This is a genomic window from Mesorhizobium sp. WSM4832 (assembly GCF_055811115.1).
This window is the reverse complement of sequence record NZ_JBVVQH010000004.1, coordinates 133,459-247,038: the sequence shown is the minus strand read 5'-3', so window position 1 is coordinate 247,038 and position 113,580 is coordinate 133,459. Positions and strand designations below refer to the sequence as shown.

General features: G+C 63.5%; 104 protein-coding genes and 1 tRNA gene (1 of these 105 only partly in view). 62 read left to right on the top strand and 43 right to left on the bottom strand.

Annotation, left to right across the window (positions count from 1 at the left end; all coding sequences use genetic code 11):
* The 16 genes from nuoG to AC0L2L_RS08115 all read left to right on the top strand — a co-directional run.
* Positions 1-2,077: the 3' portion of an NADH-quinone oxidoreductase subunit NuoG gene (gene nuoG / locus AC0L2L_RS08190; RefSeq protein ID WP_473577404.1), read on the top strand. 5 nt of this gene lie to the left of the window's left edge; the window shows 2,077 of its 2,082 coding nt (coding positions 6-2,082); its start codon lies off the left edge, out of view; its stop codon occupies positions 2,075-2,077.
* Positions 2,078-2,079: 2 nt separating this feature from the next.
* Positions 2,080-3,123, top strand: a complete 1,044-nt coding sequence (gene nuoH, locus AC0L2L_RS08185) for an NADH-quinone oxidoreductase subunit NuoH (RefSeq protein WP_292663045.1) — start codon at positions 2,080-2,082, stop codon at positions 3,121-3,123.
* Positions 3,123-3,614, top strand: a complete 492-nt coding sequence (gene nuoI, locus AC0L2L_RS08180; RefSeq protein ID WP_217569186.1) for an NADH-quinone oxidoreductase subunit NuoI — start codon at positions 3,123-3,125, stop codon at positions 3,612-3,614. The genes nuoH and nuoI overlap by 1 nt, the downstream gene beginning before the upstream one ends.
* Positions 3,615-3,741: 127 nt before the next feature.
* Positions 3,742-4,362 (top strand): NADH-quinone oxidoreductase subunit J, encoded by a 621-nt coding sequence (locus AC0L2L_RS08175; RefSeq protein ID WP_027168993.1) that lies wholly within the window; start codon positions 3,742-3,744, stop codon positions 4,360-4,362.
* A gap of 1 nt (position 4,363) precedes the next feature.
* On the top strand, positions 4,364-4,672 hold the full coding sequence (gene nuoK, locus AC0L2L_RS08170; RefSeq protein WP_027168992.1) for an NADH-quinone oxidoreductase subunit NuoK: 309 nt from the start codon (positions 4,364-4,366) through the stop codon (positions 4,670-4,672).
* Between the two features lie 11 nt (positions 4,673-4,683).
* Positions 4,684-6,657, top strand: coding sequence for an NADH-quinone oxidoreductase subunit L (gene nuoL / locus AC0L2L_RS08165; protein WP_473577400.1), 1,974 nt, complete (start codon positions 4,684-4,686; stop codon positions 6,655-6,657).
* Positions 6,657-8,162, top strand: coding sequence for an NADH-quinone oxidoreductase subunit M (locus tag AC0L2L_RS08160; RefSeq protein WP_473577399.1), 1,506 nt, complete (start codon positions 6,657-6,659; stop codon positions 8,160-8,162). Before nuoL ends, AC0L2L_RS08160 begins: the two co-directional genes overlap by 1 nt.
* A gap of 13 nt (positions 8,163-8,175) precedes the next feature.
* A complete protein-coding gene (gene nuoN, locus AC0L2L_RS08155; RefSeq protein WP_473577397.1) occupies positions 8,176-9,612 on the top strand; it encodes an NADH-quinone oxidoreductase subunit NuoN in 1,437 nt (478 codons plus the stop codon).
* A gap of 4 nt (positions 9,613-9,616) precedes the next feature.
* Positions 9,617-10,438 (top strand): biotin--[acetyl-CoA-carboxylase] ligase, encoded by an 822-nt coding sequence (locus AC0L2L_RS08150; RefSeq protein WP_473577395.1) that lies wholly within the window; start codon positions 9,617-9,619, stop codon positions 10,436-10,438.
* Between the two features lie 36 nt (positions 10,439-10,474).
* Positions 10,475-12,145: a ribonuclease J gene (locus tag AC0L2L_RS08145; protein WP_473577393.1), complete on the top strand. Its 1,671-nt coding sequence runs from the start codon at positions 10,475-10,477 to the stop codon at positions 12,143-12,145.
* 125 nt (positions 12,146-12,270) lie between these two features.
* Entirely contained in the window at positions 12,271-12,675 is a 405-nt protein-coding gene (mce, locus tag AC0L2L_RS08140) for a methylmalonyl-CoA epimerase (RefSeq protein WP_473577391.1), read from the top strand.
* Entirely contained in the window at positions 12,672-12,956 is a 285-nt protein-coding gene (locus AC0L2L_RS08135; RefSeq protein WP_473577389.1) for a DUF1467 family protein, read from the top strand. The genes mce and AC0L2L_RS08135 overlap by 4 nt, the downstream gene beginning before the upstream one ends.
* Positions 12,957-13,754: 798 nt before the next feature.
* A complete protein-coding gene (gene proS / locus AC0L2L_RS08130; RefSeq protein WP_473577388.1) occupies positions 13,755-15,083 on the top strand; it encodes a proline--tRNA ligase in 1,329 nt (442 codons plus the stop codon).
* Positions 15,080-16,366 carry a lipoprotein-releasing ABC transporter permease subunit gene (locus AC0L2L_RS08125; protein WP_473577386.1) on the top strand — a complete coding sequence of 429 codons (1,287 nt, stop codon included), beginning with the start codon at positions 15,080-15,082 and terminating at the stop codon, positions 16,364-16,366. The genes proS and AC0L2L_RS08125 overlap by 4 nt, the downstream gene beginning before the upstream one ends.
* The gene (locus AC0L2L_RS08120; RefSeq protein ID WP_036259641.1) at positions 16,366-17,046 is read left to right on the top strand and encodes an ABC transporter ATP-binding protein; all 681 of its coding nucleotides are present in this window, start codon (positions 16,366-16,368) and stop codon (positions 17,044-17,046) included. The genes AC0L2L_RS08125 and AC0L2L_RS08120 overlap by 1 nt, the downstream gene beginning before the upstream one ends.
* Positions 17,047-17,666: 620 nt before the next feature.
* Positions 17,667-18,917: a site-2 protease family protein gene (locus tag AC0L2L_RS08115; RefSeq protein ID WP_473577384.1), complete on the top strand. Its 1,251-nt coding sequence runs from the start codon at positions 17,667-17,669 to the stop codon at positions 18,915-18,917.
* A gap of 6 nt (positions 18,918-18,923) precedes the next feature.
* Here AC0L2L_RS08115 and lipB read toward each other — a convergent pair whose 3' ends face one another.
* A complete protein-coding gene (gene lipB / locus AC0L2L_RS08110) occupies positions 18,924-19,667 on the bottom strand; it encodes a lipoyl(octanoyl) transferase LipB (protein WP_473577382.1) in 744 nt (247 codons plus the stop codon).
* A 239-nt stretch (positions 19,668-19,906) separates the two neighbouring features.
* On the opposite strand from lipB, the gene AC0L2L_RS08105 reads away from it, so the two are divergent.
* Positions 19,907-19,991: transfer RNA gene (locus tag AC0L2L_RS08105), tRNA-Leu, on the top strand.
* Between the two features lie 157 nt (positions 19,992-20,148).
* Here AC0L2L_RS08105 and sucD read toward each other — a convergent pair.
* The 5 genes from sucD to AC0L2L_RS08080 form a co-directional block, all read right to left on the bottom strand.
* Positions 20,149-21,048, bottom strand: coding sequence for a succinate--CoA ligase subunit alpha (gene sucD / locus AC0L2L_RS08100; RefSeq protein WP_095764879.1), 900 nt, complete (start codon positions 21,046-21,048; stop codon positions 20,149-20,151).
* A 13-nt stretch (positions 21,049-21,061) separates the two neighbouring features.
* On the bottom strand, positions 21,062-22,249 hold the full coding sequence (locus AC0L2L_RS08095) for a malate--CoA ligase subunit beta (RefSeq protein ID WP_473577380.1): 1,188 nt from the start codon (positions 22,247-22,249) through the stop codon (positions 21,062-21,064).
* A gap of 19 nt (positions 22,250-22,268) precedes the next feature.
* Positions 22,269-23,225, bottom strand: coding sequence for an HpcH/HpaI aldolase/citrate lyase family protein (locus AC0L2L_RS08090; protein ID WP_473577378.1), 957 nt, complete (start codon positions 23,223-23,225; stop codon positions 22,269-22,271).
* Positions 23,226-23,235: 10 nt separating this feature from the next.
* On the bottom strand, positions 23,236-24,426 hold the full coding sequence (locus tag AC0L2L_RS08085; RefSeq protein WP_473577376.1) for an aminotransferase class V-fold PLP-dependent enzyme: 1,191 nt from the start codon (positions 24,424-24,426) through the stop codon (positions 23,236-23,238).
* Between the two features lie 121 nt (positions 24,427-24,547).
* Positions 24,548-25,219, bottom strand: a complete 672-nt coding sequence (locus AC0L2L_RS08080) for a LuxR C-terminal-related transcriptional regulator (protein ID WP_473577374.1) — start codon at positions 25,217-25,219, stop codon at positions 24,548-24,550.
* A gap of 480 nt (positions 25,220-25,699) precedes the next feature.
* Between AC0L2L_RS08080 and mgtE the strand changes: the two genes are divergently transcribed.
* Together mgtE and AC0L2L_RS08070 are read left to right on the top strand one after the other, a co-directional pair.
* Entirely contained in the window at positions 25,700-27,097 is a 1,398-nt protein-coding gene (mgtE, locus tag AC0L2L_RS08075) for a magnesium transporter (RefSeq protein ID WP_473577534.1), read from the top strand.
* 137 nt (positions 27,098-27,234) lie between these two features.
* Positions 27,235-27,621: a MerR family transcriptional regulator gene (locus AC0L2L_RS08070; protein WP_027168973.1), complete on the top strand. Its 387-nt coding sequence runs from the start codon at positions 27,235-27,237 to the stop codon at positions 27,619-27,621.
* Between the two features lie 12 nt (positions 27,622-27,633).
* Here the strand turns inward: AC0L2L_RS08070 and AC0L2L_RS08065 are convergent, their stop codons facing one another.
* Together AC0L2L_RS08065 and AC0L2L_RS08060 are read right to left on the bottom strand one after the other, a co-directional pair.
* The gene (locus AC0L2L_RS08065; RefSeq protein ID WP_473577372.1) at positions 27,634-28,113 is read right to left on the bottom strand and encodes a methyltransferase family protein; all 480 of its coding nucleotides are present in this window, start codon (positions 28,111-28,113) and stop codon (positions 27,634-27,636) included.
* The gene (locus AC0L2L_RS08060; RefSeq protein WP_473577370.1) at positions 28,110-29,111 is read right to left on the bottom strand and encodes a heparan-alpha-glucosaminide N-acetyltransferase; all 1,002 of its coding nucleotides are present in this window, start codon (positions 29,109-29,111) and stop codon (positions 28,110-28,112) included. Before AC0L2L_RS08060 ends, AC0L2L_RS08065 begins: the two co-directional genes overlap by 4 nt.
* A gap of 229 nt (positions 29,112-29,340) precedes the next feature.
* On the opposite strand from AC0L2L_RS08060, the gene AC0L2L_RS08055 reads away from it, so the two are divergent.
* Complete coding sequence (locus AC0L2L_RS08055) at positions 29,341-30,540, top strand: MFS transporter (RefSeq protein ID WP_473577368.1); 1,200 nt, start codon at positions 29,341-29,343, stop codon at positions 30,538-30,540.
* On the opposite strand, the gene AC0L2L_RS08050 is transcribed toward AC0L2L_RS08055, so the two are convergent.
* Positions 30,532-31,710 (bottom strand): aromatic ring-hydroxylating oxygenase subunit alpha, encoded by a 1,179-nt coding sequence (locus AC0L2L_RS08050; RefSeq protein ID WP_473577367.1) that lies wholly within the window; start codon positions 31,708-31,710, stop codon positions 30,532-30,534. The two genes, AC0L2L_RS08055 and AC0L2L_RS08050, sit on opposite strands and share 9 nt — an antisense overlap.
* A gap of 103 nt (positions 31,711-31,813) precedes the next feature.
* Here AC0L2L_RS08050 and AC0L2L_RS08045 point away from each other — a divergent pair, with 103 nt between their 5' ends.
* From AC0L2L_RS08045 to cobO, 3 genes are all read left to right on the top strand, one after another.
* A complete protein-coding gene (locus AC0L2L_RS08045) occupies positions 31,814-32,500 on the top strand; it encodes a gamma-glutamylcyclotransferase (RefSeq protein WP_473577365.1) in 687 nt (228 codons plus the stop codon).
* 133 nt (positions 32,501-32,633) lie between these two features.
* Entirely contained in the window at positions 32,634-33,179 is a 546-nt protein-coding gene (gene cobU / locus AC0L2L_RS08040; RefSeq protein WP_473577363.1) for a bifunctional adenosylcobinamide kinase/adenosylcobinamide-phosphate guanylyltransferase, read from the top strand.
* Between the two features lies 1 nt (position 33,180).
* Positions 33,181-33,795: a cob(I)yrinic acid a,c-diamide adenosyltransferase gene (gene cobO, locus AC0L2L_RS08035; protein ID WP_473577361.1), complete on the top strand. Its 615-nt coding sequence runs from the start codon at positions 33,181-33,183 to the stop codon at positions 33,793-33,795.
* A gap of 6 nt (positions 33,796-33,801) precedes the next feature.
* On the opposite strand, the gene cbiB is transcribed toward cobO, so the two are convergent.
* Positions 33,802-34,791: an adenosylcobinamide-phosphate synthase CbiB gene (cbiB, locus tag AC0L2L_RS08030; protein ID WP_473577359.1), complete on the bottom strand. Its 990-nt coding sequence runs from the start codon at positions 34,789-34,791 to the stop codon at positions 33,802-33,804.
* Here cbiB and cobD point away from each other — a divergent pair.
* Both cobD and AC0L2L_RS08020 read left to right on the top strand, forming a co-directional pair.
* On the top strand, positions 34,790-35,845 hold the full coding sequence (gene cobD / locus AC0L2L_RS08025; RefSeq protein WP_473577358.1) for a threonine-phosphate decarboxylase CobD: 1,056 nt from the start codon (positions 34,790-34,792) through the stop codon (positions 35,843-35,845). The two genes, cbiB and cobD, sit on opposite strands and share 2 nt — an antisense overlap.
* A complete protein-coding gene (locus tag AC0L2L_RS08020; protein WP_473577357.1) occupies positions 35,842-36,351 on the top strand; it encodes a tyrosine phosphatase family protein in 510 nt (169 codons plus the stop codon). The genes cobD and AC0L2L_RS08020 overlap by 4 nt, the downstream gene beginning before the upstream one ends.
* Before the next feature lie 7 nt (positions 36,352-36,358).
* Here AC0L2L_RS08020 and AC0L2L_RS08015 read toward each other — a convergent pair whose 3' ends face one another.
* The gene (locus tag AC0L2L_RS08015) at positions 36,359-37,156 is read right to left on the bottom strand and encodes a creatininase family protein (protein ID WP_473577355.1); all 798 of its coding nucleotides are present in this window, start codon (positions 37,154-37,156) and stop codon (positions 36,359-36,361) included.
* Positions 37,157-37,223: 67 nt separating this feature from the next.
* Positions 37,224-37,607 carry a RidA family protein gene (locus AC0L2L_RS08010; RefSeq protein ID WP_473577354.1) on the bottom strand — a complete coding sequence of 128 codons (384 nt, stop codon included), beginning with the start codon at positions 37,605-37,607 and terminating at the stop codon, positions 37,224-37,226.
* Positions 37,608-37,860: 253 nt separating this feature from the next.
* Here AC0L2L_RS08010 and AC0L2L_RS08005 point away from each other — a divergent pair, with 253 nt between their 5' ends.
* From AC0L2L_RS08005 to AC0L2L_RS07975, 7 genes are all read left to right on the top strand, one after another.
* Positions 37,861-38,865 (top strand): ABC transporter substrate-binding protein, encoded by a 1,005-nt coding sequence (locus AC0L2L_RS08005; RefSeq protein WP_473577353.1) that lies wholly within the window; start codon positions 37,861-37,863, stop codon positions 38,863-38,865.
* Positions 38,866-38,880: 15 nt separating this feature from the next.
* The gene (locus AC0L2L_RS08000; protein WP_473577351.1) at positions 38,881-39,702 is read left to right on the top strand and encodes an ABC transporter ATP-binding protein; all 822 of its coding nucleotides are present in this window, start codon (positions 38,881-38,883) and stop codon (positions 39,700-39,702) included.
* Positions 39,689-40,540 carry an ABC transporter permease gene (locus AC0L2L_RS07995; protein ID WP_473577349.1) on the top strand — a complete coding sequence of 284 codons (852 nt, stop codon included), beginning with the start codon at positions 39,689-39,691 and terminating at the stop codon, positions 40,538-40,540. The genes AC0L2L_RS08000 and AC0L2L_RS07995 overlap by 14 nt, the downstream gene beginning before the upstream one ends.
* 450 nt (positions 40,541-40,990) lie before the next feature.
* On the top strand, positions 40,991-42,289 hold the full coding sequence (locus AC0L2L_RS07990; protein WP_473577348.1) for a cytosine deaminase: 1,299 nt from the start codon (positions 40,991-40,993) through the stop codon (positions 42,287-42,289).
* 2 nt (positions 42,290-42,291) lie between these two features.
* Positions 42,292-43,689, top strand: coding sequence for an FAD-binding oxidoreductase (locus tag AC0L2L_RS07985; protein WP_473577346.1), 1,398 nt, complete (start codon positions 42,292-42,294; stop codon positions 43,687-43,689).
* Positions 43,690-43,734: 45 nt separating this feature from the next.
* Positions 43,735-44,316 carry an NAD(P)H-dependent oxidoreductase gene (locus tag AC0L2L_RS07980; RefSeq protein ID WP_473577345.1) on the top strand — a complete coding sequence of 194 codons (582 nt, stop codon included), beginning with the start codon at positions 43,735-43,737 and terminating at the stop codon, positions 44,314-44,316.
* A complete protein-coding gene (locus tag AC0L2L_RS07975; protein WP_473577344.1) occupies positions 44,316-44,903 on the top strand; it encodes an NAD(P)H-dependent oxidoreductase in 588 nt (195 codons plus the stop codon). Before AC0L2L_RS07980 ends, AC0L2L_RS07975 begins: the two co-directional genes overlap by 1 nt.
* A 154-nt stretch (positions 44,904-45,057) precedes the next feature.
* Here the strand turns inward: AC0L2L_RS07975 and AC0L2L_RS07970 are convergent, their stop codons facing one another.
* The 5 genes from AC0L2L_RS07970 to AC0L2L_RS07950 form a co-directional block, all read right to left on the bottom strand.
* Positions 45,058-47,505, bottom strand: coding sequence for a GcvT family protein (locus AC0L2L_RS07970; protein WP_473577343.1), 2,448 nt, complete (start codon positions 47,503-47,505; stop codon positions 45,058-45,060).
* Entirely contained in the window at positions 47,502-48,683 is a 1,182-nt protein-coding gene (locus AC0L2L_RS07965; RefSeq protein ID WP_473577342.1) for a pyridoxal phosphate-dependent aminotransferase, read from the bottom strand. Before AC0L2L_RS07965 ends, AC0L2L_RS07970 begins: the two co-directional genes overlap by 4 nt.
* A complete protein-coding gene (locus AC0L2L_RS07960; RefSeq protein WP_473577341.1) occupies positions 48,683-49,582 on the bottom strand; it encodes a homocysteine S-methyltransferase family protein in 900 nt (299 codons plus the stop codon). Before AC0L2L_RS07960 ends, AC0L2L_RS07965 begins: the two co-directional genes overlap by 1 nt.
* On the bottom strand, positions 49,579-52,032 hold the full coding sequence (locus tag AC0L2L_RS07955) for a GcvT family protein (protein ID WP_473577340.1): 2,454 nt from the start codon (positions 52,030-52,032) through the stop codon (positions 49,579-49,581). The genes AC0L2L_RS07960 and AC0L2L_RS07955 overlap by 4 nt, the downstream gene beginning before the upstream one ends.
* A 106-nt stretch (positions 52,033-52,138) precedes the next feature.
* Positions 52,139-52,681 carry a helix-turn-helix domain-containing protein gene (locus AC0L2L_RS07950; RefSeq protein ID WP_473577532.1) on the bottom strand — a complete coding sequence of 181 codons (543 nt, stop codon included), beginning with the start codon at positions 52,679-52,681 and terminating at the stop codon, positions 52,139-52,141.
* 281 nt (positions 52,682-52,962) lie between these two features.
* On the opposite strand from AC0L2L_RS07950, the gene AC0L2L_RS07945 reads away from it, so the two are divergent.
* Positions 52,963-53,667 (top strand): nitroreductase, encoded by a 705-nt coding sequence (locus AC0L2L_RS07945; protein WP_473577339.1) that lies wholly within the window; start codon positions 52,963-52,965, stop codon positions 53,665-53,667.
* Between the two features lie 109 nt (positions 53,668-53,776).
* Here AC0L2L_RS07945 and AC0L2L_RS07940 read toward each other — a convergent pair whose 3' ends face one another.
* The 5 genes from AC0L2L_RS07940 to AC0L2L_RS07920 form a co-directional block, all read right to left on the bottom strand.
* The gene (locus AC0L2L_RS07940; RefSeq protein ID WP_473577338.1) at positions 53,777-55,159 is read right to left on the bottom strand and encodes an MFS transporter; all 1,383 of its coding nucleotides are present in this window, start codon (positions 55,157-55,159) and stop codon (positions 53,777-53,779) included.
* Between the two features lie 195 nt (positions 55,160-55,354).
* Positions 55,355-55,942 carry a sarcosine oxidase subunit gamma gene (locus AC0L2L_RS07935; RefSeq protein WP_473577530.1) on the bottom strand — a complete coding sequence of 196 codons (588 nt, stop codon included), beginning with the start codon at positions 55,940-55,942 and terminating at the stop codon, positions 55,355-55,357.
* Between the two features lie 7 nt (positions 55,943-55,949).
* Positions 55,950-58,943 (bottom strand): sarcosine oxidase subunit alpha, encoded by a 2,994-nt coding sequence (locus AC0L2L_RS07930; protein WP_473577337.1) that lies wholly within the window; start codon positions 58,941-58,943, stop codon positions 55,950-55,952.
* Positions 58,940-59,218 carry a sarcosine oxidase subunit delta gene (locus tag AC0L2L_RS07925; protein ID WP_027167116.1) on the bottom strand — a complete coding sequence of 93 codons (279 nt, stop codon included), beginning with the start codon at positions 59,216-59,218 and terminating at the stop codon, positions 58,940-58,942. Before AC0L2L_RS07925 ends, AC0L2L_RS07930 begins: the two co-directional genes overlap by 4 nt.
* 15 nt (positions 59,219-59,233) lie before the next feature.
* Entirely contained in the window at positions 59,234-60,493 is a 1,260-nt protein-coding gene (locus tag AC0L2L_RS07920) for a sarcosine oxidase subunit beta (protein WP_027167117.1), read from the bottom strand.
* 192 nt (positions 60,494-60,685) lie between these two features.
* Between AC0L2L_RS07920 and AC0L2L_RS07915 the strand changes: the two genes are divergently transcribed.
* From AC0L2L_RS07915 to AC0L2L_RS07840, 16 genes are all read left to right on the top strand, one after another.
* Entirely contained in the window at positions 60,686-63,175 is a 2,490-nt protein-coding gene (locus AC0L2L_RS07915; protein WP_473577335.1) for a mechanosensitive ion channel family protein, read from the top strand.
* Positions 63,176-63,353: 178 nt separating this feature from the next.
* On the top strand, positions 63,354-63,617 hold the full coding sequence (locus AC0L2L_RS07910; RefSeq protein ID WP_027167119.1) for a hypothetical protein: 264 nt from the start codon (positions 63,354-63,356) through the stop codon (positions 63,615-63,617).
* Positions 63,618-63,876: 259 nt separating this feature from the next.
* Positions 63,877-65,310, top strand: coding sequence for a UbiA family prenyltransferase (locus AC0L2L_RS07905; RefSeq protein ID WP_473577334.1), 1,434 nt, complete (start codon positions 63,877-63,879; stop codon positions 65,308-65,310).
* Positions 65,310-66,662: an FAD-binding oxidoreductase gene (locus AC0L2L_RS07900; protein WP_473577333.1), complete on the top strand. Its 1,353-nt coding sequence runs from the start codon at positions 65,310-65,312 to the stop codon at positions 66,660-66,662. Before AC0L2L_RS07905 ends, AC0L2L_RS07900 begins: the two co-directional genes overlap by 1 nt.
* Positions 66,663-66,784: 122 nt before the next feature.
* A complete protein-coding gene (locus AC0L2L_RS07895) occupies positions 66,785-67,219 on the top strand; it encodes an EamA family transporter (RefSeq protein WP_027167122.1) in 435 nt (144 codons plus the stop codon).
* Entirely contained in the window at positions 67,216-68,223 is a 1,008-nt protein-coding gene (locus AC0L2L_RS07890; protein ID WP_473577332.1) for an NAD-dependent epimerase/dehydratase family protein, read from the top strand. Before AC0L2L_RS07895 ends, AC0L2L_RS07890 begins: the two co-directional genes overlap by 4 nt.
* Before the next feature lie 24 nt (positions 68,224-68,247).
* Complete coding sequence (locus AC0L2L_RS07885; RefSeq protein ID WP_473577331.1) at positions 68,248-69,723, top strand: aspartate aminotransferase family protein; 1,476 nt, start codon at positions 68,248-68,250, stop codon at positions 69,721-69,723.
* Positions 69,724-69,735: 12 nt separating this feature from the next.
* A complete protein-coding gene (locus tag AC0L2L_RS07880) occupies positions 69,736-70,968 on the top strand; it encodes a hypothetical protein (RefSeq protein ID WP_473577329.1) in 1,233 nt (410 codons plus the stop codon).
* Positions 70,965-71,720 carry an FkbM family methyltransferase gene (locus AC0L2L_RS07875; RefSeq protein ID WP_473577328.1) on the top strand — a complete coding sequence of 252 codons (756 nt, stop codon included), beginning with the start codon at positions 70,965-70,967 and terminating at the stop codon, positions 71,718-71,720. The genes AC0L2L_RS07880 and AC0L2L_RS07875 overlap by 4 nt, the downstream gene beginning before the upstream one ends.
* 155 nt (positions 71,721-71,875) lie before the next feature.
* Positions 71,876-74,437: a GcvT family protein gene (locus AC0L2L_RS07870; protein WP_473577327.1), complete on the top strand. Its 2,562-nt coding sequence runs from the start codon at positions 71,876-71,878 to the stop codon at positions 74,435-74,437.
* Between the two features lie 47 nt (positions 74,438-74,484).
* Positions 74,485-75,306 (top strand): site-2 protease family protein, encoded by an 822-nt coding sequence (locus AC0L2L_RS07865; RefSeq protein WP_473577325.1) that lies wholly within the window; start codon positions 74,485-74,487, stop codon positions 75,304-75,306.
* A gap of 62 nt (positions 75,307-75,368) precedes the next feature.
* Positions 75,369-76,310 (top strand): phosphoribosylaminoimidazolesuccinocarboxamide synthase, encoded by a 942-nt coding sequence (locus AC0L2L_RS07860; protein ID WP_473577323.1) that lies wholly within the window; start codon positions 75,369-75,371, stop codon positions 76,308-76,310.
* An 81-nt stretch (positions 76,311-76,391) separates the two neighbouring features.
* Complete coding sequence (locus AC0L2L_RS07855; protein WP_473577322.1) at positions 76,392-77,240, top strand: DUF1194 domain-containing protein; 849 nt, start codon at positions 76,392-76,394, stop codon at positions 77,238-77,240.
* Positions 77,241-77,349: 109 nt separating this feature from the next.
* Positions 77,350-78,300 (top strand): ABC transporter substrate-binding protein, encoded by a 951-nt coding sequence (locus tag AC0L2L_RS07850; RefSeq protein ID WP_473577321.1) that lies wholly within the window; start codon positions 77,350-77,352, stop codon positions 78,298-78,300.
* Positions 78,301-78,464: 164 nt separating this feature from the next.
* Positions 78,465-79,238 (top strand): ABC transporter permease, encoded by a 774-nt coding sequence (locus AC0L2L_RS07845; protein WP_473577529.1) that lies wholly within the window; start codon positions 78,465-78,467, stop codon positions 79,236-79,238.
* Complete coding sequence (locus AC0L2L_RS07840) at positions 79,235-80,026, top strand: ABC transporter ATP-binding protein (RefSeq protein ID WP_473577320.1); 792 nt, start codon at positions 79,235-79,237, stop codon at positions 80,024-80,026. The genes AC0L2L_RS07845 and AC0L2L_RS07840 overlap by 4 nt, the downstream gene beginning before the upstream one ends.
* A 5-nt stretch (positions 80,027-80,031) precedes the next feature.
* Here the strand turns inward: AC0L2L_RS07840 and AC0L2L_RS07835 are convergent, their stop codons facing one another.
* The 3 genes from AC0L2L_RS07835 to AC0L2L_RS07825 all read right to left on the bottom strand — a co-directional run bounded on the left by AC0L2L_RS07835 (position 80,032) and on the right by AC0L2L_RS07825 (position 81,948).
* The gene (locus tag AC0L2L_RS07835) at positions 80,032-80,970 is read right to left on the bottom strand and encodes a GlxA family transcriptional regulator (RefSeq protein ID WP_473577528.1); all 939 of its coding nucleotides are present in this window, start codon (positions 80,968-80,970) and stop codon (positions 80,032-80,034) included.
* Between the two features lie 308 nt (positions 80,971-81,278).
* A complete protein-coding gene (locus AC0L2L_RS07830) occupies positions 81,279-81,413 on the bottom strand; it encodes a hypothetical protein (RefSeq protein ID WP_013531161.1) in 135 nt (44 codons plus the stop codon).
* 349 nt (positions 81,414-81,762) lie between these two features.
* Positions 81,763-81,948 (bottom strand): hypothetical protein, encoded by a 186-nt coding sequence (locus AC0L2L_RS07825; protein WP_125003192.1) that lies wholly within the window; start codon positions 81,946-81,948, stop codon positions 81,763-81,765.
* 219 nt (positions 81,949-82,167) lie between these two features.
* Between AC0L2L_RS07825 and AC0L2L_RS07820 the strand changes: the two genes are divergently transcribed.
* Positions 82,168-83,067 (top strand): LysR substrate-binding domain-containing protein, encoded by a 900-nt coding sequence (locus AC0L2L_RS07820; RefSeq protein WP_473577319.1) that lies wholly within the window; start codon positions 82,168-82,170, stop codon positions 83,065-83,067.
* A 1-nt stretch (position 83,068) separates the two neighbouring features.
* Here AC0L2L_RS07820 and AC0L2L_RS07815 read toward each other — a convergent pair whose 3' ends face one another.
* Both AC0L2L_RS07815 and AC0L2L_RS07810 read right to left on the bottom strand, forming a co-directional pair.
* Positions 83,069-84,031, bottom strand: a complete 963-nt coding sequence (locus AC0L2L_RS07815) for an alpha/beta hydrolase fold domain-containing protein (protein WP_473577318.1) — start codon at positions 84,029-84,031, stop codon at positions 83,069-83,071.
* Positions 84,032-84,263: 232 nt separating this feature from the next.
* Positions 84,264-84,449, bottom strand: coding sequence for a DUF1127 domain-containing protein (locus tag AC0L2L_RS07810; protein WP_473577317.1), 186 nt, complete (start codon positions 84,447-84,449; stop codon positions 84,264-84,266).
* Positions 84,450-84,754: 305 nt separating this feature from the next.
* Here AC0L2L_RS07810 and AC0L2L_RS07805 point away from each other — a divergent pair, with 305 nt between their 5' ends.
* Positions 84,755-85,816: an acyltransferase family protein gene (locus AC0L2L_RS07805; protein ID WP_473577316.1), complete on the top strand. Its 1,062-nt coding sequence runs from the start codon at positions 84,755-84,757 to the stop codon at positions 85,814-85,816.
* 22 nt (positions 85,817-85,838) lie between these two features.
* On the opposite strand, the gene AC0L2L_RS07800 is transcribed toward AC0L2L_RS07805, so the two are convergent.
* Positions 85,839-87,908 carry an ASKHA domain-containing protein gene (locus AC0L2L_RS07800; RefSeq protein WP_473577314.1) on the bottom strand — a complete coding sequence of 690 codons (2,070 nt, stop codon included), beginning with the start codon at positions 87,906-87,908 and terminating at the stop codon, positions 85,839-85,841.
* A gap of 89 nt (positions 87,909-87,997) precedes the next feature.
* Here AC0L2L_RS07800 and AC0L2L_RS07795 point away from each other — a divergent pair, with 89 nt between their 5' ends.
* Complete coding sequence (locus AC0L2L_RS07795) at positions 87,998-88,240, top strand: hypothetical protein (protein WP_473577312.1); 243 nt, start codon at positions 87,998-88,000, stop codon at positions 88,238-88,240.
* Between the two features lie 79 nt (positions 88,241-88,319).
* Here the strand turns inward: AC0L2L_RS07795 and AC0L2L_RS07790 are convergent, their stop codons facing one another.
* The 6 genes from AC0L2L_RS07790 to AC0L2L_RS07765 all read right to left on the bottom strand — a co-directional run bounded on the left by AC0L2L_RS07790 (position 88,320) and on the right by AC0L2L_RS07765 (position 93,018).
* Entirely contained in the window at positions 88,320-89,294 is a 975-nt protein-coding gene (locus AC0L2L_RS07790; protein WP_473577311.1) for a methyltetrahydrofolate cobalamin methyltransferase, read from the bottom strand.
* A 79-nt stretch (positions 89,295-89,373) separates the two neighbouring features.
* Positions 89,374-90,465 carry a methylenetetrahydrofolate reductase gene (locus AC0L2L_RS07785; protein WP_027167141.1) on the bottom strand — a complete coding sequence of 364 codons (1,092 nt, stop codon included), beginning with the start codon at positions 90,463-90,465 and terminating at the stop codon, positions 89,374-89,376.
* Complete coding sequence (locus AC0L2L_RS07780; RefSeq protein WP_473577310.1) at positions 90,462-91,067, bottom strand: methylenetetrahydrofolate reductase C-terminal domain-containing protein; 606 nt, start codon at positions 91,065-91,067, stop codon at positions 90,462-90,464. The genes AC0L2L_RS07785 and AC0L2L_RS07780 overlap by 4 nt, the downstream gene beginning before the upstream one ends.
* Positions 91,060-91,362: a virulence factor gene (locus AC0L2L_RS07775; RefSeq protein WP_473577308.1), complete on the bottom strand. Its 303-nt coding sequence runs from the start codon at positions 91,360-91,362 to the stop codon at positions 91,060-91,062. Before AC0L2L_RS07775 ends, AC0L2L_RS07780 begins: the two co-directional genes overlap by 8 nt.
* A gap of 134 nt (positions 91,363-91,496) precedes the next feature.
* The gene (locus AC0L2L_RS07770; protein WP_473577306.1) at positions 91,497-92,279 is read right to left on the bottom strand and encodes a formyl transferase; all 783 of its coding nucleotides are present in this window, start codon (positions 92,277-92,279) and stop codon (positions 91,497-91,499) included.
* A 163-nt stretch (positions 92,280-92,442) separates the two neighbouring features.
* Positions 92,443-93,018, bottom strand: coding sequence for a DUF4893 domain-containing protein (locus tag AC0L2L_RS07765; protein WP_473577304.1), 576 nt, complete (start codon positions 93,016-93,018; stop codon positions 92,443-92,445).
* 127 nt (positions 93,019-93,145) lie between these two features.
* Between AC0L2L_RS07765 and AC0L2L_RS07760 the strand changes: the two genes are divergently transcribed.
* A complete protein-coding gene (locus AC0L2L_RS07760; protein WP_473577303.1) occupies positions 93,146-94,060 on the top strand; it encodes an NAD-dependent epimerase/dehydratase family protein in 915 nt (304 codons plus the stop codon).
* A gap of 12 nt (positions 94,061-94,072) precedes the next feature.
* Here the strand turns inward: AC0L2L_RS07760 and AC0L2L_RS07755 are convergent, their stop codons facing one another.
* Positions 94,073-94,705, bottom strand: coding sequence for a DUF1638 domain-containing protein (locus AC0L2L_RS07755; RefSeq protein WP_473577302.1), 633 nt, complete (start codon positions 94,703-94,705; stop codon positions 94,073-94,075).
* A 53-nt stretch (positions 94,706-94,758) separates the two neighbouring features.
* Here AC0L2L_RS07755 and AC0L2L_RS07750 point away from each other — a divergent pair, with 53 nt between their 5' ends.
* Positions 94,759-94,893 carry an entericidin A/B family lipoprotein gene (locus AC0L2L_RS07750; RefSeq protein ID WP_036258641.1) on the top strand — a complete coding sequence of 45 codons (135 nt, stop codon included), beginning with the start codon at positions 94,759-94,761 and terminating at the stop codon, positions 94,891-94,893.
* Between the two features lie 85 nt (positions 94,894-94,978).
* Here AC0L2L_RS07750 and AC0L2L_RS07745 read toward each other — a convergent pair whose 3' ends face one another.
* Complete coding sequence (locus tag AC0L2L_RS07745; RefSeq protein WP_027167149.1) at positions 94,979-95,677, bottom strand: corrinoid protein; 699 nt, start codon at positions 95,675-95,677, stop codon at positions 94,979-94,981.
* Positions 95,678-95,950: 273 nt separating this feature from the next.
* Between AC0L2L_RS07745 and AC0L2L_RS07740 the strand changes: the two genes are divergently transcribed.
* The 6 genes from AC0L2L_RS07740 to AC0L2L_RS07715 all read left to right on the top strand — a co-directional run bounded on the left by AC0L2L_RS07740 (position 95,951) and on the right by AC0L2L_RS07715 (position 102,444).
* Positions 95,951-97,525 (top strand): trimethylamine methyltransferase family protein, encoded by a 1,575-nt coding sequence (locus AC0L2L_RS07740; RefSeq protein WP_473577300.1) that lies wholly within the window; start codon positions 95,951-95,953, stop codon positions 97,523-97,525.
* 89 nt (positions 97,526-97,614) lie between these two features.
* Positions 97,615-98,304 (top strand): hypothetical protein, encoded by a 690-nt coding sequence (locus tag AC0L2L_RS07735; protein WP_473577298.1) that lies wholly within the window; start codon positions 97,615-97,617, stop codon positions 98,302-98,304.
* Positions 98,305-98,411: 107 nt separating this feature from the next.
* Positions 98,412-99,143, top strand: a complete 732-nt coding sequence (locus AC0L2L_RS07730; RefSeq protein WP_473577296.1) for a dienelactone hydrolase family protein — start codon at positions 98,412-98,414, stop codon at positions 99,141-99,143.
* 169 nt (positions 99,144-99,312) lie between these two features.
* Positions 99,313-99,873, top strand: a complete 561-nt coding sequence (locus tag AC0L2L_RS07725) for an RNA polymerase sigma factor (protein WP_473577294.1) — start codon at positions 99,313-99,315, stop codon at positions 99,871-99,873.
* 2 nt (positions 99,874-99,875) lie between these two features.
* A complete protein-coding gene (locus tag AC0L2L_RS07720; RefSeq protein ID WP_473577292.1) occupies positions 99,876-102,026 on the top strand; it encodes a vWA domain-containing protein in 2,151 nt (716 codons plus the stop codon).
* A 139-nt stretch (positions 102,027-102,165) separates the two neighbouring features.
* A complete protein-coding gene (locus tag AC0L2L_RS07715; protein WP_473577289.1) occupies positions 102,166-102,444 on the top strand; it encodes a hypothetical protein in 279 nt (92 codons plus the stop codon).
* A gap of 27 nt (positions 102,445-102,471) precedes the next feature.
* On the opposite strand, the gene bmt is transcribed toward AC0L2L_RS07715, so the two are convergent.
* From bmt to AC0L2L_RS07700, 3 genes are all read right to left on the bottom strand, one after another.
* Complete coding sequence (bmt, locus tag AC0L2L_RS07710) at positions 102,472-103,494, bottom strand: betaine--homocysteine S-methyltransferase (protein WP_473577286.1); 1,023 nt, start codon at positions 103,492-103,494, stop codon at positions 102,472-102,474.
* A 113-nt stretch (positions 103,495-103,607) separates the two neighbouring features.
* Positions 103,608-104,210: a DUF1989 domain-containing protein gene (locus tag AC0L2L_RS07705; RefSeq protein WP_473577284.1), complete on the bottom strand. Its 603-nt coding sequence runs from the start codon at positions 104,208-104,210 to the stop codon at positions 103,608-103,610.
* A 70-nt stretch (positions 104,211-104,280) separates the two neighbouring features.
* Complete coding sequence (locus AC0L2L_RS07700) at positions 104,281-105,138, bottom strand: helix-turn-helix domain-containing protein (protein WP_473577282.1); 858 nt, start codon at positions 105,136-105,138, stop codon at positions 104,281-104,283.
* 228 nt (positions 105,139-105,366) lie between these two features.
* Between AC0L2L_RS07700 and AC0L2L_RS07695 the strand changes: the two genes are divergently transcribed.
* Both AC0L2L_RS07695 and AC0L2L_RS07690 read left to right on the top strand, forming a co-directional pair.
* On the top strand, positions 105,367-106,377 hold the full coding sequence (locus AC0L2L_RS07695; RefSeq protein ID WP_473577280.1) for a fatty acid desaturase: 1,011 nt from the start codon (positions 105,367-105,369) through the stop codon (positions 106,375-106,377).
* 75 nt (positions 106,378-106,452) lie between these two features.
* Entirely contained in the window at positions 106,453-107,295 is an 843-nt protein-coding gene (locus tag AC0L2L_RS07690; protein WP_473577279.1) for a phosphate/phosphite/phosphonate ABC transporter substrate-binding protein, read from the top strand.
* Here the strand turns inward: AC0L2L_RS07690 and AC0L2L_RS07685 are convergent.
* From AC0L2L_RS07685 to AC0L2L_RS07670, 4 genes are all read right to left on the bottom strand, one after another.
* Positions 107,260-108,603 carry a M24 family metallopeptidase gene (locus AC0L2L_RS07685; protein ID WP_473577277.1) on the bottom strand — a complete coding sequence of 448 codons (1,344 nt, stop codon included), beginning with the start codon at positions 108,601-108,603 and terminating at the stop codon, positions 107,260-107,262. The genes AC0L2L_RS07690 and AC0L2L_RS07685 overlap by 36 nt on opposite strands.
* A gap of 16 nt (positions 108,604-108,619) precedes the next feature.
* A complete protein-coding gene (locus AC0L2L_RS07680; RefSeq protein ID WP_473577275.1) occupies positions 108,620-110,020 on the bottom strand; it encodes an ArnT family glycosyltransferase in 1,401 nt (466 codons plus the stop codon).
* Positions 110,021-110,312: 292 nt separating this feature from the next.
* On the bottom strand, positions 110,313-112,895 hold the full coding sequence (locus tag AC0L2L_RS07675; RefSeq protein ID WP_473577273.1) for a GcvT family protein: 2,583 nt from the start codon (positions 112,893-112,895) through the stop codon (positions 110,313-110,315).
* A gap of 31 nt (positions 112,896-112,926) precedes the next feature.
* Positions 112,927-113,391 carry an endonuclease domain-containing protein gene (locus AC0L2L_RS07670; protein ID WP_473577272.1) on the bottom strand — a complete coding sequence of 155 codons (465 nt, stop codon included), beginning with the start codon at positions 113,389-113,391 and terminating at the stop codon, positions 112,927-112,929.
* Positions 113,392-113,580: the final 189 nt, after the last annotated feature.

Below are 113,580 nucleotides of genomic sequence, written 5' to 3'. Positions count from 1 at the left end.
AAAGCTCAAGGTCGACGGGAAAGAGATCACGGTACCCGACCACTACACGCTGCTGCAGGCGGCCGAGGACGCCGGCGCGGAAGTGCCGCGCTTCTGCTTTCACGAGCGGCTGTCGATCGCCGGCAATTGCCGCATGTGCCTGATCGAGGTGAAGGGCGGTCCGCCCAAGCCGCAAGCGTCCTGCGCCATGGGCGTGCGCGACCTGCGCCCGGGTCCGAACGGCGAGCCGCCGGAAATCTTCACCAACACGCCGATGGTCAAGAAGGCCCGCGAAGGCGTGATGGAGTTCCTGCTGATCAACCACCCGCTCGATTGCCCGATCTGCGACCAGGGCGGCGAATGCGACTTGCAGGACCAGGCGATGGCCTTCGGTGTCGATTCCTCGCGCTATCACGAGAACAAGCGCGCGGTCGAAGACAAGTATATCGGCCCGCTGGTGAAGACGGTGATGAACCGCTGCATCCACTGCACGCGCTGCGTCCGCTTCACCACCGAGGTCGCCGGCATTTCCGAACTCGGCCTGATCGGCCGCGGCGAGGACGCCGAGATCACCACCTATCTCGAACAGGCGATGACGTCGGAGCTGCAGGGCAATGTCATCGACCTTTGCCCGGTCGGCGCGCTGACCTCCAAGCCGTTCGCCTTCCAGGCGCGGCCGTGGGAACTGACCAAGACGGAATCGATCGACGTCATGGACGCGGTCGGCTCGGCGATCCGCGTCGACAGCCGCGGTCGCGAGGTGATGCGCATCCTGCCGCGCGTCAACGAGGCGGTGAACGAGGAGTGGATATCCGACAAGACCCGCTTCATCTGGGACGGCCTGCGCACACAGCGCCTCGACCGTCCGTATGTGCGCAAGAACGGCAAGCTCGCGCCGGCAAGCTGGGCGGAAGCCTTTGCGGCCATCAAGGACGAGGTGGCGAAGGCTGCGCCCGAGCGGATCGGGGCGATCGCCGGCGATCTCGCGGCGGTCGAGGAAATCTACGCGCTCAAGCTTCTGATGGCGGCGCTCGGCTCCAAGAATATCGACTGCCGCCAGGATGGCGCCGCGCTCGATCCGTCGCTCGGCCGCGCCAGCTACATCTTCAACCCGACCATCGAAGGCATCGAGCAGGCCGACGCTGTGCTGATCATCGGCGCCAATCCGCGCTTCGAGGCTTCGATGCTCAACGCCCGCATCCGCAAGCGCTGGCGCGTCGGCAATCTGCCGGTCGGCGTCATCGGCGAAATCGGCGATACCCGCTACGATTATGAGCTGATCGGCGCCGGCCCGGAATCGCTGAAGAACCTTGCCGAGGGCAATGGCACGTTCTTCGAGGTGCTGAGCAAGGCTGCGCATCCCCTTATCATCGTCGGCCAGGGTGCTTTGGCGCGCGCCGACGGCGCCGCGGTGCTCGGCCAGGCGGCGAAGCTCGCGGCCGCCGTCAATGCGGTCACCGCCGACTGGAACGGCTTCGCGGTACTGCACAATGCCGCGGCCAGAGTCGGTGGCCTCGATGTCGGGTTCGTGCCGGGCGAGGGCGGCAAGAACGTTGCCGGCATGCTGGGCGATACCGACGTGCTGTTCCTGCTCGGTGCCGACGAGATCGACATTGCCAAGACCGGCGGCGCCTTCGTCATCTATATCGGCACGCATGGCGATGCCGGCGCGCACCGCGCCAATGTCATCCTGCCGGCCGCGGCCTATACCGAAAAGTCGGGCACCTATGTCAACACGGAAGGTCGTGTGCAGCAGACCAACCGCGCCGGTTTCGCTCCGGGCGAAGCGCGCGAGGACTGGGCGATCCTGCGGGCGCTGTCGGACGTGCTCGGCAAGAAGCTGCCCTTCGATTCGCTGGCGCAGCTGCGCGCCAAGCTCTATGGCGAATTCCCGCATCTCGCCCGCATCGACCAGGTGCAGCCCGGCAGCGGCGACGATATCGCCAAGGCGGCGAAGCTCGGCGGCCGGCTGAACAAGGGCACTTTCACCTCCCCGGTGAAGGACTTCTATCTGACCAACCCGATCGCGCGGGCGTCGGCCGTGATGGCTGAGTGCTCGGCGCTGGCCAAGAGCGGCTTCAAGCAGGCGGCGGAATAAGCATGGACACCTTCTTCTCCTTCTACGTGCTGCCGGCGCTGCTGATCCTCCTGAAGTCGGTCGTGCTGATCGTCGTTCTTCTGATCTTCGTGGCTTACGTGCTCTATGCCGACCGCAAGATCTGGGCGGCAGTGCAATTGCGCCGCGGCCCGAACGTCGTCGGCCCATGGGGCACGCTGCAGGCCTTCGCCGACCTGTTGAAGTTCGTCTTCAAGGAGCCGGTGATCCCGTCCGGCGCCAACAAGGGCGTCTTCCTGCTGGCGCCGCTGGTGTCGGCGGTGCTGGCGATCTCGGCCTGGGCGGTCATTCCGGTCAATGAGGGCTGGGCGATCGCCAACGTCAATGTCGGCATCCTCTATGTCTTCGCCATCTCCTCGCTCGAGGTCTACGGCGTGATCATGGGCGGCTGGGCGTCGAACTCGAAATACCCGTTCCTCGGCGCGCTGCGTTCGGCCGCGCAGATGGTGTCTTATGAAGTTTCGATCGGCTTCGTCATCGTCACGGTGCTGCTCTGCGTCGGTTCGCTCAACCTCTCCGACATCGTGCTGTCGCAGCAGGATGGGCTCGGCACCCGGCTCGGCCTGCCCAACACCTTCCTCGACTGGCACTGGCTGTCGCTGTTCCCGATGTTCATCGTGTTCTTCATCTCGGCGCTGGCCGAGACGAACCGTCCGCCTTTCGACCTTGTGGAAGCCGAATCGGAACTCGTCGCCGGCCACATGGTCGAATATTCGTCGACGCCGTTCCTGCTCTTCTTCCTCGGCGAGTATGTCGCCGTCGTGCTGATGTGCGCGCTGGCGACCATTCTGTTCCTCGGCGGCTGGCTGCCACCGTTCAACTTCGCGCCCTTCACCTGGGTGCCGGGGCTGATTTGGTTCGTGCTCAAGGTCTGCCTGGTCTTCTTCATGTTCTCGATGGTGAAGGCCTTCGTGCCGCGCTACCGGTACGACCAGCTGATGCGGCTGGGCTGGAAGGTGTTCCTGCCGATCTCGCTGTTCATGGTCGTCGCCACCGCGGCCTTCCTCAAGATCACGGGGTTTGCGTGATGTCCGCTCTAGCCCAGGCCGCAAAATCGCTGCTGCTGAAGGATTTCGTCAGCGCCTTCTTCCTGTCGATGCGCCAGTTCTTCGCACCGAAGGAGACGATCAACTATCCGCACGAGAAGGGGCCGATCAGCCCGCGCTTCCGTGGCGAGCATGCGTTGCGCCGCTATCCCAATGGCGAGGAGCGCTGCATCGCCTGCAAGCTGTGCGAGGCGATCTGCCCAGCGCAGGCGATCACCATCGAGGCCGGCCCGCGCCGCAATGACGGCACGCGCCGCACCGTGCGCTACGACATCGACATGGTGAAGTGCATCTATTGTGGCTTCTGCCAGGAAGCCTGCCCGGTCGACGCCATCGTCGAGGGGCCGAATTTCGAATTCGCGACCGAGACGCGCGAGGAGCTTTACTACAACAAGGAAAAGCTGCTCGCGAACGGCGATCGCTGGGAGCGGGAGCTGGCGCGCAACATCGCGCTGGACTCTCCCTATCGCTGACATTTGACGCATGGACGAGGCGAGGGGCCTCGTCTAAGGACAACGCGGCTTCGGCACCGGAGGCGGAACCAAGCCAGAGAGTACGGAGAGGGCGAATGCCCGATTCGACAGGAACCCGGGGGAACCCATGCTGACTGGATTAGAGGCGGCTTTTTTCTACCTCTTCGCCTTTATCGCCGTGGCGTCGGCCTTCATGGTCATTTCGTCGCGCAACCCTGTGCATTCCGTGCTGTTCCTGATCCTCACCTTCTTCAATGCCGCGGGTCTGTTCATGCTGACCGGCGCCGAGTTCCTGGCGATGATCCTGCTCGTCGTCTATGTCGGCGCGGTGATGGTGCTGTTCCTGTTCGTCGTCATGATGCTTGACGTCGACTTTGCCGAGATGAAGCAGGGCGCGCTGCAATACGCGCCGATCGGCGCGATGGTCGGGTTGATCCTTGCAGCGGAATTGATCGTGGTGCTCGGCGGCTACACATTCGCGCCGCAGCTTGCCTCTACGGTCGCGAAGGCGACGCCGGATCTCGCCACGCGCTCCAACACGGCCGCGCTCGGCGACATCCTCTACACGGACTACCTCTATTACTTCCAGATTTCCGGCCTGGTGCTGCTGGTCGCCATGATCGGCGCCATCGTGCTGACGCTGCGCCACAAGCCGGGCGTCAAGCGGCAGTCGATCGCCGCCCAGGTCGGCCGCACGCCGGCGACGGGCATGGAAATCCGCAAGGTCAAATCGGGCGAGGGCATCTGAGATGGTCGTCGGCATTGCACATTATCTGACCGTATCGGCGATCCTGTTCACGCTCGGCGTGTTCGGCATCTTCCTGAACCGCCGCAACATCATCGTCATCCTGATGTCGATCGAGCTCATCCTGCTTGCGGTCAACATCAACTTCGTCGCCTTCTCGGCGGCGCTGCATGACCTCGTCGGACAGGTCTTCGCCCTGTTCGTGCTGACGGTCGCAGCCGCCGAAGCCGCGATCGGTCTTGCCATTCTTGTCGTCTTCTTCCGCAACCGCGGCTCGATCGCGGTCGAAGACGTGAGCGCGATGAAGGGTTGACGGGAACCACCATGTATCAGGCTATCGTCTTCCTTCCGCTGCTTGGCTTCCTGATTGTCGGCTTGTTCGGCAATTCGCTCGGCGCCAAGGCTTCCGAATACATCACCTCCGGCTTCCTTGTGATCGCGGCGGTGCTGTCGTGGATCGCCTTCTTCACCGTCGGTTTCGGCCATGGCGAGGTGTTCACCGTGCCGGTGCTGCGCTGGATCCAGTCGGGCGGCATCGACGCCTCCTGGGCGCTGAGGATCGACACGCTGACGGTGGTGATGCTGGTCGTCGTCAACACCGTGTCGGCGCTGGTCCACATCTATTCGATCGGCTACATGCACCACGATCCGAACCGGCCGCGCTTCTTCGCCTATCTGTCGCTGTTCACCTTCGCGATGCTGATGCTGGTGACGGCCGACAATCTGATCCAGATGTTCTTCGGCTGGGAAGGCGTCGGTCTTGCCTCCTATCTCTTGATCGGCTTCTGGTACAAGAAGCCGTCGGCCAATGCCGCGGCCATCAAGGCTTTCGTCGTCAACCGCGTCGGCGACTTCGGTTTCGCGCTTGGCATCTTCGGCGTGTTCGTGCTGTTCGGCTCTGTCAGTCTCGGCACTATCTTTGCCAATGCGGCATCGTTCCTGCCGGCCGAAGGCGCGCCGGCGGGTGCTGCCGTGCTCACTTTCCTCGGCCAAGCGCTGGACAAGCAGTCGGCGCTGACCGTGGTCTGCCTGCTGTTGTTCATGGGCGCCATGGGCAAGTCGGCGCAAGTGCCGCTGCACACCTGGCTGCCGGATGCCATGGAAGGCCCGACCCCAGTCTCGGCGCTCATCCACGCGGCGACCATGGTGACCGCCGGCGTGTTCATGCTGGCGAGGCTTTCGCCGCTGTTCGAGTTGTCGCACTCGGCGCTGACCGTCGTCATCTTCGTCGGCGCCTTCACCGCCTTCTTCGCGGCGACTGTCGGCCTGGTCCAGAACGACATCAAGCGCGTCATCGCCTATTCGACCTGCTCGCAGCTCGGCTACATGTTCGTGGCGCTCGGCGTCGGCGCCTACGGCGCGGCGATCTTCCACCTGTTCACTCACGCCTTCTTCAAGGCGCTGCTGTTCCTCGGCTCCGGCTCGGTCATCCATGCCGTGTCCGACGAGCAGGACATGCGCAGGATGGGCGGCCTTCGCAAGCTGATCCCGGCGACCTACTGGATGATGATCGTCGGCACGCTGGCGCTGACCGGTGTCGGCATCCCGGCAACGGTGATCGGCACCGCCGGCTTCTTCTCCAAGGACGCCATCATCGAGACCTCGTTCGCCAGCCACAACGCGGTCGCGGTCTTCGCCTTCGTGCTGCTCGTGATCGCCGCCTGCTTCACCAGCTTCTATTCCTGGCGGCTGATCTTCATGACCTTCCACGGCGAGCCGCGTGCCAGCCACGAGGTCATGCATCATGTCCATGAATCGCCGCCGGTGATGCTGGTGCCGCTTTATGTGCTGGCCGCAGGCGCGCTGTTCGCGGGCATCATCTTCCACGGCGCCTTCATTGGCGAAGGTTATGCCGAATTCTGGAAGGCGTCGCTGTTCACGCTGCCGGACAACCAGATCCTGCACGAGATCCACGAACTGCCGCTCTGGGTGGAACTGGCGCCGTTCGTCGCCATGCTGATCGGCCTGGCGGTCGCCTGGAAGTTCTACATCCGCTCGCCGGAACTGCCGCGAAGCGTCGCCGCCAACCATCGCCTGCTCTACGGCTTCCTGCTCAACAAGTGGTATTTCGACGAGCTCTACGACTTCCTGTTCGTGCAGCCGGCCAAGCGCCTCGGCAGGTTCCTGTGGAAGACGGGTGACGGCACGATCATCGACGGGCTTGGCCCCGACGGCATCTCGGCGCGCGTCGTCGACGTCACCAACCGTGTCGTCAAACTGCAGACCGGTTATCTCTACCACTATGCCTTCGCCATGCTGATCGGCGTGGCCGCTCTCGTCACCTGGATGATGCTCTGATGACCGACTGGCCAATCCTCTCGCTGGTCACCTTCCTGCCGCTGGTTGGTGTTCTGCTCATCCTGTTCATCAACGACGACAGCGAAAACGCGCGCCGCAACATCCGTGCCATCGCCTTCATCACGACGGCGTTTACCTTCGTCATCTCGCTGTTCATCTGGACGGGCTTCGACAATTCGCAGGCCGGCTTCCAGTTCGTCGAGAAGCACGCCTGGCTGGATTCGGGCATTTCCTACCACATGGGCGTCGACGGCATCTCGATGCTGTTCGTCATCCTGACCACCTTCCTGATGCCGTTCTGCATCCTCGCCTCCTGGGAAGCGATCGAGAAGCGGGTCAAGGCCTATATGATCGCCTTTCTGATCCTCGAGACGCTGATGATCGGCGTGTTCTGCGCGCTCGACATCGTGCTGTTCTACGTTTTCTTCGAGGCGGGCCTGATCCCGATGTTCATCATCATCGGCGTGTGGGGCGGCAAGCGGCGCGTCTATGCCTCGTTCAAGTTCTTCCTCTATACGCTCGCCGGCTCGGTGCTGATGCTGCTCGCCATCATGGCGATGTTCTTCCAGTCCGGCACGACCGATATCACCACGCTTCTGACGCATCATTTCCCGGCCAGCATGCAGACCTGGCTGTGGCTCGCCTTCTTCGCGTCGTTCGCAGTGAAGATGCCGATGTGGCCGGTGCACACCTGGCTGCCCGACGCGCATGTCGAGGCGCCGACCGCGGGTTCGGTCATCCTGGCCGCCATCCTCTTGAAGATGGGCGGATACGGCTTCCTGCGCTTCTCGCTGCCGATGTTTCCGGAAGCGTCGGCGATGTTCGCGCCGCTGGTGTTCACGCTCTCCGTCGTCGCCATCATCTACACCTCGCTGGTGGCGCTGATGCAGGAGGACATGAAGAAGCTGATCGCCTATTCGTCGGTCGCGCATATGGGCTTCGTCACCATGGGCATCTTCGCGATGAACCAGGAGGGCGTGCAGGGCGCGATCTTCCAGATGCTCAGCCACGGCCTCGTCTCCGGCGCGCTGTTCCTGTGCGTCGGCGTCATCTACGACCGCATGCATACGCGCGAGATCGACGCCTATGGCGGGCTGGTCAACAACATGCCGAAATACGCGACCGTGTTCATGATCTTCACCATGGCCAATGTCGGCCTGCCGGGCACCAGCGGCTTCGTCGGCGAATTCCTGACCATGCTCGGCGTGTTCAGGGTCAACACCTGGGTGGCGTTCTTCGCCGCGACCGGCGTCATCCTATCGGCGGCTTACGCGCTGTGGCTCTATCGCCGGGTGATCTTCGGCGCGTTGACCAAGGACAGCCTGAAGAACCTGCTCGACCTCTCGACCCGCGAGAAGGCGATCGTCTACCCGCTGGTGGTGCTGGTCATCTTTTTCGGCGTCTACCCGGCGCCGGTGTTCGACGTGACGGCCGCTTCAGTCAAGACGCTCGTCACCAACGTCACCGCATCCATCAATTCCGCGCAGACCGCGGCGGCGAACTGACTGGGGATAAACCATGACGCCGGACCTTCTCTCCAGCCTTTCGCTCTCTACGCCGGAACTGATCCTGGCCATCGGCGCGCTCGCACTGCTGATGGTCGGCGCGTACTCGCGCTCCGACAACACGATGACGGTGACCGGCCTCGCGGTGGCCGTATTGGTGATCGCCGGCCTGTGGCTCGCTTCCTCCGGTGGCGAGGGGGCCGCCTATGGCGGCGCTTATGTCCAGGATTCCTTCAGCCGCTTCATGAAGATGCTGGCGCTGATCGGCTCTGCTGTGACGCTGGTCATGTCGATGCGCTTCGCCAGGCAGGAGCATTTCGACAAGTTCGAATATCCAGTGCTGATCCTGCTCTGCACGCTCGGCATGTTGCTGATGATCTCGGCCAACGGCATGATCGGCCTCTATCTCGGCCTCGAACTGCAGTCGCTGGCGATCTATGTGCTGGCGGCAATCAACCGCGACAATCTGCGCTCCACCGAGGCGGGCCTGAAATATTTCGTCCTCGGTGCGCTGTCGTCCGGCATGCTGCTCTATGGCATCAGCCTCGTCTACGGCTACACCGGCAACACCGGTTTCCAGGAGATTGCGACGGCGCTGGGCAGCGGCGAGCGCCAGCTTGGCCTCGTCTTCGGCCTGGTGTTCGTGCTCGCCGGCCTCGCCTTCAAGATCTCGGCCGTGCCGTTCCACATGTGGACGCCGGACGTCTATGAGGGCGCACCGACACCGATCACCGCCTTCCTCGCGGCTGCCCCGAAGATGGCGGCGATGGCGCTGATCGTGCGCGTCACCATGGGCGCCTTCAAGCCGATCGCCGCCGACTGGCAGCAGATCATCGTCTTCATTTCGATCGCCTCGATGGCGCTCGGCGCTTTCGCGGCCATCGGCCAGACCAACATCAAGCGCCTGATGGCCTATTCCTCGATAGGCCATATGGGCTACGCGCTGGTCGGCCTTGCCGCCAACAGCCAGGCCGGCGTGCGCGGCGTCGCCATCTACATGCTGATCTATCTGGTCATGACGCTGGGCACCTTCGCCTTCATCCTCGCCATGCGGCGTAAGGAAGGCAATGTCGAGCAGATCAGCGATCTGTCGGGTCTCGCGTCGACCAATCCGATCATGGCGACCATCCTCACCATCCTGATGTTCTCGCTGGCCGGCATTCCGCCGCTCGCCGGCTTCTGGGGCAAGTGGTACGTGTTCCTCGCCGCGATCAACGCCAATCTCTACGCGCTGGCGATCATCGGCGTGCTGGCCTCGGTGGTGGGCGCCTACTACTACCTGCGCATCATCAAGATCATGTGGTTCGACGAGCCGGTCGGCGGCTTCGTGCCGATGGCCAGCGAGCTACGCCTCGTGCTTGGCGTCAGCGGCGCCTTCGTGCTGTTCTATGTGCTGATCGGCGGGCCGATCGGCAGCTATGCCGAAGCCGCCGCCAAGACCTTCTTCTGACGGGATGGCGTTTCGACTGGCTCCAACCGCGGCGTCGCAGGGGTTCCGGCTCGAGGCGCATGACAGCGTCGGCTCGACCAACGCGCTGGCGCTGGAGCATGCCCGGGCCGGCGATCCGGGAAAACTCTGGGTCGTGTCGAAGAAGCAGGAGAGCGGCCGCGGACGCCGCGGGCGCGCCTGGGCGACGCCGGAAGGCAATCTGGCGGCGACGCTGCTTCTGCTCCCCGGCGGCGAGCTTCGGCTTGCCGCGACGCTCGGTTTCGTCGCGGGCCTCGCGCTGGCCGACGCGCTCGACGCCGTCGTGCCGAAAGGCCGGATCGCAGTCGCCCTCGACGGCGCGAGCCAGGGCCGCAACCGCTTCGAATTGAAATGGCCGAACGACGTGTTGGCTTCGGGCGCCAAGCTTGCCGGCATCCTGCTCGAATCGGCCATGCTGGAAGGCGGCCGTTTCGCGGTTGCCGTCGGCATCGGCGTCAATGTGGTGGCTTATCCGCAAGATTTGCCCTATCCGGCGACATCGCTGCAGGCGCTGGGTGCCGAGTGCGACGCTGAAATGCTGTTCCTGGCGCTCTCGGATGCCTGGAGCGAAAATGCGCGGATGTGGGACGACGGGCGCGGGCTCTCTGCCATCAGAAAGCGGTGGCTTGCCCGCGCAGCAGGCCTTGGCGGCGAGGTTGCTGTCAGAATTGACGGCAATGTGGTGCGCGGCGTCTTCGAAACCATTGACGAGGACTGCCGTTTCGTGATCCGCGACGATGAGGGATCGGTTCTGACGATCACGGCAGGCGACGTGCATTTCGGCGCTGTGGCTTCCGCGCGCATTTGATTGACTTGGCCGAAGCGGCCTGGAAGGAAAGAATTCATGGCGAACAAGGAAAACGCCGAACTCGTTTTCGCGCCGCTGGGCGGCGTCGGCGAGATCGGCATGAATTTCGCCCTCTACGGCTATGGGCCCGCCGACGCGCGCGAATGGATCATCGTCGATGTCGGCGTCACCTTTCCGGACGCGGCGCATCCCGGCGTCGATCTCATCCTGCCCGACACGCGCTTCATCGAGGAGAACCTCGACGGCCTGCGCGGCATCGTGATCACCCATGCGCATGAGGACCATTACGGCGCGCTGCTCGACATCTGGCCGAAGCTGAAGGCGCCGGTCTGGATGACGCCGTTCACCGCCGGCCTGCTCGAGGCCAAGCGGCAGGGCGAACAGAATGCGCCGAGGATTCCGGCGTCGATCTATCGGGCCGGCGAGAAGTTCAGCATCGGGCCGTTCGAGATCGAGGCGATCCCGGTTGCGCATTCGATCCCCGAGCCGATGTCGCTGGCGATCACCACGCCCGCCGGCACGGTGATCCACACCGGCGACTGGAAGATCGACCCGGCGCCGACGATCGGTCCGATGACCGACGAAGCACGCTTCCGCGCCTATGGCGACAAGGGCGTGCTGGCGCTGATCTGCGATTCCACCAATGCGTTGAGGGAAGGGGAGTCGCCGTCGGAAGTGGCGGTCGGCGAGGGGCTCAAGGGCGTCATCGAAAGCGCCAAAGGCCGCGTCGCGGTCACCACCTTCTCCTCCAATGTCGGGCGTATCGTTTCGATCGCCAGGGCGGCGCGCGATGCCGGCCGGCAATGCCTGGTGCTGGGACGTTCGCTAAGGCGCGTCATCGATGTGGCTGGCGAGCTTGGCTATATGGATGGGTTGCCGGAATTCATCTCGGAAGAGGACTACGGTTTCATTCCGCGCGAGAACCTGGTGATCATCTGCACCGGCAGCCAGGGCGAGCCGCTGGCCGCTCTTGCCAAGCTTTCGCGCGACGAGATGAAGTCTGTGTCGCTGACGGCCGGCGATACTGTGGTGTTTTCCTCGCGCACCATTCCGGGCAACGAGAAGGGCATCCTTGAGATCAAGAACCGGCTGATCGACCTCGGCATGAAGATCATCGAGGACGGCGACGCGCTGGTGCACGTCTCCGGCCATCCGCGCCGCAGCGAATTGCGCAAGATGTATGAATGGGTGCGGCCGCAGATCGGCGTTCCCGTGCATGGCGAGGCGGCGCATCTCGTGGCGCAGGGGTCGTTGATGTCGATGTCGGGCATCGGCCAGGTGGCGCAGGTGCGCGACGGCGACATGCTGAGGCTCTGGCCCGGCCCGGCGACGATCATCGACCAGGTGCCGTTCGGCCGGCTCTACAAGGATGGCTCGCTGATCGGCACCGACCAGGCGATGGGCATACGCGACCGGCGCAAGCTTTCCTTCGCCGGCCATGTCGCGGTCAATGTCGTGCTCGACGACAAATATGAGCTTGCCGGCGATCCCGACCTGGTGGCGATCGGTGTCGCCGAGGCGGATGCCAAGGGCGAGACGCTGGAAGACCTGATGCTCGATGCGGCAATCGGCGCGGTGGACTCCATCCCGCGCCAACGCCGAAAAGACCTCGACCTGGTGCAGGAAGCGGTGCGGCGCGCCGTTCGCGGCGCCGCCAACGAAGCCTGGGGCAAGAAGCCGCTGGTGACTGTGTTCGTCACGCGGTGAGGAATAGGGGAATAAGGGAATAGGGGAGTAGGGGAGTAGGGAAGAACGAGCAGTTGCTTGTTTTCTTGTTTTTCCCCCATTCCCTTACTGCCCTACTCCCTTACTCCCCTTCAGCGGAGCGCTTTATGCTTGGACGCTTGAACCATGTCGCGCTTGCCGTGCCGGATCTGGCAGCGGCAATAGCCGCCTATCGCGATACGCTGGGCGCGCGATTGGGTGAGCCGCAAGCGCTGCCGGAGCACGGCGTGACGGTGGTGTTCGTCGATGTCGGCAACACCAAGATCGAGCTGCTGGAGCCGTTGGGCGATGCCTCGCCGATCGCGGCATTCCTTGAGAAGAACCCTTCGGGCGGCATGCACCATATCTGCTACGAGGTCGACGATATCCTGGCTGCTCGCGATCATTTGAAGGCAAGCGGCGCGCGAGTGCTGGGGGACGGCAACCCGAAGCTAGGCGCGCATGGCAAGCCGGTGCTGTTCCTGCATCCCAAGGATTTCTTCGGCACGCTTGTCGAACTGGAGCAGGCATGAACTGGATTCTGTTCGGTGCCCTGTTCTTCGTCACTTGGTGGCTGGTGCTGTTCGTCGTTCTGCCGTTCAGCTTGCGCACGCAGGACGACGATCAGGATGTCACGCTGGGCACCGTTTCCAGTGCACCGCGTGGGCCGCATATGCTGCGCGCTTTCATCCGCGCGACGATCGTGACGGTGGTCGTGATGGGCATTCTCTATGGCCTGTCGATGGGCCTGGGATTCAGCTTCGACGATATCATGCGGATCATGCCCGACTTCACGCCGGACGCCAGTCACTGACGTTTAATGCATGTCGCCCAGAAGAGTGCAGCGGTTCTGGGACAACGACATGCATAAAAACAAAGACTTAAAGCGTGTCGCCTGAATCCGTTTCAGCGCGACACGCTTTAGGGCGGTTCGCGTTTCACGAAATGGCGGTCCGCGTATCTCTGTTTGACGCAATTCCGGGCGGAAGATTACGGCGAACTTGCCGAACCTAACCGCTTGTCACTTTTCCTGGAATTGCTCTGAGCTACAGTTTCCGCAAGTATTGAGCAGTAAGTGCGCGCGAAGGTTGAAATCGGAAGCCGGCTTCCGATTTCGGCGGCCAATCATGCCTGATGCTGTTTGGCAGATGATCGTGCTAAGCAGATGATTGCACAAAAAAAATGCAAGGCACAAGGCCTTGCAATTTAAACGCGTCCGATCTGTTTCCGGTGTCCGGCGGCAGCGAGTTACCGCGCCTAGATCGCATCCTCCCAAGACTTTGACCGCGTAGGAGAGCAGATTTTTCTCCGCCCTCTCGGTTATCGGCGCACACTAGACCAAGGCAGGTGAAAATGTCACGAAGAATTTTGCCTCGAAACGGGCAATATCGTGCTGCACTGCACAATAGTACGGCAGGGCTTGCTTGTGAATCGATCAAATTGCGATTTGCGGCACTTTGCAGCCAAAATCGCCTTTTTGGTAAGGTGCAGAAGGCCTCGATACTTTGGGGCACTCGGGTTTCCATTCGGCCTTGAAATGGCTATGAAGCCCGGGCAAGCAGCCTCGGTTGCGCCGATTCCCGCGTCGCCATCTTCATTCACGGACCAGTCCATGCGTTTGTCGCGCTATTTCCTGCCCATTCTCAAAGAAAATCCCCGCGAGGCCGAAATCGTCTCGCATCGGCTGATGTTGCGCGCCGGCATGATCCGCCAGCAGGGGCAGGGCAGCTTTTCGTGGCTGCCATTGGGCAAGCGGGTGCTCGATAAGGTCTGCCAGATCATCCGCGAGGAGCAGGACCGCGCCGGGGCGCTGGAAATCCTGATGCCGACCATCCAGTCGGCGGATCTGTGGCGCGAAAGCGGCCGTTACAACGACTACGGCAAGGAGATGCTGCGCATCAAGGACCGTCAGGATCGAGACATGCTCTACGGTCCGACCAACGAAGAAATGGTCACCGAGATTTTTCGCGCCTACGTCAAGTCCTACAAGGATTTGCCGCTCAATCTCTACCACATCCAGTGGAAGTTCCGCGATGAGGTGCGCCCGCGCTTCGGCGTCATGCGTTCGCGCGAATTCCTGATGAAGGACGCCTATTCCTTCGACCTCGATTTCGAGGGCGCCAGGGCCGCCTACAACCGCATGTTCGTCTCCTATCTCAGGACGTTCACGCGCATGGGCCTGCAGGCCATCCCGATGCGCGCCGACACCGGTCCGATCGGTGGCGACCTCAGCCACGAGTTCATCATCCTGGCCGATACCGGCGAGAGCCAGGTGTTCTGCGACCGCGCCTATCTGTCGCTCGACGTGCCGGGCGCCAGCACCAACTTCTCCGACGATGCCGAGATCGGCGACATCGTGAAGACCTGGACGACGCCTTATGCGGCCACCGACGAGATGCACGATGAAGCGGCCTGGGCGAAGGTTCCCGAAGCCGAACGGCTCTCGGCGCGCGGCATCGAGGTCGGCCATATCTTCCATTTCGGCGAGAAGTATTCCAAGCCGATGAACGCCAAGGTGACCGGGCCCGACGGCAAGGATCACTACGCCTCGGGCGGCTCCTACGGCATCGGTCCGTCGCGCCTCGTCGCGGCGATCATCGAGGCGAGCCACGACGAGAACGGCATCGTCTGGCCGGAAGCGGTGGCGCCTTTCGACATCGGCCTGATCAACATGAAGGTTGGCGACGCCGAATGCGACCGCGTCTGCGATGAGCTTTACGCGGCGCTGGGTTCGGCCGGCAAGGATGTGCTCTACGACGACACCGACCAGCGACCGGGCGGCAAGTTCGCCACCGCCGACCTGATCGGCCTGCCGTGGCAGGTGATCGTCGGCCCGCGCGGCGTAGCCGCCGGCGAGGTCGAGATCAAGAACCGCAAGTCGGGCGAGCGCGAGACGCTGCCGATCTCCGAGGCCAAGAAGCGCCTGGGTATCGCCGCATGAGCGAGCCGGCGGCAGCGGCCAGATCAGGGGCGGGCGCCTTTTCTGGCTTCGAGCGGATGGTGGCGTGGCGCTACCTGCGCTCGCGCCGCAAGGAGACGGTGATCTCGGTCATCGCCTCGATCTCGTTCCTCGGCATCATGCTGGGCGTCGCGACGCTGATCGTCGTCATGGCCGTGATGAACGGTTTCCGCGCCGAATTGCTGACCCGCATCCTCGGCGTCAACGGCCATCTCATCGTGCAGCCGCTCGATTCGCCGCTGGAGGATTACGCCCAGGTGGCGAGCCGCATCAACGGCGTCGCGGGCGTCAAATACGCCATCCCGCTGATCGACGGCCAGGTGCTGGCGCAAGGCAATGTCGGCGGCGGCACGGGCGCCCTGGTGCGCGGCATCCGCGGCGAGGACCTCGGCAAGATTTCGATCGTCGCCAGCAACATCAAGCAAGGCACGCTCGACGGTTTCGACACCGGCGACGGCGTGGCGATCGGCAAGCGCATGGCGGAAAGCCTGGGGCTGGTGCTTGGCGACACCATCACCCTGATCTCCCCCGACGGCGACGTGACGCCGCTTGGCACGACGCCGCGCATGAAGGGCTACAAGGTGGCGGCGATCTTCGAGGTCGGCATGTCGGAATATGACAACTCGATCGTCTACATGCCGTTTTCCGAAGCGCAGCTCTATTTCAACATGGACGGGCGCGCGCAAACGATCGAGATTTATGTCGATAACCCAGACAATGTCGACGCGCTGAAGCCGCTGGTCGAGCAGGCCGCGCAGCGGCCGGTCGACCTCGTCGACTGGCGCCAGCGCAACGAGACCTTCTTCTCGGCGCTGCAGGTCGAGCGCAACGTCATGTTCATGATCCTGACGCTGATCGTGCTGGTGGCGGCGCTCAACATCATTTCCGGCCTCATCATGCTGGTGAAGGACAAGGGCCACGACATCGCCATCCTGCGCACGATGGGCGCCTCGCGCGGCGCGATCCTGCGTATCTTCCTGATGACGGGGGCGGCGATCGGCGTCACCGGCACGATCGCCGGCGTGCTGCTCGGCGTCGTCATCTGCCTCAACATCGAATCGATCCGCCAGTTCTTCTCGTGGATGACCGGCAAGATCCTGTTCAACCCGGAGCTCTATTTCCTCAGCCAGTTGCCGGCGAAGATGGATCCGCGCGAGACGACCTATGTCGTCATCATGGCGCTCGGCCTATCGTTCCTGGCAACGGTGTTCCCGGCCTGGCGGGCCGCCCGGCTCGATCCCGTCGAAGCCTTGAGGTACGAATGATGGCCGAGGCCATTATCGAGCTGAAGGGCGTCGAGCGGCACTACGTCCAGGGGCCGCGCAAGCTCACCATCTTGAACGGTGCCGACTTTTCGCTGCGGCGCGGCGAGATGGTGGCATTGGTGGCGCCGTCGGGCACCGGCAAATCCACCCTGCTGCACACGGCGGGGCTGCTGGAGCGGCCCGATGCGGGCGACGTGATCCTCGCCGGCCGTGCCTGTGGCCGGCTGTCGGACGAGGAACGCACCGCGATCCGCCGCAACGATGTCGGCTTCGTCTACCAGTTTCACCACCTGTTGCCGGAGTTCTCGGCGCTCGAGAACATCATGATGCCGCAGCTGATCAAGGGGCTTCCCCCCAAGGACGCCTCGGAACGCGCGGCGCAGCTTCTCGACTACATGCAGATCGGCAAGCGCGCGCAGCACCGGCCGGCCGAGCTTTCCGGCGGCGAGCAGCAGCGCGTGGCGATCGCGCGCGCGGTCGCCAACGCGCCGCTGGTGCTGCTGGCCGACGAGCCGACCGGCAATCTCGACCCGGTCACCGCTTCCTACGTGTTCGATGCGCTGGAGGCACTGGTCCGGCAATCGGGACTGGCGGCGCTGATCGCCACCCACAACCACGAGTTGGCATCGCGCATGGACCGGCGGGTGACGCTGGCCGAGGGCAAGGTCGTGCCGCTGTAGCTTTGCGTGTCCCAACAGTCGTGGGGCGAAGCTCCGCGAAGCGGAGCGTAGATCCTAGGATACTGCCGTTACCTCTATCCGAACGATAGTTTTGCACCGTAGTACCTCCTCAACGTCACGGCATGGATCCTCGGGCCTGCGCGCGTCGCTTCGCTCCTTGCTCCGCCCGTGGATGACGAAGCGATGGGTGTGCTGACCAATGGCATGCGATCTGCCCACGTAACACCATTGTCAACCTTTCCTTAACCTTGCCCCAACAGCCCGCCGGGATTCGTTCTGGCGCTCTCTTGGTGGTCGTTGACATTCGAACAAAATTAGAACAAAATACGAACATACTAACAACGGAGAGAGTTATGTCTGATCTGGTTCAGGATGTCGTCTCGCTGGTTTGCATGAGCACCTTCCTTGTTTCCATGGCGATCTGGATCGGCGCCATGTGATCAGGCGGCTTGGCCGCTGAGCGGGCGGGCAAAGAGCCCGCCCCAGGGACGGGCAAAGGGCCCGCCCGTTGTTTGGGATGGGCAAGAGCTAGCCCGGGACGGGCAAGAGCCCGCCCTCTGTTAAGTCTTTCTTGGCCGCGCCGCCGCTAGGCTGCTCCTTCAAGACAGGGAGCGAAGGCAGTGTCGGTCATCGTCACGGTCACCCTCGTGGCCGGCAATCTCGGACTGATCTTTCTTTTGATGACCGTGCCGCTCGGATTGCGCACGGTGACGTCCAGCCGTGTGATCAAGGCCGACGGCAACCGCCTCTGGCAGGCGCTGTGGCCGTTCGGCAGCGATGCCGGCTGGTCCGGCGAAATTCTTTCCGCCGAGCCTCTGGAGAGTGAAGGCACGGCGCTGATCGAACTGTCCTGGGAAGGGCGGGATGGCCGGCCGATCGAACGCAAGGCGCGATTCGAGGATGTGAGGGAGGGAAGCTACTTCTCGATGACGGTCGTCGAGGACACGGCGCTCGACCCGTCGTTCTGGGCGAACTATCGCGAGACCGCGGAGCTTGCATCCGAGGGCGATGGCACGCGGGTCACCCTGACCCAGACCGACCGCTATCGCGGCGTCGCGTTCCTGCTCTTCCGCTTCTTCGCCATGCGCCGCGAGCTCAGCAAGCTGGACGTATGGGCGGCGACCGGCACGTATCGCAAGGGCGGCTGGTTCGAGCATCCGCTGAGCCAGATCGGCTTTGCCGTGCTTTCGGCCTGCATCCTGTGGCCGTTCTTCGGCCTCAACGTCGGTGGCCTGGCGCTGGCCGCGATCCTGACCTCGGTGGTGGCTTTGCACGAGCTCGGCCACATGGCGGCTTTCCGGCTGACGGGGCACCGCAGCGCGCGGATGATCTTCATTCCGCTGCTGGGCGGCATCGCCATCGGCGGCAGGCCTTATGACAGCCGCTTCGAGGTGGCGTTCGTGGCGTTGATGGGCGCAGGCTTCTCCGCCTTCCTGGTGCCGGTGCTGATCGCAGCCAGCGGCTTGGCCAATGGCGAAGGGCATCGCCTGGCCGCCATGCTTTTGGCCACGCTTGCCGGCTGCGTGTCGCTGTTCAACATCGCCAATCTCGTGCCGGTGTGGAAATTCGACGGCGGCCAGGTGCTGCGCCAGATCTGCCCGGGTCCGACGGCACTCGCGCTTGCCTCCTTCTTGCTGCTGTCGGCGCTGCTCGCGCTCGGCTGGCGGGTCGGTTTCTCGCCGAGCTTCCTGCTGGTCGCGGGCGCGGTGTTCTCGGCCCTCAGCCTGATCACCATGGGAAGCGGCGTGAAGCCGCGCCACGAGCTGAAGCCGATCCAGCCCTTCGACCGGCTGGCCATGGCCGGCGCGCTGCTCGCCGTCTTCGCCATCCATGGCTACGGCATGCTGTGGGCCTCTGCGCAGCTGATGTAGTGCGGCTTAGCCGGCCTTGCGGGCAAGCTCGGCGGCCGGGCTGTTAGCAGGTCCAAAGACATCCTCGAACGCTGCTTTCAGCGCGAGGTCGAGGTCGGCCATGGTGACGGGAAGGCCGAGATCGACAAGGCTGGTCACGCCGTGGTCCGAGACGCCGCAGGGCACGATGCCGCTGAAATGGCCAAGCTCCGGTTCGACATTGATGGCGATGCCGTGAAAGCTCACCCAGCGCCGCAGCCGGATGCCGATTGCCGCGATCTTGTCCTCGGCCGGCATGCCATCCGGTAGCGAGGGGCGGTCCGGCCGCACCACCCAGACGCCGACGCGGTCCTCGCGACGTTCGCCGCGCACATTGAAGGCGGCGAGCGTGCCGATGATCCATCGCTCGAGCGCGGCGACGAAGGCGCGCACATCCTCGCGCCGGCGCTTGAGGTCGAGCATCACATAGGCCACACGCTGCCCCGGGCCGTGATAGGTGTATTCGCCGCCGCGCCCGGCGGCAAAGACCGGAAACCGGTCAGGCTCGATCAGATCCTCGATGCGGGCGCTGGTGCCGGCGGTATAGAGCGGCGGATGCTCGACCAGCCAGACCATCTCGCCTGCCGCACCGCTGCGGATCGCCTCGGCGCGCGCCTCCATGGAGGCCAGCGCGTCCGGATAGGGGGTAAGGCCGGGCTCGATCACCCATTCGACCGGCGCCGAACCGGGAAGAGGCAGGAACGACGTGGCGATCTGGCTGCGTTCTGTCATGGAACTTTCTCGATGTCCCACTCATATGGCGGCAATTGGCCAAAACGTCCAGTTCGGCCGGCTTGACGCGGGTCCGTGGAACATTGTGCGGGCAGCTTTGTCTGACGCACGTCGTTCTCCCAAAACCGCTACGCACTTTTGGGCGACTTGCATTGGCGATTATTCCGCCCGGCACCCTTGTTTCGCCGGAAACGATTTGCTACAGGCCCCGAGCCGGACCGTTCCGGCTCCTACCACGTGCGGTCGTGGCGGAATTGGTAGACGCGCAGCGTTGAGGTCGCTGTGGGGCAACCCGTGGAAGTTCGAGTCTTCTCGACCGCACCAAACTCTCCCCAAAGCCTATAGAATTTGGCGCCGGCAAGCGACTGTCGTCGCTGCTGCACGCAATTCTTGTGCGTTGAAATGAAAGTGGCGGCGGGCCATGAAGACCGCGCCGCCGCCGCAACTTCCAAGTTTGTCCGAAGCCGTCAGGCCAAACCGGTCAAGCCGCCTTCTTCGTGCGCGCCAGCGTATCGGCCACCACCTCGCCGAACGAGGCAGGCGTCGGCACGATGACGACGCCGGCTTCCTTCAGGATCTCGACCTTTTCCTGCGCTGACTCGCCGAAGGCGGAGATGATGGCGCCGGCGTGGCCCATGCGGCGGCCTTTCGGGGCGGAAAGGCCGGCGATGTAGGCGATGAGCGGCTTCCTCATATTGTCACGCGCCCAGATCGCGGCTTCGGCTTCCTGCGGGCCGCCGATCTCGCCGATCATCACCACGGCGTCGGTGTCGTCGTCGCGCTCGAAGAGCTGCAGGATGTCCTTGAAGGATGAGCCGTTGATCGGATCGCCGCCGATGCCGACGCTGGTCGACACGCCGATGCCCAGCGCTTTCATCTGCGAGGCGGCCTCGTAGCCCAGCGTGCCGGACCGACCGACGATGCCGACGCGTCCGGGCAGGTAGATGCTGCCCGGCATGATGCCCATCAGCGCCTGCCCGGGCGTGATGACGCCGGCGCAGTTCGGCCCGACCAGCCGCATGCGGTCCTCGAAGCGGTAGCGGCGCATGTAGCGCTTGACCTGCATCATGTCCTGCGAGGGGATGCCGTCGGTGATGCAGACGCAGAGCTTGATGCCGGCATCGGCCGCTTCCATGATCGAATCGGCGGCGAAGGGCGGCGGCACGAAGACGATGCTGGCCTCGGCGCGGGTCTCGCGCACGGCGCCCTTGACGGTGTTGAAGACGGGCAGGCCGAGATGCGTCTGGCCGCCCTTGCCGGGGGTGACGCCGCCGACCAGCTTGGTGCCGTAGCGCTTCATGTCGTCGGCATGGAAGCTGCCGATCTTGCCGGTGAAACCCTGGACGATGACGCGTGTGCTGCGGTTGAGCAGGATTGCCATTTGTCGACCTCCCTCAGGCTGCTTTTTTGTTCTTGGTGGCCGCGCGCCAGGCGGCGACGGCCTTTTCGGCGGCTTCCGCCAACGTGTCGGCGACGATCACCTTCTCGCCGGAATCGGCCAGGATCTTGCGGCCTTCCTCGACCTTGGTGCCGGAGAGCCGCACCACCAGCGGCACGTCGACGCCGACCTCGCGGATCGCCTTGATGACGCCTTCGGCCACCCAGTCGCAGCGGTTGATGCCGGCGAAGATGTTGACCAGGATGGTCTCGACATTCTTGTCGCCGAGCACGGCGCGGAAGGATTTCGCCACCCGCTCGGGCGAGGCGCCGCCACCGATATCGAGGAAGTTGGCCGGCTCGCCGCCGGCGATCTTGATCATGTCCATCGTCGCCATGGCCAGCCCTGCGCCGTTGATGATGCAGCCGATATTGCCTTCCAGGCCGACATAGGAAAGACCGCGGTCGCTGGCGAAGGTCTCGCGCGGGTCTTCCTGGCTCTTGTCGCGCAGCTCGGAGATTTCCGGCCGCCGGAACAGCGCGTTCTCGTCGAACGACATTTTCGCGTCGAGCGCGACGAGGCTGCCGTCGCGCGTCACCACCAGCGGATTGATCTCTAGCATCGAGGCATCGTAGTCGCGGAACACCTGGTAGCAGCCGAGGATGGTTTCGGTCGCCTTGCCGATCAGGTTGCTTTCAAGGCCGAGGCCGAAGGCGATCTCTCGCGCCTGGAAGCCCTGCATGCCGACGCCGGGATCGACCACGGCGCGGATGATGGAATCAGGCTGCTTTTCGGAGATGTCCTCGATCTCCATGCCGCCGGCGGCCGACGCCACGATCATGACGCGCTCTTCCTTGCGGTCGAGCACGAAGCCGAGATAGAGCTCCTGCGCGATATCGACGGCTTCCTCGAGATAAAGACGCGAGATCAGCTTGCCGCGCGGGCCGGTCTGGTTGGTCACCAACTTGCGCCCGAGCATGGCTTCGGCGGCGTTGGAGATCTCCTCGTCATTGGAGCAAAGCTTGATGCCTCCGGCCTTGCCGCGCGCGCCGGAGTGAACCTGCGCCTTCAGCACCCATTTCGAGCCGCCGATCTCCCTGGCACGGTAGGTCGCCTGCTCGGGGCTATAGGCAAGGCCGCCGCGCGGCACATGCACGCCGTGGCGGGCAAGCAGTTCCTTGGCCTGGTATTCGTGGATGTCCATTTTGTCCTCCCGGTAATTGTCAGTGCGTCGCCGCCTGGCTGGCGCGCTCGATCGCCTCGCTCACCACCAGCACGTTGCGCGCCATGCGCTCCGACGCCGCATCGATCATCTTGCCGTCGAGGGCAGCCGCGCCCTTGCCGAGCGCCTCTGCTTCCTTCAGCACTTCGATGATGCGGCGGGCACGCGTGACCTCCTTCTCCGGCGGCGAGAACACGTCGTTGGCCAAGGCGATCTGCGAAGGATGGATCGCCCATTTGCCTTCGATGCCGAGGGCGGCGGCGCGCCTTGCGGCTGCCTTGTAGCCTTCCGGATCGGAGAAATCGCCGAACGGTCCGTCGATGGCGCGCAGGCCATAGGCCCGGCAGGCGACCGTCATGCGCGACAGAGCGAAATGCCATTGGTCGCCGGGATAATCGGGGTTGAGGCCGCCGATGTTTACTGTGCGCGCCTTGTTGCTGGCGGCATAGTCGGCGACGCCGAAATGCATGGCTTCCAGGCGGCCGGGCGTGGCGGCGATCGCCTCGACATTGGCCATGCCCAGCGCCGTCTCGATCAGCGCTTCAAGGCCGACACGGGTCTTGAAACCCTTGGCCATCTCGATCTGGTTGACCATGGCCTCGACCATGTAGAGGTCGGCCGGCACGCCGACCTTCGGCACCAGGATAGTGTCCAGGCGGTCGCCGGCCTGTTCCATGACGTCGACCACGTCGCGGTACATGTAGTGGGTGTCGAGACCGTTGATGCGCACCGAGACGGTCTTGCCTTTGGCGCGCCAGTCGATGTCGTTGAGGGCCTGGATGATGTTCTTGCGGGCGCGCTCCTTGTCGGGCGGCGCGACCGCGTCCTCGATGTCGAGGAAGACGAAGTCGGCGGCGCTGTTCGCCGCCTTGTCGATCATCTCCGGGCTTGAACCCGGGACGGCCAGCTCACTGCGCTGAAGTCTCAGTTTCTTCAGGTGGTTGATGGTGTGGCTCATGGTGCGTTCCTCACGCCGCCTTGGCGACCGGCACGTCGGCCGTGCGGCGGAAATGCTCGATGGCCGCGGCCACTCCGGAACCCGGCGCTAGGCGCACGCCGCAGTCGAGCAGCGCCATTTCTGCCGCCGACAGCGAGGCGCAGACCATCACCTCGTTCAGCCAGCCAAGATGGCCGATGCGGAAGACCTTTCCGAACACCTTGTTGAGGCCGCCGCCCAGCGAGGTCTGGTAAGCCTGATAGGCGCGCTTGACCACGTCGCCGCTGTCAATGCCTTCCGGCACCAGGATTGCGCTGACCGTGTCGGAATGCCATTTCGGCGCCTTGGCGCAAAGCTTCAGGCCCCAGGCATCGACAGCCTTGCGCACCGCTTCGCCAAGACGATGATGGCGGGCGAAGATGTTGCCCAGCCCTTCCTCCTCAATCAGGTCGAGCGAGGCGCGCAGGCCGCGCAGCAGCTGGGTCGCGGGCGTGTAGGGGAAATAGCCGGCGTCGTTGGCGCGGATCATGTCCTCGAAGGAGAAGAAGCAGCGCCGGTGGGTCGACACCCGGGAGGCGGTGAGCGCCTTCTTGCTGACCGACAGGAAGCCGAGGCCGGCCGGCAGCATGAAGCCTTTCTGCGAGCCGCTGACCGCGCAGTCCACGCCCCATTCCTCCTGGCGAAAGTCGATCGAGCCGATCGAGGAGACGCCGTCGACGAAGAGGAGCGCCGGGTGGTCCGCCGCATCGAGCGCGGCGCGGCAGCCGGCGACGTCGCTGGTGACGCCGGTCGCTGTCTCGTTTTGGGTGCAGAAAACGGCCTTGATGCGGTGCGCCTTGTCCGCTTTCAGCCGCTCCGCGTAGATTTCGAGCGGAACGCCCGTTCCCCATTCGCAGTCGATGATTTCGACCTCGAAGCCGAGGCGCTCGGCCATGTCGACCCACAGATGCGAGAACTGGCCGAAGCGCGACATCAGCACCCGGTCGCCGGGGCTGAGCACATTGGTCATCGCCGCTTCCCAGGCGCCGGTGCCGGACGACGGGTAGATGAAGACACGGCCGGTTTCGTTCTTGAAGACCTTTTTGATGTCCTCGAACAGTGGCAGCGTCAGGTCCGGGAAGGAGGCGGCGCGCATATCCTCCATCGGCAGGTTCATGGCCTGCCGGACTTGTTCGGGAATGTTGGTGGGCCCCGGGATGAAAAGATGCGTGAACCCAGCCATGCGCGAACTCCTCCGGTCGTTTGGGATGGTGGAGGAAGTTTCGTCTTGGCGAGGCTCGCCAACAACACCTTGCCGGGTAAGTTGTTGGCCCTTGCGGGTGGGACCGTCCTACCCGATTGGCCTACCCGATTGGCGATTTGGAAGGGCGGCGTTTCTCGCTGGAATAGAGCGCGACGGCCATGGCGCGGTTGCGGACGTCCAGCTTGTCGTAGAGGTTCTTCAAATGATACTTCACCGTGTTCTCGGAAATCCCGGTCCGCGTCGCGATCTGCAGGTTGGTCCAGCCGTCGGAAAGCACCGCAAGCAACTCGCGCTCGCGCACGGTGAGCCGGGACAAAGGCGTGTCGTTGACCTTGTTGATGTCGATATAGGGAATGCAGATGCGGCCATGCGCGACAGCCAGGATCGTCTCGAAGATGATCAGCGGATCGTCGAACTGGAAGCAGTAGCCCTGCGCGCCGAGGCGCACGCATTGCTTCAGGATGCCGATGTCGTGGTCGTTGGAGAAGACCGTGATGCGCACGCCAAGCTGGCGGTTCTGAACTTCCGTGAGGACGTCGGCGCCATCCATGTCGGCGAGCTTCCAGCCGATGACGGCGACATCGAATTTCGTGGTGGCGGCCAGTTCCAGGAATTGCGCGCCGCTGTGCACGGCGCCGAGCAAATCGAAGCGGCCGTCGCGTTCCAGCATTTCACGGAGCGCCGAAACAACGAACGGATTGCGCTCGGCAACGACCACGCGAACGCGCCGCTCGGCACTTACATCGCTCGTCTTTGCGGACTTGATGTTCAAGGGCAGCGTTTGTCCTCGACCGGTTAGGGGATGCGCAGATCTTGCTGGACCATGCATCACGGCAATTCTGCCTCAATGGTGAAGGGGTGCTCTTTCCCCAGCGACATGCGCTGTCGCGTCGGCTGAAGCCATTGTCGCACCTGCGACGCGTAGTAGGTCAGCGACTCCGGAGGCTAGATCGCCGCGATATTTCCTCGGCTATTCCGGGCTCTAGCGTGACATCTTGCCAAGACGAATCGCATCGCCGCGCTATCTGCCGCACAGGTCTGGGATTTCTCCGAAAGCGGTTTCCGGATTTCGGGCGTATGCGCTGGGGCGCCACCGTTTGACCGAAACGGCCAACCGCTCCAGCTCCTTGTTTTGACGCAATTGCGGACGGAAAACCGTTTCACACTTTTCCTGGAATTGCTCTAGATCAGTTTTGACACCTTTCCGGATTCCTGACGACGGGAGGCGCTGGTGGAAGGCCACGACGAACAGATGACCGGCGCCAGGACCGCCGACGAGCACCACGCCGACATCTATGGCGAGGACGGCGTCGTTCTGTCGTCCTTCCTTGCCCGGATCGGCGCGGCGATCGCCGACCGCGACAGGATCGCGCTCAAGCGTGAGGTCGACGACCTGCACCAGTCGGAACTCGGCGACCTCATCGAGGCGCTGCATCCCGAACAGCGCCGCGCGCTGGTCGAGCTGCTCGGCTCCGATTTCGACTTCTCCGCGCTGACCGAAGTCGACGAAGCGATCCGCATGGACATCGTCGACAATCTGCCGAACGCGCAGATCGCGCAGGCGGTGCAGGAGCTCGATTCCGACGACGCCGTCTACATTCTGGAAGATCTCGATCAGGAGGACCAGGACGAGATCCTGTCGGCGCTGCCGTTTACCGAGCGAATCAGGCTCAGGCGCTCGCTCGACTATCCGGAAGAGACGGCCGGCCGGCGCATGCAGACCGAGTTCGTCGCCGTGCCGCCGTTCTGGACGATCGGCCAGACCATCGACTACATGCGCGAGGACAGGAACCTTCCCGACCGCTTCAGCCAGATATTCGTCATCGATCCGAGTTTCAAGCTGCTGGGCGCCATCGACCTCGACCAGATCCTGCGCGCCAGGCGCGCGGTCAAGGTCGAGGACGTGATGCATGAGACCCGCCACGCCATTCCGGCCACGATGGACCAGGAAGAGGCGGCGCGGGAGTTCGAGCAATACGATCTGCTGTCGGCCGCCGTGGTCGACGAGAACGAGCGGTTGGTCGGCGTGCTCACCATCGACGACGTGGTCGACGTCATCCAGGAGGAGGCGGAGGAGGACCTGCTGCGCATGGGCGGCGTCGGCGACGAAGAACTGTCCGACACGGTGCTCGCCACCTCGCGCTCGCGCGTGCCGTGGCTTCTGGTCAACCTTTTGACCGCCTTCCTTGCTGCTTCGGTCATCGGCCTTTTCGACCGTACGATCGAGCATATCGTGGCGCTGGCGGTGCTGATGCCGATCGTCGCCGGCATGGGCGGCAATGCCGGTTCGCAGACCATGACTGTCACCGTGCGGGCGTTGGCAACCAGGGATCTCGACATCTACAATGCCGCCCGCATCATCCGCCGCGAGGTGGGTGTGGGCTTCATCAACGGCATTGTCTTTGCGGTGCTTATCGGCATGGTCGCCGGCTTCTGGTTCCGCGACCCCAATCTGGGCGGCATCATCGGTGCAGCGATGATCATCAACATGTTCGCCGCGGCACTTGCCGGGATCCTTATCCCGTTGCTGCTCGACCGATTGCGGATCGACCCGGCGGTGGCGTCGGCGGTCTTCGTGACCACCGTCACCGATGTCGTTGGCTTCTTTGCCTTTCTCGGCTTGGCTACCTGGTGGTTTGGCGTTCCCTAAGAGAATGCTACAATTGACTTTTACGTAAATGCCGTGCGAGGCTGCCCTTGGGGTCACGTGCCGATTCCGGCGGGGATGGGTCTAATCGGAGGGAAGGGCGACGCTCCAAGCGGCGATGCCCGGGCTTGGGAGCGGGAATGCGGGAATATTACACGATCACCGAGCTGACACGCGAGTTCGACGTGTCAACGCGGACGTTGCGTTTTTACGAGGACGAAGGGCTGGTGCAGCCCGTGAGGCGCGGCCGAACGCGGCTGTTCCGCCCCTCCGACCGCCATCTCATTCGCCAGATCATGCGGGGAAAAAGGCTTGGCTTCTCGATCAACGAGATCCGCGAGATCATCCAGATGTACAAGGAGCCGCCCGGCGAGGTCGGCCAACTCAAGCTGATGATCAAGCGCATCGAGGAGAAGCGCGAGGACCTTCGCCAGAAGCGGCGCGACCTGGAAGAGACGCTGGCCGAGCTCGACCAGGCCGAAGAGTCTTGCGTGGAGCGGCTGGCTGAGCTGGGCGTCAACACCTAAGCGCTGACCGGCTCAAATCCAGCGCCGCACCCTTTTGGCATAGTCGCGATACTTCTTGCCGAACTTCGCCGCCAGGATCTTTTCTTCCTTCTCGATCGCCAGCTTTTGCGTCACGAAGGCGGCGAGGAAGGCGAAGAGCAGGAACCAGGCGATGCCGGTGATGAAGGCGACGCCGATCAACAGCAGCGTGTTGGCAAGATACATCGGGTTGCGCGTGATGCCGAAGGGGCCGGACGTCACCAGATGATCGGGCTCGGCATTCGGATCGAATGTCGTCTTCGCGCGCATCATGACGCGGATGGCCGTGATCCACAGCATGGCGACGCCGAACAGCGCCACCCAGCCGACGCCGAACAGGAGATCGCCGAAGATGTCGCCGATCCAGGGCAGCGGGTAGAGCATGCCGAGCACGACGCTGAGCGCGATCGCCACGACATAGATCACCGGCGGCCAGGGGATGATCCCGTGCCTGGGTTTTGCGATGCCTGTCATTGCTGCCCTCCCTCCATCTGATCCTCCGTCGCGGCGGTGCAGGTGCTCGCCAGATCGGCCAGATGCGATTTCCAGACGCTGGACTGGTCGTTGCTGTAGAGCTTGTCGAGAGACCCTTCGCCCTTCAGCATGTCCAGCATGCAGCCACAATAGCTGGAACAGAACTTGCTGTCCCGCTGCTGTTCGCACTGCGCCTGGCAAGCCGGCAGGAAGCCGGCTTCCTTGTCCTGCGGGACGGCGGGCATGACCTGCGACAACAGCCATACCGAGCCGAATAGCAACGGCTGGTGGATGAGGTAGAAGGCAAGGCTATGCCGGCCGATGAAGGTCAGCGGGTTCGACCAGCGGCCGGGCACCCATGCTCCCAGTCGGACGAGCAGGCCTGACGAGGAAGCGAGCTTAACCGCCGCGATACCCAGCAGAACAGCGCCGAACCAGGGGAAGAGCGGCACGTAGTCGTTGGAACGCGGGTTGGTGGCGGAAAGGCCAACCCACCACAGCGCCGGATGGTCGAAGAACTCCGAGCGCAGATAGTAAGGCGCGGCGATGACGGCGGCGGCAATGATTGCCGTCAGCAGCGCCGGCAGCCTGAGAAAGGCGAGGCCGAGCAGGCTGGCCAGCGCAATCTCATGCAGGATGCCGAAGAAGATGAAACCGTCCGGCGTAACCAACCAGGTGACGGCGGAAATGGCGATCGCCGCTGCGGCGACCATGGCAAAGCGCTTCCAGAATCCGGGCCAGCGGATCTGGCGGCCATGGGCGAGGAACAGGCTGACGCCGACCAGGAACAGGAAGGTCGAGGCAATGCAGCGCGCATAAAATTTCCACCAGCCGAAGGCGGTGAGGGCGGGCGCGGTGTAGCCGAAATTTTCGAGATCCCAGGTGAAATGGTAGCTCGCCATCGCAATCAGCGCGATACCGCGCAGGATGTCGATGGCCTGGATGCGGCGGTGCTTTGCGGTGTCCTGAACGGGTTCGCCGGTCGTTTGAAAGCTCATTGATCTCGCAATCCGATTCAGTCCTGCCGAACGACTATCACGGTTCACGCCGACGACAGAAGCAGGCGGCCATCAATGCGTTTCATGGCAGCCATGAAATTTCGCTTTAGGCCAGAGGTGGAAAGCCTTTGGCAGGCTTCGTTTTTCGGCCGCTCGGGGTCGGTTTCCTGCTACTGGCCGGCAGCTGGTCCGGCCAGATTTGACGGGTGATTCACGTTTCGGAGGGCCGATGTCCACCCATGTGCGCCATCCGATCTGGCTTCCGGCCTTGCGGCCGGCGGATGCGCGCACCTTCGCCTCGCTCTATGCGATGGAATCCTTCGCCCGCGCCACGATCTCCAGCGTGATCCCGATCCAGGCCTACGAGATCCTGCACAACGAGCGGATCGTCTCGATCCTCTACACCATCGTGTCGCTGATGGGCCTTTCGGTCACGCTGTTCATGCCGATGCTCATCCGCCGCTTCGCGCGACGCTGGGTCTACACGGCGGGCTGCCTGCTGCTGGCGATCGGCTCGGCCTTCTTCGTGACCCACACGCTGCCCGGGCAGATCGCAGGCATGCTTTGCCGCGTCATGGGGGCGAGCGCGCTGTCGATCACGCTCAACCTCTACATCATGGACCACATCCGCAAGACCGACTTCATGCAGGCGGAATCGCTGCGCATGGCCTGGTCGATGTTTGCCTGGACCGGCGGGCCGACGCTCGGCATCTTCCTCTACACTCATTTCGGCATCTATGCCGCGCATGGCGCGGTCGTGGTTTTTGCGTTCGCGCTGCTTTGCCTGTTCTGGTTCTACCGATTGACTGACAACCAATCGATCCGGCCCGGCAAGTCGCGCCCCGCCAATCCGCTTGCCAATATCGGCCGCTTCGTCGCGCAGCCGAGGCTGCGGCTTGCCTGGCTGATCGCCTTCGGCCGCTCCTGCTTCTGGACGACGTTCTTCGTCTACGGTCCGCTGTTCATGGTGATCACCGGCCAGGGTGAACTCGCCGGCGGATTGCTGGTTTCGGCCGGCAATGCGCTTTTGTTCGTGGCGATCTTCTGGGGCAGGGCGGGCAAGCGCTTCGGTGGGCGACGCGTCATGACCTTCGCTTACTTCGCCATGTCGGCAGCGTTGTTTGCAGCCGGCGGCGTCGGCGAGGCCGCTCCGTTGCTCACCGGCGCGCTGCTGCTCTGCGGCGCCTTGTTCACCATCGCGCTCGACGCGCTCGGCTCGACCGCCTTCATGCGATCGGTGCGCTCCTACGAGAAGGCGCAGATGGCGGCGGTCTACCGCACCTATCTCGATTTCTCCGAGCTGACGCCGCCGCTCGTCTATTCGGTGGTGCTCGCTTTCTTCGGCCTGGGATCAGTGTTCGTCACGCTCGGCATCCTGGCCGCTTTCTGCGGCTTCGTTACCTGGCGCTATATGCCGAAGTCATTTTGATTTGGGCTGGAACTCCGCGTGGCGTCCGCGCACCCAATCGTGAAAGCGGTGCAGGTCGTATTCTTCCGGCATCAGCACGCCGGCCTCGTGGCGCATCGAGCGCAGGCCCTTCTGGTTGATCTCGCAGATCGCCGCGTCTTCTTCGAGCACCTGCGTGCCGAAGGCGACGATGTTGTCGATATCGGTCTCAGCCAGCGCATCCGGCGCGAATAGCCACTCGGCGGTGAGCTCGGTCTGCTCGGGGCCGAGCGGGGTGAGCCGCACGGTGCGCATGTAGTCGACATGGCCGACGATGAACATCGAGGGCAGCGACGTGGCGTAGGTCTGGCCGGCGGCGCGCTCGGCCGGGGTCAAGCCGGAAAAGACCGGGCCGTGGACGTGGCCATCCTGCGACCAGGTTTCGGCGCCGGCGCGCAGGCGGCCGGAGAATTCCGGATCGTCGTTGTCGGCGTGGCGAGCCCATTCCGGATCGTCATGCCTTCCCATCAGGCCGCGGCCGTAGATCGGCACCAGTCGTGACAGGTCCTTGTGCACGCCCGGGCAATGCAGGCATTCGTTGAAGTTCTCCCAGAAAATCTTCCAGTTGCAGTTCATCACCTTGGTGAACCGGTGGCCGGTGACGAGGCTTTCCAGCGGCCAGTTGGAGAGATCGCCGGAGGCCCGATCGAAGGCGTTTTCCGCCTCGCCGCCGGGGTCCTCGGAGAGATTGATGAAGACGAGACCGCGCCAGACCGAGAGCGCCACGCGGTAGAGCGGATAATCCGCCTTGTCGAAACCCTCGGGCAGAGATTTCGACGGCACGCGCACGAGATCGCCGCGCAGCGAATAGGACCAGGCGTGGTAGGGGCAGGTCAGCAGCCTGGCCTTCAGCCGCCCGGCGCCTTCCTGGCAAAGCTGCGAGCCGCGATGCCGGCAGGTGTTGTGGAAGGCGCGCAGGCTGCCGGTCTCGTCGCGCAGAACGACGATCTCCTGCGAACCGATGCGCATCGTGCGATAGGCGAGGGGTCCGGCAAGATCGGCCTCTCGGCAGACCATTAGCCAGCTTCGGTACCAGATGGCGTCCAGGTCGCGCCGGTAGGCATCGGCCTCCCAATACGCCGTCGACGGCAACGTCGGCGTAAGCTTTGTCAGACCGTTGTAGGGGTCGCGTTCGCTTGGATTGGGCTGCATCGGCTTCTCCCTGGCTGCCGACAGCCGACACCCGGGTAAAGCTGTTGTCAATTGCCCGCTCCGCGCATTGTGGCGGCTACGCGAGGACCTTAAGGTCGGGCGCATGCTGCCAAGAACCATGTCGCTTACCGAGGAACTGGTCGCCCGCTGTTTTCGCGCGGTCGAGGATGCGGGACCGGACCCCGACGCGGCGCATCTGGATGACGGCGACTATGAGAGGATGCTCGATGCGTTCGAGGCGCAGCTTCCCGCGACAGAGCCGCTTTGGCTGTTCGGCTATGGCTCGCTGATCTGGAAGCCGGAGATCGAGCATGTCGAGGAACGGGTCGCCGTGGCGCGCGGCTGGCATCGCTCGTTCTGCATGAAGATGACGCGCTGGCGGGGCACCAAGGAGAGGCCCGGCCTGATGATGGCGCTGGATCGCGGCGGTCAGTGCAAGGGCGTCGCCTTCCGGCTGGCCGACGGCAATCGGAGGCAAGCGCTGGACAAGCTCTTCCGGCGCGAGGTGACATTGAAGCCGACGAGTTATTGGCCGCGCCTGTTGCAGCTTTCAACTGACAAAGGACCGCTGCGGGCGCTGGCCTTCGTCATCAACCGCCACGGCACCACCTATGCCGGTCCGCTTAGCGAGGACGAAGTGGTCGACAGGCTGGCGACATCCTGTGGCCATTGGGGCTCGGGCGCCGACTATCTCTACAACACGGTGAAGAACCTCGAGCAGCGCGGCATCCATGATGCGCATCTGTGGCGGTTGCAGCAGCTCGTCGCCGCCCGGATCGGCGCTTCGTAGCGCCCGCAAGCCATGCCGCAATCGCGCCGTGCGGTGGCGGAATTTGGTTTGCCGGTGATTGTACTTCTGCCTAAAGTCGCGACCCGTCGGCCTCGTGGCGACGACAAGATTCCTCCGTGGACAAGAGCAGGGAATGACCGGCGCGACAGCCGCGAGCGGCAACAAGGCATCCGATCGGAAACTGACCTTCATCCTGGGCGGCGCGCGCTCGGGCAAGAGCACGCATGCCGAGACCCTGACGACTGCCCTCCCATCGCCTTGGGCCTATATCGCGACGGCGCAGGCCTATGACGACGAGATGCGCGAGCGTATTGTGCTGCACCGGTCGCGGCGGGGCGAAGGCTGGGTGACCATTGATGCGCCGCTCGACCTGGTCGGCGCGATTGCGGCTTTGCCGGACCACCAGCCGGTGCTGATCGACTGCCTGACGCTGTGGCTCACCAACCAGATGCTGGCCGAACATGATGTCGAGGCCGAATGCCGGCGGCTGATGGATGTGCTGTTGCAGCCGCGCGGGCCTTGGTTCGTGGTATCGAACGAGGTCGGTCTCGGCATCGTGCCCGATAATGCGCTGGCGCGCCGTTTCCGCGACGCAGCGGGACGGCTCAACCAGCAGGTCGCGGCGATAGCCGACAGCGTTCTGATGATGGTGGCGGGGCTGCCGCTCAAGGTGAAATGACATGGCTGAAATCGAGGAAAAAGACGCCGAGCGCCATCGCGCCAAGATGGCGAAACGCAAGGCGGTGCAGGATGCCGAAGTGGCTGGCAAGACGATCGAAAAAGGGCTGCTGATCGTCAACACCGGGCCGGGCAAGGGCAAGACCACAGCCGCCTTCGGCCTGGCGCTGAGGATGCTGGGCTACGGCAAGCGTGTCGGCGTCGTGCAGTTCATCAAGGGTAAGTGGCATACCGGTGAAAAGGAGGCTTTCGCCGCTTTCGGCGACCGCGTCGTCTGGCATGCGATGGGCGAGGGGTTCACCTGGGAGACCCAGGACCTCAAGCGCGACATCGCCGCCGCCGAAGCCGCCTGGGCCAAGGCGCTGGAGCTGATGGCCGATCCGTCGATCAGCCTGGTGGTGCTCGATGAGCTCAACATCGCGCTGCGCTACGATTATCTCGATCTGGAGAAAGTGGTCGCGGCGCTCAAGGCGCGCCGGGACGACCTGCATGTGATCGTCACCGGCCGCAACGCCAAGCCGCTGCTCGTCGAGGCCGCCGACCTCGTCACCGAAATGGGGCTGACCAAGCACCATTTCTCGGCTGGGGTAAAAGCACAGCAAGGGATCGAATTCTGAACCGCCTTAGCCGATGATCATAACGGTCAGGTAGATCACGATCGCCGAGAGGACCGCGAACAGGGCGAGCAGCAGCCAGTCGGCGACGCGGTAGAGTTTCAGCGCCTGGCGAATGTCGGTGCTTTCGGCCTCGCGGCGGCCGCCTTCGCCCATGAAGGCGTCCTCGACGACCTCGCCGCCATAGCTGCGCGGTCCGGCGAGCGAAAGCCCCAGCGCGCCGGCCATCGCGGCTTCCGGCCAGCCGGCATTGGGCGAGCGGTGTTTCTTCGCGTCGCGCCGCATGACTTGCCAGGCGCTGCCCGGATCGGCGCCCGGGACAACAAAGGCCGCCAGGACGATGAGCAGGCCGGTCAGCCGCGACGCGGGCAGGTTGATCAGATCGTCGAAACGCGCAGCCGCCCGGCCGAAAGCCTCATATTGCGGCGTGCGGTGGCCGATCATCGAATCGGCGGTGTTGGCGGCCTTGTAGGCCGCACCTCCGCCCAAGCCGCCGATACCGGTCCAGAAGGCGGGCGCGACGATGCCGTCGGAGAAATTCTCGGCCAGGCTTTCGATCGCGGCACGGGCGACGCCCGCCTTGTCGAGCCTTTCCGGATCGCGGCCGACGATGCGCGAAACGGCGATGCGGCCGAGCGTAAGACCGCCGGTCTCCAGCGCGTCGGCGACGTGCTCGACATGTTCGGCCAAGCTCTTTTGCGACAGCAGCGTGGAGCCCAGGATGGCGGCGATGACCAAGCCGGATGGAAAGATCAGCCAGAGCATGACATGCAGCGCCAGGCCGATGACGCCGGGTACCAGCAAAATAACGAACAGCGCCTGGACGCCGCGGCGGCGACGCAATTCGTCGGAATCGGTAGCGCGGTTGAGCCGGCGATCGAGAAAGGATATCAGCCTGCCGATCCAGGTTACCGGATGGCCAATGGCATTGAACAGCCAGTCCGGATAACCGAGGGCACGTTCAACGGCGAGTGACAGGAAAGCGATCAGGACAGACATGAAGCTTCTAAGCGGAGCGATTGCGGCGGTTGATCATGGCGGCAGCCTTGGCCGGGCAAGCGCGCTTTTTCCTCATGCGCCACAACCTTTCGTGGATCTCTCGACAGGTATCAATCCGCACTCCTATCCGCTTTTCGACCTGCCCGCCACCGCCCTGTCACGATTGCCGGAGGCGGGACAACTGCGAGAATTGGCCGAAATTGCGGCCAAAGCCTATGGCGCGCGGTCGGCGGCGCACGTGGCGGCGGCGCCCGGCACGCAGATCCTGCTGCCGCGCGTCGCTTCGCTGGTGCAGCCCGGCAGGGCGCTGGTGCTCGGCCCGACCTATGCCGAACACGCCCGGGCTGCTGCCATTGCCGGCCATGCCGTTGCGGAAGTGAGCGATTTCGACGCGCTGGCCGATGCCGACCTTGCGGTGCTGGTCAATCCCAATAATCCGGACGGGCGGGTGATCGAAAAGGCTCACCTGCTCGACCTCGCCGCTCGGCTTCGCGCCAAGGACGGGCTGCTTGTCGTCGACGAGGCTTTCATGGATGTCGGCCCGGTCGAGCAAAGCCTGGCTGGTGACGTCGGGGAGGGCGGCATCGTCGTGCTGCGCTCGTTCGGCAAGTTCTTCGGCCTCGCCGGTGTGAGGCTCGGTTTCGCGCTGGCGGATCCGCTGACCGCCGAGCGGCTGGATGCGCAGTTGGGTCCCTGGGCCGTGGCCGGCCCGGCGCTCGAATATGGCATCCGCGCCCTGGCCGATACGAAATGGCAAGCCGCCATGCGGCAACGCCTGGCACAGGAGACCGGGCGGCTTGACGCGCTGCTTGGCCAATTCGATGTTCCGGTCGCCGGCGGCACCAGCCTGTTCCGCTATTTGCCGTTTCCCGGGGCCCCAGGCCTGTTTTCGGCGCTTGGCTCGAGCGGCGTGTTGGTCCGCCATTTCGCCGAGCGGCCGCAGGTCTTGCGCATCGGTCTGCCGGGCAGCGAGGCCGAATGGCAGCGCCTTGAAGGCGCTCTTGCCGCTTGGGCTGCGCGGCGCGAGGATGTGCCGAAGGAGTTCGGACGATGATCCATGTCTGTTCGCTGTCGAAGGTCGACGAAACCGTGGCAAGGACCGGTGCTCAGCGGTTGCTTTCGCTGCTTGCCGCCGGCACCGAAGTGATCCGTCCGGCCTCGATCCCGGCGGAAAACCATCTGCACCTCGTCATGCACGACATTGCCGTGGCGCAGGAGGGCATGACCATGCCGGGCGAGGACCATGTCCGCGCCCTGCTCGATTTCGCGTATCGCTGGGACCGCGTGAAGCCGCTGGTGGTGCATTGCTATGCCGGTGTCAGCCGCTCTACCGCGTCGGCCTACATCATCGCGGCGGCGCTGGCGCCGAAGCGCGACGAGATGGAACTTGCCCGGACGCTGCGCTTTCTCTCGCCGACGGCTACGCCCAACCCCCGGCTGATCGCCGTCGCCGACATGCTGCTTCAGCGCGATGGCCGCATGATCGCGGCGATCGAAGCGATCGGGCGCGGTGCCGACGCTTTTGAAGGCACGCCTTTCGAGCTCGATATCGCAGGGTAGCGAGGGGCTACGACAGCCATTCCGCAAGCTTCGCCTTACGCACATCCTTGATCAGGCTGATAAAACCGTCGGCCTGCATTTCCGCCGTCAGGCGGCCTTTCTCGGCCGTGGCGATCGAGGCGTCGCCGACCACGCCGTTCGGGTTGAGGTCGCTGGCGATCCAGGCGAAGGCGTGCGTGCCGGTGTGGCGCAGCAGGGTGAATTCCTTTTCGGCGCGGCCGACATTCGAGACGAAATTGTCGGCCTTGCTCATGTCGACGAGGTCGGGCCGGAAGTGCAGCATCAGCGAGGTCTCGACATCGCCGCCATGGATGCCATGACGGTCCTCGAGCTCGGTATACATGCCCGCCGGGCGGCCGAAGCGTTGCCAGCTCGTCTTCACCGACAGCATTTTTGCGCGTACGCGCAATTCGCGCGAAATGATGCCCATGATCTCTTCATTGCCGCCGTGCGAATTGATGACGATCAGTTTCCTGACCCCGGCCCGGGCGACCGACAGGCCGAGTTCCGTCCAGGCGTCGACCAGAGTGGTGGCGGGCAGAGTGAGCGTTCCCGGCGCATGCAGGTGCTCGTTCGACTTGCCGATCGCCTGCACGGGCAGGATGCGGATGTCGAGGTCGTCGGGCAGGCGCGCGATCACCGTCTCCAGCATGCCGACCATGATCGAGGTGTCGGTCGAGACCGGCAGATGCGGGCCATGCTGCTCAATCGCGGCCACCGGCAAAACGGCGATGGTCGCTTCGGCATCGATCGAGGCGTATTCCGTCGTCCGGTAGTCGCCCCACCATACACGTCTTGTCGTCACTTCATTCTCCCAGTGGTCTGCTACGCTGCAAGGGCGGTCTAGTGTGCTTGGCGGCTGCGAGCAACCGTCAGCCTGCCGCCAGCACCTCGACCTCGACCTTGAATTCCGGGCGGGCGAAGCCGGATACGATCATCAGCGTCGAGGCCGGCGCCGGATCGGAAAACAGGCGGTTGCGAACGTCCATATAGGCCTGCAAGTGTGCGCGGTCGCTGACGAAGGCGTTGATGCGCACGATATCGTTCAAGGTCAGTCCGGCTTCGCCGAGAATCGCTGAAATGTTCTTGAAGCACAGCTCCGTCTGCGCGCCGGGGTCTTCCGGCACGGTATCATCCGGACCGATGCCCAACTGGCCAGAGCACAGGATTATGCGCCTTCCCGCTGGAATTTCGACGCCGTGGCTGTAGCGGGCGAAGGGCGGTTTGATCGACTTGGGCGTCAGATATTTGAGCATTGCATTCTCCTGTCCGCCGGCAGACTAAGGCCCGATTCATGAAACCTTCAAGATGCGGTGCATGCCGCCAGGGCGATTATGGACAGGCGTCCAAAAAATAGGCACGATGCCTTGCGTACAGCATGACCCTTCCGGTCTTGGCAATGACTGCCGCGCAAGCAGGCGGCCCAGGCGGTGGCATATGTCTTGCTTCTTGAATCAATGGTGTCGAGTCCAGCGCTTTGTGCGCCTGGGCCAAGAGAGGGTGATGTTTATGGTCGGAAAAGAAAAGATCCTGGCGGGCGCCGTCGTCCTGCTGGCGGCTGGCACGCTTGGCGCGGCCGCGAACGAGAAAGTGACGTTCGGCACCAACTGGCTGGCCGAGCCAGAGCATGGCGGCTACTACCAGGCGATCGCGGACGGCACCTATGCCGCGTGCGGCCTCGATGTCACCATCTTGCAGGGCGGCCCGCAGGTCAGCGGCCGGCCGATGCTGCTTGCCGGCAAGATCGATTTCTACATGGGCGGAAACCTGCTTTCGGCCTTCGATGCCGTGCAGCAGGGCATTCCGATGCGTGTCGTCGCGTCCGACTTCCAGAAGGACCCGCAGGTCATCATGTCCCAGCCAGGGCAGGGGCTGGACAAGTGGGAGGACCTGAAGAACGCCGATCAGTACATCATGGGCGACGAAGGTGCGCAGACCTTCTTCCAGTGGATGGTCACCGATCTCGGCTTCGATGCCGCCAAGCGCGTGCCCTACACCTTCAACCCGGCCCCCTTCATCGCCAACAAGAAGTCGATCCAGCAGGGCTATGTGACATCCGAGCCCTTCGCGGTGCAGAAGCAAGGCGGCTTCACGCCCAACCAGTTCCTGCTCGCCGACTATGGCTGGGATACTTACGCGACGACCGTGGAGGTCATGCAGGACACGATCGACAAGCGGCCGGAGGTGGTGCAGTGCTTTGTCGATGGTTCGGCCAAGGGCTGGTACAATTATCTCTACGGCGACAACAAGGCGGCCAACGAGATGATCAAGAAGGACAATCCGGACATGACGGATGAGCAGATCGCCTTCTCGATCGAGCAGTTGAAGAAATTCGGCATTGTCGATTCCGGCGATTCGGAAAAACTCGGTATCGGCGCCATGACCGATGCGCGCATCCAGAGCTTCTACGACAAGATGGTCAAGGCCAAGGTCGCGCAACCCGGCATCGACATCAAGAAGGCCTACACTCTGGCCTTCATTAACAAGGGTGTCGGGCTGGAGCTGAAGAAGTAAGGCGGCCTGCCTGACATGATCCAGGAGAAGGTGGCGAAGACGCGGGCGGCATCGGGCGAGGCCCCGATGCTGCTTTCGTTGCGCAATGTCGGCAAGGTCTTTTCCAACGGCGTGACGGCGCTGAGCCAGGTCGACCTGGCGATCCGCGAAGGCGATTTCCTCAGCCTGCTCGGTCCGTCCGGCTGCGGCAAGTCGACGGCGCTCCGCTTGATCGCCGGCCTGTCGACACCGACCTCCGGCCAGCTCGACTGGCGCGGCTCGATCGACCGCTCGAACATCGGCTTCGTCTTCCAGGAGCCGACGCTGCTGCCCTGGGCCAGCGTCTTCGACAATGTCTGGCTGCCGCTCAGGCTGAAAGGCGTGTCCCGCGCCAAAGCCGGACCCGCGGTGATGGAAATGCTGTCGCGCGTCCATCTCACCGGCTTCGAGAACGCGGTGCCGCGCGAGCTTTCCGGCGGAATGAAGATGCGCGTCTCGATCGCGCGGGCCATGGTGACCAAGCCGCGCATCCTTCTGATGGACGAGCCGTTCGCCGCGCTCGATGAAATCACCCGCTTCAAGCTCAACAACGACCTGCTGGAGCTTTGGCAGGACGAACGCTTCACCGTCGTCTTCGTCACCCACAGCGTCTTCGAGAGTGTGTTCCTGTCCAGCCGCGTCGTCGTCATGGCCGCGCGTCCGGGCCGGGTCTTCGGCGAACTTCGCGTCGCTGCGCCTTATCCGCGCGACGAAGCGTTCCGGACCTCGCCCGACTATGCCGCGCTCTGCCGGCAGGCCTCGGACGTGCTGGTCAATGCCATCAACTCAACCGCCGGATCGCATCATGACGGCCATTGAAGACACCGCGCTGAAGCTCGATCCGGAAGAGGCGCGCCGCGTACGCCAGGAGCGACTGGAGCGGATCGGCAAATGGGTGCTGCCGCTGGCGATCATGGTGCTGGCGATCTGGCTGTGGGACCGCATCTGCGTGTGGAACGAGATCCCGCAATATATCCTGCCGCGGCCGGGCGTGGTGCTGCAGACGCTGCACAATGATGCCGGCCTGTTGTTCTCTTCGCTGCTGGTGACGCTCAGGATCACCTTCCTCAGCCTGCTGCTCGCCGTCATCGGCGGCGTCGGACTGGCGGTGCTGTTCGCCCAGTCGAAATGGGTGGAGATGTCGTTCTTCCCCTTCGCCATCGTGCTGCAGGTAACGCCGATTGTCGCCATCTTTCCGCTGATCAACATCTATGTGAACAACCAGACGGTCAAACTGCTGCTCTGCGCCTGGATCGTCGCCTTCTTCCCGATCCTCTCCAACACCACGCTCGGTCTGAATTCGGTCGACCGTAATCTGCGCGACCTGTTCAAGCTCAACGGCGCAACCCGATGGCAGCAATTGCGCTACCTGCGGCTGCCTGCGGCGATGCCCTATTTCCTCGGCGGGCTGAAGATCGCCGGCGGCCTGTCACTGATCGGCGCGGTGGTCGCCGAATTCGTCGCCGGCGCGCAGGGACAGTCGTCCGGGCTCGCCTCGCGCATCATCGAGGCCGGCTACCGGCTCAACGCGCCACGCCTGTTCGCGGCGCTGATCCTGATCTCGCTCACCGGCATCCTGATCTTCCTGGTGCTGTCGCTGGTGTCGCATCTCATCCTGCGCCGCTGGCACGAAAGCGCGCTGAAGCAGGAGCGGTAGGGTGTGTGACGTGATCGAGAACGGTAAGGGGCTGCTTGGGCCAGAGACACGGCGAACAGCCGTGCGGAGACATCGCGAACAGTTTTGCATCGGCGCATTTTTCGGCGACCGTAACGGCATGGATCCTCGAGTCTGCGCGTCCGCTTCGCTCCCGCTCCGCCCGTGGATGACGAAGGACAGGAAGGCATATGCAAATCGCCAATGCTGGAGGTTGGTAGGAACGCGGGTATCTGCGACGCCTGTGATTGGTGGCGGCATCCTTTCTCTTCGTCATCCTAGGGCGGAGCGGGAGCGAAGCGGACGCGCAGACCCTAGGATCCATGCCGTTCCCTTCGAGCTTAGCGGCGGTGCAGAACTGTTTGCGATGTCCCCGCACGCCTGTTCGAGGCGTCTCCGATCCAAACGACCCGTTGAGGGAACGGTGTTGCATAGGACAGAAGGGGACGCGGCTTGATACCGGCCTCTGGCTCATACCATTTAATCAACGCCCGCCTTCACCGGTCGTTGACGCCCGGTCTTACCGCGGCTTTCGATTCTGACGGCTTCGCACTGGCTGATATGGCCGTTGCGGACGGCAAGATCGGTAGCATCATCGGCCATGGCAAATCGAAGGCACAAGCCGATGCAATCGACCTTGCCGGCCGCATCGTGATGCCGTGCTTTGTCGACTGCCACACCCATATCGACAAGGGCCATATCTGGCCGCGAAAGCCCAACCCCGACGGCACCTTCATGGGCGCGCTCAACGCCACCGGCGCCGACCGCACCGCGCGCTGGAGCGCGGAGGACGTCGCGCGGCGCATGGATTTCTCGCTGCGCTCGGCCTACGCGCACGGAACCAGGGCCGTGCGCACGCATCTCGACAGCGTGCCGCCGCAGGAGGAGATCTCCTGGCCGGTGTTCGAGACGATGCGGGAGAGATGGCGCGGGCGCATCGACCTGCAGGCGGCCTGCCTGCTCGGCATCGAAGGCGTGCGCGACAAGGCCTGGTTCGAACGGCTGGCGAAGCGCGTCGCCGCGGCCAAGGGCGTGCTCGGCGTCGTCACCTATATGGTGCCCGATCTCGAGGAACTGCTCGACCAGGTTTTCGCGCAAGCGATCAAGCACGGGCTCGACCTCGATTTCCATGCCGACGAGACCGACGATGTCGCGGCAATCTCCTTGAAAAAGATCGCCGAGGCTTCGCTGTGGAACGGTTTTGAAGGCAACATCCTGGTCGGCCATTGCTGCTCGCTGGCGCGTCAGCCGGACCTTGAGGTGTTCGACACGCTGGACAAGGTGGCGAAGGCGGGACTGGCCGTCGTGTCGCTGCCGATGTGCAACCTCTATCTGCAGGACCGGCGCAACAACGGCACGACGCCGCGCTGGCGCGGCGTGACGCTGGTTCACGAGATGAAGGCGCGCGGCATCAAAGTGGCAGTTGCTTCCGACAACACACGCGACCCGTTCTACGCCTATGGCGATCTCGACATGCTGGAAGTCTACCGCATGGCGACGCGCATCCTGCATTTCGACCACCCGGTCGGCGATTGGCCCAAAGCTGTGGCGGCGACGCCGGCCGAGGTGATGCGGCTCGATGGCGCCGGCACGTTGGCCATCGGCGGCAGCGCCGATTTCATCGTCTTCAAGGGCCGCAGTTGGACCGAATTGCTGTCGCGGCCCGAATCGGATCGCATCGTGGTGCGCGACGGCAGGGCCATCGAACGCCAATTGCCCGACTATGCCGAACTCGACGAATTGATGGTGTGACGATGGATATTGGAGCGCTGAAGCGCGATCTCGACGGGATCAAGGTCGACGACCATCCGGCCATCGTCCAGCAGAAGAGCCGCGACTTCTATTGGTACAGCCCGGTGCTGAAGGCGCAGCTCGACCATGTCAAAGGCGATCTCATTGTCACGCCGAAAAACGAGGATGAGGTGATCCGCGTGCTTGCCGCGTGCCACAAGCACGGCGTTCCGGTGACGCCGCGCGGCAGCGGCACCGGCAATTACGGGCAGGCCATGCCGCTGTCGGGCGGCGTGGTCCTCAACCTCGCCGAGATGAACGAGGTCAAGACGATCGCGCCCGGACGTGTGGTGACCGGGCCGGGCGCGGTGCTGGCCGACGTCGACAAGGCGACGCGGGCGCATTCCGGTCAGGAACTGCGCATGTCGCCATCCACCTACAACACGGCCTCGATCGGCGGCTTCGTCGCCGGCGGCTCCGGCGGCGTCGGGTCGATCCGCTGGGGCGGATTGCGCGACCTCGGCAACGTCATCCGGCTCAGGACTGTGACCATGGAGGCCGAGCCGCGCGTCATGGACCTCACCGGCGAGGACGTGCTCAAGGTCATGCATGCCTACGGCACCAACGGTATCATCACCGAGGTCGAGATGCCGCTGACGGCCAGCTATGATTGGATCGACGTCATCGTCGGCTTCGACGATTTCATGGACGCTGCTCGCTTCGGCAACGACCTCGCCGTGCAGGACGGCATACTGGCTAAGCTGATCACGCCGATCGCAGCGCCTATTCCTTACGACTATTTCAAGCGGCACCAGAAGTTCTTCCGGCGCGAGCAGAGCATCGTGGTGTGCATGATCGCGCCGCATGCCATGGGCGCCTTCGAGGCCTTCGTCCACAGCAGTCGGGGCGAGATCGTCTTCCGGGCCGATCAGGAAGCCGATCTCAAAGGCCTGCCGCCGGCCTACGAACTGACATGGAACCATACGACGCTGCGCGCCATCAGGGTCGATCCGACGATCACCTATCTGCAGACGCGCTATCCGTCACCGGATCATCTTGCCCATGTCAGGGCGATGGTGGATCGGTTTGGCGATGAGGTGCCGGCCCATCTCGAATTCATCCGCTTCGACGGCGCGATCGGCGCCGCAGGCCTGCCGCTGGTGCGCTACACCACCGAAGAGCGGCTTAACGAGATCATCCGCATCCACGAGGATAATGGCTGCTGGATCTTCAACCCGCACCGCTACACGCTGGAAGAGGGCGGCATGAAGCAGACCGACGCGGTGCAGCTTGCCTTCAAGCGCGAGACCGATCCGCAAGGGCTGCTCAATCCCGGCAAGATGATCGCCTGGGAAAATCCTGACTACGACTATCGCTCCGGCCGGACGTTCCTGTTCAAGGGGCTGCAAAAGGCGGGGTGAGTCGATGACGAGCGTGCCTCGCGCTGACCTTCGGGATGTTGTCCAGTGAACGTCCTAGTCCTCTACGCTCATCCGGTGGAGACCAGCTTCAATGCCGGCCTGCACCGGACGATCGTCGAGCGGCTGAGCGCGGCGGGGCATGCAGTCGACGATTGCGATCTCTACGCCGAGGATTTCGATCCGCGCCTGACGCGCGCTGAGCGGCTCGGCTACCACGACCCGCGCGGGCCTGATGATGCGGTCGCCGGCTACGTGGAAAGGCTTCAGAGAGCCGAGGCGCTGGTGCTGTCGTTTCCGGTCTGGAACTACGGCTATCCGGCCATCCTGAAAGGCTTCTTCGATCGCGTCTTCCTGCCCGGCGTGTCGTTCAAGCTGGTCGACGGCAAGGTGCGGCCGACGCTGCACAACATCCGCAAGCTAGCTGCCATCACCACCTATGGTGGCAGCCGTTTTCGCGCCATGCTGATGGGCGATCCGCCGCGCAAGGTCGTGAAGCGCATGCTGCGGGCCACCATAAAGCCCGGCGCTCCCGTTTCCTATCTCGCGCATTATTCGATGAATCTCTCGACCGACGAGACGCGCAACGCCTTCATCGCGAAAGTCGCTGCGACAATGGACGGTTTCTGATGCGCGTGCTGGTGGTCTATTGCCATCCGGTGCCGGAAAGCTATTGCGCCGCGATCCGCGACGCGGCGATAGAGGTGCTGAAGGGGCGAGGCTGGGAGGTGCGGCTGCTCGACCTCTATGCCGAGAATTTCGATCCGGTGATGAGCTGCGAGGAACGGCGCTTCTACAACGACCGCGCGCCGGACGATCCGGCGCTCAAGCCGCATTTCGAACATCTGGAATGGGCGCAGGCGATCCTCTTCATCTACCCGACCTGGTGGTATGGGCTGCCGGCGATGCTGAAGGGCTGGTTCGACCGCGTGTGGGCGACCGACATCGCCTTCAAGCTGCCGGCCGGCAAGGGACGGATCACGTCGCTGATGAGGCACGTGACCAAGGTCGGCGTCATCACCACTTGCGGCGCCCCGACCTGGTGGAGCGTCATCGTCGGCCAGCCCGGCCGCAAGACCATCCTGCGCGGCATGCGGGCGCTGTGCGCCACGCGCTGCAAGACGTTCTTCCTGGCGCATTACATGATGGACTCGTCCACGCCGAAGAGCCGGGCTGCGTTCCTGGCGAAGGTCAGGGCGAGGCTGGGGAAGTTTTAGAAACAGCTTTCTTCGCCCCGTTTACGGGGAGAAGATGCCGGCAGGCAGATGAGGGGCAGCGCCAGCGTTTGCCTTAGTTTGAGACGTCGGCGCCGCCCCTCATCCGGCCCTTCGGGCCACCTTCTCCCCGTGAAACGGGGCGAAGGAAGAGGCACTACATCTTCACCCGTTCCGCCTTCGGATCGTACATCGGCTTCAGCGAGGCTTCCGCCGCAAAACGCTCGCCGGCGATCTCCACCTCGTAGGATGAAGCCAGCACATCCGCCTCGCTCTCGCCCTTGCAGGGCACATAGCCAAGGCCGATCGCGCCGCCGAGATGGTGGCCGTAATTGCCGGAGGTGACCGGACCGACGATCCTGCCGTCGCGCAGGATCGCCTCGTTGTGGAAGAGCAACGGCTCAGGGTCCTTCAGGCGGAACTGCACCAGGCGGCGGCTCAAGCCAGCTTCTTTTTTCCTCAGCACCGCGTCGCGGCCGATGAAGTCGGGCTTGGCCGTCTTCACCGCAAAGCCAAGGCCAGCCTCAAGCACATTGTCCTCGTCGGTGATGTCGTGGCCGAAATGACGGAAGGCCTTTTCGATGCGGCAGGAATCCAGTGTGTGCAAGCCACAGAGCTTCAATCCGACATCCGCGCCGGCTTCAGTGATCGCCTCGAAGACATGGGCGGCCTGCTCGGTCGAGACATAGAGTTCCCAGCCAAGCTCACCGACATAGGTGACGCGATGGGCGCGGGCGAGGCCCATGCCGATCTCGATCTCCTGGAAGGTACCGAACGGGTTGGCTTCGTTGGAGAAGTCGTTCGGGCTGACCTTCTGGATCAGTTTTCGCGAGTCCGGCCCCATCAGGCAGATGACGGCTTCAGCGGCGGTCACGTCGGTGATGACGACGAACTCGTCCGCAACATGCCGCCTGAGCCAGGCAAGGTCACGCTGCAAGGTGGCACCGGGCACGACGAGGAAATAGGCCGTCTCCGAAAGCCGCGTCACCGTTAGATCGCTCTCGATTCCGCCTTTTGCGTTGAGCATCTGCGTGTAGACGATCCTGCCCGGAGCGACGTCCATGTCGTTGGCGCAGAGCCTTTGCAGGAAGGCGCAGGCATCGCGGCCTTCGACGCGAATCTTGCCGAAGGAGGTCATGTCGAACAGCCCAACGCCGTTGCGCACGGCGAGATGTTCTTCGCGCTGGTTGTCGAACCAATTCTGCCGCTTCCAGGAATAGCGGTATTCGCACTCCTGGCCTTCGCGGGCAAACCAGTTGGCACGCTCCCAGCCGGCGACCTCGCCGAAGACTGCGCCTCGCGCCTTCAGGTGCTCGTGCAAGGGCGAGCGGCGCACGCCGCGCGAGGTCGCCATCTGGCGGTAAGGGAAATGGTCTGCATAGAGCAGGCCGAGCGTTTCGGAAACGCGCTCCTTCAGATAGCGGCGGTTCTTCTGGAAGGGTTGGGCACGGCGGATATCGACCTCCCAGAGGTCGAAGGGCGCCTCGCCGTCGTTGATCCACTGCGCCAGCGCCATGCCTGCGCCGCCGGAGGAGACGATGCCGATAGAATTGTAGCCGGTCGCCATCCAGTAGCCGGAAAGCTCCGGCGCCTCGCCGAGATAATAGCGGTCGTCCGGGGTAAAACTCTCGGGGCCGTTGAAGAAGGTGTGGATGCCGGCGGTGCCCAGCATCGGCATGCGGTTGACGCCCATTTCGAGGATCGGCTCGAAATGGTCCATGTCCTCGGGCAACTGGTCGAAGCAGAAATCCTCGCGAATACCGTCCATGCCCCAGGGTTTCGCAATGGGCTCGAAGGCGCCGAGCATCATCTTGCCGGCGTCCTCCTTGTAATAGGCGCATTCGTCCGGAACGCGCAGCACCGGCAAGCGGGAGAGGCCGGGGATCGGTTCGGTGACGAGATAGAAATGCTCGCAGGCATGCAGGGGGATGGTGACGCAGTTCTGCCGCCCAAGCTCGCGCGCCCACATGCCGGCGCAGTTGACGACGATATCGGTCTCGATCGTGCCCTGATCCTCGCCCTGCGCCCAGGAGACGCCGGAGACGCGGCCGTTCTTCGTGTCGACCTTGGTGACCTTGACGTTCTCGATGATTGTCGCACCACGCTGGCGCGCGCCCTTGGCCAGCGCCATGGCGATGTTGGCCGGGTCGCACTGGCCGTCGAGCGGCAGATGCACCGCGCCGACCACGTCGGATACATTGAGATGCGGGTACATGTCCTTGACTTCGCTCGGCGAAATCTCGCGCACGTCGACATCGAAGGCGCGGGCAAGCGAAGCCTGCCGATATATCTCGTGCTTGCGCTCCTCGGTCAGCGCGACGGTGATCGAGCCGACCTGGCGCATGCCGGTGCCGACATCGGTCTCGGCTTCTAGCTTGACGTAGAGGTCCGCGGAATATTTCGCCAGTCGCGTCATGTTTTGCGAGCCGCGCAACTGGCCGATCAGACCCGCCGCATGCCAGGTCGTGCCGCAGGTGAGTTGCTTGCGCTCGAGCAGCACGATGTCGGTCCAGCCGAGCTTGGCCAGGTGATAGGCGACCGAGCAGCCGGAGACGCCGCCACCGATGATCACCGCGCGGGCCTTGGTGGGAATGGCTTTGCTCATGCGGCCTCGCGGCGATAGTTCGAAGCGAAGCGGCGCACGCGAAGCGCTGCTTCCTTGAGGATGGGCTCGGGCTGGCAGAGGCTGATGCGGATGTGGCCGGCGGCGGCCTCGCCGAAGCTCGATCCGGGCATGACGCCGACCTTTTCCTTGTCGAGCAGCGCCCAGGCGAATTTCTCGTCGTCGGGTTCGACGGCGGAGATATCGAGCATGATGTACATGCCGCCCTCGGAGCCGCGCACCGTGACTTCGTTGGCGCCGCGTATGGCATCGAGGAAGACGGTGCGGCGGCCCGCGTAGCGTTCGGCGATGTCCTTCACGCCGTAGTGGTTCTCCAGGGCTTCGGCGCAGGCGATCGAGATGAAGGCGGGCAGGCCGTAGGTCGTCACCAGGTTGAGATCGGTCATCAGCGCGATCATCGCTTTCGGGCCGGTCAGCCAGCCCATGCGCCAGCCGGTCATGCCATGGCTCTTCGACATCGAATTGATGACCAGCGTGCGCTCGGCCATGCCGGACAGCGAGCGCGGCGAGATGTGCTCGCCGCCGCCGAGCGTCCAATAGACCTCGTCCGACAGCAGCCAGAGATCGCGCTCCTTGCAGATTTCGGCCAGTTGCTCGAGCCGTTCGCGCGAATAGACGGCGCCCGTCGGGTTGTTCGGCGTGTTGATCAGGATGGCGCGGGTATTGGGCTTGAGCGCGGCGCGGATCATGTCGGCGCGTGGTTGAAAACCGTCCTCGGCCGGCGTCTCGACCACGGTGAAGCTGGTGCCTGCGGCGCTGAAAGTGTTGGGGTAGGTGGCGTAATAGGGCGCGACGACGATGGCGTGATCGCCCGGATCGAGCACGCCTTGCACGGCGGCATAGAGCGCAGCCTGGCCGCCCGACGTGGCGATGACTTCGTCGAGTTCAGTCGGGACGCCGGTGCAGGCGGTCGCGGCGGCGGCCATTGCCTTGCGCAGGCGCGGCAGGCCGGGCAGCGGCGTATAGTGGTGGTTGCTGCCGCGTACCGCGTTGACGCAGGCTTCGATCGTTTGCGACGGCGTGTCGAAGTCGTGGTCGCCGACCGAGAGCACGATGATGTCCTCGCCAGCCTGCTTGCGCGTCCAGGCGGCGAAGTGAACTTCCCAGCCATCCTTGCCCGAAGGCACGATACCGGTAATGCGCTTTGACGGTTTTGGCATCAGAAGACTCCCGAAATCTGGTGGCCGGCCCGCGTGAGCTTATCGCGCAGGGCGGCGATATGGGCGGGGCCGACCTCGCAACAGCCGCCGACAATGCTGGCGCCGACATCGACCCAGCCGACGGCCTGGTCCGCATAGGCTTGCGGATCGAGATCATGGCGGGCGTGCAGCACATCCACCGTCCCGCCATGCTTCAATGCCTCCACCGAAGTGAAGCCATTGGCATAGGCACCCACTGGTCCGCCCAGGGCGACGAGTTCGGGCAAGGCGGCGGCAATGGCTTCGGGCCGGCAGCAGTTGAGTAGCCGAACCGCAACCGGCAGGTCGCCGAGGGCGTTAGCCGCGGCAGCAATGGTTTCGCCGCCGCGCAGGCGCGGCGTGCCATGATCGGCGAGCGTCCAGGATACCCATACGGGCTTGCCGCTTTCCGAAGCCGCGGTGACCGCCGCGCGCGCCTCCTCGGCGGAAGCCATTGTCTCGCACAGGAACAGATCGACGCCGTCGGCCTGCTCGGCGACGATGCGGCGATAGATATCGAGCGTGTCCTCGAAGGAGATGGTCAGCGCCGGCGCGTAGCTGCCGAATAGAGGCGACAGGCAACCGGCGATGGCAGCGTCGCCCGCCTCCTCGCGAGCCTGGCGCGCCAGTTCGATGCCGCGCTTCTGCAAGGGCTTGAACAGATCTTCCGCGCCCTCGCGCGCCAGGCGCTCCGGCGTTGCCGAATAGGTGTTGATGGTGATGACACGCGCGCCGGCACGGATGAATTCCGCATGCAGGTCGCGCACCAGTTCCGGCTCGTCGATCAGCACCCTGGCCGACCACAACGGCGTCGGCTCGGACCTGCTGCGACGGACCAGTTCCTGGCCCATGCCGCCGTCAGTGAGGATGACGGAGGTCATGCCCGCAACCTCTCATTCTTCGGATCCCATAGCGGCTCGTCGTTCTGAACGACGGCTTTGAAACGATCGCCAAAAATCTCGACTTCGACGGCGATGCCGGGTTCAGCGAGATCGGTGCGCAGCGTGCCGAGCGCGATCGACTTGCCGACGCGGTGGCCCCAGCCGCCCGACGTCGTCTCGCCGACGATCCTGCCGTCATGCCAGAGCGTCGACATGTAGGGCGCATCGCAATCACCGGGGTTCTCGATGACCAGCGTGACGAAGCGCTTCTTCACGCCCTGCTGCTTTTCGTTGAGCAAGGCCGCCTTGCCGCGGAAGTCGGGCTTGTCCCATTTGACGAAGCGCTCAAGGCCACCCTGCAGGATCGAATAATCGGTCGACAGGTCGCCCTTCCAGGTCCGGTAGCCTTTTTCGAGTCTGAGCGAATCCAGCGCATACATGCCGAAGGGCTTCAGGCCATGCTTCTGGCCCACGGCCCAGACAGCGTCGAAGACGGTCGCGGTGTCGGCGACCTTGGTGTGGATTTCCCAACCGAGCTCGCCGGCGAAGGAGACGCGCACCAGCTTTGCCCAGCGTCCGGCGATGCTGGTCTCCTGATGCGTCAGCCACGGCAGCGTCAGGTCGGCGTCGCAGACCTCGGCCAGGATCTTGCGCGAGTTCGGACCGGCGAGGATTTGCGTTGAGTATTCCTCCGTCCGATCGGCCAGCGTGAAAGCCGCGTCGGCAGGCATGCGCGACTTCAGCCATTCGAAATCGTGCCACTGCGCCACCGCCGCGGTGATCAGCGTCATCTGCCCCTCGCCATGGCGCACGACCGACATTTCGGTGACGATGCGGCCCTTGTCGTCGGCGAAATAGACGAGGCCGATGCGGCCGGGCTTGGGCACGAGGCCGGTGACCTGCTTTGCCAGCCATTCGGCTGCGCCCGGACCTTCGAGGTTGAAGCGCGAGAAGCCAGGCAGGTCGAGGATGCCGGCCGCGTCGCGCACGGCCAGGCATTCCTCGCGTACGCGCTGCTGCCACGGTCCGTCGCGGCGGAAGGTCAGCGTCGCTTGCTCGGACGTATCGTCGCCCGGCCTGGCATACCAGGTGGCGCGCTCCCAGCCATTATAGGCGTCGAACTGGCCGCCCAGCGCCTTGACGCGGTCATGCAGCGGCGAAAGCTTGCGATTGCGCCCCTCCGGCCAGGCATGACGCGGGAACTGGATGGCGTATTCGTTGCCGTAGATTTCCATGCCCTTGGCGACGCAATAGTCGGGTGCCGAGGCAAAAGACGTGAAGCGGCGCGGGTCGCAGGACCACATGTCCCATTCCGTCTGGCCCTCGGTGACCCATTCGGCCAGCACCTTGCCGGCCCCGCCACCCTGGGCGATGCCGAAGGTGAAGACGCAGGCCTCGAAGGCGTTCGGCACGCCGGGCATAGGCCCGATCAGCGGGTTGCCGTCCGGCGCGTAAGGGATCGGTCCGTTGATCACCTTGGACAGGCCGGCGGTGCCCAGGATCGGCACGCGGGCGACAGCGTCGGCGAGGTAGTGCTCAAGACGGTCGAGATCGTCGGGGAACAGCTGGAAGGAGAAATCCTCCGGCATTGGATCGTTGTGGGTCGCCCAATGCGCGCGGCAATTGCGCTCATAGGGGCCGAGATTCATGCCGCTCTTTTCCTGGCGCAGGTAGTAGGACGTGTCGACGTCGCGCAGCAGTGGCAGTTTGTGGCCCTGCTCCTTCGTCCAGGCGGCGAGCTCGGGGATTTCCTCGAACAGGATGTATTGATGGCTCATCACCATCATCGGCACGTCGCGGCCGAACATCTTGCCGACTTCGGCGGCGCGGTAGCCGGCCGCGTTGATGACGATCTCGCAGCGGATCTCGCCTTGCGGCGTCGTGACCACCCATTCGCCGTTCTCGCGGCGCACGCCGGTGACCGGGCAGAAGCGGATGATCCTGGCGCCCATGTCGCGCGCGCCCTTGGCCAGCGCCTGCGTCAACTGCGCCGGATCGATGTCACCGTCGCTCGGATCGTGAAGCGCGCCCTTCAGCTCATGCGTCTCGATGAAGGGATAGCGACGCTTGATCTCGTCGAGGCCGACGATGTCGATGTCCATACCCTGATAGCGGCCCATGCCCTTGGCGCGCTGGAATTCCTGCATGCGCTCCTTGGTGTGGGCAAGCCGGAGCGAGCCGGTGACATGGTAGTTCATCGGATAGTCGACGGCTTCCGCCAGGCCCCGGTAAAGCTCCGTCGAATAGCGCTGCATGTTCATCAGCGACCACGACGACGAGAAGGTCGGCACGTTGCCGGCGGCATGCCAGGTCGAGCCGGAGGTCAACTCGTTCTTTTCCAGAAGCACGCAGTCGGTCCAGCCTGCCTTGCAAAGATGGTAGAGCGAGGAGCAGCCGATGACACCACCTCCGATGATCACCACGCGCGCCGTGGTCGGCAAACCGGCCATGTTTTTCCTCCGAACTTCCAAAGCGCGTCAGGACGCGCCTTGATTCTTTGTTTCATGCATGCCGTCGTCCCAGAACCGCTGCGCACTTTTGGCGGCATGCATTGGCTCAATATACCGGCGGCGAAACCACCCAGATGACGACCGCCGGCTCGACGCCAGGATTGCGCCAGCGGAACGGCTTGCCCTCGAAGCGGAACGAGTCGCCTTCGCCGAGACGATGCCAGACGCCGCCGATCTCGATCTCGAAAGTGCCCGACGCGACATAGCCCGCTTCTTCCGTCGGACGGCGCGCCTCGGTTTTCAGTTCCGCGCCCGGCGCGAAGACCGAGCGCAGCATCTCGAAGCTACCGCCGAGATCGGGTGACAGAAGCTCTTCCACCAGACCGGATTCACTTGTGCCAAGCGAACGGCGGCTGCCGGCGCGCACGACCACGCCGCGTTCCTCTTCGACAGGCACATCATGGCTGAAGAACAGGCTGATCGGAACATCGAAGAGGCTGGCGAATGCCCTGAGGTCGCCGAGCGAGGGGATAGAAAGACCGCGCTCGACCTGGCTGACCCAACCGACCGAACGGCCCAACTTGAGCGCAATTTCAGCGAGCGTGAGGCCGCGCGCTTTGCGCAGCGCACGGATGTCGCCGGCCAGCAGCCGGTCGCCATTGTCCTGCTCCGATTTGGTCGCCGTCGGGGTCAAAGGGTCGCTCGTGAAAAAATCTGACTAAATTTCATGAGACGGTAAAATCATGAAAAAATCAAGAGGATTTTCATAGGCCACAAGATTTGCTTGCGCGTTTTCGGCCGTTGATGCAAAGGCTCGCGCACGAGCGGCGAGTGGGGCGCCCGGTCGGGGACCAGTTTAGCTTAGAGTCTGCGGATGGTCGTCAGGAAAACCGTGTGTGCGGTTTCCGGCCATGCGCAAAGGGACGGCCCATGCTTGAGAAGAACATCCGGATCGCATCGGAAGCGGCGATCGTCGACGATGCGATCACGTCGCGCCGGTCGGTGCGCGCCTTCCTGCCCGATATGGTCGACGACGATACAGTCCGCGCCATACTGGCGGTCGCCGCAAGGGCACCGTCCGGCACCAACATGCAGCCCTGGCGCGTCTATGTGACCAAGGGCGAGGTCAAGCAGCGCATCAGCGATGCCATCCTCAACTCGGGCATTCGCGCCGAAAAGGCCGAGTGGGACGAATACCGCTATTATCCCGACCAGTTCTTCGAACCTTACCTCACGCGCCGCCGCGCCAACGGCTTCGGTCTTTACGGCGTGCTGGGCATCGGCCGGCGCGAGGTCGACAAGATGCGGGCGCAGCACGACCGCAACTTCGTCTTCTTCGATGCGCCGGTCGGCATGATCTTCACGATCGACCGGAGGCTGAACCAGGGGTCGTGGATCGACTACGGCATGTTCCTGCAGAACATCATGGTGGCGGCGCGGGGCAGGGGGTTGCATACCTGTCCGCAAGCGGCGTTCGCACCCTATCACCGTCAGATCAGGCCGGTGCTCGATATTCCCGACGAGGAGATCGTCGTCTGCGGCATGGCGCTCGGCTACGAGGACACGTCGAAGCCCGAAAACGAATTCCGCACCGACCGCGCGCCGCTCGATGACTGGGTGACGTTCGCGGAATAGAACCGGCTTAGTGCGTTTCACCGTTTCACGGAAACGGCAAAACGCCCTATCTCTTTGTTTTTTACGCAATTCCGGACGGAACACCGCTCACACTTTTCCTGGAATTGCTCTAGTCGGTGCTCATATGGGCGCCGTGGCCGCTGACATGGGCGCCGTCCTGCGGCGTCAGCCTCAGATAGGCCGACAGCGCGCAAAGCGTGATCAGCCCTTCGATGACGAACAGGATGCGGTAGTCGTTGACGCTGGCCTTGCCGCCGCCGGCAAGCAGCGACAGCAGCGCGGCCGCGAGGCCGACGCTGATCGCCACCGCAAGCTGCCACAGGATGTAATAGAGCGCGCTGAAGCGCGCGAGCTGCTCGGGCGCGATGTCCGAATAGGAAAGATTGCCGGTCGAGGCCCACTGCACCGAGCGGAAGACACCGAAGGCGAAGATATAGGCCAGCACGATCCAGGCCGGCAGGCTTTCGTGCATCAGGCCAAAGCCCGCGACCAGCAAAGCGACGATCGGCGTGTTGGTGACCAGCACGCGCTTGAAGCCGAAGCGGTTCAGAAGCCGCGGCATGAAGAAGCGCATCGTCAACGACCCGATCGCGGCGACGAAGGTCAGCGAACCGGCCTGCACGGCGCTCATGCCGAAGCCGAGCTGGAACATCAGCGGCAGGAGGAAGACCACCGAGCTCAGGCCGATCGTGTCGAGGGCGCCGCCGGTGAGGAAGGAGATGCGGAAGGTCCGGATGCGCAGCAGGTTAAGGTCGAGCAGCGGGTTGCGCGCGCGCAGGCAGTAGAAGGCGGCAACCGCCAGGATGGCGATCGCCAGGCCAAGCTCGATGCCGATGAGGCCGCTCGCGGCGTCCCTGGCGGCAAGCGAGTCCATGCCGAAGACCAAGAGGCCCATGCCGCTGCCGACGAGCAGGAAGCCAGGGAAATCGAACGGCGTGCGCACCGGCTTGGTCATCGATGGAAACAGCGAGGCGGCAAGCAGCGCGGCCGTCAGCGCGATCGGGATGTTGATGTAGAAGATCCAGCGCCACGAGACATAGGTGGTCAGCGCGCCGCCCACCAGCGGTCCGACCAGCGGTCCGGATTGGCCGGCGAGCGAGATGTACATGTTGATCTTGAGCGTGCGGTCGCGCGGGAAGCTCGACAGGATGACGACCTGGCCGAGCGTGCCCATCAGCGCGCCGCCGCAACCTTGAAGGGCACGCGAGCCGACCAGCATCCAGATGTTTTCCGAAAGGCCGCACAATGCCGAGGCGCCGGCGAAGACGAGCAGAGCGAAGCAATAGACGTTGCGCAAGCCGAAGCGGTCGGCCAGCCAACCGCCGAGCGGCATGGTGATGATCAGGCTCGCGACATAAACGGTGATCAGCAGGCCAAGCTGGCTTGGCGGACGATCGAGGCTCTCGCCGATGCCGGGCAGCGCCGTGACCACGACGTTCTGGTCAAGACTGGTCATGAACACGCCGCAAGCCACGGTTGCCGGCAGCAGCATCGACGGGCCCTCCGCCGGAGCAAAGCGGGTCGTGGCCGTCGCCGAAGTCTCAACAGTCATGGAAGGGTATGGTCGAACTGGTTGCCTGAGCGGACGTTTGCCGGGCAAACGCCGATGATTCCTTATCTATCATCGCTGCTGGCTCACGGCTCAAGCAGCAGTTGCAGCCGTCCGTAGTGCCAGACGCCGGCGGGGCTATTGCACCTCGTAGCCGACTTCTTCGCTGGCGTGGCACAAAGCTTTCCAGAACGAGCGCGCGAAGGAGCGGAAGACGTAGATATCGAACTGGTCGGCGCCGCTGCGCTGGATCTGCGCGAAGATGTCGTGATGGTTGGTCGAGCGGCCGGCGCCGGGCGGGAAGGCCGGCAAGGCGAAGTCGATGGCGAAGAATTTCGCCATCACCCATTCGGCCTTCGGGCCGGCGATGCGGATCGCCGTGCGGCCATGCGAAAGGTCCGTCAGCGTGCCGATGGCCGGCGTGATGGCTCCGGCAAAGGCTTGAGCCAGCCCCTCGGCTTCGTCGACCACGGTGAATTTGCCCGGCGCGAAGCCGAAGGCGGCACGGGCACCGTTGCTCACACCACCGCCGGCGCCGTCGGGCAAGGCAAGACCGGTGACCTTGCGGATGGCGTCGATCAGCCGTTTCTCTTCACCCGGCCAGGCGGCAAGCTGCAGGATCGAACCCGGCCGCGTCTCGGACAGGATGACGTCGACGCCGTGCTCGAAATTGCCATGCGAGCCCGGATGATATTCGGGCTCGAGCGGCGATTGGCGTTCGGGCAATTGGTGCTCAGCCATGCATGCGGCTCCCGTCCGGATCGTAGAAATGGTTGGAGACGATCTCGATCGGCCCAAACCGGTTGCGCAGCGGATCCGAGACGAACGCGCGGGTCCCATGCCTTGCCTTGCCGTCCTTGACCAGCGCCAGAGCGATATATTTGCCGAGCGCCGGCGAATAGCAGCAGGCGGTGATGTGGCCGATCGAATCGTGCGGATTGGCCTCGTCCAGTTCCTCGACGATATGCGCGCCGCCATTGAACGGCCGGTTGTCGAGCGAGATGAGCCCGACCAGTTGCAGCCGGTCCGGTGAGATCAGGCCTTCCCGGTCCATCATGGCCGAGCCGATGAAGGGCTTCTTCTTCGACAGCATCCAGTCGAGATGGAGATCGCGCGCGGTGGTGCGGCCATCGATCTCGGCGCCGGTGACATGGCCCTTCTCGATGCGCATCGTGCCCAGGGCCTCGAGCCCATAGGTGACCAGGCCGAAAGGCTTGCCGGCCTCGATCAAGGCTTCCCAGACGCGGGTGCCGTAGCCGGCGCCGGAATAAACCTCGAAAGCCATCTCGCCGGAGAAGGACAGCCGGCAGATCATCACCGGGACGCCGGCGATCCGGCCATGGACAATGCCCATGAAGGGCAGGGTGGCGTTGTCGACGGCGGTGCCGGTGACGCAGGAAAAAAGGATTGCCCGCGCCTTCGGTCCGCCGATCGCCGCGCCCGCCCATTCGTCCGTCACGGAGGTTACCGTTACTTTCAGCTCAGGCCAGATGACGTCGAGGAAATATTCCAGATGCTGCATCACCTTGCCGGCATTGGCGGTGGTGGTGGTCATCAGGAAGTCCTGCTCGCCGAGCCGCCAGGTGGTGCCGTCGTCGAAGGCAAGCCCATCCTCGCGCAGCATCAGGCCGTAACGGGCCTTGCCGACGGCCAGAGTCGAAAACATGTTGGTGTAGACACGATCGAGGAACTCGGCCGCGTCGGGTCCTTGCACCGCGATCTTGCCCAGCGTCGAGACATCGACGATGCCGGCGCTTTCGCGTGTCGCTTTGGCTTCGCGGACATAGGCCTGCTCGACCGTCTCGCCGGCAAGGCCGTAGATCATCGGGCGGTACCAGAGGCCGGCCGAATACATGGTCGCGCCATTGGCGATGTGCCAATCATGCATCGGCGTCAGCCGTTCCGGCTTGAGATCGCCTAAGCGCTCGGCCGCCAGCGAGCCGATCGATACCGCCGTGTAAGGCGGGCGGAAACGTGTCGTGCCGACTTCGGGGATCGGCTTGCCGAGCGCCTCGGCCATGATCGCAAGGCCCGGCACGTTGGAGTTCTTGCCCTGGTCGGTCGCCATGCCGAGCGTGGTGTAGCGCTTCAGATGCTCGACCGAGACGAAGCCTTCGCGATGCGCCAGCCGCACGTCCTCGGCGGTCACATCGTGCTGGAAGTCGACAAAACTCTTGCCCTTGGCCTTGATCTCGAAGACCGGCGCCGGATCAGGATCGCCGGGAACGGACTCGACAACCGGCAGGGGCGCGGAGGATGCCGCTGCGCCGGCGGCTTGAAGGCCGGCCGCGCGGCCCTCGGCGATGGCTTCGGCGGTCGAAAAACTGCCGGTGAATGCGCCGGCGCCGATCCAGCGCTGCGTCGGCCGCGGCGGCAGGAAAGCCTGCCGGGCCGGGTCCCATTCAGCCCTCGCGCCGGCCTGGCTGGCGAGATGGATGGTCGGCGACCAGCCGCCCGACATAAGAAGGCTGTCGGCGTGGATGCTGCGATCGTCGCCGCTCAGCGCACCGTTCGCAGCGTCGAAGCGCTGCACCTTGAGACCGGTGAGCGCCCTGCCGCCCTCGGTCGCAACCACGGCATGGCCGGCAAGCAGCTCGGCTTCCGCTTCGCTCGCCAGCCTGCGCATCTCGTTCGAGACGTCGCCACGGACATCGACGATGGCAACGACCGCGGCGCCAGCCTTCTTCAAGGCGACGGCCGAGCGGTAAGCGCTATCGTTGTTGGTGAAGAGCGCGATGCGCTGGCCCGGCAGCACGCCATATTCGTTGGCGTAGCGCTCGGCCGCATGCGCCAGCATGACGCCGGGACGGTCGTTGCCGGGGAACACCAGCGGCCGCTCGAAGGAGCCGGTGGCGAGTACCACCGTTCCGGCGCGGATCGCCCAGTAGCGCTGGCGCGGTTCACCCTTGGCGGGCGTTTCCTTGTGGTCGGTCACCCGTTCCAGCGCGGCAAGCGTGTTGCCGTCGTAGTAGCCCCACACCGTCGTGCGCGGCAAAAGGCGGACATTGTCGTTGCCTTCGAGCTGGCCCACCGCGCGTTGAGCCCAGTCGGCGGCAGGCACGCCGTCGATGGTTTCGCCCGACCAGTTGGCGGAGCCGCCGAAGTGGGCTTCGAGATCGGCAAGGATCACGCGGCCACCCTGGTCGGCGGCGGCCTTTGCCGCCATCAGGCCGGCCGGACCGGAGCCGACGACCAGCACGTCGCAAAAAGCGTTCATGCGCTCATAGCGGGCCGGGTCGGGCGCGGTGCCCGCTTTGCCGAGACCGGCGGCGCGGCGGATGAAATGCTCGCAGAACATCCAGAAGCGCGTGCCCTTCAGCGGGCCGATCACCGGGCCCATGAAGGTCTTGTAGTAGAAGCCGGCCGACAGGACCTTGCCGCCGAGCTGGTTGAGGGCGCCGATATCCCAGGCGAGCGAGGGCGCGCGGTTCTGGCTGACGGCGACGAGCCCGTCATAGATCTCGACCATGGTGGCCGCGATGTTCGGTTCGCGCACTTCGCCGCGCAGCACCGTGACCAGCGCGTTCGGCTCCTCGACGCCGGCGGCGAGCAGGCCGCGCGGGCGGTGGTATTTGAAGGAGCGGCCGAACAGCGTCACGCCGTTGGCAAGCAGCGCCGAGGCCAGCGTGTCGCCGGCATGACCGGTGTAGGGCGCGCCGTCGAAGATGAAGCGGATGGTGCGCAGCCGGTCGATCCGGCCGCCGGTTTCGGTACGGCGAGGGCTCAAGACCGGCTCTCCGTCTTGTGTCCGCCGCGAGCGAAGGCGGTGCTCAGGACTTCATGCGTAAGCGTGTTGCGCACGACCCGCAGATGCGCGCGGCAACCGCCGGAATGCTGCCAGATCTCATTGTGGTCGCCGGCCGGGTTCAGCCGGTCGTAGACATAGGCGTTCCAGGCGTCGAGATTTTGCGAGGCCGGCTGCGGCCGCTCGCGGTTGCCGTCGCCCTGGTAGGTGAATTCGATGACGTCGCGCGGGCCGCAATAGGGACAGGTGATCAGCATTTTCAATCCAAACCCCTAATGCAATCTGGGCGTTGCGCCCTGGCCTTTGTCGTCGATGACGAGGCCACGGTAGAAACGGTCGAGCGTGAAGGGCGCGTTGAACTCGTGCGGCTCGTCCTTGGCAATGGTGTGCGCAAAGCACCAGCCCGAGGCGGGCGTCGCCTTGAAGCCGCCGTAACACCAGCCGCAATTGAGATACATTCCCGGCAGCGGCCCGGTGGTGATGATCGGCGAGCCGTCCATCGTCATGTCGCAAACCCCGCCCCAGGAGCGCAGCATGCGCACCCGTGCCAGGCCAGGGAACAGCGCGACCATCTCGCTCATCACCTCGTCGACGATGGGCAGGCTGCCGCGCTGGGCGTAGCTGTTGTAGCCGTCGAGGTCGCCGCCATAGACGAGGCCGCCCTTATCGGATTGGGAGATATAGAAATGGCCCATGCCGAAGGTCAGGATCGTGTCGATGATCGGCTTCAGCGATTCCGAGACGAAGGCCTGCAGCACGTGGCTTTCGATCGGCATATGCGAAATGCCGGCAAGCTGCATGACGCGACCGGTGCTGCCGGCAACCGCGAGCGCGACCTTCTTGGCGCGGATTTCGCCGCGTGTCGTCGATACCCCCGTGATGCGCCCGCCGTCGCGCAGGAAGCCGGTGACCTCGCAATTCTCGACGATGTCGACGCCGCGGCGGTCGGCGCCGCGTGCATAGCCCCAGGCGACGGCGTCGTGACGGGCGCTGCCGGCGCGCCGCTGCATCAGCCCGCCTAGAACCGGGAAGCGCGCCGATCCCGAGACGTCCAGCGCCGGCACAAGCCGCTTGATCTGGTCGACGCTCATCAGGTCAGCATCGACGCCGAGATGGCGCATGGCGTTGCCGCGCCGTGCGTAGTCGTCGAGTTGGGCGGGCGTATGCGCGAGGTTCAGGCAGCCGCGCTGCGAGAACATGACGTTGTAGTTGAGGTCGTGCGAAAGGTTCTCCCATAGCTTCATCGAATGTTCGTAGAAGCGGGTATTCTGCGGCAAGAGATAGTTGGAGCGCACCGCCGTGGTGTTGCGGCCGACATTGCCGGAGCCGAGCCAGCCTTTTTCCAGCACCGCGACATTGGTGATGCCGTGCTCCTTGGCAAGATAATAGGCGGTCGAAAGACCGTGGCCGCCGCCGCCGATGACGATCACGTCATAGGAAGCCTTGGGGTCCGGCTTGCGCCAGGCGGGCTTCCAATCCTTGTTGCCGGTCAGCGCGTTCTTGAGCAGCGAAAAGGCTGAATATTCCGCCATTCTTCCTGTCGTCCTTATGATGCGAGGCGGCAGACTATAGAGCAGGCTGGAGGCGCAAAGCCAAGATTGCGCCATCGCTTTTCGACAGGCCGACGCCGCGACACGACCGGGACGGCTTGCCGCCCGATAGGGCGGTCTTTATCAAGGGCGGGAATTTCGGGGATATTTCGACCGCGAGTCGCCAATAACGTCATGCTCCTTCGACTGCTACGCCTGGTTCTGGTCGTCATCGTCGCTGTCTTCGGGCAGCCTGCGCTCGACGCGTCGGCGCAGGCGATCGGCCATGGCTCGTCACAACTTATCGCCGACCAGACGCAGGTCATCCAGGACCTGACGGCCAGGACCGACGGCCTGGAGGAGAAACTGAACGACCCTGACCAGGACGATGCGGGGCTCGTCGACATCCGGCTGCAGCTCGAGGATATTTCGCGGGCGGCGCTGAACGGGGCGCTGGCATTCCGTTCACGCCTCAACGATATCAACAACCGCATCGAGGTGCTCGGCGCGCCACCGGCACAGGGGCAACCTTCAGAGCCGGTAATCGTCAGCAACGAGCGCAGCGCGCTCGCCTCCGAAAAGGCTGAGATCAACGCGGTCGTCGCCAGCGCGCAGAACCTGTCGATCCGCGTCAACGGACTGGTCGACGAGGTCGCCGTCAAGCGCAGCGAACTTTTCCGCAGCGTCATCACCAAACACTATGATCTGACCGACGCGCTGAGCCCGCAGGCCCTTTCCGACGCGCATGACCAGATCACCGGTCTCTACAAGGCGGTGTCGTCCTGGCTGAGCTTCGCCGTCAAGTTCAAGTTCCAGGCGATCCTTGCCGCGACGCTTATGGCGCTGGCGCTGGCGGCCGTGCTGTTGATCGGCGGCAGGCGCTTGTTCGGCCGCATATTCGAGGCCGATCCGACCGTAGAGGATCCATCCTATCTCAGCCGGCTGTCGGTGGCCTTCTGGTCGACGCTGCTGCCGACCCTGGCGCTCGGTGTCTTTTTTGCCTCGGCGGTGTTCTTCTTCAATTACTACAATGTGCTGCGCGGCGATATCGGCACGTTCCTCAACGCCTTGCTGACCGTGATCGCAATGGTGTTCTGCGTCAACCGGCTGACCAATGCAGCGCTCGAACCGCGCCTGCCCAACTGGCGCCTGATCCCGGTCGCAACCGGTCCGGCGCGCTGGCTCGTCGGGCTGACGACCGCCATGGCGATCGTGCTCGGCTTCAATTACTTCCTGTCGGTCGTCAACGAGAAGATGGGTTCGCCGCTTTCGCTGACGATCGCCAGGAGCTTTGTCGCCACCATTATCATCGGCGTCATCCTCATCCTGATGAGCTTGCTGCGGCCGTTCAGGGCCGCCGACGGCGCATGGCGTCCCTGGCCGGCCTGGCTTCGCTTCATTGCCATCGGGCTCGGCCTGTTCACCATCGCCGCGACACTGCTCGGCTATATCGGCCTGGCGCTTTTCGTCTCGTTCCAGGTGGTGGTGACCGGCACGGTCCTGGTGACCGCCTATATCGGCTTCCTGTCGGCACGCGCGATCGGGGAGGAGGGCGGCTTCGCCGATACGTCGGTAGGGCGGTGGCTTTCGGCGAATTCGAGCTACGAGGATACCGCCCTCGACCAGCTCGGCCTTGTGGTCAGCATCGCCATCAATGTGATGATCGTGCTGGTGTTCCTGCCGCTCATCCTCTTGATGTGGGGCTTCCAGCCCGGCGATATCGAGGCCTGGGCCTACAAGCTGGCGACCGGCGTCACGATCGGTTCGGTGACCATCTCTTTCCTCGGCATCCTCAGCGGCATCGTCGTCTTCGCCATCGGCTATTTCCTGACGCGCTGGTTCCAGGGTTGGCTGGACGGCTCGGTGATGGCGCGCGGCAAGGTCGATGCCGGCGTGCGCAACTCCATCCGCCTGGGCGTCGGCTATGCCGGCGTGGCGGTTGCGGGCCTTGTCGGCATCTCGGCGGCTGGCATCGATCTTTCCAACCTGGCGCTGGTCGCCGGCGCACTTTCACTGGGTATCGGCTTCGGCCTGCAGAACGTCGTGTCGAACTTCGTTTCGGGCCTCATCCTGCTTGCCGAGCGGCCGTTCAAGGTCGGCGACTGGATCGTCGCCGGCGACGTCAGCGGCACTGTGCGGAAGATCAGCGTGCGCGCCACCGAGATCGAGACCTTCCAGCGGCAGTCGGTGATCCTGCCCAACTCGAACCTCATCAACAATGCGGTGGGCAACTGGACACATCGCAACAAGCTCGGGCGCGTCGATATCAAGATCGGCGTCGCCTATGGCAGCGACGTCAAGCGCGTCCACGCCGTATTGACGGACATTGCGCGCGCCCACCCGATGGTGTTGAAGAATCCCGAGCCGTTCGTTCTCTTCGCCAATTTCGGGCCTGCTGCGCTCGAATTCGAAATCCGCGTGTTCGTGGCCGACATCATGAACGGCAGCGTCGTGCAGAACGATATCCGTTTCGCCATCTTCGATATCTTCGGAGAGGAGCACATCGAGATCCCATCGACGCCGCGCGCCGTGGTCGAGACCAAGAAGCACGACGCCTGGCCGATCGACGACGACAAGATCGAGGCCGAATTCGCCGAGCGCCAGAAGTTTGAGGCGGAAGCCGCTGCCGAGCGAGAGCGGCTGGCCAAGATGAAGCGCAAGGGCCGCAAGCCCGACCCGGGTTAGGTGCTGAACATTCGGGTGAGGCCGGTCTGCAAAAGCCGGTTTCCGACGCCAAACCGATTGTGGCATGAATGCGGCATTCAGTTGCGGTTCAGGTAACATCTCATATAAGCTTCGATGCAAAGGGCGAGAATGCCTTGCAAATTTGAACAGAGGCGGTGTTTGAAACACCGGAATTGCAATGTGGAAGTCTGTCGTTGCCGCCATCGCTTTGCTGGCCCTGGGCGGTTCGGCTTTCGCCGCCAGCGCGATCAACAGGGACGCTCAGACGCGGACCCTGGTCGTGACCGAAGGCGGCGCCAAGAGCGAGCTGACGCTTGCCGCCGGCGAGACGGTGGAATTCTGCTCGAACGGCTGCTTCGTCACTCTGCCCAACGGTGACCTCGAAGCCCTGACTGGTTCGGAAACGGTCGAGATTTCGGGCGGCGCGGCCCGAATCAAGTAACCGCTGCCACGGATTGGCACCGCAAGATTGGCAAAGGCCGGACCAATGTCCGGCCTTTTATCGTTTCCGGTAGCCGGCGCTTAACGATGACGCCGAAAAACCGGTATGACTACGCGTTGCAACCGGGCGTTTTAACGTTCGCTGCGTCATCCCCGGCTATATCCGACCCGAGGACGCCGGCACACGGCGTGGGTTGAATTACGCGCGGTCCTTTCCGAGATCGGAGTTTCGGGATCCTGCGCTCGATCGGGGCAGGACAATGGACGCGAGGTCGGACAGGAACGCAATTCCGCTTGCGGTCGATCTCGACGGCACGCTGATTGCAACGGACCTTCTGTGGGAAGGCCTGTTCATCCTGCTCAAGAAAAATCCGCTCTATCTCTTTCTCCTGCCGCTCTGGCTGACCGGCGGACCGGCCCGGCTGAAGCAGGAAATCGCCAGACGCACCGACATAGATCCGGCCTCGCTGCCCTACCGCCATGATTTGCTCGAGCGCTTGCGCACCGAGCACCGGGAGGGCCGCAAGATCGTGCTGGCGACGGGAACGCCGCGCAAATTCGCGGAAGCGATCGCGGCGTATCTCGGCATTTTCGATCACGTGCTGGCGACCGACGGCCCGCACAACATGACTTCGGGCAGGAAGCGCGCGGCGCTGGTCGCCGCCTATGGCGATGCAGGCTTCGACTATGCCGGCAACAGCCGCCACGACCTCAAGGTGTTCGACGCCGCACGCAACGCGCTCGTGGTGGCGCCCGATCGCAGCGCCCGGGACTGGCAGGCAGCGCACGGCGCCGAGGCCATGCCGGCGCCGAAGCCGACGCTGAGGACCTACGTCAAGATGCTGCGTATGCATCAATGGCTGAAGAACTCGTTGATCGCCATCCCGATGGTGCTGTCGCACGAATATTTCAACCCGAACATGATCTGGCAGTGCCTGCTGGCGTTCGTCTCCTTCAGCGCCGTGGCGTCCGCCATCTACATCCTCAACGATTTCTTCGATCTCGCGCTCGACCGCAAGCATCCGACAAAGCGCAACCGGCCTTTTGCCAGCGGCGCATTGTCCATTCCGTTCGGGCTCGGCGCGATTGTCGCGCTGCTCGCGATCGGCGTCGCCGCCGGCCTGTTCCTTCCGATCGAATTCCTTGGCGTGCTTGCCGGCTATTTGGTCGTCACCACCGCCTATTCGCTGTCTTTCAAGCGCATGCTGCTTGTCGATGTGCTGACGCTTGCGGGCCTCTACACGATCCGCGTGCTGGCGGGTGCAGCCGCCACCGGCGTCGACGTCTCCTTCTGGCTGCTCGCCTTCTCGATCTTCTTCTTCCTGTCGCTGGCGCTGGTGAAGCGCTTCGTAGAGTTGCGCACCACGGCCATTCCACCGGGCGAGCGCATCGCCGGACGCGGCTATCGCACCGAGGACCAGGAAATCGTCGCCCAGGCCGGCATGGCGTCGGCTTTCTCCTCGGCGCTGGTCCTGGCGCTCTATATGGACAGCCCCGCGGTGCGCGAGCTCTATCCGCATCCATGGCTGATATGGCCGCTGGCGCCGATCGTGCTCTACCTGACGATGCGCGTCTGGATCCTCGCCCGGCGCGACGAAATGCATGACGATCCGGTCGTCTTCATCATCCGCGACTGGCGAAGCCAGATCGTCGTCGCCATCGGCGCGGTCTTCCTGGTCGCCGGAGGCTGGTGATGGGTATCGAGCGCTTCGGCAGCTTCGGACTGGCGACGCCACCGGCGCGCAAGGCGATTCCGGCGGATGAGGCGATCGCGCTTTTGAAAAACGGCACGGCCGGGCCCGGATCGCTGCTCGGCTATGGCAATGGCCGCTCCTATGGCGACAGTTGCCAGAACGATGCCGGCATGGTGGTCGACATGCGGCCGCTCGACCGCATCCGTTCCTTCAACGTCGAGACCGGCGTGCTCGAAGCGGATGCCGGCACGCTGCTTTGCGACATCATCGCTTATGCCGCGCCCTACGGCTTCTTTCCGGCCGTCGTCCCAGGCACGCAGTTCGTGACGCTGGGCGGCGCGATCGCCAACGACGTCCATGGCAAGAACCATCATCGGCGCGGCACCTTCGGCTGCCATGTCGAGGCCTTGACCCTGCTCAGGTCCGACGGCCGGACCTATCGCTGTTCGCAGACCAACAATGTCCGGCTGTTCAGGGCAACGATCGGCGGCATGGGGCTGACAGGGCTGATCCTTTCGGCATCGATCAAGCTAATGCGCGTGCCGTCGCTCGACATCACCGAGAGGGCGACGCGGTTTCGCGACCTCGGTGAATTCTTCGATCTCGCCGAGGCCGCCGACCAGGCCAACGAATATGCCGTAGCCTGGATCGATCAGCTTGCCGGCGGCCACGGGCGCGGGCGTGGCCTTTTGTTCACCGGCAATCACGCCGAGCACGGCTCGCACGCCGCTGCCCGTGCCGGCAGCCGGCTTGCCGTGCCGGTGCAGCCGCCGTTTAACGTCCTCAACCGGTCTTTCCTCACTGTCTTCAACGCGGCCTACCGCTGGAAAAAGGGCAAGTCTCCGGCCGCGCGCCAGACGGGCTATCAGGGCTTCTTCTTTCCGCTCGACGGCGTCCGCGACTGGAACCGGCTCTACGGGCCGCGTGGACTTTTCCAGCACCAGAGCGTGGTGCCGGAGGCAAATGCGCGCCACGTCGTGCCGGTGCTGCTCGATACGGCGCGGCGGGCGGGGCAGGGATCGTTCCTGACGGTGCTCAAGCGCTTCGGCGATGTCCGCTCGCCGGCGCTGCTGTCGTTCCCGCGGCCGGGCTACACACTGACGCTGGATTTCCCCAACCAGGGCGAAAGGACGCTCAGGCTGCTCGCCGAGCTTGACCGCGTCACGGTCGAGGCGGGCGGGGCGGTGAACCCCTACAAGGACGCCCGGATGGGTTCCGAGATTTTCGCCGCGTCGTTCCCGCAATGGCAGCGGCTGGAGGCGCTTCGCGACCCGGCTTTCATGTCGAGCTTCTGGACGCGAACGGCCAAAAGACTGGATGCGGGAAGAGGAGTCGCGGAAGCCGCAGAATAGATAAGGTTTGAATAAATCATGGTAAATGAAGCGTTAAACCGTGATTTACTCAAAACACTCTTGTGACTTCACGAAATTTTTGCAGGTTTGTAATAGGACCGCTCAAGGGCGGGGTGGCAACAATGAAATACATAATCTTCATTCTCTTCACAGTCATGACCAATGCGGCAGCGCAACTGATGCTGAAGCAAGGCATGATGTCGATCGGGCCGATCTCCTTCGAAGGCGTCAATCCGCTCGTCAGGCTCTTGCAGATCGTGTTCAGTCCCTGGGTGTTCCTCGGCCTGTGCACCTTCGTCATCTCGATGGCGTCGCATCTTTATGTGCTGTCCAAGGTCGAGCTCAGCTTCGCCTATCCCTTCCTCAGCCTCGCCTATGTCGCCGTGGCGATCTTTGCCTATTTCGTCTTCCGCGAGGATCTCAACGGCTGGCGGATCGCCGGCATCGCCTGCATCTGCGTCGGCACGGTGCTGATCGCGCAAAGTGGGCGCGGGCACGAGGAGCAGACCGCATCCATCACTCCCGACAAGATCGGCACAAGCGAGATCGTTCGATGAGACATGTGATTTTTGGCGGCGACGGTTTCGTCGGCCGTCACCTTGCGCCCAAGCTCGTTGCGGACGGCGAGCAAGTCATCGTCGCCGACATCGTCAAGAGCGACCTGCCGCATTACCGGTCGGTGCGCTTCATCACATGCGACGTCACCGATCTGGCCTCGGTGGCTAAGGTTGGGCTGAAGGCCGACGACATGGTCTACAATCTGTCGGCGAAAATGCTGTCGCCGATCCAGGTGCGGGCCAAGCGGCACGATTTCTTCTTCCCGGTGAATTTCCACGGCACCAAGCACATCATCCAGGCGATGGAGAAGGCCGGTGCCTCGAAGCTCGTCCACTACACGACCGACATGATCTATGGCCACACGGTCACCCAGCCGATGACCGAAGAGCATCCGGTCGCGCCGCTCGGCGAATATGGCTGGTCGAAGCAAAAGACCGAGGAACTCGCAGCCGAATGGCGCAAGCGCGGCATGTCGATCTCGCTGTTCAGGCCGCGCCTGATCATCGGCCCCGGCCGCCTCGGCATCCTGGAAAAACTGTTCAAGCTGATCGACTGGAATTTTCCGGTGCCGATGATCGGCTCGGGCAGGAACCCCTACCAGTTCATCTCGGTGTTCGATTGCGCGGAAGCCGCCCGCGCGGCCTGGAAGGCCGGCGTGCCGAACGAGGCCTACAATCTCGGCTCGCTCAATCCGCCGCCGGTGCGCAGGTTGCTGGGCGACCTCATCCGCCATGCCGGCTCGAAGTCGATCCTGCTGCCGACGCCCGGCTGGGCGGTCAAGCGCACGCTCGACCTGCTCGACCTGATGAACATGCCGATCATGGATCCGGAACAGTACCTGATCGCCGACGAGGAATGCGTGCTCGACGTGTCCAAGGCCGAGCGCCAGCTCGGCTGGGTGCCGCAATATCGCGACGAAGACATGCTGATCGCCGCCTATAGCGAGTACCGCGCCAAGAAGGACGGCCACGCCGTCGCCACCGAACACGTGCCTGCCGAATAGGGCGGCGAAGGGGAGATTTTTCAGATGACCGTCATGGCCAAGCCTGAACACACGGGCACGCGCACGCTGGTCGACGCGCCGGCGCTTTCACCCACGGCAATAGCCAAGCCCGACCTGATCAGCGTCGAGCAGGCCAAGGCGATGGACGTCGCCCGCATCACCGACCTGTTCAAGGCGCATCTCAACCCTGGACAGCTGCATTTCATGAAGCTGCTCGGCTTCCACAAGGTCAAGATCGAGCGTGCCGAGGGCATGTTCTACATCGACCAGAACGGCCGCAAGATCCTCGACTTCTTCGGCGGTTTCGGCTCGCTGGCCTTCGGCCACAACCATCCGCGCATCCTTGAAGCTCGCCGCAAGTTCCAGGAGGAAAAGCGCCAAGAGATCGCCATCGCCTTCATGTCGCAATATGCGGCCGCACTTGCCCACAACATCGCCAAATGCTCGCCGGGCGAGCTCGACATGGTGTTCCTGGGCTCGTCCGGTTCGGAGGCCATGGAAGCGGCGGTGAAGCTTGCCGAGCGCGCCGCCGGCCCGAAGCGGCCGAAAATCGTCTATGCCGAGAATTCCTTCCACGGCAAAACCAAGGGCGTGCTGGCGATCACCGACGGCCAGCTCTACCGCGCCGAGTTCAAGGTGGCCGACAATGTCGTGCGCGTGCCGTTCGCCGACATCGACGCCATCGAGCGGTTGTTCCGCAACGACCCCGAGATCGGCGTCATCGTGCTCGAAACCATCCAGGGCGGCGGCGGCATCATCCAGGCACCGGCGGAATATTGGCAGAAGCTGCGTGCGCTTTGCGACCGGCATGGCGTGCTATGGGTGGCCGACGAGGTGCAGTGCGGCTATGGCCGCTCCGGCCGCTTCTATGCCTTCGAGCATTACGGCGTGGTGCCGGATGTGACGGCGCTGGCAAAGTCGCTGGGCGCCGGCAAGGCGGCGGTCGGCGCCATGATTGCCAAGCGCGATGTCTATATGAAAGCCTATGGCACGCCGAAGACGGCGATGATCCACGCCATGGCGACCTTCGGCGGCATGGGCGAGGCCTGCGTCACCGCGATCGAGGGCATCAACGTGCTCTATGACGAAGGGCTGATCGACAACGCCGCCTCGACCGGCGAGTACCTGCTGCAGCGGCTGCGGGCGCTCAAGGAAAAATATCCGAAGATCATCAAGGACGTGCGCGGCAAGGGTTTTATGATCGGGCTCGAATTCCACGATTTCTCGCAGACCTTGCCGATGGTGTTGCGGCCCATCGTCAGCGTGCTCGACGACAAGCTGAAGGGCTCGCTGTCGGGCTTCGTCGGCTCGCTGCTGCTGCGCGACTACGACGTGCTCGTCGCCTTCACCGAATACAACCGCAACGTCATCCGGCTCGAGCCGCCGCTGATCTGCCAGCCCGAGCATGTCGACCGCTTCGTCGATGCCTTCGACAGCCTGCTGTCGCGCGGCATCGTGGCGATCGTGAAGGATTTCGTGAAAAGCCAGGTCGGCAAATAGAGGCCGCTGAGCATGCTGACCAGGCCGTCCGCTCCGACCAATCCGCTGGAATGGCTAACCGGCGCCGGCCTGGCGTGGGGCGAGGGGGCTTACGCGAAATGGGCCGTACTGATCGGGGCGATTGCCTTCTCGCTCTATATCCTGCTCACCGCGGCGACCGCCTGGTTCATGCCGGACGCCAACTGGGACATGCTGCCGTATCTGGCGATCGCCGAGGAAGGCGCCTATCCGAACCCCGAGGCGTTGCATGACTATGCCTACAGCACGGTCAAGGCTGGCGTCTCGGCGGGCGATTACAAGGTGCTGACCGACGACGGCGGCGGCTTCCGCAGCCACATGGCGGACAATGCCGCCGACTTCCATTCGCTGCTCGGCATGTACCGGATCAAGTTCCTCTATGCCGAGATCCTGTCCGGCCTCAGCCATGTCGTCTCGCCGGTCGAGGCGATGCGGCTGGTGCAGGTCTTGTCCGTGCTTCTGCTCGGCGCCGTCACGCTCGCCTGGCTGCGCGCGGAAGGCGCACTGGCGCTGGCGCCGGTCGTCGGCGCGATCCTGATCATGGCCGATTTCGGTGATGCGGCCCGTGCTTCGACACCCGATCTCTTGTGTTCGGCGTTGTTCATGGGTGGATTGTTCGCCTATATGCGCAAGCGCGAGGCAACGACGGCAATCCTGCTTTTCCTCGCCTTCATGGCGCGGCCCGACAACATCGTCTTCCTCGCCATTTTCGCGGTGCTGCTTGTCGCCTTCCGCGAGAAGGCATGGGGCGCGCTGGCCGGCTTTGCGGCGTCTTTCATCGCCTATTTCGCCATTTCGCACTGGGCGCAGCATCCCGGTTGGTGGCCGCATCTGTGGTTTTCCAGCATCGGGCAGCACTACAACATGGACGGGTTCGAACCGCCGTTTTCGATGGCGGCTTATCTGAAGGCCTTCGCGGCATCGGTGGTACGCGCTGTCACAGTCAACAGCTGGGTTGGCGTCTCGGTGTTGGCGCTGGCCGGCTGGTACGGGCTCGAGCGCGCCGGTTTCCGGCTCGACCGCCGCGCCGGCATCCTGCTTGCGGCGCTCGTGCTTGGCGTGCTGGCAAAGTTTACGGTCTTCCCGATCCACGATACCCGCATCTATTTCCCCAACCTTCTACCGCCCTTCCTGTTGCTCGTCGCGCCGCTGATGGCGTTGTGGGCAGCGGCGAGCCATGGCGGCCGCCGCGCCGCGCCGCAGGTCATTTCCGGAGACAAGTCATGAGTTCCGTTTCCGGCCTCGCGCGCGTGCTTTTGTCGCTCGGCTTGCCTGTCGGTCTGCTCGATCGCGGGCCGGCGCTGCATGGCACGAAGTTCCTCGCCAAGGCGGCGCTGAAGGCGCGCTTCGGCAACAGCCGGCCGTTCCAGATGGTCAATGTCGGCGCCTGCGACGGCGCGCTGTTCGACGACGTGACGCCCTGGCTGCATCGCATCCCGGGAGCAAAGGCAATGCTGGTCGAGCCGATCCCTTATAATCAAAAGCGACTGCGAGCTAATTATCCGGATGCCGAGCGCTTCGTCATCGAGCCGGTGGCGGTGACCAGGACCAAAGGAACCATCACCGTCCATACCTTCGACGCCGCAGCACTCGAGGCGGGCACGCTGCCGATCGAGTTCATCGGCTGCTCGTCGGTCACCGACACCAATCTGATGTCGGGCAAGAACGCCTGGGGCGAGGCGGACGCCAACTTCAACAAGTTCGCGCCGCATCTGAAGGACATCGAGGTGCCCTCGGAAACCCTTCAGACGCTGCTCGACCGCAACGGCATCACCCATATCGACGCCTTCCTGGTCGACTGCGAAGGCGCCGACTGGATGGTCTTCGAGCAACTTGATCTCCAGCGCTACCGCCCGGGCATGATCAAGGTAGAGGTCGGCGCGCTGCTGGCTGCCGAGATCGGCCAGGTTGTGGTCAAGTTGAAGACCGCCGGCTACCAGGTCGGCTTCCAGGCAGAGGACATCTGGGCCTTCGCCTGACCGATATGATCTCCGATGCACGGTCGGCGCGCGGGGTCGCGACGCATCTGCGGCGTGTCGCAAACAGGCGGTAGCTCTATCCGTGTCCTCTGCATATTGTGCGCCATTCGAACGGGCGCCAGTAAGCCCGCTTTACTACTTTGGAGTCGCGGGCCATGGCAGAGTTTCCGAAAAAGGCGAAGGTAGTCATCGTCGGCCTGGGCGGTATCGTCGGCGCATCGGTCGCCCACCACCTGATCGAGCGCGGCTGGGACGACATTGTCGGCATCGACAAGTCGGGCATTCCGACCGATATCGGCTCGACGGCTCACGCTTCGGACTTCTGCTACACGACCAGCCACGATTTTCTGTCCTGCTGGACGACGCTCTACTCGATCGATTTCTATGAGAAGATGGGCCACTACGCGCGCGTCGGCGGCATCGAGGTCGCCCGTGTCGGCGACGATGCCCGCATGGAAGAGATCAAGCGCAAGATCGCCTCGGCCAAGTCTTTCGGCACCCGCGCGCGCCTGATCGAGCCGGCCGAGATCAAGGAAAAATTCCCGCTGATCGAGGAGCATTTGGTGCAGGGCGGCCTGTGGGATCCCGACGCCGGCCTCGTCATTCCGCGCTCGCAGACGGTCGCCGGCAAGCTGGTCGACCAGGGAGTCGCCGCCGGCAAGCTCCAGGCTTTTGCCAACACCTCGGCCAAAGAGCTGGTCGTCGAGAACGGCCGCATCAAGGGCGTGGTGACGGAGCGCGGCACGATCGAGGCCGACTATGTGGTCGTCTGCACCGGCATCTGGGGCCGGCTCACCGCGGCGCTGGTCGGCGAAGACCTGCCGGTCATGCCGATCGATCACCCGCTCACCTTCTTCGGCCCCTACAACGAGTTCGCCGGCACCGGCAAGGAGATTGGCTGGCCGCTGCTGCGCGACCAGGGCAACTCGGCCTATATGCGCGACACCGGCGACCCGAAGACCGCCGAAGGCGGGCAGATCGAATGGGGCTATTACGAAGAGAACAATCCGCGTCTCTGCCACCCGCGCGACCTACTTGAGAAGGACCAGGCGCGGCTGTCGCCGTCGCAGCGCGATCTCGACATGGAGCAGATCATGGCGCCGCTGGAGCGTGCCATGGAACTGACGCCGATCCTCGGCGAGCTCGGCTACAATGAGGGCCATTCCTTCAACGGCCTGCTGCAGGTGACCGCCGATGGCGGCCCTTCGATGGGCGAGAGCCAGAAGGTGAGGGGCCTGTGGTACGCCGTCGCCATCTGGGTCAAGGACGGCCCCGGCATGGGCAAGCTCATCGCCGACTGGATGACCGACGGCCGTACCTCGATCGACCATCACGCCATCGACTATTCGCGCTTCTATCCGCACCAGACGCAGGAACAGTTCATCTGGGATCGCTGCACCGAGACGGCGATGAAGGTCTACAATCCAGCGGTCCATCCGCGCGAGCCCTTCTCCAAGGGCCGCAACATCCGCCGCTCGCCGTTCTGGGAACGCGAGAAGGAGCTCGGCGGCTATTTCATGGAACTGGGCGGATGGGAGCGCGCCCATGGCTACGCCGCCAACGAGCATCTCTTAGAAAAATACAGCAACCGCGTGCCGGTGCGCGAGAACGAATGGGACAACCGCCATTTCTGGCGCGTCTCCAATGCCGAGCACCTGGCGATGAGCGAGGATTGCGGCATCGTCAACCTGTCGCATTTCTCGATGTATGACGTCGAGGGTCCCGACCATGTCGCGCTGCTGGAATGGCTGTGCGCGGCCAAGATCGGCGGCGACAACAACATCGGCAAGGGCATCTACACCCACTTCCTCGACGAGGAAGGCATGGTGCGCGCCGACTTCACCGTCATCCGCATGGCCGATCGCTGCCGCGTGATCGACGGCGCCGATGCCGGTCCGCGCGACTTCCGTTACATGCAGCGCACCGCGCAGGACAAGGGTTTCGACGCGACCATCACCGACGTGACCGAGAAATACGTCACCATCGGCATCTGGGGTCCGAATGCGCGCACGACCCTGCAGAAGGTGGTCGAGAATCCGGATGGCCTTTCGATCGAGAATTTCCCGTTCGCGGCGATCAAGCCGGTCAAGATCGGCGGCAAGGACGTCACCGCCTTCCGCATCTCCTATGTCGGCGAGCAGGGCTGGGAACTGCATATGCGCTACGAGGACGGTCTCGCCGTCTGGGACGCGCTGCGTTCGACCGGCGTCATGCCCTTCGGCGTCGAGACCTATGCCAACACGCGCCGCATGGAAAAGAGCCTGCGGCTGCAGAACGCCGATCTCTTGACCGAGTATAATCTGCTGGAGGCCGACCTTGCTCGCCCGAAGGTCAAGGAGAACGACTTCTGCGGCAAGGCCAAGCATCTGGAGTACCGCGCCCGCGAGCACCAGCCGGCAATGCTGTGCACGCTGGTCATGACCGACAACAAGGACCCCAAGGGCGTCGCGCGCTATCCGGTCGGCATCATGCCAGTGATGGATCCAGCCACCGGCGAGACGCTGGTCGACGAACTCGGCCGCCGTTCCTTCACCACCTCGGTCGCCTATGGCCCGACGATCGGCAAGAACATCGCGCTTGCCTATCTGCCATGGGCCTATGCCCAGGAGGGCCGCAAGCTCAACGTGGAGTATTTCGGCGAGACCTATCCGGTCGAGGTCGCCGGCGTCGGCTACAAGCCGCTCTACGACCCGGAGAACCTCAAGCCGAGGAGCTGAGGATCGCGGGACGCAGAAAGATGCAAGGCCCGGCTTAGGTCGGGCTTTTGCTTTTGTGCGGGCCGAGATTCTCGCGTAGCGTTGCGACAGGCGGAGTGGGTAGCTTGCAACGGTTCGGCTGGGACAGGAAGAACGACGCGTTCGTCTTCAGAATGAAGGGGGACATCCCCGTTCATGTCAGCTGGACTTTTGCCATTCCCGCGATCCTGCCGTTCGTGCATGAATGGTCGCGGCACCCCAGGAACGCCCTGACTCATACCGTCATATTTGGGGTGCTCTTGTTCCTGTCGGTGTTTCTGCATGAACTTGCCCATGTGTGGGCGGCGCGCCGGCAAGGCATCGGTACTGAAAGGATAGACCTCTACCTCTTCGGTGGAATTGCCTGGTTCAAGCGCGGCGCGGCCTCGCCTTATGGCTGGGCATGGATCGCCTTCGCCGGACCTTTGGTAAACATCATGCTGGCGGCGGGCTTTGCCGCTTCCTATTACCTTTTGGCCCGGCGCTTGTTGGCTGTTGGGCCGGATAGTCTTTTCAATTCGCCGCCGCCGAGGCCGGACGCATTTCTAGAGTGGACGCTTTGGCTCGGCGCGTTGGTGAATGCGGTTTTGGCCATTCTCAACCTCCTTCCGGCCTATCCGCTCGATGGCGGAGCGATCGCCAGGCATCTGCTTGCGCCGCGCTTCGGCGCGGACACTGCAGCACGAATAGTCGGCATCTGCGGCGTCGTGCTTTCGATCTTGCGCTTCGCGGTCATTGTGCCTGCCGCCATGGCCGGAATTCTGTTGTGGATCCCGCCGTCCTTCAAACCGAACTGGCGGGCGTTTCGCGCTACCGGCAGTAAGGAGCCTGTTCCGCAGCATCCGGCTTGATGTGCAGGGGGCCAGCGGCTTATGTGGCCCCATCAGAAGCCCCGCGAGAGCAAATACGCCTTATGCGCATCCTGTCCGACGCCTTCATTCCCGAACTTCCCAATCGCTACAATGGCAAGGTGCGCGAAAATTACGACCTGCCGGACGGGCGGCGTATCATCATCGCCACCGATCGCCTAAGCGCGTTCGACACCATCCTGGCCTCGATACCTTTCAAGGGGCAGGTCCTCACCCAGACTGCTCGTTACTGGTTCGAGGAGACCGCCGACATCTGTCCCAACCATGTGCTGGAATATCCCGACCCCAATGTTGTCGTGGGCACGCGGCTCGACATGTTGCCGGTCGAGATCGTGGTGCGCGGCTATCTGGCAGGGACCACCAGCACCTCGATCCTGACCAAGTACAGGAAAGGCGAACGGAGCTTTTACGGGCATAGTTTCCCGGATGGATTGCGCGACAATGAAAAGCTGCCCTCGGCGATCATCACCCCGACCAGCAAGGCCGCCAGCGGCGGCCACGATGAGCCGCTGTCGGAAGCCGAGATCATCGAACAGCGGCTGCTTACGCAGGCGCAGTGGGACACCGTATCGCGCTATGCGCTGCAACTGTTCGCCCGCGGCCAGCAGCGCGCAGCCGAGCTCGGCCTGATCCTTGCCGACACCAAATATGAATTCGGCACCTCGGCGGACGGCGCCATCGTGCTGGCGGATGAAATCCACACACCCGACAGCAGCCGCTACTGGATCGCGCAGAGCTACGACGAGGCGTTCCAAAGCGGCGGGCGGCCGCAGAGCTTCGACAAGGATTTTGTCCGCTCGTGGGTGTCGGCGCGGTGCGATCCCTACAGGGATCCGATCCCAAAGATACCCGACGAGATCGTCAATCAGGCCTCGGCGGTCTATATCCAGGCCTATGAAGCGATCACGGGCACGAAATTCATGCCTGATCTCTCCGGAGAGACCGTGCTGGAACGCATCCGTTCGAATCTGGCGCGATATTTTTAAGAAGGTCCCGCGCCGGCGGAAATCCGACGCTCAGGAAATTCCCGGCTTTTGCACGTGGCGATTTTCGCTTAACCTTCCTCCATGTCCGCTTATGCCCGCGCAAGGCATATCGTCTCAGCCGGTGCCACCCTGGCGCTGGCGCTTTGGCTGACGCCGGCAGCGTCTCCCGCCGAACCGGTCGATGTCGAGTTGGTGCTGGCGGTCGATGTCTCGCTCTCCATGTCGCCGGCCGAACTGGAGATCCAGCGTCATGGCTATGCGGCGGCGCTCACGCACGACAATGTGCTGAAGGCCATCGCCGACGGCGCCTATGGCAAGATCGCCGTCACCTATGTGGAATGGGCCGGCACGACCTGGCAGCGGGTCATCGTGCCGTGGACGGTGATCGCCAACCGCGCCGATGCCGAGAAGGTGGTGGCGCAGCTCAACGCACGCCCGCCGGACAGCGCCCGGCGGACCTCGATCTCCGGCGCGCTGAGCTTCGGCAGCGATCTCTTCGCCGAGAGCGGTTTTCAGGGCACGAAGCGCGTCATCGACGTTTCGGGCGACGGGCCCAACAACCAGGGCGCGCCGGTCAATCTCACCCGCGACGAGGTGGTCAAGCAAGGCATCACCATCAACGGGTTGCCATTGATGACGCGCGGCGGTTTCAGCAGCGCCTTCGATGTCGCCAATCTCGACCGCTATTACAGCGACTGCGTCATAGGCGGACCGGGCGCCTTCATGATCCCGGTCAATGACTGGACGCAGTTTCCGGAAGCGATCCGTCGCAAGCTGGTGCTCGAGCTTGCCGGTCCCGCTTCGCCGCAATGGGCGGCGCAAGAGGCCGCGCATCCGCCGGTCGTACTCGCCGACGACAAGCAGGCCACCGACTGCCTGGCCGGCGATAAGATGTGGCGCAGCCGCGGCTGGGGTCTGGACAGCCGCTGAAACGCCAAGCCGGCTTGGACCATCGTCCAGTGCGGCTTCTGCTTCATTGACAAGCCTTTTGGCGTCTGTGAGACAATTTGCGCTCACCACATAAAAAAGGGGAACTACAATGAACAGGACCACCATTTTCGCGGCGGCGCTGGCGGCGGCCGCCGTGCTCGGCGCGCCGGCGATGGCCGCCACGTCGCTGACCATCGGCATCAGCGGCTGGACCGGTTTTGCGCCGCTGACTTTAGCCAAGCAGGCCGGGCTCTTCGAAAAGCACGGGCTCGAGGTCACACTGAAGAAGGTGCCGCAGGCGAGCCGCCCGCTGGCCATCGCCAGCGGCGACCTGCAATGCGCGGCGACCACGGTCGAGACGTGGATGGTGTGGAACGCCAGCGGCGTCACCACCAAGCAGATTTTCCAGCTCGACAAGTCCTATGGCGCCGACGGCATCGTCGTGCGCAACGACATCAAGACCGTCGCCGACCTCAAGGGCAAGACTGTCGCCTCGTCCGCGCCCGGAACGTCGCCCTATTTCCTGCTCGCCTGGGTGCTCAACAAGAACGGTATGTCGACCAAGGACGTCACCGTCGTCAATCTGGAGCCGGATGCAGCGGCGCAAGCCTTTCTGGCCGGCCAGAACGATGCCGCCGTCACCTACGAACCCTTTATTTCTGCCGTCCGCGACAAGTCCGACCAGGGCCATATCCTGGCCACCACGCTCGATTATCCGATGGTGCTGGATACCGTCGGCTGCACGCCGGACTTCCTCAAGGCCAATCCCGATGCCGCCAAGGCGCTCGCCGACAGCTATTTCGACGCGCTGGACATGATCAAGAAGGACCCGCAGAAATCCTATGAGATCATGGGCGCCGACGTGAAGCAGTCGGCCAAGGAGTTCGAGGACTCGGCCAAATACCTGAAATGGGCCGACAAGGCGGAGAACCAGCAGTTCTTCACCAAAGACTTCCAGGATTTTTCCAAGACCGCGGCCGAGTTGCTGCTGCAGATGGGGCTGATCAAGGAAGTGCCGGATGTGACGACGCTTGCCGACACCAGCGCGGTCGCCAACTGATCGCCTCACCCGATCGGCGGCGTCAGGCCGCCGATTCTTTCTCCTTAAAGCGCGTGGCGATCTTTCAGATAGCTCCCTGCGCTTTAGGTTTTCTCGATTTCACGCATGTCTCCCGAGACCGGTTCCCACTTTCGGGAGACATGCTTTAAGGACAGGGCCTTATGCTGCGTCCCTTGTATCCCGTTCGCCCGGGTACGCGAACCGTGCTCGGTATCGCCTTCTTCGTGTTGTTCGTGGCGTTCTGGGCGTGGATCACGCTCGGCGGCCATGTGAACCGGATCTTTCTCGCCGATCCGCTATCGATGCTCAAGGATGGCTGGCGGCTACTGGTCGAAGATCGTTTCTGGCTCGATATCCTGATTACGATCTGGCGCGTCTTCGGCGGCTTCATGCTGGCTTCGGTCGTCGCGGTGCCGATCGGCATCGCCATGGGCGCCTGGAAGCCGGTCGAAGCCTTCCTCGAGCCGTTCGTGTCCTTCGCGCGCTACTTGCCGGCGTCCGCCTTCATCCCGCTGCTCATCCTGTGGGCCGGCATCGGCGAACTTGAAAAGCTCCTGGTGATCTTCGTCGGCTCCGTGTTCCAGATCATCTTGATCATCGCGGTCAAGGTCGGCAGCACGCGGCGGGACCTGGTCGAGGCCGCCTACACGCTGGGCGCCACCGACAACGGCATCGTCAAGCGCGTCATCATGCCGGCCAACGCGCCGGAAATAGCAGAAACGCTGCGGCTGGTGCTGGGCTGGGCGTGGACCTATGTGATCGTCGCCGAGCTGATCGGCTCGTCGTCCGGCATCGGCTACATGATCATCAACAGCCAGTCGCGGCTGGCGACCGGGCAGATCATCTTCGGCATCATCGTCATCGGGCTGATCGGGCTTTTGTCCGATTTCGCCTTCAAGGCGCTCAACCGCTGGCTCTATCCATGGAGCCTGGCATGAGCAAGCTTCTGATCGATGGCGTTTCGCGGACCTTTGCCGGGGTCGGCGGCGGACAGCCGGTGCAGGCGCTGCAGCCGGTTGACCTCGCCGTCGCGGCGAATGACTTCATCACCATCCTGGGACCATCCGGCTGCGGCAAGTCGACATTGCTGAGAATCGTCGCCGGACTGGAGGCGCCGAGCACCGGCCGTGTGCTGCTCGACGGCAAGGCGGTTGCCCGGCCGGGACCGGACCGCGGCATGGTGTTTCAGTCCTACACGCTGTTTCCCTGGCTGACGGTCGCTCAAAACATCGGCTTCGGCCTGCGTGAACGCGGCATGCCGGAGCGCGAGCGCAGCGACATCGTCGCTTCCTACGTCGATCTGGTCGGGCTCAAAGGGTTCGAGAACCATTGGCCCAAGCAACTGTCGGGCGGCATGCAGCAGCGCACGGCGATCGCCCGGGCGCTTGCCAACGATCCCGAAATCCTGCTGCTCGACGAGCCGTTCGGGGCGCTGGACAACCAGACGCGCGGGCTGATGCAGGAATTGCTGCTCGGCATCTGGGAGCGGCGCAAGAAGACCGTGTTGTTCGTCACCCACGACATCGAGGAAGCGATCTTCATGGCTTCGCGGGTGATCGTGATGAGCGCGCGGCCTGGCCGCATCAAGTCGGACGTGCCGGTCGACCTGCCGCATCCGCGCCACTATACGTTGAAGACCAGCCCGGAATTTTCGGTGCTCAAGGCGCAGCTCACCGAGGACATCCGTATCGAGGCGATGCGGACGGCGCAGACGCAGTCTGCTTAGAACGCTCAGGCCGCCAGCAACTGCTTGCGATCGACCCGTTCCTGCTGCGGCGAGCGGGCATAAAGCTCGCGGTAGCATTTGGAGAAATGCGAGGCGGAGACGAAGCCGCAGGCGACGGCCACTTCGACCACCGGCATCGACGACTGGATCAGCAGATGCCTGGCGCGGTCGAGCCGGATCTCCAGATAGTAGCGGGCAGGGGAGCGGCCCATCTCGGTGCGGAAGAGACGCTCGATCTGCCGCCGGGAAAGATCGACATGGTCGGCGATCTCGATCAGCGACAGCGGTTCGGAAAGGTTTGCTTCCATCAGCTCGATGATGGTGAGCACCTTGGAGTTCTGCACGCCGAGGCGGGCGCGCAGTGGCAGGCGCTGGCGATCGGTCGGGCTGCGCACGCGGTCGGTCAGCACCTGCTCGCAGACACGGTTGACGAGGCTCTCGTCGAAATCGTCGCCGATCAGCTTCAGCATCATGTCGAGCGCGGCGGTGCCGCCGGCGCAGGTGTAGACGTTCTGATCGATCTCGAAGAGATCGGCAAAGACGTTGGCTTTCGGGAAGGCCTCGGAGAAGCCCGGCAGGTTCTCCCAATGGATGGCGCAGCGCTTGTTGGACAACAGACCGGCTGCGGCCAGGACATGCGCGCCGGTGCAAAGGCCGCCCACCGCGACGCCGCGATTATACTCCTCGCGCAGCCAGGCGAAGGCCGATTTGTTGTGATAGCGCTCGACATTGATGCCGCTGCAGACGATCGCCATGTTCGGCCTGTCTGGCCCGGCCATCTTCTTGCGCTCTTCCTCGAGCGAGGTGTTGACGGCGCATTCGACGCCGTTCGAGGCGCGCACAGGCTTGCCGTCGATGCTGGCCAGACGCCAGCGATAAGCCTCGTAGCCGAGCATCCGGTTCGCGGAGCGCAGCGGATCGAGCGCCGTCGCAAAGGCGATCATGGTGAAATCGGGAATGAGGAAGAATACAAACGATCTCTTGATCGGATGCTTTACGGCATTCACGGGGAAACCTCACGCAGCCATGACGCGAACAGGATGTCGCGAACAGCATAGCGACATCAGGAAAAACCATTCCTGTCAATCGGGTAGGCGGCTAAGTGAAGATTAAATTTGCGACATGGGTCGCAAATGGGCAATCGGCGCGAGCTCAAGGCGTCGCCCGGCTGGCCGATGAAGGCCGGCGCAAACGAAAACGCCGCCTCGGTGAAACCGGGCGGCGTTGAATTCAGCTTTGGATAACGATTGTCTCAGGCGACGAAGCCGAGGCGGGCGGCGTTCATGGCGCCGGTCTGGCCGGGCATGGTGTTGGCGAGGCGCTGACGCTCCAGAGCGGTCGTCAGGTTCATTTCGCGGCGGGCGAACAGGCGGGCAAAAAGCTTCATGATCATCTCCAATCGGTTGCTCAGACGGGTCGCCTTCGCTTGATGGAGTGGGGCAGCTCGTTTGCTGGCGTCGATATAGGCTCACTTCAGCAAAAACTAAATCGCAAATACGAAGCGCTTGATATGAAAAGCGACATAATTTGCGACATCGTTGGGCGGGGTGCCCAAAATTTCCTCTTATTTACAATGCTTTGATTTGAAAATTAACCCGCTATGCGAGTGCTTCATATGCGTCATGCAAAAGCCGCATGGCTGGAAAAGTCGTTTGAGTGCAAACAAAAGGCTCTAGACAGACAAAAAGGCCTGCCGAGCTGACGCGGCAGGCCTTCAGAACTCCATACACACGTGATTACTTTGCTCCGGCCCAGCTTCCGACACCGAGGCGAGACCCCGACTTGGCATCGGCGGCTTCCGGCCAGCCGATATCCTTCTGCAGTTCGATCGGCAGCGAATGGATGGCGCGTTCGGTCTGGTAGCGGGCGCGGGCCGCGCTGAATTCGGTCGCAAGCCGACCGATGGACGACAGGATAGACATTTCTTTCTCCTCTATGCGGGCAGGGAGGCGCCCGTCACTGCGTTAAACCAGGTCTGTTTCAGCTTCATTTCATGTCGATTGCAGGACTGTGTCGCGGTCGTTTGATGGCTGCTTTTGGCAGCATCCTGCATCGATCACGTTGACTATGCGCCTGGAGTGATGTTCAATCAAACGAAATGGAATGATCGATTGCATCAGAAAAATTGAAGGTTCGCTCCCATGAACGCCCCGCTCAATCATCCTTTGCCGCTGCTTGATCTCGATGTGCTGCGCACCTTCGTGGCGATTGCCGAGACCGGCAGCTTCACCACCGCCGCCAATGCGGTGTTCCGCACGCCGTCGGCCGTCTCCATGCAGATCAAGAAGCTGGAGGACATCCTCGGCCGTTCCGTCTTCGCGCGCGACGCGCGTTCGGTGACGCTGACCACGGACGGCGAGATGCTGCTCGGCTATGCCCGTCGGCTTTTGTCGATCAATCGCGAGGTGGTGTCGAAGTTCATCATCCCCGACATCGTCGGCGTGGTGCGCCTGGGTTCCCCTGACGACTATGGCGAGCGCGTGCTGCCGCATGTGCTGAAGCGTTTCGCGCAGTCGCATCCTTCGATCGCCGTCGACGTCACCATCGACCAGAGCATCAATCTGCGCCGCCGCATGGACGACCGCGCGCTCGACATCACGCTGCTCACCAATTCCTACAAGACCAGCGCGATCGGCGCCGAGGTGCTTTTGACCGAACCGATCGTGTGGGCCGGGGCCAAGGGCGGCTGCGCCCATCTGCGCGAGCCGCTGCCGGTGTCGCTGTGGGAGGAAGGCTGCGCCTGGCGGGCAGGGGCGCTGGAAGCGCTTGGCCGCGAGGGCCGCAACTACCGTATCGCCTATATGAGCGCCCACACGGCCGGCCAGCGCGCTGCGATCATGGCCGACCTTGCGGTGGCGCCGCTGCCGAAGTCGTTCCTCGGCGACGAAATGGTCTCGTTGGGCGCCAAGGACGGCATGCCCGACATCGGCACCTACAATCTCGCCATGGTGGTGGCGCCCGACGCCAGCGCGCCGGTGAAGGCCGTCGCCGACCATATCCGGGCGACATTCGAGCTGTTCCGCGAAACCGGCAAGTTCTGAGCTATTCGGCCGCAGGTGCGGAGCGGGCTGCAAAAGCTGCTTTTGTCCTGGGTCGGGCGCGAGCTAGGGCTGGCACCGGAACGCTAAGGAAATCGACGATAGAGTCGCGGGCGCGACGCGCTTCCGGCATCTCGATCAGCGGCCAGGCGTGGAACATGCCTTCCTCGTAGACTACCTCCACCTCGACGCCGGCGACGCGCGCTTTTTCAGCGAAGATGAGATTATCCGGCGTCAGCATATCGCGCGAACCGGTCAGCAGCAGCGTCTTAGGCAGCACCGAGAGGTCGCCATAAAGCGGGCTGATGTGCCAGTCGTTGCGGTCGAAGCCGGCGCTATAGAGCCGCACCGCTTCCAGCCCACCCGGGATACCCAGCCACGGATCCTGCCGCTCTGCCTCGAAGACTTCGGGATTGGCAAGCGAAACGTCGAGGCCGGGCGAGATCAGCACATGGCGTGATGGCAAGGGCAGGCCCTCCTCGGCCGCCATCATGGTCAGCACGACGGCCATGTTGCCGCCGGCGGAATCGCCCATGAAGACGATGTCCTCGGCGTCGGTCTCTTCGAGCATGCGCCGGTAGAGGTTGCCAACCATGCCGAACATGTCATGGAAATCGTGCTCCGGCGCGATGGGGTAGATCGGCACGGTGACGCCGAAGCCGAGACGCTCGGCCATCTCGGCGATCAGTCCCCAATGGTAGGACGTGATCTGAAAGACATAGGCGCCGCCATGCATGTAAAGGATGCGCCGGCGTTCGCCCGCTTTCGGGGCTACCTCGTAGACCGGAAAGCCGTCGATTTCGGTCTCGGTGATGTCCAGCCGTGCCTTGAGCAAGGCCGGCGGACGATAGTCCTCGGTCTTGCGGGCGTAGGCAATCCATCGCTGCAGGTTCTCGGGACTGGAAAACGCCTTCTTGCGGCTGTGCCTGAGAACGAACGAAACGAGATGGCTTTTCAAACTGGGCATGCGGGTACACGGATTTCGGCAGAGCCGACTAAGAGAATTCCCCCTCGCTCTGAAAATTGTACCTCAGTTAAAAATGTCAAGGATTCACGCTGGCACATCGGCGTGATCGGATGGTGCCAGTGTCAACGCCGCTTCGGTAGCAGGGCTACGCGCAATTTGTTGTCGGCCGTCGCCGAGGCCGTGTTCCGGCCCCGGCGCTTGCCGAGCAGTTTGCATTTGTCGGCGAAGGTCATCAGCGCGGCGTGCCAAGGAGCAGCTTATGAAGGGCTCCCTGCGGATCGCTCGGCGGCGAAGCCGGCCAGCCGATATCCTTCTGGACATGCGCCGGCAGGTTGTTCAACTCGCGGATCGCCTTGTTGCGCGAACGGGCCTGCCTGATAGTGACACCGAAGCGACCGAGATTTCCGAACATCGACATTTTTCATCTCCCTTGAAGAGCGGCGGCGGCCTATTGCGTGCATGTCGTTCTCCCAAAACCGCGAAGCAGTTTGGGCGACATGCATCGTTCTTCGGCCGCCACTGCGACGTCCGTTAAATGCGCCACGTATGTATCGGATCGATTTCACGAAAACAGCGTTTCGGTTTCCGGATCGCACCAATTACGAAACATTTGCATACAAACGAATTGAGCAGACCGGCGTGCTGGCTTTTATCCGGAGAGCTGTCATCAGCGGTTGACAGCGGTGGCCGGCTGCATTGTTATTGTGCAATGCGATGACAAATGTGTGCGCCGCAGCATGGCGCGATCTGGACTGGAGCATCGTGACGAGCATCCACAGCATCCAATACCTGCGGGGCCTCGCCGCGTGCGCGGTGGTTTGCTTTCACGTCAGCGAGCAGTTCGGTGGCCCGTTCGACGTCGGAGCAGCCGGCGTAGACGTCTTTTTTGTCATCAGCGGCTTCATCATGTGGGTGACGACGGCCGGCAGGCCGGCCGATCCCTGGCGTTTCATGGGGCGCCGCATCACCCGCATCGTGCCTCTGTACTGGATCGTCACGCTGCTGACCGCGGCGGGCATCCTGATCAAGCCGCAGTTCTTCTACGGCCATTTCTTCAGTGTCCCGAATTTCGTGGGTTCACTGTTCTTCCTGCCGGTCCTGCAGGAGAACGCGCTGCATCCCATCGTCATACAGGGTTGGACGCTTTGCTATGAAATGATGTTCTATCTGGTTTTCACCCTGGTCCTGTTCCTCGGTGAGCGCTGGCGGTTCGGCGTTCTCACCGGCGCCCTCGTGGCCATCGTCGCGCTGCATTTCGTCTTCCCCGCAGGATACGCACGTGCCTTCACGGATCCTGTCGTGCTCGAATTCGCTGCTGGCGTCGTTGTGGCGCGCTTGTGGCTCCAAGGCGCCAGGCTTCCGCTCGGACCGGCTCTGGCGATAGTTGGCGCCGGATTTCTTCTCCTTGCGGCCAGCCCGCTGTTCGATGCCGACCTGCCTCGCGCCTTGCGCTGGGGGCTTCCGGCCACACTGATCGTGGCGGGCGCGGTTTTTGCCGAGCGGGCGCGGCCGTTCAAGCCGGCTGCCTTGCCCAGCTTTCTCGGCGATGCGTCCTATTCGATCTATCTATGGCATGTCGTGGCCGGCGTCCTGACGACCGGTGTCGTCTTGCGGATCGGAATTCCGGCGGCATTGCAGCCGGCAACGATCCTTGTCGCCACGCTTGCGTTCTCGGCGATGCTCTATCTGGCCGTCGAGAAACCGTTGATCGGGCTGCTGCATCCGCGACGTGTCAAAGGCGTCGTGAAGGCACCCGGCGCCGCGACCGCAGGGGCCGCGGAGTGAGGCAGAACAACCTGGAATTGCTCTAGTCGCGGCCGCGCCGCGCCGCGCGCTCCTCGCGCGAGCGCCGGCGCGGGGTGGCATCGCCGGCGATGCCGTCCGCGCTCACCGTCTTGCGCGGCGGCAGCTTTACCGCGGCTGCGAGCTTCGGGAAGGGGTCGACCTTGTTCGGCAGCGCCATAGCGTAGACGAAGTGCTCCTGGAACTTCGGCTCGAGCGCGGTCTCGATCTTCTCGATCCTGCTCACCGTCTCCTCGATCTCGCGACGATAGCCGCGATTGAGCAGCGCCATGCGCGCGCCGGCGCCGGCGGCATTGCCGACGGCCGAGACCTTGTCGAGGTCGCAGTCGGGGATCAGGCCCAGCACCATGGCGTATTTCGGATCGATGAAAGAGCCGAAAGCGCCGGCGAAATGGATGCGATCGACATGCTCGGTGTGCTGCTTTTCCATCAGCAGCTTGGTGCCGGCATAAAGCGCCGCCTTGGCAAGCTGGATGGCGCGCACGTCGGTCTGGGTTATGGTGATCTTCGGCTCGCCTTCCTTCAGCACATAGGAGAAGGTGCGGCCATTGGCGACGACGCGCGGCGAGCGCGCAGCAAGTGAACCGTCGACGACGCCATCCTCTGAAATGATGCCGGCGAGATACATCTCGGCCACGATCTCGATGATGCCGGAACCGCAGATGCCGGTGACGCCGGTCGCCTGCACGCTGTCGAGGAAACCCGGGTCGTCGGACCATAGTTCCGAGCCGATGACGCGGTATTTCGGCTCCAGCGTGTCGGGGTCGATGCGCACGCGCTCGATGGCGCCGGGCGCCGCACGCTGGCCGCCGGAGATTTCGGCGCCCTCGAAGGCCGGGCCGGTGGGCGAGGAAGCCGCGACCACTCGCGTCGAGTTGCCGAGAACGATCTCGGCATTGGTGCCGACATCGACGATCAGCATCATCTCGTCCTGGCGATGCGGGCCTTCCGACAAGGTGACGGCGGCGGCATCGGCGCCGACATGGCCTGCGATGCAAGGCAGCATGTAAAGCCGCGCGCCCTGGTTGAGCTTCAGCCCGATATCGGAGGCCTTGATGCGCACGGCGCCGGAGACGGCAAGCGCAAACGGCGCGCCGCCGAGCTCGGTCGGATCGATGCCGAGGAAGAGGTGATGCATGATCGGATTGCCGACGAAGACGGAATCCAGGATGTCGTTGCGCTGGACGTTGCCTTCCGCGCAGACCTTGTCGACGAGGCCGGATATGGCCTCGCGCACGGCAACCGTCATGCCTTCGCGGCCGTCCGGGTTCATCATCACGTAGGAGACGCGGCTCATCAGATCCTCGCCGAAGCGGATCTGCGGGTTGGAGGTACCTGAGGAGGCAGCGACGCGACCGGAGAGCAGCGAGACGAGATGCATGGCAATCGTGGTCGAGCCGATGTCGCAGGCCAGACCGTAGGCTTCGTTCTTCAGGCCAGGCCATAGCGCGATGACGCGCGCGATGTCGCTGTCGGCATCCTTGTGGATGGCGGCGGTGGCGGTCCAGTTGCCCTTGCGCAGGATGCCCTGCACCTGCGGCATAAGGTAGAAGTCGAATTCGAGGTTCTTGAAGCCCCAGTCCTTCATCAGGGCGATCTTGAGCCGGTCGAGATCGCCGAGCGGCTTGTGCATGTCGGGCTCTTCGATCTCGACATAGCACATGCGGATCGCCGTATCGCGAGCGATGACCCTGGTGTCGGCATCCTTGCGGATGGTCTGGGCATTGATCACCGTATCCTGCGGCACGTCGACGACGAGGTCGCCGAGGATCTGCGCCGAGCAGGACAGGCGGCGGCGCTCGGGCAGGCCGCGCACGCGCTCGTAGCGCTCTTCCTTGGCGCCCTTCTGCGAAATGTGGTCGTTGGACGAGATGATCTTGTGCTTGGCGAAATTGCCTTCCTGCACTTCGATCTGGCAGCGCCCGCACGTGGCGCGGCCGCCGCACACGCTTTCGACATAGACGCCAAGCTGGCGCGCCGCGTCGAGCACCGGCGTTCCAACGGGAAACCGGCCGCGCTTGCCTGACGGCATGAACAGGACGAGCGGATCGGTGATGTTGGGGGGAGGATTCATGCTGGCACGCGTCTCGATGGCAATTGCCGATGCCGTTTAACGGATCGTTTTACTATTGGGCGGAGTGTCCGTTGGTCCAGGGACCAAACATGTCGGATCTGCTGCTCTCCGCAGTCTTCACTGCTTTCACGATGGTGCGCGTGATCAAGGGCTCGTGGCTGCGCAATCCGCAATACCTGGCCACCGGGATTCTCGGCGCGATCGTCGGTGCGCTGCTGCTCCACGCGTTCTGGCCCGCCTATGACGGTGATTTCATCGTAGGCGGCGTCACCGGCATCTTCGGATCGTGGGCGGGAATGGCGTTGTTCGACGCCATATTGGGCATGGCCTGACCGCAAAGCAGACCCGTCCGGCCGCATCCACGATGCGATCGGACCAGCGCTGTTTGCGGTGCGGCTCACGATTGCACGCTTATCCCCTGGCCATGCGGGCTTCACGGCCGCCGCGACGACGGCCACCATTGCCGTTGCCTTCGCCTGGAGCATTGACCGCCGTCGGAGCCGCGACCGCTTGACCGCCTTCGGCCGGCTTATAGTCCTTGTAGGTGCGGATCCAGTTGGTGCAGTTCTCGTCGGTGCCGTTGAGCACATTGGCGCCGCGCACGGCTTCCATTTCCTGCGGGCGCACCGGGTTCATGATGGCGCTGGTCATGCCGGCGCCGATCACCATCGGGATGAAGGCGGCGTTGATGCCGTGGCGGTGCGGCAGGCCGAAGGAGATGTTGGAGAGGCCGCAAGTGGTGTTGACCTTGAGCTCCTCACGCAGCCGGCGCAGCAGCGCGAACACCTGGCGGCCGGCATCGCCCAGCGCGCCGATCGGCATGACCAGCGGGTCGACGACGACGTCATGGGCGGGAATGCCGAAATCGGCGCAGCGCTGCACGATCTTCTTGGCGACGGCGAAACGGACATCCGGGTCCATCGAAATGCCGGTCTCGTCGTTGGAGATGGCGACGACCGGGACGTTGTATTTCTTGACCAGCGGCAGGATGGCCTCGAGCTTTTCCTCCTCGCCGGTCACGGAGTTGACGAGCGGCCGGCCCTTGGCGACTTTTAGCGCCGCCTCGATCGCGGCGGTGACGGAGCTGTCGATCGACAGCGGCAGGTCGACCAGGCCCTGCACGATCTCCAGCGTCTGGACCAGCAGGCCAGGCTCCGTCTCATTCGGGTTGACCGAGGTGACGCCGGCATTGACGTCGAGCATGGTGGCGCCGCAAGCCGCCTGTTCCAGCGCGTCCTTGATGACGGTCTCGAAATTGCCGGCAATCATCTCGGCGGCGAGCTTCTTGCGGCCGGTCGGGTTGATGCGTTCGCCGATCACGCAGAAGGGCTGATCGAAGCCGATGACAATTTCTCGGGTCGCCGAGGCGACGATGGTGCGGGTCATGAAATCTCTCCGTCGGGATATAAAGAGTTCTTTATATCGTTATCTGATTTCGATCAAGCGAATGGTGTTCCTCCGCGGGTCAATGCGCGGTCTTCACCATGTCCACCTGCGTTTCGGTAATCTCGTCATGCAATATGCGGTCGAGCCGGTCGGCGACCATCTGGTCGTCGTGACGGATTTCGCGCTTCCACGGCTGGCGGCCCTTCAGCACGCCCGATTCATCGACGATCTCAGCGACATATTCCTCCTGGCGATAGGCCATCACATGGACACCGGAGACGCCCGGGATTTCCTTCACCTCGTTGATGATGTCGATGCAGAGCTGCTTGCCTTCCTTCTTCTGGTCCTGCGCCCCTTCCAGCCGCTTGACCACCGCATCGGGGATGTGGACGCCCGGCACGTTGGAGCGGATCCATTTCGCCGTCTTGGCGGAAGCGAGCGGTCCGACGCCGCAGAGCACGAAGACCTTTTCGGTATGGCCGAGGTCGCGGGCCTTCTGCATGAAGGTTTTGAACATCGGCACGTCGAAGCAGTACTGCGTCTGCACGAATTGCGCACCGGCGGCGATCTTCTTGCCGAGATGGATTGGGCGGAAGTCGTAGGGCGGCGCAAAAGGATTGACGGCAGCACCCAGGAAAACCTGCGGCGGCGTCGTCAGCTTGCGGCCGGACAGGAACTTGCCGTTGTCGCGCATGATGCGGATGGTTTCGAGCAGCGACATGGAATCGAGGTCGAACACCGGCTTGGCGCCCGGCTGGTCGCCGGCCTGCACGCCGTCGCCGGTAAGGCACAGCATATTGGCGACACCCATCGCGGCACCGCCCAGAACATCGCCCTGGATAGCGATGCGGTTCTTGTCGCGGCAGGCGATCTGCATGATCGGCGCATAGCCCATACGGGTGAGCAGCGCGCAGATGCCGACCGACGACATGTGGCAGTTGGCGCCTGAGGCATCGACCGCGTTGATGGCGTCGACCCAGCCATCGAAGATCCTGGCGCGGTTGTAGACATCTTCCGGATCGGCGCTGTCGGGCGGGTTGAGCTCGGTCGTCACCGCGAACTCGCCGCGACGCAGCACGCGCTCCAGCCGGCCACGCGACGTGTGGCCGGGCAGGGGATCGAGCGGCAGGTGGATGCCGGCCGGGTTCTCGTCGCGCTGGCGGCCGGTCATGCCGAAGCTCCGGGGGTCTTCGTCGTCTCACGCGTGGCGGCGGCCTGCGCGGTCACCCGGAGCCAGGCCGAGGTCTCGCGCAGCGACTGATCGACCGGCTTCTGCACGGTGAGGATCTTGTCGCCATGCACCATGTTGCGCGAGCCTTCCCAGGCCTTGACCCAGACGCAAGGCATGTCCGGCTCGACCTCGCAATTGCCGTTGGCGCGCACGCCGCCGCAGGGGCCGTTGCGCAACTGCTTGGGGCAATTCATCGGGCACGACATGCCGGTGGAGGAGAGCACGCACTGGCCGCACATGCGGCAGTCGAACATGAAGCCCTTGACGCGCTTTTCGACGAACTTCACCGGGGCTTCGACGCGGCCGTAGCCGATGCCCTTCCACAGAGGATGCAGGAGCAGGAAAACATCGGCGAACCTGCTGTAGAACCATTCGAGCAGCCGCGAATGGCGGACGGACCACAGTCTCACGGCGAAAGTGCGTTGCACGCGCCGCTGCGGCGACACATCGGCAGGCTTGTAGTCGGATTTCGGCGCCGCCTTCTTGACCAAAGTGGCCTGGGTAACCGCCGGCCCGTTTTTGGCAGGAGTCGTTTCAGACATTTTCTTTCCCACCTGCCTTGACGAGGGCGACCAGCCGCTCGCGGTCATATCTCGCGTCGAGTTCCTGGTAGGCCTTTTCGACTTCCGCCTCGAGATCGTCGCTGACCGGAACCGGGTCGGCCTTGCGCCACTCGGCCAGATAGTCGTCGGTGCCGCCGGCGCCCGTGCGCATGGCGCACATGTCGATCGCCTCGGTGAAGCGCAGCGGCAATTCGCGCTTGGCGTTCTGCCGGCCCTTCCTGACGATGACCTGGGCTGGAATGTCGCGCCAGTAGACGACGATCAGATCGGCCATGAATTCTCACTCCTCGAAGTCATGGAGCATTGCCGCAAGCGCTGTTGGGCTGCTTGTTATGGGACGACGCGCGCGCCTTCAAAAGCGACGCTGTCGATGACGCAAAGCGAATGCTGGAATCCGCCGCCGCCTGATTACCAGACGCGGTTGGTCAAGCCGGTCCAGAGATAGAACCAGATCGTCGGGTGATACCACTGTCTCGACGGCAGACGCGGATCGATCGTTTCCAGCTTGCCGGCCAGCGCATCTTTCACCGCCTCGACGCAGATATCGCGCGAAAACGCGGCCTGGCGCAGCGCATAGCTGGCGATGGTGTCGCCCGTCTTCGGTTTGCCGCGCGCCTGCTTCAGCACGCCGCCGGTGTCGACACCGGTATCGACCAGATGCACGGTCGTGCCGAAGTTCTGCGCGTCGCCGGAAGCAAGCGCCCAGTAACCGCCGTTCATACCGCGATATTTTGGCGCGATGCCTGCGTGATAGTTGAGCACCGGGCAGGGCATCTTCGCCAGTGTGTCCTTCGACAGTAGCCGGCAACCGGCAAGCAGCACGACGCCTGGATTGATCTTCGCGACGGCCTCGAGACATTCCGGCCCGTTGGCGGAAGGCACATGAATGATCGTCTGACCTTGCCGCGGCTCGGTGTCGAGCTTCTCCTCGGCGATCAGTCGCTCGGTATGACCAGCCAGGAACCGCTTGCCCAACCTGGTCAGCACCATGGTGCCGAGCTGGCCAATGGCCGAGACCCAGCCCTGGCGACGCGCGCGGCCGAGAAGCAAACGTTTTTTGGATTCAGGGGTTTCGAGGACGACGCTGACGGGACCGACACGGTCGACGATCGCGTTGACGATAGCCCAGATATGCGGGCCACCTTCGGTGACGACCACGATCGGTGGCATATTCGATTCCGACGCTGCCATGGCAAGCACCCGCTCTGTAGACCGGGGCGCATGCTATGCGGGGCGGGTTAATCCTTGGTGTGCCGGAGGCCTTTCAGCGACGCGTCAAAGGCTTCAAATCAAAGAGACAGAGCATGATGTCGTCCGAAAACCGCTGCACACTTTTCGGCATCATGTTCTAGGCTCAACGCTTGAATTCCATGATGTCGAGCTTCGATTCATAATAGGGCGCGGGGAATTCGATCCGCCATTCGACGGCACTGTTGCGGAAGGCGTAGCCGACCTGGTCGCTTTCGCGGCCGCTGCCATAGGGCTTGGCCTTGTCGTCGTTGACCGTGAACGAGCCGAGATAGATGGCGCGTTTCTCGCCGTCGTCGAAGAAGCGGCCGGCGGTTCGCTGCGAGCCGCTGATCTTCGCAAGCCTCCAGCCGGAGCCGTCGTCGGTGACCTTGCACTTGAACCAGCCATAGACGACGAGCGGGCCTGAGCCGCCCGCCTTGATGGTGCGGCACTTCCAGTTGCCGGTCAGGTCCTTGTCGGAGAAGGCGACGAGAGGTTTGGCGAGCAGTTCGTCCAGTTGCCTGACCTCGGAGGGATCGCCGGCCTTGGCCTCGTCGAGGGCTGCTTTGCGCGTTTCGCCATACTTATCCAGTCGCGCCTTGTCGGCGACCGTGATCAGCTTCTGTACTTCGCCGTCGGCTCGGACCGGCAAGGTGAGGGCGACAAGGCCGAGGGCGGCAAGGAGCAGGCGAGGGATCATGAAATGTGTTTCCTCAAATCAGCGGCTGGAACAGTTTCTTTCTATCGCTGGCGCACAACTTACCGGTTCGCGATCGTCTGTCATCTGTGCTTGACAGCGGCGGCTCGGAAAAAAGGTGGTTGGGTCTATGCGGATCTTGCTCACAGGATCGTCCGGTTGGCTGGGCAGCGCGCTTGCGCCAAGGCTCGAAGCGCTTGGCCATGAGGTCATCGGCCTTGATCCGGTTGCTTCGGCGCGCACGCAAATCGTCGGCTCGATCGCGGATCGCGATCTTGTCCTGAAGACCGTTCGCGAGAATCGCGTCGATGCCATCATTCACAGCGGCGCATTGCACAAGCCGAACATCGAACAATATGAGAACACGGCCTTCGTCACGACAAATGTGCAAGGGACGCTCAACCTGCTCGATGCGGCCGTGGCCTGCGGCGTCCAGCGCTTCGTCTTCACCTCGACGACGTCGCTGATGATCTCGCAGGCGATCCGCGCCGGCTTCCAGGGCGGCGCGCGCAAGGCGGCCTGGCTGACGGAAGAGATGTCGCCGGAGCCCCGCAACATCTATGGTGTGACGAAGCTTTCAGGCGAGCATCTGTGCCGCCTCTATCATATCGAGCATGGGCTGCCGGTGGTGGTGCTGCGCACGGCGCGCTTCTTTCCCGAAGCCGACGACATGGCGCATGCGATCGAGCAGTCCGATGCCAACACCAAGGCGAACGAGTTGCTGTTCCGGCGGCTGACGGTGGAGGATGCGGCCGAGGCCCATGTCACGGCCCTGGAGAAAGCCCCGCAGCTCGGTTTTGACACCTTTATCATTTCGGCGCCGACGCCATTCCGGCCGCAGGATTGCGCTGAATTGATCGCTGACGCGCCGGCAGTCGTCGCGCGCTATTTCCCGGATTATCCGAGGCTGTATGCCACGAAGGGCTGGACGATGTTCTCCTCGATCGACCGCGTCTACGATCCGTCGCTGGCGAGGCAGAAGCTGGGCTTCGTCTGCAGGACGAGCTTTGCCGACGTGCTTGCTGCGCTCGATAGGGAAACCTGAGCGCGACTGGTTTCAGGTCGTATTTGCAGCCACCCGAGTCAGTTCGCCGGTCAGATCGCCATAGCCGGTCGCGCGGCGCTCATAGACGAGCCCGAGCATTTTCGCGGCTTTCTCGGCGACCTTGTCGAGCTCGGGATCGTCGGTCTGGGCGAGATAGATCAGCTTCTCGTAGTTCCCAAAATAATCCTTGATCAGCTCGGGATGCCTGTCGAGGCCAAGCGGCTTGATGAAGAAAGACTCGAACTGGCGGCAAAGGAAGTCGGTCATGTAGAACGACATCATGTCGTCATCGGCGACCTTCGCGTAGGCGTCCATGCCCTGGTAGAAGGCAAAGCAATGCGGCCCGGCCATGCGCTCGACGCCATGCTTCTCGATGACGCGGTCGAGCAGACCGCCGGTACCGCAATCGGCGTAGCCGACGAAGATGTGCCGGTAGCCTTCGGCCTTGGCCTTCTCGATCGCCTTGTCCATCGCCGGGGCGATACGGTCCGGATAGAAATGGAACTCGGCCGGCAGGCAGGTCAGCTCGAGATGGTCTAGCTTTAGCTGTTGCTTGACGGCCAAAACTTCGCGCGCAATCATCCCGCAGGCGATGACGAGCAGCCTGTCTGTTTGATTCGGTTCCGTTTTTTGCGTTTTGACCAAGTCGGGCCGGCTTTCGCTACGGGGCTTAATATCTGTCGAGGGAGACACCGTCCATGAAACTGCTACGCATCGCGCCGATGGCGATCCTTGCCTGCGCGCTTGCACTCACGGCCTGCGCCAATACCATTCGAGGCGTCGGCAAAGACGTCAAATCGACGGCAAGGGCGGTCAAAGACACTGTCAACTGATCGGCAGCCTCATCTACCATCTGGGAACAAAAAAGCCGCGCTGCAAGGCGCGGCTTTTCTTATCGATCCATCCTGATGCCCTGGGTCAGGCGGAAGCGCGAACGTTGTGCTTGCGCTTCATGTAGTCCTTGGCGGTCTCGACCGCCACCGCCGCATCGCGGCAATAGGCGTCGGCGCCGACGGCCTTGCCGAATTCCTCGTTGAGCGGTGCGCCGCCGACCAGCACGACATAATCGTCGCGGATGCCCTTTTCCTTCATCGTGTCGATGACGACCTTCATATAGGGCATGGTGGTGGTGAGCAGCGCCGACATGCCGATGATGTCGGGCTGGTGCTGCTCGATCGCATCGAGATATTTCTCGACCGCATTGTTGATGCCGAGGTCGATGACATCGAAGCCGGCGCCTTCCATCATCATGCCGACGAGGTTCTTGCCGATGTCGTGAATGTCGCCCTTGACGGTGCCGATCACCATCTTGCCCTGCTTCGGCGCGCCGGTGGCGGCAAGCAGCGGACGCAGGATGAACATGCCGGCCTTCATGGCGTTGGCGGACAGCAGCACTTCCGGCACGAACAGGATACCGTCGCGGAAATCCTCGCCGACGATGCGCATGCCTTCGACCAGCGCCTCGGTCAGCACCTTGTAGGGAGCCCAGTTGCGCTCCAGCAGGATTCGAGTGCCTTCCTCGATCTCTTCCTTCAGACCGTCATAGAGGTCGTCATGCATCTGCTGCACGAGTTCGTCGTCTGAAAGCTCGGAAAGGATGATCTCGTCGTCGGACATTTTCTCGGGCTCCTTGCTGCTCGGAATGACTACGGCAGCCTAAAAAACGATGCGCCAATACCTAACCCGCGAGGGCAACGTAGCCATAGCTGATTTGCGACTTCCCGCAAAAGGAAAGCGACTGAAAATCTATTGGTTTTCTTGTCGATTTTGCGACAGGCGTTGGCGCTGGCTGGCCGTTTCGAATAGGGTGCATGGCTACGATCCGGCGAGAAACCGCAGTGTGCGGCCGCAACCCATTCAGGCCAGAACAAAATTCAGGGAAGAACGATCATGAGCGAGAACGCGCCAGTCGACCAGGAAGCGTCAAACGCAAGGCGCGGACGCGGCGCCAGCGGCGGCGCGGCTGCGCGCCGGGCGGCGCGTTCGGGCGGCGGTCCGGGCACGCAGCTCACCTACATCAAGCGCAAGATCAACGTCTACGAGGTCCTCAACGAGGAAGGCCTGGCGCTGATCGAGAAGAACACCGACACGGTGCTCGAGGAAATCGGCATCATTTTCCGCGACGACGCCGAGGCGCTGGCGCTTTGGAAAGAGGCGGGTGCCGACGTCAAGGGCGAGCGCGTGCACTTCCCCAAGGGCCTCTGCCGCTCGCTGCTGAAGACCGCGCCCTCGATCTACACCCAGCACGCACGCAATCCGGAGCGCTCGGTGCAGATCGGCGGCAACGCGACCGTGTTCGCGCCGGTCTACGGCCCGCCCTTCGTGCGCGACCTCGACGGCAACCGCCGCTACGCGACGATCGAGGATTTTCAGAATTTCGTGAAACTCGCCTATATGGCGCCGTCGATCCATCATTCGGGCGGCACGGTGTGCGAGCCGGTCGACGTGCCGGTCAACAAGCGCCATCTCGACATGATCTACAGCCACATCAAGTATTCCGATAAACCGTTCATGGGTTCGGTCACGGCGCCGGAGCGGGCCGAGGACACGGTGGCGATGGCCAAGCTCGTTTTCGGCGACGACTTCGTCGAGAACAACACGGTGTTGACCAGCCTGATCAACGCCAACTCGCCGATGGTGTTCGACGAGACCATGCTCGGCGCGCTGAAGGTCTATTCGCGCCACAACCAGGCCTGCATCGTCACGCCGTTCATCCTGGCCGGCGCGATGAGCCCGGTGACCGTCGCCGGCACGCTGACGCAGGTGCTCGCCGAGGTGCTCGCCGGCGCCTCGTTCACGCAGCTGATCAAGCCCGGCGCGCCGGTGCTGTTCGGCACCTTCGCGTCGTCGATCTCGATGCAGTCGGGCGCGCCGACCTTCGGCACGCCGGAGCCGTCGCTGGTCTCCTATGGCGCCGCCCAGCTCGCGCGCCGGCTCGGCCTGCCGTTCCGCACCGGCGGCTCGCTCTGCGCCTCGAAGGTTCCGGACGCGCAGGCGGCCTATGAGAGCGCCAACACGCTGAACTCGACGATCCTTGCCGGCACCAACTTTGTCCTCCACTCGGCCGGCTGGCTCGAGGGCGGGCTGGCCTCCTGCTATGAAAAATTCATGATGGACATCGACCAGCTCGGCATGACGCAGAAGTTTGCCGAGGGCGTCGACCTGTCGGAAAACGGTCAAGCGATGGACGCCATCCGCCAAGTCGGCCCCGGCAGCCACTATCTCGGCTGCGACCACACGCAGGCAAATTTCCAGACCGCCTTCTACCGCTCCAGTATCGCCGACAACAATTCCTACGAGCAGTGGCTGGCCGAAGGCCAAAAGACCGCGCCGCAACGCGCCAACGAGCTCGCCCGCCGCTGGCTGGAGACTTACGAGGCGCCGGCTCTCGACCAGGGTATCGACGAAGCGTTGAAGGAATTTATCGCCAAGAAGAAGGGGTCGATGGCCGACGCCTTCACGTGAAAGGAGCCCGAGTCAGGCGGGGCTAAAGTCGCCAACATCATCCACAAGGAAGTCTGGCGGAGCGCGTTCTCCGACCCGGACCGGAAGGAATGACTTTTTCCCGCGACCGGGTCGAGGAGATTGCGGCCGCTCTCGCTGCCAACGGCCTGATCCTTCGCGGCGGTTTCAGCTTCGGCGCCGATGAGACGACGCCAGCGGCAGGCTCAGGCGCTCCCGCCAAATCGGCGCTGCTAGTCGGACAGGCCGGCGCGGCGCCTTGGCCGTATTTCCAGCGCTGGCTTGGGCAACAGGCGGGGCCGATCGCCAATCCGCTCGATACATGGTCGCGCCAGGTGATCGGCGCTGTTGCCCAGGAATTCGGCGCGCGCGCCGTGTCGCCGTCCGACCGGCCCTATCTGCCATTCCAGCAATGGGCGATACGGGCCGAGAGGCTGAAACCGTCGCCGCTTGGCATCCTCATGCATCCCACATATGGGCTCTGGCATGCCTATCGCGGCGCATTGGTGTTCGAGGACGAGATTTCTCTCCCCGAAGTTCATGAGGCGATTCATCTTTGCGACATATGTGTCGAAAAACCCTGCCTGAAATCCTGTCCGGTCGACGCCTATTCAGGGCAGGGCTTTGCCCATGAGGCCTGTCTCGGCCATGTCCGCGGCCCTCGCGGCGAGCCTTGCCGCAGCGGTGGCTGCCTCGACCGCAACGCTTGTCCCTTTGGCACCGACTATCGCTACCCGCCGGAGGTGCAGGCCTTTCATATGGCGGCGTTCGCCAAGCTGTGACGAGAGCGGCTGCCGTTCGCACGAAATCTTGAACATCAGGCTCCGGGAATGGCTTGCCGGAACGGCGCGTGCCGATATCTAACGCGCGACAGGCAACGGAGCGCATCATGACCGGAAAGCAGATCGAGATCGCAACCAGTGACGGCAAGGCAAGGGCGGGACTTTTCCGACCGTCCACCTTGGCCAAGGCCGGCGTGATCCTCTACATGGACGCCTTCGGGCCACGCCCGGTGCTGGACGAGATGGCCGAGCGGCTCGCCGGGCACGGCTATGCCGTGTTGGTGCCGGATCTCTTTTACCGCAACGCCCCCTACGGACCTTTCGACGCCAAGACCGCCTTCACAGTGGAGGAAACCAAAACCAAACTGATGGCGCTGATCACCGGCACGACGCAGGAGATGAGTATTCGCGACAGTGAAGCCTTTCTCGATGCGCTTACAGCCGAAGGCATTGACGGACCGATCGGCGTCGTCGGCTATTGCATGGGCGGGGCGCGGGCGCTCAATGCAGCCGCGACCTATCCCGACCGCATCGCTGCCGCGGCGAGCTTCCATGGCGGCAATCTCGCCAGCGATGCCGCCGACAGTCCGCTTCGCAAGGCTGCCTCGATCAAGGCGCGCGTCTATGTCGGCGTTGCCGGCGTCGACCGCAGTTTCCCGCCGGAACAGTCGGCGCGGCTGGCGGAGGCCCTGCGCGTTGCCGAGGTCGACCACACGATCGAGAACTATGTCGGCGTCGGCCATGGCTGGTGCATCAAGGACCACAGCGTCTATGACGAAGGCGGCGCCGAGCGCCACTGGAAGCGGCTGACGACGTTTTTCGGCGAAACACTCGGATAGGTTTTCGCTCCCCGATTGCGGGGTTAGCGCGGGCTTTCAAATGTCCGCGCTGCCCCTCATCCGCCCTTCGGGCACCTTCTCCCCGTGAACGGGGAGAAGGAAATGTTTGTAAAAAAATCTTTGCATCGCCCCAAGGATTGGCCATTAGCCTTCGTCCAACAGGCAAATGATGGCGATGATGCTGGACGACAGCGAAGCTTCCGATGCCGAATTGATCGGGCGGGCGAGGGGCGGAGACAGGGGGGCTTTCGGCACATTGCTCGAAAGGCACTATGGCTTCGTCTATCGCGCCGCCTATCGCTGGTGCGGCCGTAAGGCCGATGCCGAGGACATCGCCCAGGACGTCTGCGTGCGGCTTGGCGGCGCGATCCGCGACTATCAGGGCAACGGCGCGTTCACGACATGGCTCTACGCCATGACGCTGAACGCGGCGCGCGACATGATGCGCAAGCGCGCCCGCGACACCGCCAAGACCGATGCCTACGGCGCCTATGCGTCGATCGGGGGCGAGGCGCCGCTGGAGGCCGACGATCCGGCCGAGGCGATGTGGGTGGCGGTGCGGATGCTGCCCGACAAGCAGCGCGACGCGGTGCTGCTCGTCTATGGCGAAGGTCTCAACCACGCGGCTGCGGCGGAGGTAATGGCGATCTCGGAAACGACGGTTTCCTGGCACATCCATGAAGCGAAGAAACGGCTGAAGCTGCTTATGCGTTCAGCCGGGGAAGTGTGACCATGGTCGACGACAACGAACTCGAAAGGCTGCGCGACATCGCGGTACCGGCACCGGACGGCGAGGCGAAGGCGCGCGCGTTCGCCGCGGCAATGCAGGCCTTCGACCTCGATGAAAATATTTCGGCTGTCCCCCAAGGAACGTCTGCAGGCCTTCGTCTCACGGAGCGAGCAAGAAAGCTCTGGAGAGAAATCATGCAACGGAAACTCATTGCCACGCCGGCCATCACCGCGCTGGTTGCGCTGCCTATCGCCGGCTACGCCGCCTTTGAGATGTTGAAGGAGCCGCCGCCCGTTATTGGTGCCAACGGCAAGATCACCCAAACCGTCGCCGACAAACCGGCGGCGCAAAAGCCTGCGCCGGAACAACCGGCGATCAACGAGCCGCTGGCGCCGGCGCCAGCCAAGGAGAAGAAGACCGACGCAGACGGCGAGAGGCGGGTCGAAGACGAAGCGCAGGTTGCGCCGGCATCGCCTCCGAGTTCTGAATCGAGCTCCTCCGACGGCCAGTTGAAAGACTACGCCAAGCAGGAGACGGCGCCCGAAGCGTTGTCGGCGCCGCCACCGGCACCCGCCGAGGTCGGCCAACTCGCTGCCGGCGGACGCGCGAACGCCCAGGCGCCGGCGAACACCATGCAGTCTGCCCAGGTGCCGGCTGGCGCCGTCGCCGATTCCAAGCTGATGGCTTCGCCCATGCCGGCCGACCAGTTGCAGCCGCAGGAGGAGAACCACGACCGCATCGAGACCTTCAAGACCAATCCGGTGCATGAGACCGCCCAGGATCCTGTCTCGACCTTCTCGATCGATGTCGACACGGCCTCCTATTCCTTCGTGCGCCGCTCGCTGAAGGGAGGCACTCTGCCTGAGGCCGACACGGTCCGCGTCGAGGAGATGATCAATTACTTCCCCTATGACTGGAAGGGACCGGACTCGGCCTCCACGCCGTTCAACTCGACCGTCACCGTCATGCCGACGCCTTGGAACGAGCACACCAAGCTGATGCATGTCGCGATCAAGGGTTTCGATGTGAAGCCGGCCGAGCAGCCCAGGGCCAACCTGGTCTTCCTGATCGACGTCTCGGGCTCGATGGACGAGCCGGACAAGCTGCCGCTGCTGAAATCCGCCTTCCGGCTGCTGGTCAGCAAGCTGAAGGCCGACGACACTGTCTCGATCGTCACCTACGCAGGCAATGCCGGCACGGTGCTGATGCCGACCAAGGCGGTGGAAAAGCAGAAGATCCTCGCCGCCATCGACAATTTGTCGCCGGGCGGCTCGACGGCAGGCGAGGAAGGTATCCGCGAAGCCTACAAGCTTGCGCAGCAATCCTTCGTCAAGGACGGCGTCAACCGGGTGATGCTCGCCACCGACGGCGACTTCAACGTCGGCCAGACCGATGACGACGACCTCAAGCGGCTGATCGAAAGCGAGCGCAAGACCGGCGTCTTCCTGTCGGTGTTCGGCTTCGGCCGCGGCAACCTGAACGACCAGATGATGCAGACCATCGCCCAGAACGGCAATGGCACGGCGGCCTATATCGACACGCTTGCCGAAGCCGAGAAGGTTCTGATCGAGGATGCCTCCTCGACGCTGTTCACCATTGCCAAGGACGTCAAGATCCAGGTCGAGTTCAATCCGGCCAAGGTCTCGGAATACCGGCTTGTCGGCTACGAGACGCGCGCCTTGAAGCGCGAGGATTTCAACAACGACCGCGTCGATGCCGGCGATATCGGTTCGGGCCATTCGGTGACGGCGGTCTATGAGATCACGCCGAAAGGCAGCGGCGGTGAGCAGGTCGATCCGCTGCGCTACGGCCAGGCCAAGGTCGACAATGGCGGCGTTGCGAATGCCGACGAATATGCCTTCGTCAAGATCCGCTACAAGCTGCCGAACGAGAATGTCTCGAAGCTGATCACAACGCCGGTGACGGTCGCCAACGAGGTGTCGTCCTTCGACGCGGCCGGCGCCGACCAGCGTTTCTCGGTCGCCGTCGCTGCGTTCGGGCAGAAGCTGCGCGATGAGGATCAGACGGCGAATTTCGGCTACGACCGGATCGCCGAAATCGCCAACGCCGCGCGCGGCGCCGATCCGTTCGGCTACAGGGCGGAGTTCGTGTCGCTGGTGCGACTGGCCTCATCGCTGGACGGCGACAAGTAGACGTTGTGAATTGAACGAAGGGCCGGTGGGATAAATCCCGCCGGCCTTTTTGCGATCGTTAAATTGCGTGGCTTTTCCGGAACCCCATCGCAATGACCCCCTGTTAGTCAATGCTGATAGAGGGGTTGAGGGAATAGCAGTGCATATCACGACGACCGGGAACGCCCATTCGACGGCGACGAGCGCGCCGCTCCAGCGAGAGGCCGCTCCGTCGGCTGAATCCACACGCATCAGAAATAATGTCGACGCGGCCCGCAACACGGCGCTTTCGGCACTCAACAACGACCGCTTCCGTTCGATGCTGGAGCAGATCAGCGATCCGCGTTCCTCGGGCACTTTGATGACGATGAGCGCCGAGGGCGGCGCCGGCACCGATCTCAACACCGCGCTTTCGAGCTACGCCGAAAACAGCAAATAAGCGGGCCTGTCTGGAAAACCTAACTGGTCAGGCGCGGCTGCGCCTGCGTTCGCGGCGGCCTTCGCTGGTTTCGGCAGTGTTTGCCGTCGCCACCTTGTTGCGCATCGGTCCGATACGCTCGACGATCGTCCCGATGGTCGGCCGCTCCGCCTTGGTGTGCGCGTCGAGCGCCTTGCGCATGGCGGCTAGGTGGGCGAACGAGGTGCCGCAGCAGCCGCCGACGATCTTTGCGCCGCCGTCGACAGCCAGCCGGACGTAGTCGGCCATCAGCTCCGGTGTGCCGGAATAGTGAATCTCGGCGCCGCGGAATTCCGGAATGCCGCAATTGCCCTTGACGATCACGGTCGCCTCCGGCTTCGCCTCGGTCATGTCGAGGAGCGAGGCGAGGATATCGGAAGCGCCGACGCCGCAATTGGCGCCGACACCGAGCGGCGCCTGCGACAGCCCGTCGGCGACGGCGTGGATGTCCTTCGGCAGCAGACCCATCATGGTGCGGCCGGCCGTGTCGAAGGAACCCGTGTAGGTGTAGGGCAGGCCGACGCGGATAGCGGCTTGCGCCGCGGCGCGGATCTCGTCGGGCGCCGACATGGTTTCGATCCAGGCGACTTCGGCGCCGCCGGCCTTCAGGCCCTCGATCTGCTCGGCGAAGGCATCGACCGCGTCGTCATAGGTCATGGCGCCGAGCGGCACCAGCAGCTCGCCGGTCGGACCGACCGAGCCGGCGACGATTACCTTGCGGCCGGCCTTGTCGGCGACGGAACGGGCAATCTCGGCGGCGCGCTTGTTAAGCGCGTGGACGCGATCCTGCGCGTGATGCAGCTTGAGCCGGTGGCGAGTGCCGCCGAAGGAATTGGTGAGGATGATATCGGCGCCGGCGTCGACGAAATTTTGATGCAGGCTGACAATGGTCTCGGGCGAAGTCTCATTAAGCAGTTCGGGGGCTTCGCCGGCCTCGAGACCCATCGCGAACAGATTGGTGCCGGTGGCGCCGTCGGCCAGAAGCACGCCCTTTTCGGCCAGCAGTGCGTCGATGGGATTGGTCACGGTCATAGCCTGAATTTCCTGCCTCGAATGGCTTTCGTGTTCCGAATTCAAATAACGATATAAAGAAGTCTTTATGTCTAGTCAATGAATTTGCCGCCTCAAATAACGGTCTCTCGCCTCTATGGTCCGGGAGTGATCTCGACCTCGATCTCGGTGCAAACGTCACCATTGGTCGGATGGTGATCGACCGAGCAGGCGGTGACGACAAGCAAAAGGTCCTGTTCGGCGCGCAACGTCACGGAGCCGCCCGGTGGATTGACCGAGGCCTCGACGACCAAAGTTCCGTCGGGCTGCGGCAAGGAGTTCTGGAACAGGTCGACCGGATCGGGCGCGAAGGGGAGTTCGATGCCTTCGGAGCCGAGCGACTTCATCAGATTGTCGCGGCAGTTCGGGTGGTTCGGCAGGCCGGCCCGCTCGTAGAGCGCGCTGTCGCAGGCCGGGTAGAGCATGTCGTGCGGCCCGGGCGAAGCGTCCTCGACCAGCGTCAGCATGATCTTGCCGGCGGCGCTGTAGAAATGGTCGCCAGGTTTCGGAAACAGCCGCTCGGTAATGTCGCGGGTCTGCGACGTGCTCAGCCAGTCGAGCCTGCCCTCGGTCGAGAAGGCCCAGAGGTCGGAGACCTGCTGGCCCCTGGGATCGATGATGCGGATCAGATCGCCGCGCTTGACGCGCACGGCACGGCCTGACTGGGGAGGAACAACGACGTGACGCGGTTCTTGCATGGGTTTCCCTGAAACGATGAGCGGCGGCCAGGACTGTCGCCGACCGTCAAGATGATATCGATGCGTGCGATCAGACAGAGCCTGACGGGAAGGACATTGCGGCCAGTTTCTGCGCGAAACTCGCCGCTTCGTGCGCGTTGATGTCGGCGGCCCGGATCAGATTGTCGAAATGGCTGGTCAGGGTGCGGATCGGCTGGGTCGCGTTCAACACGAGATACATGTCTCCGACATAGATCGCTGCCCGGTAGGGGCCGAAGATCGTGTATGGGATCGAATAGCGCATGCGTCCATCATAGAGAAACAGGCGGAAGGTCGGGTAAAGGTCGTCGAGGAGCGCTGCCATGTGCAGCAGTTGCTCACGGCGGTCGGCTTCGGGGAAACGATCCCAGACGCCGAGACCGCGCGCAAAGATCTCCAGGGTGTGGCGCGGCATGCAGACCTCCATGTCGGTCTCCGGCCGGCGGTTGTAATCGATACGGTACTGCGTTTCGCCGGCCTGCGCCTCGCGGCTCTTGTTGGTGATGCCGGCCTCGTATTCGACCAGCGCCTTGGTGCGCAAAAGGTCGGGAATACCGGCCGGCACATAGCGGATCTTCGTGCCCGCCGCCTCCGCATGCCATTTGGCGAGCAGCGTGCGGTCAAAACCGTCGGGCGCTTCCTCGATCTCCAGGCTCTCTCTTATTTCGCCGGTGACGCCCTCGTCCTGGGACAGGCCGAGCAGCCAGTCGAGCGACACCTTGAACTCGGCCGCGATGTTGAGAAGCGTCTCGGCACGGGGCAGGCGGGTCGAGGCGCCCGACAGCAGCTGCGACAGCGCCGAACGGTCGATGCCGACGGCCGTTGAGAAGGCGGACTGGTTCAAGTCGGACCGTGTCAAGAGCAATTTCAGCCGCTCCCGGAAAAGGGTCGACAGATCGCGCTTATCCATGACGCTGCTCCTGCTTTGGAGAGGAAAAATTTGCGCCGGAGCTGGCCTGAACGTGGCTCAAGCGGAAATGAATCCCCATGTTTGTTTACAATGTATAACATATGCGGCGATAAATGCGCATTCGCAACAGTTTGTGCGCTTTGTCGCGTTGCGACAACGCCAGGCTCCTGACACAATGTTGTCAGGAATCAAAGTGGTTCCGGCGACTGGAAGGCAGTGGTCGATAGCATGACGAGCATGAACAAGAGACGTAGCAGCGCACCGTCGGTCGAATGGCCGACAGTCTTCCTCACCCTCTTCTGCTACGCTGCCTGGCTCGCCACCGGCCTCCTGCTCTGGCCATCCTATCCGCTTCTCGCCCTCATCCTTCTGGCCTTGATCGCGGCACTGCAATCCTCGTTGATGCACGAGGTGCTGCATGGTCATCCGACCCGCAACGCCAGGGTCAATGAAGCCTTCGTCTTCCTGCCGATCGGCATGGTCTGGCCGTTCCGTCGCTTCAAGACGATCCATCTTCGCCATCATGCCGACGAGCGGCTGACCGACCCGCTCGACGATCCGGAAAGCTATTACCAGGCGCTCTGGATGCATGAGGAACTGCCGCCGGCGATGAAGTTCCTGCTCAAAGTCAACAATACCATGATCGGCCGCCTCATTCTCGGCCCGTGGCTGTCCTCGATCGGCTTCTTCATCGACGATGCCAAGCAGATCGCCGCCGGCGACAAGGCGATCCGCAAGGCGTGGCTGCTGCACGCCATCGGCCTTGCCGTGGTGGTGCCGGTCGTGACCTTCGGCTTCGGCATTCCGCTCTGGCTCTATATCCTGGTGCCGGTATGGCTCGGCCAGTCGCTGATCTCGATCCGCACCTATGCCGAGCATCAGTGGTCGGAACACCCGGAAGGGCGCACGGTGATCGTCGAGCGCTCGCCGCTCTCCTTCCTGTTCCTCAACAACAACCTGCATTTCGTCCATCACAAGAGCCCGACGATTGCCTGGTACAGATTGCCGAAGCTGTTTCGCGAGCGTCGCGAGGAATGGCTGCGCATGAACAACGGCTATGCCTATCCGAACTATTTTGCGATGCTGAAAGCCCACGCCTTCAAGGCCAAGGAGCCGATCGTCCATCCGGTGCTGCGACGCGCGCCGGAACCTGGCCGCGCCTTCAAGCCGCGTGTCCGCGCGCGCAATGTCAGTGGGTTGGGAACCGCTCCGGTGCCGGCTGAGCCGCCGAAGGAGTAAGTTCGACTTTCCGCGACTGCTTTTTCGCCGCGGGACGCGGGCGCCGATGGCCGCCTGTTTTGAAAGCTATTCGTCATGAGCAAGTTCGTTGCGGCGTTGCCGATGTATGACTGGCCCGAGATGCGCGGCGAGGTCGACGCGCAATGGGCGCGGCTCCGCGACGCCTTCCGGCAGAGAGGCGTTGACGCGCCGGAAGCGATGGCGCGCAGCAATCGCGACTTGCCGCCGGTGCCTGGCGGCATCCGCGACGGCGCCGGCGAGGTTATCGCGCCCGATCCGGCAACGTTGCCCCCGGACGAACTCGACTTTCACGAGCTTTGGCTGAGCCCGGCGCTGCTCTTCGGGCAGACCTGCTGGGGACCGATGGAGGTCTGGCTGTCCAGGCATGTTCAGGTGATTGGCCAGCCGAGCTATGACGCGTTCGAAGGCGGGCGGGGCGAACGCTATTCCAGCGCGATCGTCATGCGGGCGGATGGCGGGCCGCATGTCGCATCGCCGGAAGACGGCAGCCCCTCGATCCCGCTCGATCTGATCCGCGGCAAGCGCTTCGCCTTCAACAATCCGGATTCCATGTCAGGCTTGCTCGGGCTGAAACACGATCTGGAAGCAATGGGCAAAAGCCTCGATACCTTCGCGGCGCACTTCGAAACCGGCGGGCATCGCGCCTCGATCGTCGCGATTGCCGAGGGCAGGGCCGATGTAGCGGCGATCGATTGCGAAAGCTGGGCGTTGGCGCAGCGTTTCGAGCCGGCGTCGAAAGGCGTGAAGGTGGTCGGCTGGACGGCACGGCGCAAGGGCTTGCCCTATATCACCGCCAGGACGACGCCGGGAAAAATCATTGCCGCGATGCGCGAGGCCGTCGCGTCGGTCGAAGGCGGCGCATCAGAGCAGCCGCCGCCCGTCCAGCGGGTAGGTTGAGAGCTTCTCGTTGCCGGTCTCGGTTATCAGGATCTGCTCCTCGATCTTGACGCCTTCGTGCCCGCCAAGCCGGCCGATATAGCTTTCGACGCAAAGCACCATGCCGGGTTCGAGAACGCCGTCGGGTGTGTCGGCGGTCCAGTCGCTGGCATGCGGCAGCGTCGGATATTCGTCCGCCAGGCCGACGCCGTGATAGAGCACGCCGTAGCGCGCCGGATAGCAGTCGCCCGGCGGCACCGCCGAGCGATCGACGAGGTCGCGGAAGGAGACACCCGGCCGCATCAGACCCGTGTTGTGGGCGATCTGGTCGGCGGCGATGCGGAACAGGTCGCGCTGCTCGTTCGACGGCTTTCTGTCGCCGCAAAGCCAGGTCCGCGACAGGTCGGCGCAGAAGCCGTACGGGCCGATGAGATCGGTGTCGAAGGCGACGAGATCGCCATTCTCGACAACGCGCGACGAGCATTCCTGGAACCAGGGATTGGTGCGTGGTCCCGAGGACAAAAGACGCGTCTCGATCCACTCGCCGCCGCGCGCGATGTTGCCGCGATGCAGTTCGGCCCACAATTCGTTCTCGGAAATGCCAGGCTTCAGCGCCGCTTCCATCTCGCCCATCGCCGCCTCGCAGGCGACGATCGAACGGCGCATGGCGAGGATCTCGTGCGGCGATTTGATGAGGCGCGCATTTTCCATCACCGTCTCGCCATTGCCGACGGAAATGCCGCGGCGGGCGAGATCCTCGACGCCCTCCGGATTGATGTGGTCGACAGCGATGCGGCGGTTGCCGCCGCCATGTTCGGCCAAGAGCTCGGCGATGCCGGTTCCCCAGCGGCGGACCCTCTCATCGGTCAGCTCGCCGCTGTAGAGGTACATCCATGACACCGCCGGCCGCACCTCGTCGACGATGCCCGAATGGTCGGACAGATGCTCGCAGGAAAAATAGTCGAACAGCACCACCGGCCCCTCGGTGGCGACGAAACAGTGGCGCGTCGGGTTGTGTGCGACCCAGAGCTGCATGTTGGTCGAGTCCGTCGCGTAGCGGATGTTGACCGGGTCGTAGAGCAGGGCGCCGGCATAGTCGCGGCGCTTCAGTTCGGCGCGAATGCGGTCCAGCCGGTATCTGCGCATGGCGGGCAGATCGGGCGCTGCGACGCCCGCCGCTGCCCATTCCGCTTCGGCTACCGCGCCATAGCCCAGCACATGCTGGTTGAGCGAGGCTGCCTTCTCGCGGGAGGCCCCGCGCAGCGCTTCGACCGAGCCCGGTTCGAAGGGCATGATCTTGCGGTGACGGCCGAAACGTTGCGTATCCATTCGTCCCCCTTGAAGCTTATTGCGCGGTCGTCTTGTGCAGCCTGGTGACCGTGACGTGGCGCGGCGGGAGGCCAAGTGCCTGCGGCACTTCGATAGTGCGGTGGACGGTGTCCATCACGTAGCCGGCCTTGGCTATTTCCAGGAAAACGTCCGAAGAGGATTCCCTGTCGTCGGTCAGGACTAGCACAGCCGGCTCGCGGATCGATTGGGCGAAGTCGGGTATTTCATCGTCGAGCACGATGAGGTCGGCATCGACCAGGCGCAGATTGCCGATCCAGAACCAGCTCGAGACCACCGTGCCGACCGGTCCGTCGGCGGTGATCTGGTCGTAGAGCGACCGGTAGTCCATGCGCACGATGCTGCCGCGGCTGTCGCCGCCCTTCAAGTGCATGTACCAGCTTAGCGGCAGCACCATTATGGCAAGCACGGCACCGACGAAGACAATGGTAGCTTGTGTTTTTCGGCCCCTCTGGCCCATGGCGTCGAAGCGCATCGCGAGGGCCGCGGGCAGAAGGATAAACACGGGAAGCATCCAGCGGTCGCGAAACTGCGTGATGCCGGCTGCCAGCACGACTGTCACCATAACCAAAAGTCCGAAGACAATCGCTCGCCACAACAGCTTTTCCGGCCACCGTACCGGCTGAGGCGGTTGCGTGCGCTTTCCTGCGAGGAAATACGCGATGGCAAGTATCGCGACCGGCAGTCCGGCGAAGTTGCCGATCGCGTTGGCCAATTTCCGGATGCCGAGGAATGCCGTGCTCACAACGCTCCCGCCTTCGGCGACGCCAAGGCCGCCCTGGTGCGCGAGCAGATCGTCCAGGTGCGTGAAACTCCAATAAAGCGTCGGCAGGCAGGCAAGGATCGCTACGGCCACGCTGATGAGGAAGCGGCGGTCGAAGATCGCCTCGCGCGTTTCGCGGACCGAAAGGGCCGCCAGGAACAAGGCGGCAAGGAAGATGACGATGTTGTATTTCGACAGCATCGCGGCCGCGGTCGCCAGGCCGAATAGCGCATAGGCGATGGCAGATCGCCGTTTCTCAACCTCGACCAGCGCCAAAAGCAGCACCGAGGTGAAACAAAATACGGCGACCGAGTGGGTGAGCGCGTGCTGCATTTCCCAGAAGATCTGGGGAAACAGGAGCAGCCCGAACATGCCGGCGGCAGCGGCGCGGTTCGAATAGCCGAGGCGCCGTATGGCGGTGAAATACGCGGCCAGCCCCGCCGCCAGCAGGCCGTATTTGACGATCTTGAGGGCAAGGACGCTGGTTCCGACCAGCGAGGCCGCAAGCATGGCGAGCCATGTGTATAAAGGTGGCTGCGAACTGCCGTAGCCGGCGGCCAGGAAACGCATTTCCATCAGCTGCTCGGAATCGTCGACGCCGACGCCGGTGCCGGCGACGTGGGACAGCAGCGCCATGATCACGATCTGAGCCAGACAATAGAGGAGGACACACGCGACCGCTGCGCTGAATGGACCGACCCGTTCACCGCAGAGCCAATCAGTCCATTTCTCTAGTTGCCGCAAGGGGATCGTCTTCTCATGCTGATGCGCCGGTGGCGGGCTCGACCATGCCATAGCGATCGGCGCAATCCAATGATTCGCCAGAGCGGTTCACCGTTTCGTAGAAACGGCAAACCGCTCTGTCTGTCTGTTTTACGCAATTCCGGGCGGAAAACCGTGTCACACTTTTCCTGGAATTGCTCTCGCGTCAGGTCCGCATCTTCTCGCCGCTCGGATCGAAGGGCGGCTCGACATTGATGCGGGCCGGGCGGCGATGGCCGAGGATCTCGATCTCGAACAGGCCGGCGCTTTCGTCCTCGGCAAGGGCGGCAGGGACATAGCCCTGCGCCATCGACTTTTGCACATAATGCGCGTAGCCGCCCGACGTCACCCAGCCGACGACGCGCCATTCGCCATCGACGATGCCGCGCACGGCGGAGGCGCCTTCTGCGGCCTTGGAGCCACGCACTTCCTTGCCCGCCGTGTCGAAGCGAGGCGCGCCGTAACCGTGCGGCTTCTCAACCGTGCCGTAGTCCTTGCCGACCTTGGCCCAGATCGGCTCATCGCCCATCACGTCGGCATCGGCGGCGTCGACGATGAAGGAGACTCGGCGCAGCTTCGGTCCTTCCGCCTGTTCCTTGGCCGCAGCTTCGCGGCCGATAAAATCGTTCTTCTCGAGCTTGATGAACCGGTCCATCGAGCCTTCGAACGGCCCATAGATCGGGCGCAATTCGCGGAACCAGGTCGGGAAGTTCTTCTCCAGGCGCATCGACAAGAGCGCGCGCATGCCGAAATCGACAATGCCGAATTCCGCGCCGGCTTCCTTGATCGCTTTATAAACCAGGCGTTCATAGGCCGGCGCCATCCAGATTTCGTAGCCGAGGTCGCCGGTATAGGTGATCCGGTTGACCATGCAGGGCGCGCCGCCGACCGCCATCTCGCGGAAATCCATAAAGCGGAAGGCCTTGGTCGAGACGTCGACATCGACGAGCTTCTGTAGCAGGTCGCGCGACTTGGGTCCGGCGATCGACAAGCCCACCAGCGTTTGGTCGAAGCGATGGATGCGCACCTCTGACGCCCTTGGGCCATCCTTCGGCAAATGCTTCTCGAACCAGCGCATATGGTATTTCTGCGCCGCTGAAGAGCCCCAGATCATGAAGCGATCTTCGCCCGACTTGGCGATGGTGAAGTCGCCGATCAGCTTGCCGAACTCGTTGACCATGGGGGTCAGCACGATGCGGCCGACCTTCGGCATGCGGTTGGTCATCAGGCGGTTGAGGAAATCCTCGGCGCCCGGACCGGAAACCTCGTATTTGGCGAAGTTGGCGATCTCGGTGACGCCGACCTTCTCGCGCGTGGCGCGCACTTCCTCGCCGATCGGGCCGAAGTCGTTGGAGCGGTGGAAGGAGACAATGTCCTTCGGCTCGCTGCCCTTCGGCGCGAACCAGAGCGGCGTCTCCAGACCCCACGAGTCGCCCATGACGGCGTTGTTGGCGAGCATGGTGTCGTAGAGCGGTGTCGTCTGCGCCGGACGGGCCGCCGGCAATTCCTCGTTGGGGAAGCGGATCGAGAAGCGGCGCGAATAGTTCTCGCGCACCTTGGCGTTGGTGTAGCGCAGGCTGGCCCATTCGCCGAAGCGGGCGACATCCATGCCCCAGACGTCGAAGCCCGGATCGCCATGCACCATCCAGTTGGAGAGCGCGAGTCCGACGCCGCCGCCCTGGCTGAAGCCGGCCATGACGGCGCAGGCGCACCAGAAATTGGTCAGGCCCTGCACCGGGCCGACCAGCGGGTTGCCGTCGAGCGCGAAGGTGAAGGGGCCGTTGATGATCTGCTTGATGCCGGCCTTCTCGATGCCCGGGAAATGCTTGAAGCCGATCTCCAGCGACGGCGCGATGCGGTCGATGTCGGGCTGCAGCAATTCATGGCCGAAATCCCAGGGCGTGTTGACCGGCGACCACGGCTTGCAAGCCTTTTCGTAAGTGCCGAGCAGGATGCCGTTGCGCTCCTGGCGGGTGTAGATCTCGCCCTTGAAGTCGAGCACGCCGATCATCTCGCGGCCGGTCGACTTGTTGAATTCCTCGACCTCGGGCATCGGCTCGGTGAGCAGGTACATGTGCTCCATGGCCAGCACCGGCAGCTCGACGCCGACCATGCGGCCGATCTCGCGCGCCCACAGGCCGCCGCAGTTGACGACATGCTCGGCGTGGACCGTGCCCTGTTCGGTGACGACGTTCCAGGTGCCGTCCGGCTGCTGCGTCAGGTCGACGACGCGGTTGCGCAGCACGATCTCGGCGCCGAGTTTCTTGGCCGCCTTGGAATAGGCAATGGTCGTGCCCGAAGGGTCGAGATGGCCCTCGACCGGATCCCACATGGCGCCGACGAAATTCTTCTCGTCCATCAGCGGGAACATCGCCTTGGCTTCCGAAGGCGTGATCAACTCGGTGTCCATGCCGAGATAGCGGCCCTTGGCGTGGGCCAGCCGCAGGAAGTCCATGCGCTCGGGCGTATCGGCCATCATCACGCCGCCGGTCAGGTGCAGCGAGCAGGACTGGCCGGAAATCTCCTCGATCTCCTTGTAGAGCTGCACCGTATAGGCCTGCAGCTTGGCGACGTTCGGGTCGCCGTTCAGCGTGTGGAAGCCGCCCGCCGCATGCCAGGACGAACCGGAGGTCAGCTCCGAGCGCTCGATCAGCATGATGTCGGTCCAGCCGGCCTTGGCGAGGTGATAAAGCACCGAGCAGCCGACAACGCCGCCGCCGATGACAACCGCTGTTACGTGAGATTTCATACAGATAGGTCCGTTTTTATAGAGGCTGATTTTAAGAGGCTGAATGGAGTGGACGAGGCGTGAAAACAAAGCGTAGGTCGGACACGGCGATGTTTTCGGCCAGCTTGCCATCAAGCGCGGCAAGGATGGTTTCACAGACGGAGGTGCAGTGTTTCAGGACGTCATGGTTCCAGAAACGCAGGATCGAATAGCCTTGCATGCGCATGAAATCGTCACGGCGGCGGTCGTAGGAGCTGTCGGCGTGTTGTGAGCCGTCAATCTCGACGACCAGCCTTTTTTCGCGGCAGGCGAAGTCTGCAAAAAACGGGCCGATGGAGAATTGGCGCGTAAAGCGATAGCCGCCAAGCTTGCGCGCCTTCAGTTCGAGCCAGAGCGATGCTTCTGCCTGATTGCCGCCTTGCCTGAGTTTTCGGGCCCGCTGGGTCGTACCTGTTTTGCGGCGACTCCGCGTTTCGCGGAGGGCTTCCCCCACTCCGTCGCCGCTTCGCGGCGCCACCTCTCCCCCCTCCGGAGGGAGAGGAAGGGAGCTAGGCGGCATAAGCTCGCGCCTTTCCTCTCCCCCGTCGATCGGGGGAGAGGTGGGGGGGGCGGGGCGGGGGGGGGGGGGGGGGGGGGGGGGGAATTTGGGGGGGGTTGTGGGGGGATTCCTCACACGCAAAAACAACAGGAAAACAAGAGAGCCGCG

Excerpts from the sequence above, each read along its gene's own strand:
- AC0L2L_RS08060 (WP_473577370.1), bottom strand. The coding sequence starts at position 29,111 with ATGAGCTTTCAAACGACCGGCGAACCCGTTCAGGACACCGCAAAGCAC.
- AC0L2L_RS07975 (WP_473577344.1), top strand. The coding sequence starts at position 44,316 with ATGCGCGTGCTGGTGGTCTATTGCCATCCGGTGCCGGAAAGCTATTGC.
- AC0L2L_RS08055 (WP_473577368.1), top strand. The coding sequence starts at position 29,341 with ATGTCCACCCATGTGCGCCATCCGATCTGGCTTCCGGCCTTGCGGCCG.
- AC0L2L_RS08125 (WP_473577386.1), top strand. The coding sequence starts at position 15,080 with ATGAGCGAGCCGGCGGCAGCGGCCAGATCAGGGGCGGGCGCCTTTTCT.
- AC0L2L_RS08150 (WP_473577395.1), top strand. The coding sequence starts at position 9,617 with ATGGCGTTTCGACTGGCTCCAACCGCGGCGTCGCAGGGGTTCCGGCTC.
- AC0L2L_RS07770 (WP_473577306.1), bottom strand. The coding sequence starts at position 92,279 with ATGGCAGCGTCGGAATCGAATATGCCACCGATCGTGGTCGTCACCGAA.
- AC0L2L_RS07885 (WP_473577331.1), top strand. The coding sequence starts at position 68,248 with ATGACCGTCATGGCCAAGCCTGAACACACGGGCACGCGCACGCTGGTC.
- AC0L2L_RS07780 (WP_473577310.1), bottom strand. The coding sequence starts at position 91,067 with ATGTCTGAAACGACTCCTGCCAAAAACGGGCCGGCGGTTACCCAGGCC.
- AC0L2L_RS08160 (WP_473577399.1), top strand. The coding sequence starts at position 6,657 with ATGACCGACTGGCCAATCCTCTCGCTGGTCACCTTCCTGCCGCTGGTT.
- AC0L2L_RS08120 (WP_036259641.1), top strand. The coding sequence starts at position 16,366 with ATGGCCGAGGCCATTATCGAGCTGAAGGGCGTCGAGCGGCACTACGTC.
- AC0L2L_RS07960 (WP_473577341.1), bottom strand. The coding sequence starts at position 49,582 with ATGACCTCCGTCATCCTCACTGACGGCGGCATGGGCCAGGAACTGGTC.
- cbiB (WP_473577359.1), bottom strand. The coding sequence starts at position 34,791 with ATGTCTGTCCTGATCGCTTTCCTGTCACTCGCCGTTGAACGTGCCCTC.
- AC0L2L_RS07825 (WP_125003192.1), bottom strand. The coding sequence starts at position 81,948 with ATGTCTATCCTGTCGTCCATCGGTCGGCTTGCGACCGAATTCAGCGCG.
- AC0L2L_RS07720 (WP_473577292.1), top strand. The coding sequence starts at position 99,876 with ATGGTCGACGACAACGAACTCGAAAGGCTGCGCGACATCGCGGTACCG.
- AC0L2L_RS07785 (WP_027167141.1), bottom strand. The coding sequence starts at position 90,465 with ATGACCGGCCGCCAGCGCGACGAGAACCCGGCCGGCATCCACCTGCCG.
- mgtE (WP_473577534.1), top strand. The coding sequence starts at position 25,700 with ATGACCGGCGCCAGGACCGCCGACGAGCACCACGCCGACATCTATGGC.
- bmt (WP_473577286.1), bottom strand. The coding sequence starts at position 103,494 with ATGACCGTGACCAATCCCATCGACGCACTGCTGGCCGAAAAGGGCGTG.
- AC0L2L_RS07940 (WP_473577338.1), bottom strand. The coding sequence starts at position 55,159 with ATGCTGCTGCCGGCAACCGTGGCTTGCGGCGTGTTCATGACCAGTCTT.
- AC0L2L_RS08020 (WP_473577357.1), top strand. The coding sequence starts at position 35,842 with ATGATCCATGTCTGTTCGCTGTCGAAGGTCGACGAAACCGTGGCAAGG.
- AC0L2L_RS07965 (WP_473577342.1), bottom strand. The coding sequence starts at position 48,683 with ATGCCAAAACCGTCAAAGCGCATTACCGGTATCGTGCCTTCGGGCAAG.
- AC0L2L_RS07740 (WP_473577300.1), top strand. The coding sequence starts at position 95,951 with ATGAGCGAGAACGCGCCAGTCGACCAGGAAGCGTCAAACGCAAGGCGC.
- AC0L2L_RS07880 (WP_473577329.1), top strand. The coding sequence starts at position 69,736 with ATGCTGACCAGGCCGTCCGCTCCGACCAATCCGCTGGAATGGCTAACC.
- AC0L2L_RS07915 (WP_473577335.1), top strand. The coding sequence starts at position 60,686 with ATGCTCCTTCGACTGCTACGCCTGGTTCTGGTCGTCATCGTCGCTGTC.
- proS (WP_473577388.1), top strand. The coding sequence starts at position 13,755 with ATGCGTTTGTCGCGCTATTTCCTGCCCATTCTCAAAGAAAATCCCCGC.
- AC0L2L_RS07870 (WP_473577327.1), top strand. The coding sequence starts at position 71,876 with ATGGCAGAGTTTCCGAAAAAGGCGAAGGTAGTCATCGTCGGCCTGGGC.
- AC0L2L_RS07695 (WP_473577280.1), top strand. The coding sequence starts at position 105,367 with ATGACGAGCATGAACAAGAGACGTAGCAGCGCACCGTCGGTCGAATGG.
- AC0L2L_RS08135 (WP_473577389.1), top strand. The coding sequence starts at position 12,672 with ATGAACTGGATTCTGTTCGGTGCCCTGTTCTTCGTCACTTGGTGGCTG.
- AC0L2L_RS07890 (WP_473577332.1), top strand. The coding sequence starts at position 67,216 with ATGAGACATGTGATTTTTGGCGGCGACGGTTTCGTCGGCCGTCACCTT.
- AC0L2L_RS07730 (WP_473577296.1), top strand. The coding sequence starts at position 98,412 with ATGACCGGAAAGCAGATCGAGATCGCAACCAGTGACGGCAAGGCAAGG.
- AC0L2L_RS08045 (WP_473577365.1), top strand. The coding sequence starts at position 31,814 with ATGCTGCCAAGAACCATGTCGCTTACCGAGGAACTGGTCGCCCGCTGT.
- AC0L2L_RS07690 (WP_473577279.1), top strand. The coding sequence starts at position 106,453 with ATGAGCAAGTTCGTTGCGGCGTTGCCGATGTATGACTGGCCCGAGATG.
- AC0L2L_RS07795 (WP_473577312.1), top strand. The coding sequence starts at position 87,998 with ATGTCGGATCTGCTGCTCTCCGCAGTCTTCACTGCTTTCACGATGGTG.
- AC0L2L_RS07850 (WP_473577321.1), top strand. The coding sequence starts at position 77,350 with ATGAACAGGACCACCATTTTCGCGGCGGCGCTGGCGGCGGCCGCCGTG.
- AC0L2L_RS07830 (WP_013531161.1), bottom strand. The coding sequence starts at position 81,413 with ATGAAGCTTTTTGCCCGCCTGTTCGCCCGCCGCGAAATGAACCTGACG.
- AC0L2L_RS07860 (WP_473577323.1), top strand. The coding sequence starts at position 75,369 with ATGCGCATCCTGTCCGACGCCTTCATTCCCGAACTTCCCAATCGCTAC.
- nuoN (WP_473577397.1), top strand. The coding sequence starts at position 8,176 with ATGACGCCGGACCTTCTCTCCAGCCTTTCGCTCTCTACGCCGGAACTG.
- nuoI (WP_217569186.1), top strand. The coding sequence starts at position 3,123 with ATGTCCGCTCTAGCCCAGGCCGCAAAATCGCTGCTGCTGAAGGATTTC.
- AC0L2L_RS08065 (WP_473577372.1), bottom strand. The coding sequence starts at position 28,113 with ATGACAGGCATCGCAAAACCCAGGCACGGGATCATCCCCTGGCCGCCG.
- AC0L2L_RS07875 (WP_473577328.1), top strand. The coding sequence starts at position 70,965 with ATGAGTTCCGTTTCCGGCCTCGCGCGCGTGCTTTTGTCGCTCGGCTTG.
- AC0L2L_RS07765 (WP_473577304.1), bottom strand. The coding sequence starts at position 93,018 with ATGATCCCTCGCCTGCTCCTTGCCGCCCTCGGCCTTGTCGCCCTCACC.
- AC0L2L_RS07895 (WP_027167122.1), top strand. The coding sequence starts at position 66,785 with ATGAAATACATAATCTTCATTCTCTTCACAGTCATGACCAATGCGGCA.
- AC0L2L_RS07815 (WP_473577318.1), bottom strand. The coding sequence starts at position 84,031 with ATGCCCAGTTTGAAAAGCCATCTCGTTTCGTTCGTTCTCAGGCACAGC.
- AC0L2L_RS07800 (WP_473577314.1), bottom strand. The coding sequence starts at position 87,908 with ATGAATCCTCCCCCCAACATCACCGATCCGCTCGTCCTGTTCATGCCG.
- AC0L2L_RS07920 (WP_027167117.1), bottom strand. The coding sequence starts at position 60,493 with ATGGCGGAATATTCAGCCTTTTCGCTGCTCAAGAACGCGCTGACCGGC.
- AC0L2L_RS08085 (WP_473577376.1), bottom strand. The coding sequence starts at position 24,426 with ATGGCTGGGTTCACGCATCTTTTCATCCCGGGGCCCACCAACATTCCC.
- AC0L2L_RS07790 (WP_473577311.1), bottom strand. The coding sequence starts at position 89,294 with ATGACCCGCACCATCGTCGCCTCGGCGACCCGAGAAATTGTCATCGGC.
- cobD (WP_473577358.1), top strand. The coding sequence starts at position 34,790 with ATGAAGCTTCTAAGCGGAGCGATTGCGGCGGTTGATCATGGCGGCAGC.
- AC0L2L_RS07900 (WP_473577333.1), top strand. The coding sequence starts at position 65,310 with ATGGGTATCGAGCGCTTCGGCAGCTTCGGACTGGCGACGCCACCGGCG.
- AC0L2L_RS07945 (WP_473577339.1), top strand. The coding sequence starts at position 52,963 with ATGCTTGAGAAGAACATCCGGATCGCATCGGAAGCGGCGATCGTCGAC.
- nuoK (WP_027168992.1), top strand. The coding sequence starts at position 4,364 with ATGGTCGTCGGCATTGCACATTATCTGACCGTATCGGCGATCCTGTTC.
- AC0L2L_RS07735 (WP_473577298.1), top strand. The coding sequence starts at position 97,615 with ATGACTTTTTCCCGCGACCGGGTCGAGGAGATTGCGGCCGCTCTCGCT.
- AC0L2L_RS08000 (WP_473577351.1), top strand. The coding sequence starts at position 38,881 with ATGATCCAGGAGAAGGTGGCGAAGACGCGGGCGGCATCGGGCGAGGCC.
- AC0L2L_RS07705 (WP_473577284.1), bottom strand. The coding sequence starts at position 104,210 with ATGCAAGAACCGCGTCACGTCGTTGTTCCTCCCCAGTCAGGCCGTGCC.
- AC0L2L_RS08095 (WP_473577380.1), bottom strand. The coding sequence starts at position 22,249 with ATGGACATCCACGAATACCAGGCCAAGGAACTGCTTGCCCGCCACGGC.
- AC0L2L_RS07905 (WP_473577334.1), top strand. The coding sequence starts at position 63,877 with ATGGACGCGAGGTCGGACAGGAACGCAATTCCGCTTGCGGTCGATCTC.
- AC0L2L_RS07810 (WP_473577317.1), bottom strand. The coding sequence starts at position 84,449 with ATGTCGATGTTCGGAAATCTCGGTCGCTTCGGTGTCACTATCAGGCAG.
- cobO (WP_473577361.1), top strand. The coding sequence starts at position 33,181 with ATGGCTGAAATCGAGGAAAAAGACGCCGAGCGCCATCGCGCCAAGATG.
- AC0L2L_RS07955 (WP_473577340.1), bottom strand. The coding sequence starts at position 52,032 with ATGGCCGGTTTGCCGACCACGGCGCGCGTGGTGATCATCGGAGGTGGT.
- AC0L2L_RS07685 (WP_473577277.1), bottom strand. The coding sequence starts at position 108,603 with ATGGATACGCAACGTTTCGGCCGTCACCGCAAGATCATGCCCTTCGAA.
- AC0L2L_RS07910 (WP_027167119.1), top strand. The coding sequence starts at position 63,354 with ATGTGGAAGTCTGTCGTTGCCGCCATCGCTTTGCTGGCCCTGGGCGGT.
- AC0L2L_RS07995 (WP_473577349.1), top strand. The coding sequence starts at position 39,689 with ATGACGGCCATTGAAGACACCGCGCTGAAGCTCGATCCGGAAGAGGCG.
- AC0L2L_RS07675 (WP_473577273.1), bottom strand. The coding sequence starts at position 112,895 with ATGAAATCTCACGTAACAGCGGTTGTCATCGGCGGCGGCGTTGTCGGC.
- nuoL (WP_473577400.1), top strand. The coding sequence starts at position 4,684 with ATGTATCAGGCTATCGTCTTCCTTCCGCTGCTTGGCTTCCTGATTGTC.
- AC0L2L_RS07820 (WP_473577319.1), top strand. The coding sequence starts at position 82,168 with ATGAACGCCCCGCTCAATCATCCTTTGCCGCTGCTTGATCTCGATGTG.
- AC0L2L_RS08175 (WP_027168993.1), top strand. The coding sequence starts at position 3,742 with ATGCTGACTGGATTAGAGGCGGCTTTTTTCTACCTCTTCGCCTTTATC.
- AC0L2L_RS07760 (WP_473577303.1), top strand. The coding sequence starts at position 93,146 with ATGCGGATCTTGCTCACAGGATCGTCCGGTTGGCTGGGCAGCGCGCTT.
- AC0L2L_RS07750 (WP_036258641.1), top strand. The coding sequence starts at position 94,759 with ATGAAACTGCTACGCATCGCGCCGATGGCGATCCTTGCCTGCGCGCTT.
- sucD (WP_095764879.1), bottom strand. The coding sequence starts at position 21,048 with ATGGCAATCCTGCTCAACCGCAGCACACGCGTCATCGTCCAGGGTTTC.
- AC0L2L_RS08070 (WP_027168973.1), top strand. The coding sequence starts at position 27,235 with ATGCGGGAATATTACACGATCACCGAGCTGACACGCGAGTTCGACGTG.
- AC0L2L_RS07925 (WP_027167116.1), bottom strand. The coding sequence starts at position 59,218 with ATGCTGATCACCTGTCCCTATTGCGGCCCGCGCGACGTCATCGAATTC.
- AC0L2L_RS07700 (WP_473577282.1), bottom strand. The coding sequence starts at position 105,138 with ATGGATAAGCGCGATCTGTCGACCCTTTTCCGGGAGCGGCTGAAATTG.
- AC0L2L_RS08145 (WP_473577393.1), top strand. The coding sequence starts at position 10,475 with ATGGCGAACAAGGAAAACGCCGAACTCGTTTTCGCGCCGCTGGGCGGC.
- AC0L2L_RS07970 (WP_473577343.1), bottom strand. The coding sequence starts at position 47,505 with ATGAGCAAAGCCATTCCCACCAAGGCCCGCGCGGTGATCATCGGTGGC.
- AC0L2L_RS07855 (WP_473577322.1), top strand. The coding sequence starts at position 76,392 with ATGTCCGCTTATGCCCGCGCAAGGCATATCGTCTCAGCCGGTGCCACC.
- AC0L2L_RS07840 (WP_473577320.1), top strand. The coding sequence starts at position 79,235 with ATGAGCAAGCTTCTGATCGATGGCGTTTCGCGGACCTTTGCCGGGGTC.
- AC0L2L_RS08050 (WP_473577367.1), bottom strand. The coding sequence starts at position 31,710 with ATGCAGCCCAATCCAAGCGAACGCGACCCCTACAACGGTCTGACAAAG.
- nuoH (WP_292663045.1), top strand. The coding sequence starts at position 2,080 with ATGGACACCTTCTTCTCCTTCTACGTGCTGCCGGCGCTGCTGATCCTC.
- cobU (WP_473577363.1), top strand. The coding sequence starts at position 32,634 with ATGACCGGCGCGACAGCCGCGAGCGGCAACAAGGCATCCGATCGGAAA.
- AC0L2L_RS07745 (WP_027167149.1), bottom strand. The coding sequence starts at position 95,677 with ATGTCCGACGACGAGATCATCCTTTCCGAGCTTTCAGACGACGAACTC.
- AC0L2L_RS08005 (WP_473577353.1), top strand. The coding sequence starts at position 37,861 with ATGGTCGGAAAAGAAAAGATCCTGGCGGGCGCCGTCGTCCTGCTGGCG.
- AC0L2L_RS07775 (WP_473577308.1), bottom strand. The coding sequence starts at position 91,362 with ATGGCCGATCTGATCGTCGTCTACTGGCGCGACATTCCAGCCCAGGTC.
- AC0L2L_RS07835 (WP_473577528.1), bottom strand. The coding sequence starts at position 80,970 with ATGATCGCCTTTGCGACGGCGCTCGATCCGCTGCGCTCCGCGAACCGG.
- AC0L2L_RS08090 (WP_473577378.1), bottom strand. The coding sequence starts at position 23,225 with ATGAGCCACACCATCAACCACCTGAAGAAACTGAGACTTCAGCGCAGT.
- mce (WP_473577391.1), top strand. The coding sequence starts at position 12,271 with ATGCTTGGACGCTTGAACCATGTCGCGCTTGCCGTGCCGGATCTGGCA.
- AC0L2L_RS07985 (WP_473577346.1), top strand. The coding sequence starts at position 42,292 with ATGGATATTGGAGCGCTGAAGCGCGATCTCGACGGGATCAAGGTCGAC.
- AC0L2L_RS08010 (WP_473577354.1), bottom strand. The coding sequence starts at position 37,607 with ATGCTCAAATATCTGACGCCCAAGTCGATCAAACCGCCCTTCGCCCGC.
- AC0L2L_RS07680 (WP_473577275.1), bottom strand. The coding sequence starts at position 110,020 with ATGGCGCTGCTGTCCCACGTCGCCGGCACCGGCGTCGGCGTCGACGAT.
- lipB (WP_473577382.1), bottom strand. The coding sequence starts at position 19,667 with ATGACAGAACGCAGCCAGATCGCCACGTCGTTCCTGCCTCTTCCCGGT.
- AC0L2L_RS07725 (WP_473577294.1), top strand. The coding sequence starts at position 99,313 with ATGGCGATGATGCTGGACGACAGCGAAGCTTCCGATGCCGAATTGATC.